Below are 94,274 nucleotides of genomic sequence, written 5' to 3'. Positions count from 1 at the left end.
ATTATAGCACTACAGAGTGGAATGGGGAACTACAACCATATATGTAAACTCCTAGGGTTATATAAATTATAGCATTACAAAGAGAAATGGGAGGCTACAACGTCGGCGGGAGGCGGTACTGAAAGTGCTGAATTTTAGCCCTACAGACCAAAGTAAATGACCATACCGTAATCTAAAGAGTCCTTAATATAAATACCGTAAATAAAATATAGCGTTTCAGATGAGTCTAACAACCCTAGCCAATTCATAGAAAACATGCTTCCCATATAAAGAATAGAAAATACCTGAGTATTGTCTATTTATCTTAATGCTCTTTTTATGGCTATCTTTTGGGATCATTTGTTGTGCCTGGTCACAAAAAATTCATTAACTATCGCTTTTTTGAGTATTTATATTTACCTAACTAGCTTTGCTCAACCTGCTGAGAATATACAACACAACCGTATATCCATCCTCATTTTAAGCTATACACTCAGTGGAGCTAGTGGAAATTTATGCACCACATTCGTCTCATTGCGCATATAACGACAGGTAGCGAATTTCTTAAACCATCTAATTATACCTAGGTGGTTTTTTATTCACCGATACCACTCAAATAATTCAACTGATCAATCATTAAACAAAACCAGGCAAAGTATATTAAAAACAAGAAGATAGATGATAGAGATATCACTTGTTCACCTAGTTATGCACAGAAACTGTGAATAGCAAACGGCCGTGATAAAGACAAACTGATGACTTTGCACAAAGTGTTTGCGTATTTCTGCAACTTTGCTGGTTTAGCGGCCTCGTCGCTCTTGTATTTCTTAGGCAAACTGCTATATTAACTGGATTATTAATTACTTAATGGGAGGAAGGAATGGATTTTGATGTAGCGGTGATTGGTGCCGGTATGGTGGGTACCAGTACGGCTGTATACCTACAACAAAAAGGCTTTAAAACCGCTTTAATTGACCAGAAGTTACCTGGCTCAGAAACGTCGTATGGCAATGCTAGTTTGATACAACGCGAGGCGGTTTTTTTGACGCCATTTCCAGGTAGTTTGCATGATATCGCAAGGATTCTACCTAACCAAAGTACGGATGTGCGTTATCGCGTGGATGCCATGCTGCATTATGCTAAGCCTATCTGGCAATACAAACAAAATTCGCGACCGGTGTCATTGCACCACATCGAGGAGCAATGGGCGACGTTAATCGAGCACTGTACCGAGGAGCACCAAAAACTGATCGAATTGGCCAAGGCCGAGGACTTAATTCGTCGCGATGGCTGGATTCAACTTTATCGCACGCCAGCGTCTTATGAGATCGGCAAACAAAAGGCTGAGAAGGCCAAACGCTTTGGGGTGGAGTCACGTTTACTGACGACTGAGCAGATTAAAGCCATGGAACCCAATGTGAATCTTAGCAATTATGTGGGCGGTATTCACTGGCTTAATTCTTGGCAGGTCAGTAATCCAGGTGAATTAGTCAAACGTTACGCCAAATACTTTACCGATAAACTTGAAGGGATCTTTTTACAAGAAAGTGTACAGGCGCTGACCCAGCAAGGTGATTCATGGCAGGTGCAAGGGGACAAGACAACACTTACGGCTAAACATGTGGTGGTGTGCATGGGGCCTTGGTCCAATAAAATCACGGCAGCGCTGGGTTATAAATTCCCTATTATCCCCATTCGTGGTTATCATCGTCATTTTAAAGTCACCCCTCAGAACCAAATCAAACATAGCTTTATGGATGCGGATGCGGGCTTTGTGATTAGTCCCACGGATTTGGGAATTCGTATTACCACGGGAGCCGAGATGGCAATGCAGGATGCACCTGAGCGTTTGCAGCAGCTCGATAAGGTCTCAGAAATTGCTAAGCAAATCGTGCCGCTAGAAGAGGCCACGCCTGAGCCGGCTTGGTTTGGTTCACGTCCATGTATGAGTGATATGAAGCCTGTCTTAGGACCTGCACCACATCATCAAGGTTTGTGGTTTGCCTTCGGTCATGGTCACCAAGGCTTTACATTGGGGCCTGTCACAGGCCGGATTATGGCAGAGCTCGTCAATGGCGAAACGCCATTTGTCGATGTCGCCCCATTTAGTCCAGATCGTTTCTGATTGACACCACTACTACAAGACTCACAAAAATCCCCATCATTTGATGGGGATTTTTATTCAAAGGTAGCTTAAGTGAATGTATTAAGAAGTGATGCGATCGTACTGGGCTTTGTCGAGTAAGCCCTCACTTTTACTGACCTCTGGGGCCTGTCACAGGTCGGATTATGGCAGAGCTCGTCAATGGTGAAACGCCATTTGTCGATGTCGCCCCATTTAGTCCTGATCGGTTCTGATCGACACCACTACTACAAGACTCACAAAAATCCCCATCATTTGATGGGGATTTTTATTCAAAGGTAGCTTAAGTGAATGTATTAAGAAGTGATGCGATCGTACTGGGCTTTGTCGAGTAAGCCCTCACTTTTACTGACAAGAGCAGTACCTGCCATATCGCCAGTGACGTTTAAGCTAGTGCGGCCCATATCCAAAATAGAATCAATGCCTAAGATCATAGCGTAGGCCGCCGCTACCGCTGAGCCTTCTTCGATGTCTAGACCGACGGATTTGAGTACGATAAGTAGCATAATAGCACCCGCGCCGGGTACACCCGCTGTGCCGACAGAGGCAAGCACCGCCGTAATAATAATGGTCAGTTGTTGCGCTAGACTGAGGTCATAACCAATGGCATAAGCAATAAACATCGCGCAGACCCCTTGGTAGATGGCGGTACCATCCATATTAATGGTTGCGCCTAATGGTAGGGTAAAGGAAGAGATCTCTCGGCTCATCCCCATTTTGTCGCAGCACATCATCGTGAGTGGTAGGGTGCCACTGGAGCTACGTGTGACGAATGACGTCAACATCGCAGGACGCGCTTTTTGTACGAAGGTGCGTAAACTTAAGCGATTGATCAAAAGAAACGCGCCATAAATAAATACTAAGTGCAACACAAAACCAATATAGGTCGCACTAATCACCGTGGTGAGCGAACCGACGATATTGGCGCTTTCTTTGGCAAAGACTACGGCTAGGAGCGCAAAAACACCAATCGGTGCATATTCCATAATCCAGCGTACGACTTTAAACATGACTTCGGCAATCGCATTAAAGACGCTAAACAGCACTTCACCCGCTTTGGCGAGCGGTTCCTCGTGGCTTGCACGCAAATATGACACGCCAATACCAAATAGGATGGAGAAAAAGATTACGGGAAGGACATCGCCCGCGGCGATCGATTTAAAGATATTCGTAGGGATAATATTAAGAAAGGTATCCATGAGGGATGGGGCATTGAGTTCCTTACCCGCCGCCTCTGCTGAAGACTGCAAGTGTAAACCTAGGCCAGGTTTGAATAAATTAGCCAGGGCTAGACCAATCGCGACAGCCAACCCTGAGGTGACGAGGTAGAAGACCACGATTTTAACGCCAGCACGACCCAAGCGCACGGGGCTGACATTAGCGGCGCCCACCACTAGGGTACTGATAATCAATGGCATAACAATCATTTGTAATAAACGCACAAAGACTTTGCCAAGGGGATCGACCCAGAGAATTTTGTCTTTGAAAAGCATCCCTGCTAAGACACCTAAGATCAGACCGATTAGAATGCGCCACAGCAAATTAGTGCGAAAATACCAGCTAAATAAGCCTTTTTTGGGAGCGCTAGTCATTATGAAATTCCTTACAAAAAAATAAAGCCCCATTACTTTATAGACAAATTGTAAAAATTTCTACCTTGGTTTTCCAGAATATGACTGATGACAAAAAATTTGTGGGTCTTATACGACAGCACGCTTGATGCGCGGATTGTCTTACTTCGTAACACCAAGGACGAGTAGGGAGCTAAAGACGGTTAAGTTTGAAGGAGGGTGAATGGGCCTGCTTTGCTTTAAGAGGAGGGACTCGTTGGCACTGTGAACGCACTATACAAAATACTTAATATAAATATAAGTCAATGCAAGCTATAAGGGCGAGTCGTTCAGCAGTGGGGCGTTGTCTAGTTAAAAAACGGCGAGTAAAAGCTAAAAGGCCGAAAAAAGGGCGAAAAAAAAGCTGCTAACCATGTAGCAGCTTTTTAAACACTATATATATAACGAATTTTGGAACCCACAGTGAGAATTTAAAAATTCTATGAACTTATAGAGGATATTTTATGAATTTTAAATAATTTTAGTGGTGCGAGCGAAGAGACTCGAACTCTTACACCTCTCGGCGCTGGAACCTAAATCCAGTGCGTCTACCAATTCCGCCACGCTCGCTTTAGAATCACTAAAGAATATATTTATAACCCATTTTTGCTAGGTTTGGCAAGTATTTTTTTGTTTTTTTCTAATTAAATTTTTCACCGCTGCTTATACACAACAAAACAACGGTGATTATGGCAATTAATACGCGCTAAACATTACTTAGCTGAGATCACTCTCGGATACGGTTTCGGAGAACAATTGCCAGCAAGTAATAAATAGGGCCGCCATCAGTGGGCCAATCACAAACCCGTTGGGACCAAATACGGTAAGACCCCCCACCGTGGTGACAAGCACAATATAGTCTGGCAGGCGAGTGCTTTTGCCTACCAGGATGGGACGTAGCACATTATCACTTAAGCCAATCACAATACAACCGTAAGCGATCAAGAAGATACCGCTACCAATGTGGTCGGTCGCAAGGAAGTAAAGTGCCACAGGTAACCACACAATGGCGGAACCAATGGCCGGTAAAAGCGATAAAAAGCCCATGAGTACGCCCCATAATAGTGAGGCCTCAATGCCTAAGATCGCAAAAATAACCCCACCTAAAATACCGTGAACCACAGCAATCACGACATTACCTTTGACGGTGGCTTTGACGACTGAGGTAAATTTCTCGAAGAGATGATTGCGATAGTCGCGTTTGAGGGGGATGGCTTTTTTGACGGCAAGCATGATTTTGGAGCCATCTCTTAAGAAAAAGAACAGCAAATAAATCATAATGCCAAAGGCTACAAAGAACTGGAAGGTATTGGTGCCAAGCTGTACGGCTTGGTTAGCCAAAAAGCGACTGGCTTCGGAAATGGAAGACTGCAACTTAGCTTGTAATTCGTCCATGCTATTAATATTAAAGAGGCTCAGGCCATCATTGACCCAGGAAGGGACATGGGACGTCATCTCGTGCATATAATGACTAAAGTTGATTTGGCCCGAATCGATACGAGAATAAAAAGTGATGATTTCTCGCACCAAGGCAACAGTCGTAATCGCCAGCGGGATAATGCCAATTAAAATACAGATAGTGAGTGTGATTAAGGCCGAGGTATTTCGTCTGTTGGGCATTTTTGAGAGAAAGTAATTATTGATGGGTGAAAAAATCACCGCAAAGATTACTGCCCAGAAAATTGCACCATAAAAGGGAAATATCACTACAATAAAGCCAATTGTTACCAAAGCCAGTAACAATACAAAGAAGTTAAAATTTATTTTGGATGCAGCCATAGGTAACCTTTTTGCTGATGTCTTGTAGAATAATGACGGTATTGTAACTTTTTTTAAGTTTAAATAAATTTAAAGCGATAGCTCTGCTTAAATAGGCGGGCCGGTTTTTATTGGCAAGAAGTTTGTCTAGTTTTTAAGCAAAAACAAGAGGTTATGTTTTATGGGTGGCACTGGTTTAGTGACTAAATGGCACAAGCACCTCTGGATTTATGGTTTAGTTAGCTTGGCTGCACTGTCTGGGTGTAGTACCACGCCGCCGAGTCATCCAGATAATATTTGCGAAATCTTTACTGAAAAACCAAAGTGGCATCGCTACGCTGAAGCCTCTCGTGCCAAATGGGGCGTGCCGCCGCAAATTCTCATGGCGATTTTGTTTCAGGAATCCTCTTTTAAGCATGACGCCTTACCGCCCAAAGATCATATTCTCTGGGTGATCCCATGGGGGCGCGTCAGCTCCGCAAAAGGTTATCCTCAGGCAAAGGATGAGGTCTGGGAGGAGTATCAGCAAGCGGTGGGGCATTCTGCCAGTCGCAGCGATATGGAAGATAGTTTGGATTTTATGGGTTGGTACCTCGATAAGGCGCAGCAACTCAATGGCGTCTCTAAATGGGACACGTATAATTTATATCTTAACTACCATGAGGGTTGGGGTGGTTTTAAACGTGGCACTTATCATAGTAAAGCTTGGCTCAAAAAAACCGCTACTATAGTCAAGGATCGTGCCGATACCTATGGTGCCCAGTATTTTGCCTGCCGCGATCATCTTTAAACTGCTATCTATTTGTGTTGAGTCTAGCTAATGGCTGATTCAAGAAACCGTCTCGTCATGTTTACTATTCATTCTACTTGTTTACGATCTGTTTTGGCGCTCAGCAAAACATTGAGTGTTGGCCTAGTGTTGAGTGCTTTTTTACCCACGCAGGCTCATGCAGCCGCAGATGATCCCAACGAGGTGATTATTGCGACGGGTTCTGAAAATGGGGCCTATTATGCAACGGCTCAAGGTATTTGTGCGGCTTTGCAATTGGATGCACAAGAAAGTCAGCGTCCGATTAAGTGCACGATTGAGGGGTCGGGTGGCGCCTTAGCGAATTTAGATCATTTACGCCAGGGTAAAGTGACCCTAGCGTTGGGGCAGAGTAATATCGTTTATAACGCCTATCATGCCGAAGATTGGTTTGCGCAAAGGCCATTTAAGAATCTTCGAACAGTCTTTACCTTGTTTGTCGAGCCGGTGACTGTAGTGGCGGCGCCAGAAAGTGGTATTAAATCGTTTGCCGATCTTAAGGACAAGCGCTTTAATGTGGGCGCTTCTGGGTCAGGCACGCAAACCACCATGAAGCATTTATTTCAAGCGTATGGGGTGACAGAGGGTTTTTTCAAAAAAACCTCGAACCTCGAGGCCATGAAACTCGGCCAAGCGCTTTGTAAGGATCAGATTGATGCCTTTATGTATATCGATGGTCAACCCTCGTCCATTGTGCGCAATCCCACGACGACATGTAAAGCACAGCTCGTGCCGATTGAGGGGCAAGCGGCGGATAAATTGACGGCAACAGCACCTTATTATGACAAATATGTTATTCCAGGCGGCTTATACCAGAATAATCCACAAGACACCCCAACGGTTGGGGGTGTGGCGGCACTAGTGACCTCAGAGGAAATCGATCCTAAATTGATTTATCGGATTGTGGGTGCGGTAATGCAACATTTTGATGTATTCAAAGAAAAGCATAAGGCGCTTGAATATCTCGATAAATCACAAATGTCACATCGAGGCTTGATGGCGCCCTTGCATCCTGGGGCGGAACAGTATTTTACTGAGCAAGGGCTGTAGCTTAATAAATGACCTAAAGCGCAGTGCTACGACGCAGGTTTGAGCCAGCGCGTTAAGGGGCATCGGCGTTTCTCAGCAGCGGTTTTATCAGAGTTTCTTATGGGTACTTGACGCGATCAAAACTCAAAACTTGCCACGACTGGGGCATGATCGGAAGGTCTTTCGAGTGCGCGCGGGGTTTTGTCGACAACAGAGGCGGTGCATTTTTGTTTGAGGGCGTCACTCACTAGGATATGATCAATTCGGATACCGGCATTGCGCACAAAGGCCGCGCGTCGGTAATCCCACCACGAATAAGTATTGTCTGCTTGGGGAAATAAGCGGAAGGAATCATGTAGGCCTAAGTCCAGTAAATCATTAAAGGCTTTTCTCTCGGCAGGAGAGACTAGGATTTCACCCGAATAGCGATCATAAACATCTCGAGACTCTGGAGCAATATTAAAGTCACCCGTTAGCACGAGATTGGGATAGTCTTGTAATTGCTGTTGAAGATAGTGATTGAGTTTTTCAAACCAATCGAGTTTATAAGGGTATTTGGCACTTTCTAGGGCTTCCCCATTGGGGCAATAGACACAGATAAGACGCACAGGCCCGGCCACAGAGGGTAGGGTGCAGGCGATTAAACGCTTTTGTGGATCGTCAAGAAGTGGATTATCACGTTGGATCTGAGTGGCGGGCGCTTTACTTAAGATAGCGACACCGTTATAGGTTTTTTGGCCGTTCCAGATGGCATGGTAATTGAGTTCATTAAACGCTTGCTCGGGAAACATGTCCTGATCTTGCTTGAGCTCCTGAAGACAAAGCGCATCTACCGGGTTTTGTGCTAACCAATCCAATACGTGTGGCAGCCGTACTTTAAGCGAGTTCACGTTCCAAGAGGCAATCTTCATAAGCTTTTTAACATCTATAAATTAAGGTAAGCCGATATTGTAAGATAATTGTCTCTTACGATGCGACCGCTAGTTGCCTTCTTTTAAAACTCTACCGAGGTTATTTTGTTAGCTAAACATCCTCATCCCGAACATGATAGCCCTTTGATTTCAGAGGCCGAAGGTTATCGTTATTTACATTTTGCGAGTGCCTGGATGCAAGGCGCTATGGATATTCGCACGCCTTCTAATTTGGTGTTTGAATACACGCGACAAATGGCCGCTTGGCTCTTATTTATAACGCCGAGTGCCAAGGATCGATTGGCGATCTTAGGCTTGGGTTCGGCCTCGTTATTGCGGTTTTTTATGCGTTATAGTCGCAGCCAACTGCAAGTGGTGGAATGGAATCCACAGGTGACGGCGTGCTGTCGTCAGTATTTTCGAATGCCAGATTCGCCACGTATCAATGTCCATCATGGCGACGCGCAAGCTTGGGTGGTAGACCCAGTAAACCATGGCACTTGTAAGGTACTGATGGTCGATCTATATAACTATCAAGCCGAAGGGCCTGTGTGTAGTTCTTTGGCGTTTTACAAGGGTTGCTACGATACGCTAGAGAATGGCGGTATTGCTGTGATTAATTTATTTGCCAATCACGCGAGCTTTGCCAAAAATCTCAAAAATATCCAAAAAGCCTTTGGTCAACGGCTCTTAATGCTCAAAGAAACCCCTGAAGGGAATCGCATTGTCATGGCGTTTAAGGGGCCACCGCGGCTATTACGTTGGTCACAGTTGCAGAGTCAAAGCCGTAAAGTACAAGTGAAGTATGGCCTCGAAGCGTGTGAATTCTTAATGCAGCTACGGCCTGAACTAAAAAAATATGCTCAAGACGCTCATAATCAGGTGTTTGAGCTCTGATTTATTTTAAAATGGTAAATTAACTAAAATTTTCTCACACGTTTATAGTCACACTTTTTATAGTCGCTCTTTAGATAGCCTTGGGGGTTATATGTTTCTAAAAAAATGTTTGGGTGGTATGGTCATTGCACTAGCTGGTTTGAGCATGGCTCAGGCCGCCGACCTAAAAAAAGTGGATGTGACAGCGATTGTTGAACATCCTGCTTTGGACGCCATTCACAAAGGCGTTGTTGAAGGTCTCAAACAAGCCGGCTATGAAGAGGGTAAAACTGTCAAAGTGCGTTACCAAAGCGCCCAGGGTAATACCAGTACGGCCGCGCAGATTGCGCGTCAATTTGTCGGCGAAAATCCCGATGTGATTGTGGCCATTGGCACGCCTTCAGCACAAGCGGTCGCCGCCGCCACCAAAAAAATCCCCTTGGTGTTTTCTGCAGTCACTGATCCCGTCGCAGCACAATTGGTCAAGAGTGAAGCAGCGAGCGGGACCAATATTACTGGTGCCTCTGATCGCTTGGATCTAAAATCACAAATTGAGTTGATCAAAGAAATCGCCCCTAATGCTAAAACCTTGGGTATGGTCTACAACCCAGGCGAAGCCAATTCAGCTGCCACTGTGAAACAATTTAAAGAGGTGCTACCACAATATGGTATGACCCTGATTGAAGCGGCCGCGCCACGTACGGTAGACGTTAGTTCAGCGGCTCGTAAATTAGTGGGTAAAGTTGACGTGGTCTATAGCAATAATGACAATAACGTCTCGGCAGCCTACGAAACCCTGGCCAAAGTCCTTAACGAAGCGAAAGTGCCTTTAGTCGCTTCGGATCCCGCTAATGTTAAGCGTGGCGCCGTGGCCTCCTATGGTACCGATTATGAAAGTCTCGGTTTGGAGACCTCAAAAATCGTACTTGAGATTCTCAATGGCAAAGATCCGGGCACTATTCCTTATCATTTAACGCAAAATCAGGTCTTGATTCTCAACCAAAAGGCTGCCAAAAAACAAGGGGTAACGTTCTCCCAAAAATTATTAGATTCAGCCAAAACTATTATTGAATAAATTTACGTGTTACATCTTTGCTTGAGCTCGGTTGGGCTCAAGCCTTTTTGAATTATGTCTTTATTATCGTCTCTAGGCGCATTGGAGCTGGGCTTTATTTACAGCTTAGTAGCCATTGGTGTTTTTATAACCTTTCGTATTCTAAATTTCCCTGATCTGACAGTAGATGGTACCTTTGCCACGGGCGGCGCTGTCGCTGCCGTGATGATTAGTCAGCATTATGATCCCTTTGTGGCGACCTTGTGTGCGATGCTGGTCTGTGCCTTGGCGGGTTCTATCACCGCCATCTTAAATGTCAAATTTGGCATTATGGATTTATTAGCCAGTATTTTGATGATGACGGCACTGTATTCGGTCAATCTACGGATTATGGGCGCCCCTAATATCCCATTGATTATTGAAGATACGGTCTTTACCCTCACACAGCCGAGCGCCTTAGACGATATGTATTGGCGACCTTTGTTCTTATTGCTTACGGTCGTGCTCTTGACCGTCTTAGTGTATGTCTATTATTTGACACGTTCAGGCTTAGCGATGCGTGCTACTGGTACCAATTTACGGATGGCGCGCGCTCAAGGGGTTAACACTGACAATATGGTCATTATGGGCATGGCCATCTCCAATGCCTTGGTCGGTGCCGGTGGTGCTTTGTTCGTGCAATCGCAAGGGGGGGCCGATATCTCTATGGGGATTGGCACGATTGTGATCGGCTTGGCGGCAGTGATTTTGGGACAAAGTGTCTTGGGGGCACGTCGCTTCGGTTGGACATTGTTAGCCGTAATCATTGGAGCTATTGCTTATCGATTCTTTATTGCCATCGCGCTTAATAGCGACTTCATTGGTTTACAAGCTCAGGACTTGAATTTAGTCACCGCTATCTTAGTCACCTTGGCCTTGGTACTGCCAAAACTCAAAAACAAACTCTTTAAAGGTAAACCTCATGCTTAAGGTTGAAGATCTGCATTTAACCTTTAATAAGGGCACGCCGATTCAAACCCGTGCTCTTCAGGGAATGTCACTGTCTATCCCTACGGGGCAATTTGTGACGGTGATTGGTTCGAATGGCGCTGGCAAAAGTACGCTGCTCAATGCAGTAGCAGGCGAGGTGAAGGTCGATCACGGCAAAATCTTTTTGGACAACAAAAACGTCACTAAACAAATCGGTTGGCGTCGCGCCAGCACGGTCGCGAGGGTCTTTCAGGATCCTATGGCCGGTACCTGTGAGGACCTCAGTATTGAAGAGAATTTATCGCTCGCCTATAGCCGAGGCCGCAAGCGTGGCTTTCGCTTCGCTCTCAATCACAAGAACCGCGAGTTTTTTAAAAAGAAATTAGCGGTCTTAGGCTTAGGGCTGGAACATCGATTGAGTGACCGCATTGGTCTGCTCTCGGGTGGGCAGCGTCAAGCCGTGAGCCTCTTAATGGCGACGCTGCAAAACAGTAAAATTCTCCTTTTGGACGAGCATACCGCGGCATTAGACCCCCGTACGGCCGATTTTGTACTGCAACTCACCAAAAAAATTGTCACGTCCCAAAAACTCACCACGATGATGGTCACGCACAGCATGAAGCAAGCCCTCGAATTGGGCGAGCGCACTATTATGTTGCATCAGGGCAAAGTCGTCCTTGACGTGGCCGGTGAGGAAAGAGCCCAACTGGGCGTCGCGGATTTGTTAGAGATGTTTAGCAAAGTACGCGGCTTAGAAATTGATGATAGTTTAGTATTAAGTTAATAAGAATTAACGTAAGTTACATATATTTTCTGATAGTATAATATTTTGTTGCAGAATCTAGACAATTTAAAATATTGTCTAGTCAAGTATTTTATTTTATAATTTTTGCACGTTTTTTTGGCTTGTTTGTTTCTCTGCAGGCTGTGGGACGTACAAAATTCTTCTTACCCCTTAGCGAAACCTCCTTTTGCTAAGGGGTAAGTATCTACACACATAGGTTCTAAATGAAATATCATCAGCGTTTTCAGCGTCTTGGTCTCTCTACCGTCGCGCTAACCCTAGCGATGTCACTCGCCGCTTGCAATCAAGAACAACAGCAACGTCAAGCGCCCAAGTACAAGGTCAGTACAGTGACGGTGAGCCCAAAAGCTAAAGAGTTGTTCACGACGCTGCCTGGCCAAGTCAATGCCATCAAAGACGCTCAAGTGGTGGCCCGGGTCACCGGTAATATAGAATCTATTAATTTCGAACAAGGTAAGGAAGTCAAAAAAGGGCAGTTATTGTTCCAAATTGATCCTAAGCCTTATCAAGCTGAATACAATCAGGCCGCCGCTAATCTCAAACAAGCTCAAGCCTTAGCCCAAAGCGCCAATGCCTTGTCTAAGCGCTACGGGGGTTTGGTCGGTTCTGCCGCTGTGAGTAAACAAGAGTATGACAACGCCAAGGCGGACGCTGCCAAAGCCAATGCCAGCATTGAGCAATATAAGGCCGCGCTAGAGTCAGCGCGTATTGATCTGGGCTACACCCGTGTTACTAGTCCCATCGATGGTATTGTCGGTAAGGCGCTAGTCACGGAAGGCGCCTTAGTGCGCGCCACCGATGGCACCGTATTAGCGCTCGTACAGCAACTCAATGAAGTTTATGTCGACTTTAACCAAACAGTCTCTGAACTGTCGCGTTTACGCCTAGCGATCAAAGATGGCCAAGTGCAAGCCTTAGATGGTGGTAGTACGGAGGTTGAGGTGACAACTGACGAGGGCTTGACGTATCCCGAAAAGGGTAAGCTCATGTTTACGGGCGTGACGGTCGATAGTCGCACAGGCATGGTGCAACTCCGATCCATTTTTCCCAACAAAGACCATATTTTGTTGCCAGGCATGTATGTCACTGTGAAATTACCGCAGGGAACCATCAAGGATGCATTGACAGTGCCGACCCAAGCACTGCAACGTAATTCGAATGGCACAAATAGCTTATATGTCGTCGAAGACGGTGTCGTAAAAACGGTAAATGTCAAAACTGGCCAAGAAACGAATGGTGAAACCTTAATTAACTCGGGTCTCAAACCGAATAGCCAAGTGGTCGTTGAAGGTTTCACTAAGATCCGTCCGGGTGACAAAGTGGATCCTATCCCTTGGGATCCGAACAAAGGCAAGGAAGCCGTAGAGGCTCGCGAGCAAGATAGTCACAAGGGTAAAGGTGAAACCGAAGGGGACAAGGCAGAGCCGCAGGATCAAGCCACCCCTGACTCTGAATCTTCATCCAACGATAGCGCTAAATAGGGCTGAGGTCGTATGTCATCGTTTTTTATTCATCGCCCCATCTTTGCTTGGGTTATTGCTATTTTGATCACACTCGTCGGGGTGCTGGTACTGCCAAACGCCGCCGTAGAGCAATACCCTGACGTGGCTCCACCCAAAATTACCATTCGCGCGAATTATCCAGGCGCGAGTGCCGAAGAGGTCGCTCGTACGGTCACCAGTGTTATTGAGGATGAGCTCAATGGTGCCGATGGTCTTTTGTACTATGAATCTAAGTCCACGTCGACGGGGCAATCGCAAATTGACGTGACCTTTGAACCAGGTACCAATGACGATATTGCGCAGGTGCAAGTACAAAACCGCGCTTCTAGTGTGGAATCAAGTTTGCCGCAGTCTGTCCTCGATCAGGGGATTACTTATAACAAAGGTAACAGTAACTTCTTGATGCTGATTACCATGACCTCACCGAATGGGACTTACTCAAAGTCTGATCTTTCCGATTATATTGCTCGTAATATCCAAAACGATATTGCCCGTGTCAAAGGCGTTGGTTACTTTCAACTATTTGGTAGTGAGCGTGCACTCAGGGTCTGGTTTGACAATACCAAACTTACCGCTTTAGGGATGACCGCTGCAGATGTGCGCCAAGCCCTAGCGACTCAAAACGTGCAGATTCCTGCCGGTAGTATCGGCGCGCCGCCAACGCCAAGCGATCAACAAACCTCGGCGATTGTTTCTCTCAATGGCCAGCTCAGCACCCCTGAGCAATTTGAGAATCTAGTCCTGAGAACGGGCAATGATGGTTCAACTGTCAGGATCAAAGACGTCGCGACGGTCGAAATCGGTGACGAGAATTACCAATACGATTCACGTTTGAATGGTCACTCTAGTACGGCGTTTGCGATCTCCCTCAAAACGGGTGCCAATGCCTTAGAAACCGAGCAGCTCATCTTGGACAAAATGCATGAGCTCGAGCAGTATTTCCCCGCCGATATGGAGTGGTCATCTCCTTACAATACCGCCCCTTATGTGGCGGCTTCTATTGAGCAAGTACTCCACACCTTAGTCGAGGCGATTGTTCTGGTCTTTATTGTGATGTTCATTTTCTTGCAAAATGTTCGCTACACAATTATTCCAGCGATGGTAGTGCCTGTGGCGCTTTTGGGAACCTTGGCAGTACTGCATTACTTCGGTTATTCGGTCAATATGTTAACCATGTTTGCCATGGTACTGGCGATTGGTATTTTGGTGGATGACGCGATTGTGGTGGTTGAGAACGTGGAACGGATCATGTCCGAAGAAGGGCTGTCACCCGTTGAAGCCACCATTAAGAGTATGCCAGAGATTCAAGGGGCGATTGTTGGTATTACATGTGTGCTGGTCGTGGTCTTCTTGCCGCTTATGTTTATGGCGGGTTCATCCGGCGTGATCTATCGGCAATTTGCGATGGCCATGATGGTCTCGATTGCTTTTTCCGCTTTCTTGGCGCTCAGTTTTACGCCAGCGCTCTGCGCAACGATTCTCAAACCTGTCGCTCATGGTGAACGGAAGGGCTTTTTTGGTTGGTTCAATCGCAACTTTGATAAACTCACCGAAAAATACAAAAGCGTTGTTGTGCGCATGCTTAAACGCAGTTGGTTGTGGATGATTGTCTATGTGGTATTGACGATCGCCATGATTTTTATGTTTATTCGCTTGCCGTCTTCCTTTATGCCGATTGAGGATCAAGGCTACGTTATCGCCAACGTTGAATTGCCATCGGGTAGTTCGGTCAACCGTACTGATAAGATCCTGAAACAGGCTGAAGATTACTTCATGCATCAAGATGAAGTCGAAAATGTGATTGCGGTGCGCGGTTTCTCTTTCAATGGTAGTGGCTATAACGCGGGTATTATGTTCGTGCCTCTCAAAGATTTTGAAGATCGACCAGGCGCCGAGCATGGTGCTGAGGCCGTGGCTGGACGGGCAACGGGTGCCTTATTATTTGGTATTCCTGATGCGACGATCTTTAGTTTAGTACCACCCGCGATTTCTTCTTTGGGTAACTCTGCCGGTTTTGACTTGCGTCTTCAAGACCGCGGTAGTGTTGGTGTAGCACAATTGCGTCAATACGCCTTGCAATTAGTGGCGTTGGCTAACCAAAGTCCTGTCCTCAAAAATGTCAGGATCACAGGTTTGTCCCCAGGACCTACCCTAAAAGTGACTATCGATAGGGGGGAAGTCTATCGTCATGGCCTCAATATGGCAGACGTTAGTACCGTCATTAATGCGTCCATGGGGGGATCTTACATCAACAAATTCCCTAATATGGGTCGCATGCAACAGGTCTGGATTCAAGCCAAACCTGAAGACCGCGTCACGCCAGAAGATATTCTTAAATTACGTGTTGCCAATAAAGATGGTCAGCTTGTGGATGTGCGCACCTTTGCGACGGTGAAATGGACCGAAGAACCGAACTTGGTGAATCGCTATAACAGTTATTATGCACAAGTAATCAATGGTGAAGCCGCCCCTGGTTACTCTAATGGTGAGGCCATGGATGAGCTCAAGCGTCTGATTGCTGAGAATTTGCCAAATACTATTGGTTATGAATGGTCGGCCTTATCGTATCAAGAGTTGCAGGCAGGTAACCAAGCGCCGTTTATGATGGCCTTATCCATTATTGTGGTGTTCTTGGTCTTGGCGGCTCTCTACGAAAGTTGGGCGATTCCATTGGCGGCGATCTTGATTATTCCATTAGGTATGTTCGGTACCATTGCCTTGACTTGGTTACGTGGTATGTCTAATGACATCTACTTCCAGATCGGTATGATTACGGTGATTGGTCTGGCCACCAAAAACGCGATCTTGATTGTAGAGTTTGCCAAAGATCAGGTGGCAGCTGGCGGTGATCTGCTTGAATCCACCATTGAAGGCGCGCGGCTGCGTTTCCGGCCGATCTTGATGACCTCATTTGCCTTTATTTTGGGGGTCTTACCGCTACTCTTTACTTCTGCGGCGGGGGCCGCAAGTCAACACGCCGTGGGTACCGGTGTAGTCGGCGGTATGCTGGGCGCAACACCATTCTCTATTTTCTTTGTGCCGATTTTCTTTGTGGTGGTCTTGCGTTTCTTCAAAACCAAACCCAAAAACTTACGTGCACAAGCTCAGCATGCTAACGGTGCAACGACGGCCAACTCGGCAACGTCGGCCCAAGCCCAAGCACCGATGCCTGTTACTCACGCTTTACCTGACCACAGTCAAGATCAGGATAAGCCTAATTCCGCTTCGTCAGAAAGTGATGCGGATGATTCAAAGGATAAATAATGTTTCGCTATTCTGTATTGACCTTAAGCCTTATACTTGCGGGTTGCTCGCTCGCGCCTAAATACGAGCGTCCGCAGGCGCCGATCCCTGCGACGTATGATGAGTCGCAGACCACGGTGAATGCCTCGCAAGCCAGCGCTGCCGATCTTGGCTGGAAAGAATTTATCCGCGATCCGCGCTTACAAGCTTTGGTCGCCGCAGCTTTGGATAACAACCGTGATTTGCGCTTAGCTGTACAACGGGTTGAAGAGTCACGAGCGATGTTTGGTATTACACGTTCCGATATGTTGCCGCATATTAGTGCCATGGGCAATGGTAATGTGGAACGTTTACCGAATAGTTATATGCGTAATAACGCGGGTGATAGCACAGATGTGGGCGGCCATCGGATTACGCGTAACTTTCAGGCGGGTATAGGGTTTACCAATTTTGAATTGGACTTATGGGGCAGACGTCGCAATATGACGGAGGCCGCTTTTGAAAAATACCTAGCCAGTGACGAAGCTCGTCAAAGTGTGCAAATTGATCTCATTGGTCAAGTGGCGACGACTTATTTTGCTATGCAAGGTAATGCCGCCCTAGAAGCGCTTTCTGCCAAGACCATCGATTCATACCAAAAAACCTTTGATCTCGTTAATAATCGTTTTAAGGCTGGCGTAGCGACAGCGCTAGAGCTTAACCAAGCCAAAACTACGTTACAAACAGCCAAAACCCGTAAGGCCCAATACAAACGCTTACGCATTCAGGCTAGCAATGCCTTAAATGTACTGGTAGGTCGCAAAATTGTGGGCCAATTACCAGCCGCGGCAGAATTTTCACAGGATGTTTTGTTAAGAGATATTCCCGCCGGTGCACCGTCTGAACTCTTAACCCGACGTCCGGATATTCGTCAAGCTGAGCATAATCTTAAATCCGCAAACGCCAATATTGGCGCAGCGCGGGCGGCTTTTTTCCCAAGTTTATCGTTGACGAGTACCATCGGTACGATTAGTCCTGTCTTTAGTGACCTGTTTGATAGTGGTACCGATCACTGGGCTTTCCAACCCAGTTTAACCTTGCCTATTTTCCATGCGGGTGCCCTCAAAAACTCTCTAGATCTCGCCGAAGTTCGGAAAGACATGGCTGTGACGCAATACGAAAAAACCATTCAAGTGGCCTTCCAGGAAGTAGCCGACGCCTTGATTGGTGAAGAAACCTATCGTGAGCAACTCGATGCCTTGGCCGAAGAACAAAAAGCGGCGTATAACTCGCTTAAATTAGCGCATATGCGCTACGAAAGCGGCATCGATAGCTTCTTAGAAGTACAACGCGCACAAATCGATCTTTTTGGGGTGCAACAAGAGTACTTAATCAGTGGTATGCAATCGCTCAACAACCGCGTGGCGCTTTACAAGGCCCTTGGCGGAGGTTGGACAGCCGATACTGTGCAAGCCTTAAGGCCCGATCAGCCTAGCCAACCCTGAATCTCATGAGAGTAATTATTCAATGCCAGCAACAGCTTTAAGTTTTATAATTAAAGCTGTTGTTTTTTTAGCCGTGTGAAGGTTGTATTAATGTTATTAGGTGTCAATATTGACCATGTTGCGACATTGCGTCAGCAACGTTTTACTACTTACCCAGATCCTGTACAGGCCGCGCTGCTGGCAGAACAAGCAGGGGCCGATAGTATAACTTTGCATTTACGAGAGGATAGACGGCATATTCAGGATCAAGATGTTTTTAATTTGCGGCCTAAATTGCTCACTAAAATGAACCTGGAATGTGCAGTGACTCCCGAAATGATAGAGATTGCATGTCAGGTTCAGCCTCAGGATATTTGTTTGGTCCCTGAGCGCCGCCAAGAACTCACTACCGAGGGCGGTCTCAATGTCATCGAATCCCAAGACAGCTTGCGGCAAGCGGTGGAAAAATTACAACAGCAAGGTAGTCGGGTTTCGTTGTTTGTGGATCCAGAACTCGCACAAATCGAGGCCGCCGCAGATACCGGTGCCAAGGTCATCGAATTACATACCGGGCGTTATAGTAATTTGGCCGATGCACCCGCCCCCGATCAGGCGGCGGTGACTCAAGAATTGCATCGATTGCAGGCGGCGATCTCCTGTGGTTTAAAATTAGGCTTACAAGTAAATGCGGGTCATGGTTTGAATTACAGCAATGTGCAAGCGATTGTTGCACTGCAAGGCCTTACTGAACTCAATATCGGTCATGCCATCGTGGCACAAGCGATTTTTGATGGCTGGACCAAAGCGGTTGCCGATATGAAAGCATTATTATGTAAGCAAGCATAAAGGTAAACTATGGATAAAAATACTCAACATAAGCAAACATTAGAAGATTTACTGCATCGTACCTCAGTCAAAATGGTGGTCGCTCCAGGTCCTAATGACGAAGAACTCGATTTGATTATGCGCGCCGCTATGACCGCTCCCGATCATGGTGCGCTTATGCCTTGGCGCTTTAAGATTATTCGTGGCGAAGAGGCCGTCAAGGAATTTACTGATAAGGCCTTGCATATTCGTCATCAAACAGAGCCTGCGATTCCTGCCGAAAAAATTGAGGCTACGCGTCAGCTGTTTTCTCAGATTCCTTTAATCATTGCGGTGGCTTGCCATATTGACTATAACAATACCAAAATCCGCGAAAACGAACGTGTTTTGGCGACGGCTTGCGCGGCCATGCAAATTCTCAATGCGAGCCAGGCACTGGGCTATGGTGCCTATTGGGGTAGCGGCATGGCGACCTACGAGGACGAGCTACAAGAGATGCTGGGGTTTGATCCGCTCGAGTATCGCTATATCGGCTACATCACGATTGGCACGCCCCGCATGCAGATACCAACAAAAGAGCGTCCGGATTGGCGCCAATTTACTGAGAACTGGCCTCGTTAATAACCTCCAAACAATAAGCCTTGTTTAAGGCTTATTGTTTTATGGCTGACGCTTTCGACGCCGTTTTATTCTTAATATAAACCACAAACCAATAACGTAAAATGCAAACCACCTCACAGAAGGCTGCCCGTTTATTACTTTTTGCGCTGGCCATCGGCAGCTTTGCGATTGGCACGACCGAATTTTCCACCATGAGTTTAGTGCCATTTATCGCTGATGATTTTCAAATAGCGGAGTCGACAGCCGGTCACTTAATTACGGCTTATGCCCTGGGTGTCGTCGTAGGGGCGCCGCTGATTTCGATCGTCTTTGCGACGTGGTCTAAACGCAAACTCTTAATTGCGTTAATGCTGTTTTTTGCCTTGTTGCATGCGGTTTCTGCTCTCGCACCACACTATAACTTCTTGTTATTGTCGCGTTTTTTGGCGGGGCTACCGCATGGGGCTTATTTTGGTGTGGCTTCTTTAGTGGCCGTCTCATTGGTGCCGCAGCACAAACGTGCCCAAGCGGTAGGATTAGTCATGACGGGGCTAACGGTTTCTACTATTCTAGGGGTGCTCTGTAGCGGCTGGCTCGCCGAGCTGTTTGGCTGGCGTATTAATTTTTGGTTCGTGAGCGCCTTAAGTCTTTTTAATGTTTATATGGTGTGGCGCTTTTTTGCTAGTACGAATCCAGTCAACACCTTAAAAACCCATCCCATCCAAGAATTGGGTGCCCTCAGAAATCCTCGTGTCTGGTTGTTATTAGGCATTGGCATTGTAGGATTCTGTGGCATGTTTAGTGTATATACCTACGCCGCGTCTGCCTTGATTCAAGCGGCCAATGTGCCGCGTCCTTGGGTGCCACCCATTATGTGCTTGTTTGGGGTGGGCATGACGTTTTCTAATATTTTTGTCACACGGCTCTTTGGGGCTAAACCTTTGCGTGGCATCGCCACATTACTCTTGTTTTCAGCCGTGGCTTTGTTTCTCTATTCTGTAGTAGTAGAGCACTGGTTAGGGGTGGCCGTAGTGGCCTTGATGATTGGTCTGTTAGGTGCCGCCGGCTCCTTAGTGCAGGTTGAGTTGATGGACAACGCCAAAGATGCTCAAACGCTTGCCGCGGCGCTCAACCACAGTGCTTTTAATATTGCCAATGCCTTGGGACCTTTTTTGGGCGGCTTGGCCTTGGATGCTGGCTTTGGTTGGGGCTCACCTGGCATTGTGGGGAGTATTGCTTCCTTATTGGGTTTGGCGCTGTGCTTGTACACGATGCATTACTTCAAAAAAACCGCGCCTCAGCCAGCACAGCTTTAGTGGCCAACACTGCGTGAAAATAGATTCATAATCAAAATCCCTAGAATAATAAAGCCCATGCCTATGATGGCAGCCGTATCTAGGGATTGCTTTAAAAAAATCTTACCGATCAAGGCCAAGGCCACAATGCCGACCCCAGACCAAATCGCATAGGCGATGCCGACAGGGATGGACTGAATGGCTTTGGACAAAAAATAAAACGATACGATATAGGCACAAATCACTCGAATAGACGGCCACCAAGCAGAAAAGCCATTGGCTTGTTTGAGAGAAAAGGTACCAAAGACTTCGGCGGCGATCGCTAATCCCAAATATAAATAGGCGATATAAAGCATGACAAATGCCTTTTTATATGATTAAAAGTAATAAAACTATAGTCAAAAAATGGTTTTATTAAATAAAGGAGACTATTATACTAATCTAATTGCATGCTTATAAGTGCATATTTAGCGCTTTTTTGCCATTAATTTTAATAAAAGGAGTCATCTTATGGGTAAATGGTTCAAAAACAATGCCGAAGCCATTGGTCGCACACCACTCGTCCAAATCAATAAACTCAGCAAAGATAGTAAGGCCACTATTCTTGCCAAAATCGAAGGTCGTAACCCAGCTTACTCCGTCAAAGATCGCATTGGCGTTAGCCTCATCAAAGACGCACTAGACAAAGGCATTCTTGGCGAAGGCAAAGAAATCATCGAAGCCACCAGCGGTAATACTGGGATTGCGCTTTCTTATGTCGCCGCCAGCTTGGGTATCCCTATTACTATTGTGATGCCAGATACCATGAGTATCGAGCGTCGCAAATTAGTCGCTGCGTTTGGTGCCAAACTTATCCTCACTGAAGGTGCCAAAGGCATGAAAGGTGCCATCGCTAAAGCGCACGAATTAGTTGAAAATGACTCTAAATATGTCTTATTAGGTCAATTCGATAATCCCGCCAATGTCAAAATCCACCAAGAGACCACCGGCCCAGAAATCTGGCAGGATACCGACGGTAAGGTTGATATAGTGGTCGCCGGCGTAGGTACAGGTGGTACCATCACGGGTATCGGTAAGTACATCAAACAGGACCAAAACAAAGCGATTCAGTTAATTGCTGTTGAGCCCGCCGACAGTCCAGTGATTTCACAAACACTCAATAACGAAGAAATCAAAACCGGTCCTCACAAAATTCAAGGTCTAGGCGCTGGCTTTATTCCTAAGATTCTTGACTTAAGCCTGCTTGATGGTGTCGAAAAAGTCAGTAATGAGGACGCTGTGAAGTACGCCCGTTTACTGGCTTCCGAAGAGGGGATTATTTCTGGTATTTCTAGTGGTGCAGCGATTGCCGCGGCCTTACGCATTGCCAATAAGCCCGAAAATGAAGGCAAAGTGATCGTCGTGATTCTGCCTGACTCTGGTGAGCGTTATCTCAGCAGTATCTTATTTGCCGATCTGTTTGATGAAAATGGTCTGAGCAAATAAGTCTACGCTCAACTCATGCAGACACTTAAGGCATTGCTATAACGGTGTTTATAGCAATGCTTTTTTGCGAAATGAGCATCGAGTTGCTTTAGCGACTGTTTTTCAAAAAAACAAATAAAATAATTGCGATTGCTTAAATTTCATTATAATGAAACTTACTTATTCTCTAACATCTTAGTGTTTCTCGCTAAGGTATTTTTCCAGACTTGACACATCCAGACTTGAAACATGGCTTCTGAATATTTCGAATATCAGTCAGATGATAAATTATCCATTAAGGGTGATTGGACACTCAAAAATATTAGCCATCTTCTTAAAGTCAAGGACGAACTGACCCAAAAAGAGCACAACAAGGATCTGCGGATTGATTTTGAGGGCTTAGATCACCTCGATACCAATGGCGCTTATGTCTTAATTCAAGCAGTGGGTCAAGATCGCATGGAGGAATTATTGTCCGAAGAGGACAGTGTGCCGAGTCGCTATCACGATCTCATCGAGACCGTCAACAAAGCCTATGATCCAGAGGGTCTCAAAAAATCCCAAGTCCAGACGCATTGGTATGATTTCTTAATTACCACAGGCAAGGCTTCGCTTAAGTTTCGCGATGCCATGCTTATCTGGTTGTCTTTTTTTGGCGAGACCTTACTGGTTGTGTTTCATACCGTATTCAAGCCTTCCAATTGGCGTATTACCGCGGTATTTTCAGCCATCGATAGTAATGGTTTTAAGGCGGTGCCAATTATTGTCTTACTTAATTTTATGGTAGGCGCTGTGGTGGCTTTCTTGGGCGCGACCGTCCTTTCTAATTTTGGGGCGACAATTTATACCGTGCATTTAGTGGGCTTTTCTTTCTTTAGGGAATTTGCAGTATTGCTCACGGCGATTTTAATTGCGGGTCGGACCGCGAGCTCCTACGCGGCGCAGATCGGTTCCATGAAGGTCAACGAAGAGATCGATGCCTTGCGCTCCTCTGGGGTTGATCCTATGGCGATGTTAGTCATTCCTCGGGTCTGGGCCTTGATGATCAGCATGCCTATCCTCACGGTTTTTGCCATGATTAGTGGTATTTTGGGTGGCCTGGCCGTATGTGTGTTTATGTTGGATATTTCACCCACACTTTATAGCGAAATTATTCGCAATATCCCAATTCGTCATTTTTTTGTTGGCCTCTCTAAAGCTCCGATTTTTGCCATTATGATTGCCGTGACCGGATGTTGTGAGGGTTTTAAAGTCGGTGGTAGTGCGCAATCCGTGGGTGAGCACACGACTTCTAGTGTGGTGCAAAGCATTTTTGTGGTAATTACAATAGATGCCATTGCGGCTATCTTTTTTATGGAGATGGGCTGGTAATGGACCAAAACAAGCAGTCTTCAGATCATTCTAAACCATCCAAACAAGATCAAGACGACAAAAAAGTCGTAATTGAAGTGCGTGGCATGGTCAATCAGTTTGGCGATCATCGCGTGCATGATGGTCTCGATTTGGACGTCTATAAAGGCGATATTTTGGGTGTTGTGGGTGGCTCAGGCACCGGTAAATCCGTTTTACTAAGATCGATTGTGGGTTTGCGTCGCCCCAATGAAGGAACGGTCAAGATCTTAGGCAAAGAGGTTGATAATGTCAAAGCCGAAGATCGTTCTTTTTTGAATCGCAATATGGGTGTGTTGTTCCAACAAGGCGCGCTCTATTCATCGCTCACCGTCCAAGAAAACGTGGCGTTTCCCTTGATCGAATTAGCGGGCATGAGTCGTAAAGAAGCCGAAGAGGTGGCGGTGATGAAGATTCTTCTGTCGGGCTTACCCGCTAATGCCAGTACCAAATATCCTTCTGAGCTTTCAGGCGGGATGATTAAACGAGCCTCCTTGGCTCGAGCCTTGGCGTTAGATCCGGCGATTTTATTTTTGGATGAACCAACCGCGGGGCTTGATCCTGTCGGTGCGGCTGAGTTCGATAATCTTATGCTGACCTTGCGCGACGCGATGGACTTGACCATGTTTATAGTGACCCATGATCTGGACTCGCTTTATACGGCATGTAATCGTATCGCTGTGCTTTATGACAAAAAAGTCTACGCTACCGGTACGATAGAGGAAGTTTCGCAAATCGACAATGAGTGGATTCAGGAATACTTCCACGGTCCTCGCGCACGTGCTGCTCAGCAAACCCATGAAAACAATGTTGAGCAAAACGAACAAACGCAAAACGACAAAGTTAATAAAAATAAAAAAGACAGTAAAGACAACAATACCACTGACGCAGATAAGCGTAAGCAAGCGGATCAAGCTGAAGCGAAGTCGCAAGGCGATGACGCCAGTGACGTATCCTCACAAGCTAAAGCGAACGATAGCCATATGGCTTCGAAACGGCAAGCGCAGGATTCTGAGAGCAACGAATTTAAAGATAATCAAGGATAAGGCATGGAACCAAAAGCTAGGTACATAACTATCGGTTTGTTTACGATTATAGGGGTAATTGCCACACTTGTAATCGTTCTCTGGCTAGGCAAAATGGCGACCGACCAAAACTGGCGCTATTATGTGGTCGAATTTAACGAGAGCGTCTCTGGTCTCTCTCGAGGTAGTGAGGTGCAATTTACAGGCCTCAAAATCGGTGAGGTCACGAAGTTAGAGCTCGATAAAGAGCATACCAATCGCGTCTATGCCTACATTCGCGTCAGTGAAGATATTCCGATTTATGAAGACGTAAAAGCCAGTCTTTCGATTGTCGGGATTACTGGCCAAGCTGTGATTGCCATGAGTGGCGGTACCCCCAACTCAAAAGAACTTAAAGGCGAGGATGAGGACGATCCAGATGTCATTAAAGCGACCCAATCGGCGCTTTCACAACTGCTTTCAGGCAGTGGCAGCATGGTTTCCAACTTATCCGAAACCATGGTGAGTGTAAACAAACTCTTTAATGAGAAAAACATTAAGAATATGGGCGAGATTATTGATCATGTCTCTACGATTACGGGGGCTGTTGCGGCCAAGGATGAGGATATTAGTGCAACGGTCACAAGCTTGCGTCGTATTGCCGATAGCTCTGGTGAAGCCATTAAATCTTTCCAAAAAGTGGCTAACACCACGGATCAAATCCTGAATCAATCAGGCAAAAAAGCCGTCGACTCCATGGCTCAGGCGATGGTGTCTATCCAAAAAGTCTCTAAAGATATCCAACATGTCTTAGACCAAAACAAAGGCAACTTAGCCAATGGCGTCAGTGGTTTACAAGAAATTGGTCCGGCCGTTTACGAATTTAAGCGTTCTGTCAATACCCTCAATTCCATCCTCAGAAGTTTTGAGAAAAATCCAGGCGCCTACTTGCTCGAAGGTAATAAGTTAAGGGAGTTCCATCCATGAGAAAATTAATCAACACCGGTTTAGCCCTCGCCGCGGCGACATCTATTATGAGCGCGTGCACGATTTTACCTTCACAGCCGGATCTTGATGTTTATACACTGGACTCTACGGTAAGCATCCAAACGGCACCCGTGCCAGCACCGTATATTTTGCGCATCAATGATCCCTATGCCAACAAATATATCAGCGGACCAAGAATTGTAGTTCGTACCCAGCAAGGGGATTTAAATGTGTATGCGGGCGCGAAGTGGAATGATGATGCACCGAATGTATTCCGCGATAGTCTAAGTCAGGCCATTCGTCGAGCCGGTTTATTTAAAGCTGTCACATCTGGTTATGGCAATGCCAATAATGTAGATATGGGCATTTATCTCAATAGCTTTCAGGTTGAGTACGAAGATAATACACCAGTGGTTGTGATTGATGTCGATATTAACCTCACAGGCTCTAAAGGCCAAGGTGAGGTGGTTTCTAAGCATTTTGAGTCTCGCCAAGCAAGTCAAGGCAAAGAGCTAAAAGACGTCTTGCAAGCGTTTGCCCAAGCCAACGGCAAGCTTCAAGCAGACATCTTAAATTGGTTGGCCGCGGCTGCGCATAACCCTAAAGTTCAACCGCATTAGTCCAGTCGCACTAAAGCCAAACAGTAGCTACAAAAAAAGCCTTTAATCACTACAAAGATTAAAGGCTTTTTTGTGGACTGGCGCTTAGCCGCATTGGAAGGAGACAAAATAGCCGTCATTGGCAGAACCAGAACCTGTGGGTTCATGTTGCTGAATGTTAACCGCTTTTTGGGCGCCGCAAGTCTTATTGGCATTTTCTATGCATTGGTTCCAATCGGGTGCAGTGGCAGCATCTTTAGAGCATTTGAGACCAAAATTATTCGTGTTGCTTAAATCGATTGTACTGTTGGACGCACAACCCGCTAAAACAAGTGCCAAAGCGCACCAGATAAATTTTTTCATGAGTGTATCTCCTAAGGTGCTTGTATTATAACTAAAAATACCTGTCTACAGCGGCTTTACATGGCTTTATTATTTTTAATAAACGGGGTATCTCGCAAAAACGACTGGCACTAAGACTATTAAGTTATGTTATGTTTTGTTGCATTTAGGCATAGTCGCGTTTCTTTTTGGGTAAAAGCCTAAGTTTGATTGTGATAAGATAGTATTAATTATTAATCCTAGGAGTCTAAAGTATGAAAAAATTTGCTTTACTAGTTTCTACCGCTGTCTTAGCGCTGAGTTCTGTCGCTGCTCATGCCGAGCCAGATTATCGCTCTAAATGGGCTAAATCCCAAGACATGTATGTTGAACCTACTCTTAAAATGACTACGACGAATGTGGCTGTTACCCCAGAGCAAGCGGCGCAAGCTCAACAATACGGTGTTACTGTCAATCAAGTGGCTGCAGGTGCGGCGGGTACTACCCAAACCACGGTTTACGGTCCTAATGGCGAAGTTGTCCAACAAGCCGGTAATGCAGTGCAATCCGCTCCTGTTCCTGCTGCTGTGCCAGGTCAAGTAGAGCCAACCCCTGATGGTTTCCGCCAAAAACGTGTTAACCCAGCCCAAGGGGCAGGCGTAGCTCAACCTACTCAAAAAATCCAAGACTATTCTCGTACGGCTCCTTAATTTGACGCTTAGACTTTACTAAGCCTTTCAGATAAGTCTTATGAACCCTTATCGCTACGATGCGATAAGGGTTTTTATTTTGGGTATGAGTTTTTGATCCTCCTGGCATAGTTGGAGTGTTAAAGCTGTTTACACTGAGCTTTTAGTGTCAGCGTGATGGGCTCAATTTATGCTTAATCAATTAAGTGCCGAACAATACCAAGCCGTCAGTGCCGTGGCGCCGTCCATCCTGCTAATGGCAGGGGCAGGCACTGGCAAGACACGCAGTTTGGTGGCGAGAGTGATTTATTTAATTACTCAGCGCCAGGTTAAGCCCGAGCAAATTTTATTATTAGCCTTTACGCAAAAGGCGGCCTTAGAAATGCAACAACGTTTGCAAGCCTTAGCACCAAACGTGGCGGGCATCGAACAGGTAAGCGTTAGAACTTTCCATAGTCTGGGCTTATGGATTAGCCAACAGGGTGTGGCGACTAAACTTTGTCTTAGTCCGTTGAGTGAAGAGGTGCAATTTAAGCGCTTTGTCCACAGGGAGTTATTGTGGCAGTGCCGTCAATCACCGGCACGATTAAGTCAATATTATTTATGGGCAACCTTAATCGCCCAGCGGTCAGTGGCATACACAGCACAGTCAAGCAGTAATTCCAGTGCTTCTAGTGCTTTTTGGCGTACGCTAAATGACGATTACGTACGGCATCAGGCTGAGCTGATTGTTGCCAATCTTTTGTATATTTACAACATCCACTACCGTTATCGAGGAATTGATCCCCATCCGTGGCGTGTCAAAAAATACCAAACGTATTTATGTTCTTTTTATTTACCCGAGGAATGTCTACTGATTGAGGTCGTACCACCAGCCAGCACGCAGGCAGAACGTAAACAACAAAGCTTACGGCTGGCTGGCTTACAAGCGCACTATAGCTCACAAAACCTCATTAAATTAAAGGTCTTATATGCGGCAAAAAATGAATATGAAAGCTACAAAATCTTTGAGCAATTTATTCAAACGTTAAGCCCATCAGCGGCCAGTCAGCAAAAAGCAATAGGTAGTGCCACGAACCCATGTCGTCTTGGTAGAAGTTCAGGCTTGATTGAACATATCCTTGAGGAGCTCAGACAGGGTCTATTGATATATTTGAGTGTATATCCAAGGCTCTCGCTAAAGCGTCTCGTGGGACACGCGTTAGCCCCGGCCGCTGTCCTGATGCTGTATATGGCCCGCGCTTATAAGCGAGCATTGCGCCAACAACAGCAGACTGATTTTAATTCTATGATTGAAGCGGCGATTCGTGCTATACAGTGCCGACGATTCATCGTGCCTTGGGACCACGTGTTGATTGATGAGTTTCAAGACATTTCGCGGACGCGCGCAAATTTAATCAGGGCCATGCGGCAACAACACCCTGCGTTGCAATTATTTTGTGTAGGGGATGATTGGCAAACGATTTATCGCTTTAGTGGATCTGAAGTGCGTTACAGCACGGATTTTGAGCAATATTTTGGGACATGCCGTCGCTTTGCTTTAAGTCAGACCTATCGTTTTGAGACGGCTATGTGTCAGCTAAGTAGTGATTTTGTCCTGCAAAACCCAGCACAAAATCGCAAATACCTGCGCATGAGTCCTGCGCTTGATATCCAAATACCCAGATTACGACCCATTACCTTGGTATCTGAATCGCAAACGGTGGCACAGATCTTACACTGCATTACTCAGGATATTAAGGCGTACCAGGCGCCCTTGGCCACTCAAAACACACAACGCAGTTTTACGCGTAAGTATATCTCTCACCCCACGTCTGCCGTCTATAGCAAAGCGCATAAACAGCCGTCATATACAGTCTTCATTCTCAGTCGCTTTCAGCATTTTTTACCAAGTGCCAAGGCCATAGAAGGTTGGCAGGCGCAATATCCAGTCTTAAAGATCAGCGCTCATACCGTTCATGCCGTCAAAGGGAATGAGGCTGATTATGTGATTGTGTTGCAAATGAATCAGGGAATTTACGGGTTTCCGAGTGAGAAGCAGAGTAGTGGCTTAATTGAATCCTTATTACCCGCACCAGAGGATTTTCTGTATGCAGAAGAGCGGCGGTTGTTTTATGTGGCGCTCACGAGAGCCCGACGACAATGCTTTCTACATTACCATAGTGAGCATCCTTCCCGATTTATACAAGAACTACGTCAATCTAAAGCCATCCAAAAAAAATTGCCCACCGAAGTGGGCTATCATAGTACTATCAATACAATGATATATGGCGCTATAAATTGGCTAGCTCGTGTATTGAGATCTATCGCCAGCTAAAGACGTGGTTCACGCGAAATAGTCTCGTGACTTGAATGAATGCCATCGCGTCATTAGGAGAGCGGGGCATCCTGAAAGCCCACCGCTTGCAAAGCTTGGCTCACGATAGCCATTGACTCACAAAAAAACACCACCGTGTCTTGGGGCTGAGTATGACTCATGAGTTCATAAAGCTCATCTTCAATATCACTTTGTGCCTCGAGTTGGCCCACATGCACTTGGCGACCCTCGCTAAAGCGCGCTTGATCCAGCCATTGCGGGATGAGCTCAAAATCTGGTTCAGCCTGTGCGAGCACTAAAAACAAGGGCTTGTCTTCAAATTGCAATTGCAACTCTATGCCGTTGTCTATACGACGACTGACAACAGGTTGTAGACTATTGGGCATGGCCTGAACCACTTGAACCACTTAATAAATCTGTAGGTGGTGTCAAATCCGTGGGAGGAGGCGGGCCATCATAGGGGGTGCCATGGTGCGGTTCTGCACAAGCACTGAGTAACAAGGCTGAGATCAAGCAAATTAAGAGCTTCTTCATGGAATTCCTTTTTTTGAGGATCGTAAAGAGCCGCAAATTGGGCACTTATTGCTTATTGTAAAATAAATAGTGTTGCTATGTTTGATTATTATTTATGAATGAGCATGCTGCATTAACACAGCGCAAAATTATCCATGTCGATATGGATGCGTTTTACGCCTCTGTTGAGCTTCTTAAACGACCTGAACTAAAAGGTAAGGCCTTAGTAGTGGCGGGTCAAAGTGATCGGTCCGTGGTCTGTACAGCTTCATATGAGGCTCGCAAATTCGGTGTGCATTCTGCTATGTCTGTGCGGCAGGCCAAAAAACTCTGCCCAAATGGCATTTATATCCAACCTGACTTTGCGCGCTATAAACAAATGTCGGTCGATATTCATCAAATTTTTAGAAAATACACCGACTTAATCGAACCGCTTTCGTTGGACGAAGCCTATTTGGATGTCACCACCAACAAAGTCGGCGCAGCTTCAGCAACGGCGATAGCGCAAGCGATTCGTGCTGAAATTTTTCAGCAAACGGGATTAACGGCCTCGGCGGGTATTGCAAACAATAAATTTTTAGCAAAAATTGCCTCCGATTGGAATAAACCAGATGGCATTTTTGTCATCTCACCGTCTCAGGTCGAGGCGTTTTTGCTGCATTTAAGCCTAGAAAAAATTCCAGGTGTGGGTAAGGTCACTTTGGCTAAATTGCATCGCCTGCATATGTATACGATTGCCGATCTTAGAACCCACAGCTTAGGCGAATTAGTACTTAATTTTGGTAAATATGGCTACCGCTTGCATGACCTAGCCTATGGTATTGATCATCGCGCCGTCAATCCTTATCGCGAGACCAAGCAAATATCCGCCGAAACTACCTTTGAGCAAGATCTTAGCCTTGGTGATGCGAGCACGGCTGTGTTAGCCTTGGCGCAGTCTGTCATTGCTAAGTGTCAGCGTAAGGGCTTATTTGGGTACTGTGCTACCGTCAAACTAAAGACCGCGGATTTTAGGATCATAACGCGGTCTGTCACTTTAGCGAATCCCCTCTATGAATTACCGCATTTTGTGACAACCATAGAGCAATTAATTGCACACCTCGATGAACAAGACAAAGCCGAGCATTATCGCTTAATTGGTGTTGGGGTTTCTGAATTTATAGACAAGCAATTGGCTGCCAAACAACTAGCCCTGTTTGTTTAGCTGTTCTTTAAGCAGAGCAGAGACGTTAGACATATCGGCTTTGCCCGCTAATTGCGTTTTTAGTTGCCCCATGGCTTTACCCATGGCCGCACCGCCGCTAAGGCCTTGAGCTTGTAAATCAGCGACGACTTTTTGTACAGCGGCTAAGACGTCTTCTTGACTTAACTGCTCTGGCAAAAATGGCTCCAACACCTTGATTTCATCCTCTTCGGCTTGCGCAGCGTCGTCACGACCGGCCTCTTTAAAGGCTTTAGCAGACTCTTTGCGTTGTTTGATTTGTTTTTCGATGATGGCGATTATCTCGTCATTGCTCAAGTCTTTGCGTTCATCCACTTCTTTTTGTTTGAGCGCGGCTTGTAACATGCGCAAGGTTCCTAAACGCTTGCTGTCTTTGGCGCGCATGGCTTGTTTGACTTGATCCATAATGACGTTCTTGAGATTTTCTGACATGTCTATATATACCTTTGTAGTGTAAAAATAATGGACCGATAGCTATGCATAGTATCGGTGAGTATGAAGATATTAAGATGAGTTATTTTACTTTACAAAAAAGCCTCTCAGCAAAAAGCCCTCAAAGTAGCGCCTTATTTATTGTGCTTTATCCACGCTCTTATGAGCAGACACAAGCCCAAGACCAATTAGCGCATTTAGTCGCCAGTATTCAAGCTCAATTTCCTCAAGCCAGTATCGTTAGCGTGTGCTTAAATTCGGTCGAGCTTGAAGACCATCTGCATCAAGTGCTCACTCTGGGGAATGGTGCTTTAACATCTGATCAGGACATGGCGACATTGACTCGACAATGGCGTGATTTGGTCCAAGAATTATCGCAGCAATATGGGGTAGAGTCGGCCGCCACAGCCGTGATCGGGGTGGCAGCGGCGGGCGCGCTGGTGCTGGAACTGAGCAAATTAGCCGAGCCAATTGCTGGACGTCTTATAACTTTTGGGGCGGGGTTTATGACTATACCCCAAGAGGCACTGCATCTTAAACAAACGATTCATTTATTACATGCCGCCCAAGATCCAGTCATTAATGTCGCCCATAGTAAAAAAGCGCAAGCTTCTATTGCGCAGTTGCAAGGCGATGCCACTATTGATATCGCCAACCAAGAAAGTTCCGCGCTGGCGCAAGTCCTGATCCAACAAATGCTACAGAGACTACAAACGTGTGTGCCATTATGGATGTGGAAAGAGGCCTATGGCATGCAAGACACAGACCTCGAGAAACTCGAGGCCTTGCGAGCGGATGCGACCAAGCACTAATGGGAGGTGGGCATAGATATTTAACCTAGAGCCTACAGATCCTAGCAGAATTCAACAGAACTCAATAGAACTCAACAGAATCCAATAGAACCTTGGGTTTAAGCGCCTTGTAATGTTATTGGGTGGGCGGGGTTTGACGTTGTTTGAGGTATTCGGCGATCCAAGCGCAGATCATCAGCTGTATTTGGTGAAAAATCATCAAGGGTAAGACGATAGCCCCAATCGGATGTCCTGCAAAAATTACTTTGGCCATGGGTAAACCATTGGCCAGGCTTTTTTTGGAGCCACAAAACACAATCGTGATGCGATCGGCTAGTTCAAAGCCCAACAATTTACTACTAATGGCCGTAAAAGCTAAAGCCAAGGCCAAAATGACACATGAAACTACCACCACCGCGATCAGCGCTTGGTAGCTGGTGGTTTGCCATAATCCTTCAACAACGGCTTCTGAGAAGGCCGCATAAACCACTAATAAGATAGAGCCTTGGTCCACAATACCGACTAATTTGGGATATTTACTAATAAAGCCAAGTGTCCATGGACGAGAGAAATGCCCAGCCGCAAAAGGCACCAAAAGCATCAGAATGATTTTGAGGACCGACATTAAGGTAATCGGTGGCACACTATCGCTATAGTCACTTAACACCAAGGCGATGAGTAAGGGGGTAATGAATATCCCCGCAATACTTGAACCCGAGGCACTACAGATGGCTGCCGGTATATTGCCGCGAGCTATCGAGGTAAATGCGATTGCGGATTGCACAGTGGCTGGCAATACACATAAATACATAAAGCCCAGGTATAACTCCTTAGTCATTAGGGGTTCCACGATAGGGCGTAGAGCCAGACCGAGCAATGGAAAGAAAACAAAGGTACTAAAAAAGACTAAGCTATGAAGACGCCAATGACCAGCGCCTTGTATGATGGCTTGACGAGATAATTTGGCGCCATGCAAGAAAAACAGCAAGGCAATCGCAATATTGGTAAAGGCATCCGTCGCCACTTTGGCCGCGCCTTGTGCTGGCAGCAGTGTGGCTATAATCACAACTGCAATCAACATTAAGGTAAAGCGGCTAAATAAAGTGGCGAGGATTTTCATGATGAATCAAAAATAAAGTTACAATTAAAGCGCATCGGCGGCGTAATCCGCTAGACGTGAGCGCTCACCTTTTTGGAGCGTAATATGCCCCGAATGTGACCATCCCTTAAAACGATTGACAACATAAGTTAAACCAGAGCTGCTTTCGGTGAGATAAGGGGTATCAATCTGAGCAATATTGCCTAAACATACTATTTTAGTCCCTGGGCCAGCGCGTGTAATTAGGGTTTTCATCTGTTTAGCGGTTAAGTTCTGGGCCTCATCGACAATCACGAACTTATTTAAGAAAGTGCGGCCACGCATAAAACTCATCGACTTGACGCGAATCACAGACTCAATCAATTCTTTGCCAGCGCTATGCTCCCAGATATCTCCCGTCATACCTCGATTACCGGTGTGCAAAAACTCTAAATTATCCTGCAAAGCGCCCATCCAAGGCAACATTTTTTCTTCCTCAGTCCCCGGTAGGTAACCAATATCTTCACCGACAGACACCGTGGCACGCGTCATGATAATTTCGCTATAACGCTTGGTCTCAAGCACTTGTGTTAGACCCGCGGCGAGTGCTAGCAAGGTTTTACCTGTGCCGGCCTGACCAAGAATCGTCACAAAGTCGCATTCGGGATCCATCAGCATGTTTAAGGCAAAGTTCTGCTCGATATTGCGCGCATTAATGCCCCATACATTGTTTTTCTTGTTGCCGTAATCACGTACAGTAGAAATCACAGTGGAATTACCGCTAATTTGTCGTACCTGCGCCTGCAGGGGCATATCGCCTTCGAGACTAAGGAACTGGTTGACGACAAATTCATGGTTTAGGTCCGAAGTAAATTTGTAGTAAGTGACGCCAGCTTCTACCCACGACTGCAAGCTCTCATCGACTTGATTCCAAAAATTCTCTGGCAGTCGCGAAAACCCATCAAACACCATATCGGTATCGTGCATGGTGTGATCGTTGAGGTAGTCCTCGGTCTCCAGTCCCATGACACGAGCTTTGAGGCGCATATTAATGTCTTTGGAGACAAGCACAACGGGCTTATCGGTGATACGTTGGGCTAGGTTATAAACCGTATCGAGAATCTGGTTGTCGTTTTTACTTTCAGGGAAAAGATCTTTAGTGGTTTCAGAAGGGACTTTTTCAGTCTCAAAATATAAACAACCGGTAGCATCGGCATGGCCCAGTTGGTTCAGCTCGATGCCTTTTTCGAGTTCATGCTCAGTGTGCGCGACTAAGGCGTCTAAATAGCGACTGACTTGACGGGCATTGCGTGCAATCTCACTCAGGCCTTTTTTGTTGTGATCTAACTCTTCGAGCACAATCATAGGAATAAAAACATCGTGTTCCTGAAAACGGAAAATTGAGGTCGGGTCATGTAAGAGCACATTGGTATCGACCACAAAAATTTTGTTGACCGCCAACTCCTTTTTTTGACGCTTGCTGATTTTTTTGGTCACAGCTTTTTTGGCTACGGGTGCTGAACTTGGTGTTTTGTGCGATGGACTAGGCGGGGGCGTTTCGGGATTAGGCTTGAGTGCGTTGACTTCGATGGGGGTATTGGTTTTGTATTGAATCGTGGGACTGCTGGATCGATTGCTGCGGTTGGCTGTTTGGCTAGGAGATTTAGGATTAAGTGGCGGTCTCGCTTTTAATTTAGGTAAGGTTGAACTTTCTAGAATTTCAGCAAGTTTGCTTGGAGCTTGTGGTAGAGGCATTGATTTTCCTGAAAATAACAAGGGGTTAAGCTTGATTACGGAGTGTCTCTAAAACGTTTTCGACATGTCCTGGGACTTTTAGGCCACGCCATTCGGCGACTAATTGACCTTTTGGATCAATCAAAAAGGTGCTGCGCTCGATGCCACGAGATTCTTTGCCATAGAGCTTTTTGAGTTTCATGACACCGAATAACTCACATAAAGACTCATCCTCATCGGCGATGAGAGGATAGGGAATATCATATTTGGCAATAAAGTTTTCGTGCTTCTTGAGTGAGTCACGAGAGACGCCCACAATCGCAGCATTGAGCTTTTTAAATTGCTCATATTGTGCGGTAAAATCTTGGGCCTCGGTGGTGCAGCCCGGGGTATTGTCGCGAGGATAAAAATACAGCACAAGGTATTGACCTTGAAAGTCACTCAATTTCAGTTCACCCGTGGTGGCTGTGGCACTAAAATCAGGCACGGGTTTATGTACTTCGATCGTCATACGTACTCCTTATCAACAACAAACAGAGGTTCAGCAATTGAACCCTTAAATAAGAATCGCAACGGCGACGTTACGACCCTCTGACATTAAAACATTATAGGTGCGAGCGGCAGCATTACTGTCCATGGACTCAATGCCGATCCGCGCCTTGATAAAAGGTTGCAAAACACTAGGATCTAGAAAATGTTGCTCGGTACCGGTACCGATAATGAGTAATTCGGGGGCATTTTCAAAGGTGGTGGCGCTAGCGCCTTCGGGGCTATCTAAAAAATCAAAGGCGGAGGCTTTTTTGGCGGTGGCACCACTGGCCAGCAGGAGGGCATCGTAATCAATGTCGCGGACATGTTTGACAGGCCAGGCTTGAATAGGGCCTTCGGGCTTAAAAAACACAGAGTGGGGATAGCGTTCTTTGTTGATTTCTACATAGTCGAGGGTGTAAGAGGTCACGGTATTGGCAAATTTATTTTCTTGCTGCTGTAATAACACAGAGTCTCCTATTCACTTCGTATTAGCTTCTATAATAAAGTTAATAAAGATCTGGATTGTCTTTATTTTCAAATTTCAAAAAAAAAGTACAAAAAATTAAAAAACCGATTGAATGTGCTTTTGACTTCAGCTAGATTTATAGGTTTAGCATTGTCGATTTACGAAGTAGTCAAGGCTCAGGATCGACACCAATTAGAGCAACAATTATGAAAACATTCCCTAGAATTGAGCGCCTGCCCCCATACGTCTTTAATATTACTGGCGAACTCAAAATGGCTGCCCGTCGTCGTGGCGAGGATATTATTGATCTCTCCATGGGTAACCCAGATGGCCCAACGCCTCAGCATATCGTTGATAAACTCGTCGAAGCCGCTAATAAACCACATACCCATGGCTATTCAGTTTCTAAAGGCATTCCACGTTTACGTAAATCCATTACGGATTGGTATGCCCGCCGTTACGACGTCGAATTGGACCCAAACACAGAGGCTGTGGTAACCATTGGCTCCAAAGAGGGCTTAGCGCATCTTATGCTGGCTACGCTAGATGCCGGTGATACTGTGCTCGTGCCCAATCCTAGTTATCCCATCCATATTTATGGTCCCGTGATTGCTGGGGCTAATATCCGATCCATACCCATTGGTCCAGGCATTGATTTCCTTGAAGAAATAGAACGGGCGGTGCGCGAATGTATCCCAAAACCAAAGATGCTGATCGTGGGCTTTCCGAGCAACCCCACTGCACAATGTGTGGATTTAGCGTTCTTTGAGCGAGTCGTTAATTTAGCACGCGAGCACGATATTATGGTGGTGCATGATTTGGCCTATGCTGACATCGCTTTTGATGATTATGTGCCTCCTTCTATCATGCAAGTGCCAGGCGCCAAAGACGTTGCAGTCGAGTTTTTTACCATGAGTAAGAGCTATAACATGGCCGGTTGGCGTGTGGGTTTCATGGTAGGCAACCAAGAAATTGTCAACGCCCTAGCGCGCATCAAAAGCTACCATGATTATGGGATGTTCACCCCCATTCAAGTGGCGGCTATTGCGGCGCTAGATGGGCCTCAAGACTCCGTCCGGGAAGTCACTAAAGAATACCAAAAACGCCGTGATTTGCTCGCCAAGGGTCTGCATGATATCGGTTGGATGGTAGAAATTCCCAAAGCGTCCATGTATATCTGGGCCGAGATTCCTGAGCAATATAAATCCATGGGCTCATTAGAGTTTTCCAAAAAACTCTTAAGCGAAGCCAAAGTTGCTGTATCACCAGGAATCGGTTTTGGTGATATGGGGGATAACCATGTGCGATTTGCCCTAATAGAAAACGAGCAACGAATTCGTCAGGCGCTGCGTGGTATCAAGGACATGTTCAAAAAAGACGGGTTTAGCCAATGAATAGTAAATTGAATTCCGTAAAAATTGGCATTTTAGGGTTTGGCGTGGTCGGTAGTGGCACGTGGGAGGTTTTGACACGTAATGCCCAAGAGATTGCTCGACGCGCGGGCCGTCATATGGAGATTGTGCGCATTGCTACACGCACCCCCTCAAAAGTGCCCAGTCACATTCGTGACACCATTAAGGTCGATAATGATTTGCATGCGCTGGTCAATGATCCAGAGATTGATATTGTGGTTGAGCTCATCGGCGGTACCGATTTAGCCAAAACCTTAATTCTACAAGCGATCCAAAATCACAAACATGTGGTCACGGCCAACAAAGCCTTATTGGCCATGCATGGCAAAGAGATTTTTACGCTGGCGAGCCAAAACAATATCATGGTGAATTTTGAAGCTGCTGTGGCGGGTGGTATCCCTATTATCAAGGCAATGCGTGAAGGTTTGAGTGCCAATCGTATCCAGTGGGTTGCTGGCATTATTAATGGCACGACGAATTTTATTTTGTCGCAAATGCGCGAACATAAATTACCGTTTCAAGAGGTGCTCAAACAGGCGCAGGCATTGGGTTACGCCGAAGCCGATCCGACCTTTGATATCGAAGGAGTAGATGCGGCTCATAAACTGACATTATTGGCCGCGATTGCCTTTGGTATTAATATTCAGTTCGATAAAGTCTATATCGAGGGCATTACGCAACTCGAAACGCATGATGTCGCTTATGCCGCACGTCTAGGTTACCGCACTAAATTATTAGGCATTGCCAAGCGTCAAGACAAGGGCATTGAGTTACGTGTCCATCCTACCTTAGTGCCAGAACGCAAGCTCTTAGCCAGTGTAGAGCAAGTCATGAATGCGGTGGTGGTCAAGGGTGATGCCGTGGGCGAAACTCTGTATTATGGCCCCGGCGCAGGCGCCGAGCCGACGGCATCGGCAGTAGTAGCCGATATTGTGGATGTGACACGCATGATGACAGCGGATGCTGATAACCGCGTGCCGCATTTAGCTTTTCAACCAGAGGCCTTAGCCGATTATCCAATCTTGGATATGTCTGACACCATCAGTGCCTATTATTTACGCATGCAAGTGGTCGATCAACCAGGCGTGCTGGCGGATATCACCCGTATTTTGGCGCAACGTCATATTTCGATTGATTCCATGGTGCAAGAACCCAAAGAGGCCTCACAAAGTAGTGCCAATATCATTTTCTTGACGCACGAAGCGCGGGAAGGTGATGTCGACGAAGCACTTGCCCAAATCCAAAACTTGCCGTACTTACAATCGAAAATCGTGCGCTTACGTTTGGAGAATTTCCAATGAAATACCTATCGACTCGGGGCGGCGTAGACGCTGTCGAATTTTCTACTGTGTTACTAGAGGGATTAGCGCCCGATGGTGGCCTCTATGTGCCAGCGCATATCCCCACGGTAACTAAGCCAACCCTCCAGGCCTGGCGATCCTTGTCTTATGCGGAGTTGGCCACGGAGATTCTGAGTCTGTATTTTACGGACATACCGAAGCACGATTTAGCGCAGTTATGCCAAAAAACCTACACTGCCGAGATCTTTGGTTCGGCACAAATCGTGCCTCTCAAACCCATCGACGAGCATATCAGCTTGGTTGGTTTGTCCGAAGGGCCTACCTTGGCCTTTAAAGACATGGCCATGCAATTGTTAGGTAATTTGTTTGAATATGTATTACTCAAACAACATCGCGAACTTAATATTCTTGGGGCGACTTCGGGCGATACAGGCTCTGCTGCCGAATATGCGCTTAAGGGCAAAAAAGGTTTGAGAGTCTTTATGCTTTCACCCCAAGGGCGCATGAGCGCATTTCAACGCGCGCAAATGTACTCATTAGATGAAGACAATATTTTTAATATTGCTGTCAAAGGGGTGTTTGATGAGTGCCAAGATATTGTCAAGGCCTTAGCCGGGGACATAGACTTTAAGAAAAAATATCATCTTGGCGCGGTCAATTCGATTAACTTTGCCCGTATCGCTGCACAAATTGTGTATTATTTTTGGGCTTGGTTGCGCGCCACTCAACATGAGGATCAACAGGTTTCTTTTACAGTTCCATCCGGCAATTTTGGTAATATTCTGGCAGGTCACTATGCCCGTCAAATGGGCTTGCCGATTCATCATTTAGTACTGGCTACCAACGAAAATAACGTCCTCGAAGAGTTCTTTAATACAGGCGTCTATCGACCTCGTGCCAGTGAACAAACCTACGCGACATCCAGTCCATCTATGGATATCTCCAAGGCGTCTAATTTTGAGCGCTTTGTTTTTGATCTCTTTGAACAGGATCCTAACAGCGTCAAGCAACTGTGGACGCAACTTCAGACGCAAGGCTATTTTGATCTTAGCAGCAAACAGGCGGCTTTTGAGCAAGCGTTTGGCTTTGTGGCCGGCACCAGTTCGCATACAGAACGCCTAGCTGTCATTAAAGAGACGTATGAGCAACATGGTGTCTTAATTGACCCACACACGGCAGATGGCGTCAATGTCGCTCGCCACTTTAGCCAACCGAATATTCCTATGCTGGTGCTCGAGACAGCGCTGCCGGCTAAGTTCTCCGAAACGATTCAAGAGGCCATTGGTCAGCCTGCCCCTCGTCCAGCAGCGCTTGAAAATATCGAGCAATTACCCCAGCATGTGATGGAGCTCGAATGCGACGTCGACATTGTTAAGGATTTTATACAACAGCATATAGGCGAAAATTAAATTCTACTTGTCCTCTGTATTCTGGAGATCTTTCTTAACCTGCTTTTGCTTTGAATTTCGCTATTATCACACCTCTTCATATTTTAGCCGTTGCTAGCGGCGCTGCCCTGGGTGCTTGTGCACGCTGGCTGTTAGGCCTTGCGCTTAATCAGCCAGATTGGCCGTGGGGCACGATGTTCGCCAATGTCCTTGGGGGCTTGCTGATTGGGCTACTGCTTTCTTATTGGCAGGTCACCCAAGCCCCGCCCACTTGGTTAAGCTTGTTTCTGGTCACCGGTGCACTAGGGGGCTTTACGACATTTTCAACCTTCTCCAGTGAAGTCATCTTGTACTTCATGAAAGGCCAGACCTTGCTGGCGCTGTTATATATGGCTAGCAGTGTCATAGCCACGTTGTGTGCGACCGCTGTAGCGTTTTATAGTGTGCAATTGATCGCTAAATGAAGCGAACAACTTAACAACTGGTTGCAAATAGATCTAATTTGAAATATAATTTCGCTAATAATAATTATTCTCAATTTCATTGTATTTCAAATCGCATCGGATTCATTTGTGAACCAAAATAATCAAACAACAAATCAAGCTGATACAGATATCCCTTGGTGGTTGCATCCATTAAGCATCTTGATAACCCTAATTTTTTTGGGGATTATTGCAGGGCTTATTATGTACGCTAAGCCCGAGACTCAAGAAGCCACTACCGATTTACCTCTAGTCTCCGTGAGTCTGGAGGAGTTGCCGCTACCAAAAGGGGAGCAATTAGAGCAACCAACGGCCGCGGCGCCAGAACCAGAACCCGAAGAAGAGGTCAAAGAAGAACCGGTTGAAGAAGAGGTCAAACCTGAGCCAGAGCCTGAGCCCGAACCAGAACCTGAGCCTGTGGTCAAAGAGATCGTTAAACCTAAGCCAAAACCGAAGCCTAAGCCCAAACCTAAACCTAAGCCTAAGCGTGAGCGTAAACAGCCACCTAAGCAGATAAGCAAACCAGTACCCAATAGCAATGCGCAAAATGCCTTTAATGGCCCAGCGCAGTTTGACGGTCAACTTAAACCTTTTGGTGTGCCAGATGGTGTCACTAAAGGAGGTGGTTCAACCGCCAATAATCAAGCGCCACGTTTAGTCAATGGTATTCGCTACAAACGCAAACCTAACATCAAGGTTTCCTCAGCCATTGCGCGACGAGGTGGTAGCGGTGAGACGGTGATTGTACGGGTGACCGTCAATGCCCAAGGTAAAGTGATCGCGACCCAACTCATGAAGGGTAGTAGCAATCCTTTACTCAACAAAGAAGTACTCAGACGTGTTAATGAGGTCAGCTTCTACCCGTATACCGAAAATGGCGTCGCCAAACCCGCTAAAGCGGATGTACCGTTTACATTTAATTTTTAATATAAATCCAATCAAGTTAAGGAAAGTGTCATGTCCGTTTCATGGTTACAACTACCATTGACCGTATTAAATGAAGTTAATACAACTGCTGCGCAGTCTTCTAACAATGGTTTCTTAAGTTATTTCAACGATACCGATGTGATCGGTAAGACGTTATTTGTGATTTTGATTGTGATGGCCATCATCACATGGTATTTAATTTTCTATAAAACGATTGCTGGTTTGATTCGTAAAGGTCGCAGTCGTGAGTTTCTCAAAAAATTCTGGGACAACCACACTGACTTACATGATTTACGCAAACAAATCGAAGAGAAAGGCACTCACGATATGTTTTCTCGCTTGACGAAGTCAGCCTTAGTTGCGAGTTCACAATACGAGAAATATACGGGTCAATCTGGTTTTCATGATGGTAGTGTTGACTTTGTGACTCGTTCTATTCGTCGCAGTATAGAGGCCGAAACCGCCAAAATTGAAAGTGGTCTTACTCTGCTCAGCTCTATTGGTTCAACAGCACCCTTTGTGGGCTTATTCGGTACGGTTTGGGGGGTTTATCACGCCCTTATGGGGATTAGCCATGCGGATGGCGTGACCATTAACCAAGTGGCTGGCCCTATTGGTGAAGCTTTAGTCATGACTGGCTTAGGTTTGGCGGTAGCGATCCCAGCGGTCTTAGCGCTCAATGCCTTTGTGCGTCGTAACCGTTTAACACTTGCCAAACTCGATGGCTTTGCCTACGATGTCTTAGGTGTGGTGACGACGTCTGCCACGGGTTCTGCGCAGCACCTTAAAGCCAACTCAAACCAACATGTGACGCCAGCGGCTACGGCTTTAGCCGATAAATCTGGCATCAATCACGAGGACGTATAATATGGCTTTTGGTGGACTAAACAGTAACAAAAGTAGTTTTGGCACTGTCTCCGAAATCAATATGGTGCCTTTAATCGACGTGATGTTGGTGTTGTTGATTATCTTTATTATCACGGCACCTCTAATGGCTCACTCTATCGTTATCGACGTGCCTAAAGCAAGCACCGAAGCTATCAAAGAGGAGCCCAAGAAAGTCGATTTGGCGATTGATGACAGTGGCAATATCTTTTGGGACGAGAACCCAATCAGTATGGAAGAACTTGAAGCCAAAATGGCCGATATTTCTAAAGAAGATCCACAACCCGATCTACGGATTCGTGCTGATAAAGACTCACGTTACGAAATTTTGGCGCAAATCATGGCTAAAGCTAAACTTAGCGGTCTCAAAAAACTTAACTTTGTGACTAGTCCTAATGCGAATAATGAGGCGAGTGAGCAAAAGGGCGCTAACAAGGCTGAGAGCAGTCACTAATACGATCACGCCCATACCCAAAAAAGCCACCCAAAGGGTGGCTTTTTCTTTCTTTTTTTATGCTAGCTGCCAATCAGGGCAATAGCGGGCTTGTATGGTACAGGTTTGGGACAGTCGCACTAGTGGCAATTACCTGCTATCGTAGACTGAATTTGTCTCTCGAAGGCCTCGACCAGGTAGACGAGCAGAGCTAAATAGTAGAACGCAACATCCTAGGGGACACTCGATTAACTCGATTCGTTAATCTCGTCCATGCCATAGAATTTGACACCGATCTCAATTTTTTCGCGACCGCGTTCACGACGAAAGCGATTGGTATCTCGAAGGGAATAGACGCAACCACAGTATTCTTGTTGGTAGAAGTGCTCACGTTTACTGATTTCAATCATGCGTGCAGAACCACCGCCTTTGCGCCAGTTCTGTGTCCAGTAAATCAGATCAGGATAACGCGCTGCAGCACGCTCACCACAGCCATTAATCTGATTCATGTCCTTCCAACGTGAAATGCCCAGCGAACTCGTGATGGTATCGAAACCATGTTCATGCGCATACAGCGCCGTACGTTCAAAGCGCATATCAAAACAGGCCGTACAACGAATCCCGCGCTCAGGTTCCCATTCCATTCCTTTGACGCGCTCAAACCAATTGTCAACGTCATAATCAGCATCGATAAATTCAATGCCATGTTGCTCAGCAAAACGAATATTCTCTTCTTTGCGAATCTCGTATTCTTTGACAGGATGAATATTTGGATTATAAAAAAAGATACTATAATCAATGCCTGCCTCGAGCATCGCTTCCATAACTTCACCCGAGCAAGGCGCACAGCACGAATGCAAAAGTACTTTGTGACGGCCCTTAGGTAAGATAAGGGGTTTGCGTTGGGTAGTTTGTGACATAACGACTATCAAAAAATCTAAAGTCCATATTTTAACAAAGTTACGCCCTGTACACAGCCTGCCATTGAATTGATCTAAGCAGATCCTCAACTCTTGAGGTGCCGATACTCTAGTTATTGCTTAGCCATAAAAGACTAAAAAGACGTAAACCCGAAAGCCATCACACGGCCAAAAGCCTGGCATCTATTCATGTAATGGTTGGCTAGGTAGGTCCTGAGGATTTTCGGCAAAGACGTGATTCCAAAGCTCAATCACGGCATAACGTTGTGCATACAATTTATCGGCTTCGATTCGTGCTTTATCCATGCCTCGCAAGCGCAGTTTATGTTGCACTCGGCGTAGATGCCTATAGGCATCGGCCGCGGCGATGGCTAGGTTTTCGGGGATTAATTGTAATTGTGCCGCTACTTTAAGCAAGGCGATATTGCCCAAGTTTTTGAGAAGTTCTGGGTGCTCATGCGCATAGCCTAAGACCAAGAATTGCGTCATAAACTCTACATCGACCAAACCGCCGGCATCGTGTTTGAGATCAAACAGGGCGCTACGATTGGGATGACCGTCTCGCATTTTGATGCGCATATTAACGATCTCACGTTTGAGCTCCGGAATGTTGCGTTTTTTTAGTAGCACCTCTTGACGAATGACTTCGAACTTGGCGCCCACTTGATGGTTTCCCGCCGCAAAACGAGCTCGGGTGAGTGCTTGGTGTTCCCAAGCCCAGGCGTGTTTATCTTGGTAAATTTTAAAGCCTTCACAAGAGACGGCGAGTAATCCAGCTTCACCGTCTGGGCGCAAACGTATATCAATCTCGTAGAGGCGACCTGAAGAGGTTAAGGTAGATAACCAATTACTCAAGCGCCGCCCAAAGCGTGCATAGTAATCACTGGCCTCTGGATTTGGATCATCATATAAAAACACCAGGTCTAGATCGGAGGCATAACCCAATTCTTTGCCGCCTAAGCGACCATAAGCGATGATGGCAAAACTCGGCTCTGAGGGTAGATGTTGATATTTTTGGCGAATTTGCGGCCAGACGCGCACCATGCTCTCTTGCAGCAACATATCTGCCAAGGCTGAGAGTAAATCACCGAGCGCCTCAACCGTCAATAAGCCCTCTAGATCCTGCGCCATGAGTTGGAAAGTGACCTGACGTTGCACATCGCGCATGATGTTCATCTGTGTTTCTATATCTGCCTGACCCTCTTGGGTGATGCAAGCATCTAGTTCTTGGCTCAGTTCTTGGGCAATCTCTTCGATATTGACGGGCTGCATCAGAGCCTGCCAGTCAATCAGGCTATCTAGTAGCAAGGGGTGGTGAATCACGTATTCGGCGGCCCAATAGCTGGCATTAAAGATGCGAGCCACTCGGCCAATAGTATTGGGAAATTCAGCCAATAAGGCAATGTAGGAGCTGCGTTGCGCCACGGTCTCTACAAGATCCAGCAAACGCTTACATACGATCTCTGCGTTTTTGTATTCGGCACTATTTTGCAAAATAATAGGAATCAGCTTTTTGAGGCGCGTTTGCGCACTTGCCGAGAGTTTCTTAATCCGATAGCTGTCATATAGTAATTTAAGATGCTGTTGTACTTGTTGTGCTTGTTCTGGTGTATAGAGGGATTGGATGAGCGTATTATTATCGGGATTTGCTGCTTCTTCCTCGACATTTAAGCTATGTTCTTGCTCCTCTTCTTCTTGCATACCAATCAAACGAAAGGCATTTTTGAATAATTGGTTAACGGTTTGCCGATGTTGCGCCAAGCATGTATCAAATTCGTCCACACTCATACTAAAAAGACTCGCTAGGATTTTACGCGGCTCGTCTTGTTTAGGCAGTAAGTGCGTCTGCGCATCGTTTTGATATTGTAAAAAATGCTCGGTTTGACGCAAAAACAAATAGGCTTGACGAAGCTGTTGAGCGTGTTCAGCGCTGAGTAAGCCGAGCTCGACTTGCACTTGCAAAGCCATTAGCATATTGCTTTGTTGCAATGCCGATTGCCGTCCGCCTCGCACCAGTTGCTGGATTTGCACAATGAATTCGATTTCTCTAATGCCCCCTATGCCTAGCTTGATATTGTCTTGCTCGTCTAAACGGCTCTTGTTGCGAACGGTTTGATTCCATTGCTGCCTGATTTGTTCGCGTAGCTTGCGCATGGAAGAGAGGGCATCAAAATCAAAATACTTGCGATAGACAAAAGGGATTTGTAATTCTTTAAGTTGCTGAATATAGGGCACAACTTGGCTTTCAGCAAAGGCCTTGACCGGGATCACGCGCGCCTTGATCCAGGCGTAGCGTTCCCATTCACGGCCTTGGGTCACTAAATAATTCTCTAAGGCACTCAAACTCCAGGCCAATGGTCCACTATCGCCATCGGGGCGCAAACGTAAATCGGTTCGAAACACAAAGCCATCGGCGCTTTGGTCAGAGAGGAGATTGAGGATTTTTTGGGTGAGGCGAGAATAAAATTGATGAAAACTGATTGGCCGGCGCCCCGTGGTTTCACCATCCTGAGGGTAGAGCATGATCAGATCAATGTCAGAAGACACATTCAGCTCGCAACCGCCCAACTTACCCATGCCCAAAATCAACATCTCTAAGGGTAGGCCCTGCTCATCTCTGGGCATATCGTGTAAGTCACTCAGCTCTTGCATCGCACATTGATAGGCAAGAGCAATGGCTTGGTCCGCAAAATAGGACATGGCCTGAGTGACCTCATTGAAGTCCGCTTGACCATTGATGTCTCGCACTAATAGGGTTTGAAACACACGGGTTCGGACTTGTCTGAGTACAGGACTGCAAGTGGCGGCTGAGAGATGGTGAGTATGATAGGAATCTGTGCTCACGCCGTGGGCTTGGAGCGCCTGTTGTAACCATTGATCGATAGTACTGAGGCATAGGGGCGCTTGCACATCCGCTAACAGTCGCGCTTCTTGATCACTATGAATATTGAGATAGTGTCTTAGATAATTAGACCACTGCAAGGCCTTGTTTAGCATGATTATTCCTCACTACACACGAGCAACCTAAATTGGTTTGCCTTATTTTGTTAGAATTTAGGGTTAGGGTTAAGAATTACATAGATGACTGTGCAGGCTGACTAGGCAGGGGTAGATTATTAAAAAACTAAATACACTTAAGAAAGACAAGAAAGACAAACTTAAGAACGAAGCCAAACTTAAGAAAATTATACGCATACTGCTCTATATCGTTGTATTTTTGCTGCTGTTAATCTTAACAGGCTGGTTGGCCTTACACTTTTATTTGCATCAAAATCTGCAGCACTGGAAGGAGCAACTGCAAGATCTGGCCTTGCAAGAGACCGGTCTTCCTCTAAAAATCACAGATATTGAGCTCAATAATAATTTACTCAAACCCCAACTTAAGCTCAAACAACTTTATCTGGATCCGGAAAGCGCCAATACGACGGCAGCCAATTCGACGGCTCCCTCGACCAAGCCGGATTATTGTCAAAGCTCAGAACAAGCTTATACTCACAATCAGGAGCCAGCGCCTAAGGCACAAACCACGATGCCGACGCATTTCTCCATCGATGAAGTCAGTCTAGGCCTTAATTTTACGGCGTTATTGCGCCCGCATCACAAAATCCTCAACCTCACCATTGACAATATCTGCTCCCAAGCCTGGCGTGATGCAGCGGGGCAGTGGTCGATTGCTGGGCAAGCGATAGCGTCAGGCGATAGTGATTTTTCTCTGACGCAGTCTTTGCGCCAATTGCAACAAGAAGACTGGTTTAACTGGCTCGATCACTTAGAGATAACGATGCGCCACCTGGCCATTCGCGTGCGTGATGATAAGGATTGGCAGCAAAGTCAAGATATTTTATTACCGAGCGTGAGTTTGTGGCGTCACCAACAAAAAATGCGCCTGACGGCCCAGGCACAAGCACCGCTGATGGGGCCAGAACCACTAAATCTTGTGATCGATGCGCAGTTGCCCCAAAAAGACCAGCCTTTGACACTAGAGAGTCAGCTTTCTTGGTCCGATATCCGTCTGCAAAATCTACATACAGGTCAGGCCGATATAGATGCAATTGAGGACTTGCATTTAGGACCCGGCACACTTGAAATGGCTTGGTCAAACGATGAATTGCAATTTCCCATTCGGTTAAAGGGACATATTAAGCGCTTTAGTATTGGCGCCTATGAACTCTTTAGACATGGTTTTGCGCTGACGAATATGAATTATCGCTTGCAAATCAAGCAGAGTCACGATTTGTGGCAGGTGCTTGTCGATGATTTATATGTTCAAGACCCCAAATTACAAGCCCATTTTCAGGGGGATTGGCAGGCTTTAGCCGAGCATGATGATGGTAGGATGAAGTTACAGGGCAGCATTAAGCACTTGGATCTGCCTTTTTTACCAACGCTTTTTCCGACAACCATGGAAAAAGATGCTTTGGATTGGCTCGATAATGCTTTTAAATCGGGCTATATGTACGACGGTAAGTTTATTATCAATGGCTTAGTCGATGATTTTCCTTATGAAAACAGCGAGCAAGGTTTTGCGGATATTCAAGCCAAATTTAAGCAATTGCAATTGGACTTTTCACCCGCCAACACAGCCGATGATTGGCCCGATATTTATGTGAAGCAAGGGTATTTTCAGTTCAAGCAAGACCAGATCAGTCTCCAGACACCACTGGGTTACGCCCACAATAAAACAGGTAAGCGCGTGATTGATTTTCATGATCTTAAGGCTCGCATCGAGTCGCTCAATCACAATGCGCAAGTTTATGTGAATGCCCAAGCGCATACCGAACTTGGTGATTTTTTAGCCTTATCAAAGCAAACGCCCCTGTCAAGACTGCTCGACCATAATTTAGATAATGCGCAAGCCAGTGGTAAGGCGATGATTCCGTTGGCCCTCAAAATTCCAGTCATGGACAGTGATAGCACCGAGGTCGATGGCGTGATTCATGTCAGCGATGCCAGCTTTTTATACGATCCTGTTTATCCTAAAGTGACACATTTGCAGGCCGAAATGCCATTTAACGAGCATTGGTTGCAAGTTAAAACAGCACGTTTTAACTCCTTAGGTGGAAAGGGGCATATGCAGGGTTATATTGGCCGAGCGAATCATAGTCTAGATGTAAACGCTAGTTTTACGGCGCAAGGCTTAGGTCAGTTTTTGCAAATGCAAACCCAAAATTTAATGCAGGGCAGTACCCAGTACCATTTGAATTTGGCATTTAATCAAGTCCAGCAAATCAAAGCACAACTGCATGCTGATCTCAAAGGTTTAGCCTTAAAACTACCCGGCGATCTACATAAAGCGGCCGTTATACCGCTGCCAATTTTCATGCAATGGAATGAGATGCAAGAACAGGTCGGCAAGGGTAAGGCTTTGCTCCAGGTAGATATTGGTAAAGGTGCTTTGCAAGGCTTGTTTGAGCGCCTGGAAGGCAAGCCTTTTGACCAGCATCAGGCTTATTTCCATAGGGTAGCTGTGGGGATTGATCAGCCGGCGCAATTAGGAGCCTCGCCGTTTAGCATTCAGGGCCAAGTCAAACGCCTTAATGTCAATGACATTGAAAATGCTTTTGCGCGGTTCGAGCAAAGTTGGCAAGCGCATCAGCCACAAACATCGAAGAGCCAAGACAGCGGCCCCTCAAAACGTATTTTGCCGCCTCTTAAGCACCTAGATTTAGCGATTCAGCAACTGCTTTATGATGATTATCAAGTAGCCAATCTTAAACTCAAGGCTCAGCAGCCAACGCCAGACCACTGGACCTTACAGTTACAGAGTCCCGTACTAGCAGGACAGCTACAAATGAAGGGACAGTCAGGACAGGCCATCGAGCGTTTGACAGGGCGTTTTGCTTATCTTAAGTGGCCTCTAGAATCAGGTGCACCGGAGACCAAAGCCAAGAAGTCTCGGTCAGATGATGCGCCTTTAATTGACTCTAAACACTGGCCAGTCAACGCACTCGATGTGCAAATCAATCAGTTGTATTATCAGGATCACGCCCTCGGTCGTTTAAATATCCGAGGTCAGGCGCAAGGCCACCAGCAGTGGCATTTAGAACATTTCAATCTGTGTGGGGCCATGCTGTGTTTGCAGACTTCAGGCGACCTTAGACGGCATGCGCAGCAAGTGCCCTTGAGCCTGCATGGTCAATTAAAAATCGCTAACCTAGGTCAGTTGCTAGAGGCCTTGGATGTCACAGAAGATTTAGCACAAACCAAGGCAGATGCCACGCTTAATGTGCAGGTACCCGATGTCAATGATTTACATTTAGAGACCCTCGATGCTAATTTATACGCGAGCCTGCAACAAGGCCGGATTAAGGCGATAGACTCCAAGGCACTGCAGGTCTTGCAATTGATTTCTTTACAAGCATTGAGCCATCTACCTTATATTGCCTCTAATTTGCGTGATACGTTGCAAGAGGGTATGGCTTTTGAAAAAGTCAATTTTAATATACAATTGCAACATCAACTGCTGAGCTTAAAACAGTTTGAGCTATTTAGTAATGTTTTAGATGCTCGCGCAAATGGTCAGAGTCACCTTAATACCCAGCAATTAGATTTTCGAGCCCATGTTAAGCCACACATGGAGCTAAGTGGGGCTGCCCTTGCCACGGGCATTGTTTTTAATCCTATCATTGGGGCTCAGGCTTTATTAGGCCAATGGCTATTGCGACGACCTTTGGAATCAGCGCTCGAGCAAGATTTCCACATTCAAGGTACTTGGCAAAAACCGCTGCTAGATGGCAAACCCATGCAACTCGACTAAGCCTACTTTCCGACCCAACTTCACTATAAGCTAAAACCATCAATGGGTCAGCACGCTCATAGAATATAGGTATAGATATGCCCTTAAGTATTTTCGATGTTTTTAAAATTGGCGTAGGACCCTCGAGTTCTCACACGGTAGGTCCGATGATTGCCGCTGTACGCTTTGTTAAGGAGCTGCAGCAAGCGCAGCTGCTAACACAAGTCCAGCGCGTCAAAGTACAGCTTTTTGGCTCTTTAGGTTCCACTGGGATTGGTCACGGGAGTGATACCGCCGTCATCACAGGTTTATATGGTCATATGCCAGACAAAATTGAGCCGGATTTAATTCCTCAATTAGTCAAGCAAACCCGTGAAACCATGAGTGTGAATCTATTGCAAGCACACAAAATCGATTTCGATGAAAATACCGATTTGATTTTAAATGCCTTTGATAGTCTGCCCGAACATCCTAATGGTATGCGTTGTGAGGCCTTTGATGAAAACGGCAATGTGTTACTACAACGCGAGTATTTTTCTATTGGTGGTGGTTTTGTCGTCGATAAAGACGAGCTCAATGCCGACGAACCCGAAGCGACTATCGAAGTACCGTATGCTTTTAAATCCTCCCGTAATTTATTGGAGTTGTGCCGAAAAAATAGTTTAACTATCGCGCAACTGATGATGAAAAACGAGCTCGCCATGCGCTCAGAGCAAGAAATCATTGATGGAGTGATGCGCATTTGGAACACCATGCAAGCCTGTGTTGATCGTGGCCTACAAACCGAAGGCGTGCTGCCAGGTGGTTTTAATGTTAAACGGCGTGCACCGACCTTATATAAATTTTTACAAAAAAATGACGTCAATCACAACGAAGCGTTCTATATGATGGATTGGGTCAATCTGTTTGCCATCTCAGTCAATGAAGAGAATGCCTCTGGGGGTCGGATTGTGACGGCGCCGACCAACGGCGCGGCTGGCGTAATACCGGCCGTACTGCATTTTTATACCAAGTTCCACGATATTGAAGATAGCCAACAAAAAGTGCTGGAATTTCTACTCACGGCGGCGGCGATTGGTATTCTTTATAAAGAAAATGCCTCGATTTCTGGGGCCGAAGTGGGTTGTCAGGGTGAAGTCGGCGTGGCCTGCTCCATGGCCGCGGCGGCCCTTACAGCCGTTCAAGGGGGTAGCATCGAACAGGTCGAAAATGCCGCCGAAATTGGGATGGAACATAATCTAGGCATGACTTGCGATCCGATTGGTGGTTTGGTGCAAGTACCGTGCATTGAACGCAATGCGATGGGCGCCGTCAAAGCTATCAATGCTTCCCATATGGCGTTGCGTGGTGATGGAGAGCATGTGATCTCTCTTGATAAAGTCATTGCCACCATGTTACAAACTGGCAGAGATATGATGAGTATCTATAAAGAAACCTCTCAAGGCGGCCTCGCGGTAAATATCACTGAATGTTAGGCCTTCACTAATACATCTTCATTAACCATGAAAAAATATTTACGAACGCTGTGTAAACTACTGTGTTGCTTGGCGCTGATGAGCAGCTTAACGGCCTGTGATACATTAGGTGGCTACTTTTTTGGCAATAATAATGGTGCAGGTCTGGGTTTAGGAACGGGATATAGTTTTTAGGCGCTTTATTGACGTTTAGGGTACATAACGATTCTTAAGCAAGCCACAACAATACAGTTTTTTTTAGTATTTTTAGGTAGAATAATAGGTTATTTACTTAACCCAGTTAAAGATTATAAGTTTAATTACAAAGGTAAAAACACATGCAAGTACAAAAACTTGAAGGCCTGCAACGTCAGGTTGATTTGATTGTCTCATCCGCTGATATCGAGGCAGAAGTAAAAAAACAACTACAACAAGTTGCACGTAAGGCTAAAGTGCAAGGTTTCCGACCTGGTAAAGCGCCTTTATCTGTGATTGAGCGCAGCCACGGTCCTAGCGTGCGTTTTGATGTGATTAACCAAAAAGTCGGCGAAGCCTTTAGTAAAGCCGTTCAAGAATCTGACCTCAAGGTAGCTGGTCAACCCTCTATCGAGCCCAAAGAAGCCGGTGACGAAAAGGGTGAAGAAGGTCAATTAGCTTTTACAGCTAAATTTGAAGTGTTCCCAGAAATCGAATTGCCTGATCTTAGCCAAGTAGAAACTACTAAATACGAATGCAAAGTGACTGACGCTGAGGTGCAAGATACACTCGATATTCTTCGTAAACAACGTGCTCAATATCAAGAAACTGATCGTGCTTCTCAAGCCGAGGATCGTTGCACGGTTGACTTTGTGGGCCGTATCGATGGTGAAGAATTCGAAGGTGGTAAGGCCAGTGATTTTGTTTTCCTAGTTGGTCAAGGTCAAATGTTGCCAGAATTTGACAAGGCCGCTCAAGGCCTCAAAAAAGGCGAAGAAACTAAATTTGACTTAGCCTTCCCAGAGGATTATCACGGTAAAGAAGTGGCGGGCAAAACAGCAGAATTTACGCTCACCATGAAAAAAGTCGAAGCCCCCGTATTGCCAGAAATTGATAGCGAATTTGCTAAATCTCTCGGTCAAGAAGAGGGCGATATCGAGAAACTCAAAGCAGAAATCAAAGACAACATTGCTCGTGAAGCCGAAAACCGCGCTAAAAACCGCACCAAATCCGCAACCATGGACGCTATCGCTAAAGCGACGAACTTTGATGTGCCAGCCGCTTTGGTTCAAAACGAAGTTGCACACCGTATTCAAGCGGCTCGCGAAGAGCTTAAAGCCCGTGGTGTTCCTAATCCAGAACAAATGGATTTGCCTGCTGAGCTGTTCAAAGCTGAGGCAGAGCGTCGTGTGCGTTTAGGTTTATTAGTGTCTGAGTTAGTCGAAAAAGAAAACCTCCAAGCTAAACCTGAGCAAGTCAAAGCCAAAATCAACGAGTTTGCCCAAAACTACGAAAAACCAGAAGAGGTAGTGACTTACTACTTGACCGATGCGCAACGTCGTGCCGAAATTGAAGCCTTAGTTCTAGAAGACAATGTGATTGATTTTGTACTCTCTAAAGCTAAGGTCAAAGAAGAAGAGATTCCTTTCAAAGAAATTATGGGACAAGCCTAAATGTCTAGTAAGTTTACTGATTTTTATGCCAGCATCCATGGGGATGAGTCCGTGCGCCCATCAAGCCTCGGCTATATCCCTATGGTGATTGAGCAATCGGGTCGCGGTGAGCGCTCCTATGATATTTATTCTCGCCTCCTCAAAGAGCGAGTCATCTTTTTAGTCGGACAGGTAAATGATCAAACGGCTAATTTAGTAGTTGCTCAATTGCTGTTCCTAGAGTCAGAAAACCCTGATAAAGATGTGTCTTTATATATTAATTCTCCGGGTGGCGGTGTTTATGCCGGCCTGGGGATTTATGACACCATGCAATTTATTAAACCCGAAGTTTCTACCCTATGTACGGGGCTAGCGGCGAGTATGGGTGCCTTTTTATTATGTGCGGGTGCGCCAGGTAAGCGTTATAGCTTGCCGAATTCTCGCATTATGATTCACCAGCCCCTTGGCGGTGCTCAGGGTCAGGCCACAGACATAGAGATTCAAGCCAAAGAAATTCTTAGCTTGCGTGATCGCCTCAATGGTATCTTGGCCAAACACACAGGGCAACCTATCGAAGAAATCCGCCAACATACTGAGCGTGATAACTACATGGACCCTCTCAAAGCCAAAGAATTTGGGTTAGTGGATCAAGTTTTAGAATCTCGCGACGTTGAGTTATAGCATGGTAGACAAAAAAAAGTCAGACAAAGACGAAATGGTTTGTAGCTTTTGTAATAAGTCAGCATCCGAAGTCAATCAAATGATTTCGGGGTTGGGCCACACCTTTATTTGTGATGAATGTGTGCATGAAAGCTTTAATCTACTCGAGGAAAGAGAGCAGGAATCCTTAAAGGAAGGCATAGAGAAGGAATTGCCTAAACCTCACGAGATTAAGGCGTTTCTTGATCAATACGTGATTGGTCAAGAAATTCCAAAACGTAATCTGTCCGTGGCTGTCTACAACCATTACAAACGGATTCGACATCAAGGTCATAAATCCGAAGATAGCGTTGAGCTCTCTAAGAGTAATATATTATTGATTGGTCCGACGGGCTCCGGCAAAACATTACTGGCACAAAGTTTGGCGCGCATGATTGATGTGCCCTTTGTCATGGCCGATGCCACCACCTTAACTGAAGCTGGATATGTTGGTGAAGATGTTGAAAATATCATCACCAAACTATTACAGAACTGCGATTACGATATCGATAAAGCGCAACAAGCGATTATTTATATCGATGAGATCGACAAAATCTCACGCAAGTCAGAGAATCCTTCGATTACTCGCGATGTATCAGGTGAGGGGGTGCAACAAGCCCTACTCAAATTAATTGAGGGTACAGTGGCTTCTGTGGCACCTCAAGGTGGACGGAAACATCCTAACCAAGACTTCATCCAAGTCGACACCACCAATATTCTCTTTATTGTCGGTGGCGCGTTTGATGGTCTCGAAAAAGTGGTTCAAAACCGTACCGAAAAATCCGGCATCGGTTTCTCAGCGTCTGTCCAAGCCAAGTCCGACAAAAGCGTGGGTCAAATTTTCAGCATGGTCGAACCTGAAGATATTATTAAATTCGGCTTGATCCCTGAGTTAGTAGGCCGTCTGCCAGTATTGGCGACCTTACAAGAGCTTGATACCGATGCTTTAGTCAAAATCCTGACGGAACCCAAAAACGCTTTGATCAAGCAATATCAGCAATTATTGAAAATGGAAGATGTGGAGCTTGAAGTCACTGACGAGGCTCTGCGTGCCATTGCCGAAAAAGCCATTGCTCGCAAGACGGGAGCCCGTGGTCTACGCTCGATTGTTGAGGCAAGCTTGATGGATACGATGTTTGATTTGCCTTCCCTTGAGGATGTCAAAAAAGTTACCTTGACCAAGGTGGCTGTACTCGGTCAAGCCAAACCCTCCTTAAGTTATCGTGCTAAGCCAGCAAGTGATAAACTAAGTGCTAAGCCTTCTTCAAATGATGCTGAACAGCCAGCACGTGACAAAGCATCCTAACTAAATAACGTGATTATCGTGATGATCTAAGACACGTATACTTAGTTATTCTGCACTTTAAATGGGGCTTGAAATTCATCTTTCGAGCCCCATATTTTATGTATCTATACTGTCTTTTAGGACAATTATTATATGACTACAAAAGATACAACGATGACAACCAGCAAAGAATTACCTGTCTTGCCATTACGCGACGTGGTGGTCTTTCCACATATGGTGATTCCGCTCTTCGTGGGTCGCGCGCGATCTATTAGCGCTCTCGAAGCAGCCACCGAGGAACACGGTAAAGAGGTCATTTTAGTGGCCCAAAAAACGGCGAGTGAGGATGATCCAAAAGCCGAAGATATCTACAGCATGGGTGTGTTTGCGAATATCTTGCAATTGCTCAAACTACCAGACGGTACCATTAAGGTGCTGGTCGAGGGTACAGAGCGTGCCGATATTAGTGCCATTAAGGACAATGGCGAGTATTTTGTGGCGCAAGCCCAGCCCGTGCCTACAGAGGTGGCTGCGCATGCCGACGAAACCGAAGCTTTACGTCGCATGATCCTCGAGCAATTTGACCATTACGTCAAACTCAACAAAAAAATCCCACCCGAAGTCTCCAACAATATCAATGCGATTGATGACGCCGATGCTTTAGCCGATACAATTTGCGCGCATATGCCGATCAAGCAAGAAGAAAAGCAACAATTGCTTGAGCTCACGAATGTGACTGAGCGCTTAGAGCGTATCCTTGGCCACATCGGTGGTGAGATCCAAATTCTGCAGTCCGAAAGACGCATCCGTGGTCGTGTTAAGCAACAAATGGAAAAAAGCCAACGCGACTATTATCTCAATGAGCAAGTCAAAGCCATCCAAAAAGAACTTGGTGAGGGCGAGGACGGTGCTGATCTTGACGAGCTTGAGAGCAAAATCAAAAAAGCACAAATGCCTAAAGAGGTCGAAGAAAAGGCGTTGTCTGAATTCAAAAAACTCAAACTCATGTCGCCGATGTCGGCCGAGGCGAGTGTGGTGCGTAACTACATTGATGTGCTAGTAGATTTGCCTTGGAAGAAAAAAAGTCGTGTCAGCCATTCACTGAGCAATGCTGAGGACATATTGAACGCGGATCACTATGGTCTAGAACGTGTCAAAGAACGCATTATCGAATATCTCGCTGTCCAAAATCGGGTCGGTAAACTTAAAGCACCGATTCTATGTTTAGTGGGGCCTCCGGGGGTCGGTAAGACGTCGCTTGGCCAATCAATCGCCAAAGCCACTAACCGCAAATACGTGCGTATGGCTTTAGGGGGCGTCCGAGACGAGGCCGAAATTCGAGGTCATCGTCGTACCTATATTGGTGCCATGCCTGGCAAAATCCTCCAAAACATGAGCAAGGTAGGTGTCCGTAATCCACTTTTTTTATTGGATGAAATCGACAAACTTGGTATGGACTTTAGAGGTGATCCAGCTTCGGCCTTACTCGAAGTACTGGACCCAGAACAAAACCATACGTTCCAAGATCATTACACCGAGGTTGATTACGATTTATCTGATGTGATGTTTGTGGCTACCAGTAATACCCTGGATATCCCAGCGGCCTTATTGGACCGCATGGAGGTGATTCGTTTATCTGGCTATACCGAGGACGAAAAAATCCACATTGCTCAAGATCACTTAATTCCTAAACTCCTCAAAAATAACGGTCTTAAACCAGAGGAGTTAGAGATTGCAGAGACCGCGATCCGTGATATTGTGCGTTACTACACACGTGAAGCGGGGGTTCGTGGTTTGGAACGTGAGATTTCTAAAATTTGTCGTAAAGTTGTCAAAGAGGTCTCACTGGCTGAGGATGCGGCCAAAGCCTCTAACCCTCGCAGCAAAAAGGCGACTAAAGCTAGCACAAAATCTAGCACTAAAGCGACGTCTAAAACGGTCAAGGTCAATGCCAAAAACCTTGATAAGTACTTAGGTGTGCGCAAGTTCAATTTCGGTATGGCCGAAAAAGAAAACCAAGTCGGTCAAGTCACTGGTTTAGCATGGACCGAAGTGGGCGGTGATTTACTCACCATTGAGGTCGCTACCATGAGTGGTAAAGGCAATATCCAGTATACGGGTTCACTGGGTGATGTCATGAAGGAATCGATGCAAGCGGCGCGTACTGTTGTGCGTTCCCGCGCCTACAAACTGGGCTTTGAAGATGTGGTTTTTGAGAAAAAAGACATTCACATCCATGTTCCAGAAGGGGCTACGCCTAAGGATGGTCCTTCCGCCGGGATTGCAATTACCACCGCCTTGATTTCAGCTTTATCTGGCATTCCAGTGCGTGCCGATGTGGCGATGACTGGTGAAATCACCCTAAGAGGCGAGGTGCTAGCCATTGGTGGTCTCAAAGAGAAACTCTTAGCGGCACACAGAGGCGGCATCAAAACGGTCCTCATTCCCGAAGAAAATGTCAAAGATCTCAGTGAGATCCCAGACAAAGTCAAAAACAAATTGGAGATTATTCCAGTGCGTTGGATTGACAAAGTGTTGGAAGTGGCGTTAGAGCGTTTACCTGAGCCATTAACCGAGGCTCAAATTGCTGAGCTCACTCGCAAAGCTCTTATGCGCAATGAGAGTGGCGAGCATAGCAATCAGGCCAGTACCAAACACTAGTGGTATTTACGAGCAATTAGTACGTTAAACAAGCCACTATCAAATAAATAACCCGCTCAATGAGCGGGTTATTTGTTGCACGCGTAGAGTACGCCGCCGACGCTGGATACCGTACTCGCTACTCAGGATCAGGAAAGACGCTATTACTGCGTGACGGCTGCTGCGGAGCGCGTCGTGACGGCTGGGCATTAAAACGTGGTGGCTCAGCCTCTATAATCGGTGCAGGAAAAGCAGAATGATTTCCTGAGGCTTTGCTAGGTGCGGCACTCGTGCCCTGGGCATTATCTTCAAAAATGGGATCAGGAAATTGATCTTGACTCGAGTGCTCGAAGCTATTCGCAGAGGATGAGTCAGGCGTGACGGGCGCAGGCGTTGGGTTGTTCACCCGTGCAGACTCAGTCTGCGTGTCATCTGAGCTAGACTGCGTATTTGCGGTCGTGTCTTCAGACTTCGTTGCTGCATCGGGGGCCGCTGGGATATCCGGTACCGCGCCTTGCAGTTCTGGATTATCGCGAATTAATTGGCCACTTTCATCGCTAGGCTCTTCAGAGGTATCGGCATTTTGTGTAGCAAATTCCTCGGCCCCTTGAATCTCTCCTGAACTGGTTTGCTGATCGTCTTGATTGGTGTTGTCACCGGGATCTTGATTAACTTCGGGAGCCACTTGACTATCTCCCGTGGTTTGCTCTGGCAAATTCTTCACAGGTTTGCGTGTAAAGGCACCATAAAATGACATCGCGATATAAGCAATCAACAGAATCGATATGATTAGGATTATTAAACGGCTCAGCGGTTTGCCCATGTGTAATTCTCTATAAGTTGAAAATACTAAGAGTTTAGCAGTGTTTGCTAGCTTTGCACTAGCATCACCGAATCTTTTAGGAACTTAAGCGAGTTCTCTATGTATAAACCTTAATGATCCATCCGCAAAATGTCTTTAATTTGGCTTTAAAACCACAGTCCAGCCCCCTGTGCGCTCAGAAGAGACATTTTATATATGTGAATTTCACAAAAGTGTTAAAATCGGCTTATGTTCTATTTGAGCACGACTCTCGCAGTCGTGTTTTTGTTTTAAGGTTAGTATGATTCAAGTTAGTTTACCCGACGGTTCGGTCAAACAAGTCCCAGAAAATACAACAGTCGCTCAAGTGGCGGCCAATATTGCCACCAGTCTAGCAAAAGCCGCCATTGCCGGCAAAATTCAAACCACGGGTCAAGAAACCGCTAAATTAGTCGACACTAACTATCCACTAACGCAAGACTGTCAATTAAGTATTTTGACGGCCAAAGATCCAGAGGGTCTAGACATTATTCGTCACTCCACGGCTCATTTAATGGCTTATGCCGTCCAAGAGCTCTATCCAGAGGCTCAAGTGACAATTGGCCCAGTCATCAAAGACGGTTTTTACTACGATTTTGCTTACAAGCGTCCTTTTACGCCCGATGATTTACAAAAAATCGAAAAACGCATGCATGAACTCGCCAAAAAAGACGAGGTCGTAACGCGTGAAGTGTGGTCGCGTGATCAAGCCTTAGCGTACTTCAAAAAAATTGGTGAGGATTATAAGGCCGAGATTATTGAATCCATTCCGCAAGATGAAGAACTCTCTATGTATCGCGAAGGCAACTTCATTGATTTATGTCGCGGACCGCATGTGCCGTCTACCGGCAAGCTTAAAGTCTTCAAACTCATGAAAGTGGCAGGGGCCTATTGGCGTGGTAATAGCGACAATGAGATGTTGCAACGTATTTACGGTACCGCTTGGGCCACTAAAGAAGAACAAAAAGATTATTTGTTCATGCTCGAAGAGGCCGAGAAACGCGATCACCGTAAGCTCGGTAGAGAATTGGATTTATTCCATTTTCAGGACGAAGCCCCAGGCCTGATTTTTTGGCATAGTAAGGGCTGGCAGATTTGGCAACAAATCGAGCAATATATGCGCCGTGTCTATGTCCAAAACGGCTACCAAGAGATTAAGGCACCGCAAATTTTAGACCTTTCTCTTTGGAAGAAAACCGGTCATTGGGATAACTACAAAGAAAATATGTTTATTACCGAATCCGAAAATCGGGTTTACGGTCTTAAACCTATGAACTGTCCAGGCCACGTGCAGATTTTTAACTCCAGTTTACACTCTTATCGTGAGTTACCGATTCGCTATGGTGAATTTGGTCAATGTCATCGTAATGAGCCTTCTGGTTCTCTGCATGGTTTGATGCGAGTGCGCGGTTTTACTCAAGATGATGGTCATATTTTCTGTACCGAAGAACAACTCCAAGAGGAGTGTTATAAATTTACGGCGCTCTTACAAAAAGTTTATCGCGACTTTGGTTTTGAAAATGTGCTCTATAAGGTCGCCACTCGCCCCGAAAAACGCATCGGTAGCGATGAAGTATGGGATAAAGCCGAACAAGCTTTGATTCAGAGTCTGCATAATTCTGGCTGTGAGTTTGAAATCTCTCCAGGCGAGGGGGCATTTTATGGCCCCAAAATTGAATATACGCTCAAGGACGCGATTGGCCGTCATTGGCAATGCGGGACGATTCAGGTGGATTTCTCTATGCCTAAACGCTTAGGTGCAGAGTATGTTGATCAAGATGACAAACGGCAAACGCCCGTCATGTTGCATCGGGCTATTTTAGGCTCTCTCGAGCGTTTTATAGGTGTACTCATCGAGCAACATAGTGGAGCAATGCCGCCGTGGTTGGCACCCGAGCATGCCGTAATTTGTACTATTTCAGAAAACTTTAACGACTACGCCAAAGACGTCGAACAAGCCTTGCTCGCTAAGGGATTCCGCGTTAGAGCCGATTTGCGCAACGAAAAAATCTCTCGTAAAGTGCGTGAAAATGCGATGCAAAAAGTCCCATATATTTTGGTGGTAGGTGAACAGGAGCAACAGCAGCAAGCGGTCGCCGTCAGGGCTCGTGGTAACCTGAATTTAGGTACCATGACACTCACAGATTTTATTCAACGACTCTCAGATGATATTACTGAGCGTCGTAATGTTATTGCTTAATTTGATTATTAGGAGATATTAATATCGCAAACGATAAACATCACCGCATTAATGCGGAAATCCGTGTCCCAGAGGTTCGCCTAGTCGATGCAAAAGGCGATCAAATTGGAGTCGTCGCTATCCAAGAGGCGCAACGTATGGCCGAAGAGGCGGGTTTAGACTTGGTAGAATTTGCCCCCCAAGCTAAGCCGCCGGTGTGCCGTCTAATTGACTACGGTAAGTTCAAATATCAAGAACAGAAAAAACAACAAGAAGCCAAGGCGAAACAAAAAATTATCCAAGTCAAGGAAGTGAAGTTTCGTCCTGCCACCGATGAAGGTGACTTTCAGGTTAAACTGCGCAATGTCAAGCGCTTTATTGCTGATGGCGATAAAGTTAAAGTATCATTGCGCTTTAGAGGTCGCGAAATGGCGCACCAAGATATTGGTATGAAAGTCTTGCACCGTGTGCGTGACGCTGTGGCCGAAGATGCCCAAGCTGAAGCCATGCCAAAAATGGAAGGTCGTCAAATCATTATGGTGTTAGCGCCGCGACGTAACAAACCTGCCGGTAAGAACCAGGCCGCAAACAAGTCTTAATCACGTCTTATGTAGACAGCATAGCTGCAGTTTGCTAGGCTTAGATTCATAAATAGGTAGACCATGGGCAGTCCTTGATTGCTCATGGTTTTTAGTATTTGTAAAGGTCCATTATGCATATATTATTTATTATTGATCCGTTACCCAAATTATCTGCCTACAAAGACACCTCCGTCGCCATGATGCAAGCGCTGCAAGCGCGTGACTGTAAGATTAGCGTTTGTTTGCAATCGGATCTTTTTGTGCAAATGGGCACGGTATATGCCACAACCCAACAAATTTCTATTGTTCCTCAAGCAGACTTACACACAACGCAATGGTGGCAGTATGAATCAGAGCCGCAAACGCAAGCACTCAAGGACTTTAGTGCTGTGGTGATGCGTAAAGATCCGCCTTTTGATATGGAATACCTTTATGCCACGCATATGCTAGAGAGAGCGGAGCATCAAGGGGCGAGGGTCTTTAACTCAGGGCGTGCCATTCGCAATTATCCCGAAAAACTCTCGATCAGCGAATTCCCACAATATACCGCGCCGACTTTAATTACCAGTCGGGCCTCACTGCTTAAAGAATTTTATAAAGAGCATCAAGATGTCGTCGTCAAGCCGCTAGATGGCATGGGCGGACAAGGCATTTTTAGACTTAAACCCGACGATGCTAACTTTAATTCGGTGATTGAAGTGCTCAGCCGTGGTGGGCAACAGACTATTATGATCCAAAAATACCTGCCAGAGATCACGGCAGGCGATAAGCGGGTTCTGATCATCAATGGCAAACCAATACCGTATGTCCTCGCCAGAATGCCATCGCATGGTGAAAACCGAGGCAATCTAGCCGCAGGCGGCAAGGGCGTCGCGCAACCCATTAATGATAATGACAAGGCTATTGCCGAGTTCATCGGTAGTCGTCTGGCGCCACAAGGCTTATTTTTGATTGGTTTGGATATTATTGGTACACATATCACTGAAATTAACGTCACCAGTCCTACTTGCTTTGTAGAAATCTCCGCGCAAACGGACTTTAATGTGGCCGCGCACTTTGCCAATGAGTTGTTGCAGGTTCTACAGCAAACTTCCCATTCATAGGTTCAATAATGACTGCGATTGTAATTATTGCTCATGCGCCCTTAGCGGGCGCATTTGAAGATTTACTAAAACATGTCTACAGTGACTTACAAAATGTCTATGCCTTTAATATCCATGCCGATGAATGTCGGCATAGCGCCTGTAGACGTATCACTCATCTTCTGCTCAATAGCGACAACCAGAATTTTTTATTCTTAAATGATTTAATTGGCGCTACACCCGCCAATATCACTAAGGACTGTGTCACTGTCCTCAGAGAGCAACATCGCAATGCGCAAGCGGTGTTTGGTCTCAATGCCTGTATGCTGATTTCTAGTTACGCCAATCGTCAACTCGATCCCATAGCCTTGTCCCAAAAAGCGCTCAATGGTGCCAATAAGGGGCTGCAATTGCTGGTCACTGAGTCTGCATAAATTATTCGGAGCTTATTTAATCATATGGAAAAAAAAGCCATCGAAGTCAGTAATAAATTGGGGCTGCATGCGCGTGCCGCCGCTAAGCTCACACAACTAGCGAGTCAATTTGAAAGTGAAATTTTTATCAGTCGTGGCGAGCAACGGGTGAATGCCAAAAGTATTATGGGCGTGATGATGCTGGCTGCCGGAAAAGGCACCACCGTCGTCTTAGACGCCGAAGGCAACGACCAAGCCCAGGCTATTGAGGCGCTTACAGCCTTATTCAATGACAAGTTTGGTGAAGGCGAATAAGCCTCTCACCCAAGCTCTTAAACACCACCTAACTTCTTATTTGCAAAAGGATTTTTGGCATGAGCCACAGCACGACAACCCTGCCCGAAAGCGCTACCATTGTTTTACAAGGTAAAGGCGTCTCGAGGGGCGTGGTGATTGGTCGTGCTGTTTTATTTGGTGGCATTGGTTTTGAAGTCCCACATTATTTAATTGAATCCTCACAAACACAGGCTGAGATCGCACGCTTCAAGACGGCCTTGAGCCAAGTGCAAGCCGAACTGCAAGATATTCAAAAAAAATTGCCGCCCACTGCGCCGACTGAACTGGCTTCATTAATCGCTGTGCATGGTTTATTGGTGGCGGATCCTTTACTGATTGATACGGTTTGTCGTGTGATTACCGACAAACTTTGCAATGCCGAATGGGCCTTACATACTTCAGGTAATGCTTGGTTAAAACAGTTTGATAGTATGCAAGATGACTATCTCAAAGAGCGTGCAGCCGATATCAACCAAGTGATAGAGAGAGTGATTCGACAACTGACGGGATCTCAAAATAAAGCGCTGAATTCTTTGGGGACTGCGGCTCAACTGCAGTCGACTATTGTAGTGGCACATGATATATCGCCGGCGGATATGATGAGTGTGCGCGAAACCCATATTGCGGGTTTTGTGGCAGACTTAGGGGGCCCGACCTCGCATACGGCCATTGTAGCGCGTAGTATGGACATCCCAGCCGTCTTAGGCACGGGCAACGCCCATGCCTTGATTCAAGATCAGGATTTACTGGTGGTTGATGGGGATAATGATGTTGTGGTCATTAATCCGTCGCCGCAAATTCTGCGTTACTACCAAGAACGAGATCGTCAATCTCGCCAAGATAAAGCCTATTTTTATAGTCGTAAAGATGACCCTACCATTACCTTGGATGGCCAATCGATTGTGGTCAAAGGTAATATCGAAGCACCAGAGGAGGCCGCAGAGGTACTGCGTTTTGGTGGCCAAGGCATTGGCTTATTTCGTACCGAATTTTTGTTTTTAGGCAATCGCCAAAAATTGCCTAGTGAGCAAGAACAGTACGAAGCCTATGCCCATGTGCTTAAAACTGTCGGTCAAAAATACCCAGTGACGATCCGCACCTTAGATATTGGCGCCGACAAGAATCTTGATGGCGAGCCAGTCAATGCGGTGAATCCGGCCTTGGGGTTGCGCGCTATTCGTTATTGTTTAGCCCATCCAGAAATTTTTATGACACAGCTCAAGGCCTTATTGCGAGCAGCTGTGTTTGGTAACCTGAAAATTTTAGTGCCGATGATTGCACATTTTCATGAAGTGCAAGCGGTGAAGAATTTATTGCGTCAAGCCGCTCAAGAGCTGCAGGAGCAGGGCATTGAACATAATGCTAATGTACAGCTGGGTGCCATGGTAGAAATTCCTGCCATTGCGATTGCGATTGACGGCTTTTTACAACAATTGGATTTTGTCTCGATTGGTACCAATGATTTAATTCAATATACGCTGGCCATTGACCGTGTGGATAATAACGTGAGCCATTTATATGATCCCTTGCATCCAGCAGTATTGAGTTTGCTCCACAAGGTGATCCAAGCGGGCACCAAGGCCAATAAATCGGTCAGTATTTGTGGCGAAATGGCTGGTGATTATATGTTTACCCGCTTGCTGTTAGCGCTTGGACTGAAGGAATTTTCTTTAAATGCCTCTGGCATTCCCGAGATTAAGCATATCATTCGCCAAACGCATGTGGGGGTGAGTCGCTCCAAAGTAGCGGCAGTTCTCAATTACGGCAAGCGCATCGAGCTCGACAAAAATGGCTTAGTTCAGAATATTTTGCATGTATAGTATCTCAGTGGCGACGGAAGCCATCCTACAAAAAACCAGCCTGATCACTTGAGGCTGGTTTTTTTGTGGGATTTAGTGTTTGAATTGCTCTTTGAATTGGCTTAAGTCGTCAGCATTCGGGGTAACTGGCGCTAGGCTAGCAGGGCGCTCAGAGGTATAAGGTGTAATCTCAGTTTCTGGTGTGTAAGCACTGGCGTTTGAGCGTTGACCTAGACCATGCACGGATTGAATTTTATGACCATTTTTTGAAGTTTTTGTTTGATCGTCAGACGTTTGAGCATGGGCATGGGCTAGGGGAGCAAGGCTCAGCAGGGCCAGCAAAGAAACCTGGAGGGCTTTACGCATTATTTTCACCTTTGAAATCAATGTAAGTGGATTAAAAGAATACCATAAGCTTGCGCATCAATGGCATATCTAGGGACATGTTTATGTTAGCAAGTATAACCGCGCGCTATTATTTCTTTTTGTGAGCGCTCCAGCGAAATTTTTCGGGTTCAACAGGATGCGGGTCTTGCCAAAGGCCTAATTTTTGGAATTGTGCTTTTTTTTGGGCCAAAATATATTTAAAGGGTGGATGATAGCGCATATAAGCCCAGGCATAACCATTTTGCACCAACCATAAATTAATATTCTCGCCATGATAATAAACTTCACCTAGCCATCGGCCATACCGATCACGCCCTTGCGTCTCAATTTGGACATCTTTGAGAGCGATTTTTTTGCTAAGTGCCTGCTGCGCTACACGCCCAAAGGCTTGACCTTTTTCGGGGGCATCTATATGTTTAAAGCGTACACGATGCTGTTGGTGCTGATCATCTAGGACAGTAATCGTGTCGGCATCGGCTACGTGTACCACCTTACCCACGAGCGTCATGGCTAGACACGGTAGTGGTGATAGCCATAAGCACAAGGATAGGCACAAAGGTAACAGTAATTTAAGGGCAACAGAATTTATAGACATAAAAAAACCCGTAATAAAAAAGCTATTACGGGGCTTACGCAAAAACATAGGAGATTAAAAATAAACCAAAATACTTAACTACTTGAATACTTAAAGCAAACCAAAAATCTATAGAAGAACAATAGTTAACATTCGAACAACTAAATAAATTATAGATGTTAGAAATAGCAGCAATGAGCTATTGATGCGTCGAAGTATTGATGATTCAAAACGTGATTCAATACAATCTAAACACTCTCATCAATATTCTGTTTTGATGATTGAGATGATTTTGAATATTTTGGTAGGCGATACTGGAGTCGAACCAGCGACCTCTACGATGTCAACGTAGCGCTCTAACCAACTGAGCTAACCGCCTAAAGATTTAAATTATATAGCTAAACTTTTTAATTCGTCAAGATATTTTTTTAAATTATTCGATATTTAATGCTTGCTCACGTAATTGGTCGACTAATAGTTTGAGTTCGATGACCGCATTTGTGACTTTTAGGGAGGCTGATTTAGAGCCTAAGGTATTGACTTCACGGTTCATTTCTTGGAACAAAAAGTCCATGCGTTTACCTTGGCTCTGTGGCGTAGCCGCTGGCTGATTGAGGATTTGTTCTAATTCTTGGCAATGTGAATCAAGGCGTGTGAGCTCTTCAGCGACGTCAGAACGTATACTAAACAAAGAACTCTCGGTAGCGATGCGTGCTGATAATTCTTCACCACTAATATGGGTAAAAGCCTCTGGCGCGATTTGCTCTAAACTGTTGGTCAGACGCTGTTGGATCTTATCTTGTTGCGCCTGTAGTACCTCAGGTAAGTGTTCTTGCACTTGCTGACTTAGCTGTTTGATCTGTTGCACATACGCTAACATGACCGTTTGTAAGCGAGCGCCTTCGCGTTGTCGCATCTCGAGAAATTTGTCGAGGGCTTGCTGAACCACCTTCAGCGCCAGTTGTGCGAGCTCGTCTTGGGAGGCTTGCTGTGCCTGCAGACGATTGATCAAATGCAATAATTCGCCATAACTTGGATCAGGCATGGCGGGGAAGTACTGACGCGCTTGGACGATGAGTTGTCTAACCGCGTGTAGCTGCTCAGGCTCAGGACTGGCGAGCTGGGCTTGGCTATTTTGTTGGAGCTGCACCCGCAACTCAACCTTGCCACGTCGAATAGTACGGTTCAACAATTCCCTGAAATCTGTCTCTAGTGCTCTGAGTTCATCCGGCAACTTAAAAGACAAATCCAAATATCGATTATTGACACTTTTTATTTCAGCCGTCAAAGAAAAGGGCGGTTCATCGAGGTTAGCACTCGCAAACGCGGTCATACTATAGATCATGGCAATCTCAAGAGGTTAATTCATAGAAAATTCAGTGCCATATTTTAGCGCTTATAATAGGGTATAAGTCTGAAATTATTATTCCTTACAAAAGGTCACTTCATGAATAAGTCTATTGTAGAGATCGAGGCGCAACGACCCTCTAATCGAGAAATTTCTGAGATGCGAGAGTTGCGAATTGAGCGTGAATTTACGCGTTATGCCGAAGGCTCCGTCTTAATTTCAATGGGAAACACGCGGGTATTGTGTAATGCCAGTGTGCTCGACAAGGTTCCGCCTTTTCTCAAGGGCCAAGGCAAAGGCTGGGTGACGGCAGAATACGGTATGTTACCGCGCTCTACACATACCCGTTCGGATCGTGAGGCGGCGCGTGGCAAACAAAGCGGCCGTACGCAGGAGATCCAGCGCTTAATTGGGCGCAGTCTACGGGCCGTGGTAGACCTAAAATTGCTTGGTGAGCGCACCATCCACATCGACTGCGACGTGTTGCAAGCCGATGGTGGCACCCGTTGTGCGAGTATTACTGGGGCTTGGATAGCCATGGCAGATGCTGTCAGTAGTCTTCTAAAATCGGGTGAATTGCAACAAAACCCCCTTAAAGATAGAGTCGCTGCTATTTCGGTGGGCATCTATAAAGGTTTACCGGTGCTCGATCTAGACTACGAAGAAGATTCACAATGTGACGCTGACGTCAATGTCGTGATCACAGGTAGTGGCCATTTTGTAGAAATTCAAGGCACAGCCGAGGGCAGTCCATTTAACCACCAAGCGCTCAATGAAATGCTAAGTTTAGCCGAAAAAGGGGTAGTTACCTTGCTGCGAGCACAACAAGAAGCCTGGCCAGATTTTGCAACCTCTAACGACATTGAAAACAATGACTGAACTTTCTAGAATCGTACTTGCCTCTAATAATCCGGGCAAACTTAAGGAATTTGCCGCTTTATTTGCCCCCTTGAACATTGAATTACTACCACAGTCGCAATTCGGTGTGCCAGAGGCCGATGAACCGTATGTTACTTTTATTGAAAATGCCTTAGGTAAAGCCCGACATGCGAGTGAACATACGGGCTTACCGGCCTTGGCCGATGACTCCGGCCTCATCGTGCCGGCACTCGACGGCGCGCCGGGCGTGCTATCAGCGCGTTATGCCACCTTGTTTGGACAAAGTCGTTCGGACGCCAATAATAATCAGTGTTTGCAAGCGCAACTCAAGGGTATCAGCGATCGAGCCGCTGCCTATATCGCGGTTCTAGTCCTGGTGCGACACCCCAAAGATCCTGCGCCCATTATAGCTCAAGCACTTTGGCATGGCGAAATTATCGATCAGGCCATGGGAGAGCATGGGTTTGGTTATGATCCTTATTTTTGGGTGCCTGCTTATCAACAAACCGCGGCACAAATGGCCCCAGAATTAAAAAATCGGATTAGTCATAGAGGCCAGGCTTTACAGGCACTGTGCCAACAACTCGCCAGCACGACCTAGTTTTTTATGGATTCAATTATTCCCATTGTGACAGAAACGTTTCGTAAAGTTTCTGCACAACAAAGTCAAATCGCTTTTCCGGGCAATTTACCACTGTTGAGTGTTTATCTGCATGTACCTTGGTGCGTGCGCAAATGTCCTTATTGTGACTTTAATTCGCATGAGGCACCGTCACAAATTCCTGAACAAGATTATATAGAGGCGATTCAGGCCGAACTGTTGCAATATTTACCCTTGATTTGGGGCCGGCGTATTTATAGTGTGTTCATCGGTGGCGGCACACCCAGTTTGTTGTCGGCGCAGGCCATGGATAAGTTATTAAGTCTGCTTCGAAATTTATTAAACTTGCCAGCGCACACAGAAATCACCATGGAAGCCAATCCTGGAACGGCAGAGGCACAACGCTTTGCTGATTATGCCCAAAGTGGGGTGAATCGCTTGTCGATTGGTGTACAAAGCTTTAATGACCAGAGCTTGCAGGCCTTAGGTCGTATCCATAGTGCCCATCAAGCCAAGCAAGCCATTGAATGGGCTCAAAAATCCTTTTCTAGAATTAATTTGGATTTGATGTATGGCGTGCCGCACCAAGGACTCGACGAATGGCGTCAAGATCTGAGTACGGCAATAAGTTTTGGTACCGAGCATTTATCTTTGTATAACCTGACGCTGGAACCCAATACTGTATTTGCCAAATATCCACCGCGTGACCTGGCCGATGAGGATGTGACGGATGACATGCTAGCGCTGACCGAGCAGATGACTGGCGCCAATGGCTTTGAGCACTATGAAATCTCCGCTTATGCTCGAAAAGACGCCGAGTGTAAACATAACTTAAATTATTGGCAATTTGGCGACTATTTGGGCTTGGGCCCGGGTGCACATGGCAAAATTAGTTTTCCCAACAAAATTGTTCGCACTGCCAATGTGCGCTCGCCCAGTTCTTGGCTCCAAAAAACCACGCTTGGCGATGGTACTCAACGTGCCACTTGGCATGAGTTAAGTCCCAGCGAAATTCCGTTTGAATTTATGCTCAATGTCTTACGCCTTAAGCAAGGGGTCGGTGCCAGTTTGTTTGTAGAACGCACGGGGCTCTCACCGCTAGTGTTACGACCAGGTATTAAGCAAGCTGTCCAAAAAGGCCTAATGTTAGATGATGCGACGCGCTTTGCCTGTACTGACTTGGGTTGGCGTTTTTTAAATGAAGTGCAAATGCTGTTTTTGGAAACTCACTAAGCACGATTTAAATCGACACTTGCAAATAGTTTGCAAATCAATTAGCAATGCAACATAATTAAAGATTGTTAATGTATTTGTATTAGGCGCTTGGCGCGTGGCGCAGGAACCTAGCGAGCGTTCGAAATAGGTGATAGAGCGTTTGCCATTGCATGAAGATAGATTCAACCTATTCTTTTACTCAACCTAGGAGCTCTTAATGAGTCGTACTCCACAAGACGTTTTAAAACTCATCGGTGACAACGAAGTGACTTTCGTTGATTTTCGTTTTACTGATACGCTTGGCAAAGAACATCACATGACCATTCCTGCCAAATGCCTAGAGGAAGATCTGTTTGAGACGGGTCAGCCCTTTGATGGTTCATCATTGCCGGGCTGGAAGGGCATCGAAGCTTCTGATATGTTGCTGATTCCCGATCCTAATAGCGCCCGTCTCGACCCTTTCCGCGAAGAGCCTACGCTTGTCATGACGTGTGATGTGGTAGAACCGAGTGACCTAAAAGGTTATAGCCGTGATCCACGTTCAATTGCCAAACGCGCCGAAAACTACCTTAAGGCCAGTGGTATTGGCGACACCGCCTTCTTTGGCCCAGAACCAGAGTTCTTTGTGTTTGATGGCGTCGCTTTCAAAAGCGATATGCAAGGGAGCTTTTACAAAATCACCTCTAGCGAGGGGGCTTGGATGACGGGTGAAGACCTTGACGGTAAGAACCTTGGCCATCGACCTCGTGTCAAAGGCGGGTATGTGCCAGTGTCACCAGTGGATTCTTTTGCTGATCTGCGTGCCGAAGCCTGTTTATTACTCGAAGATCAAGGCGTCCCTGTAGAAATTCATCACCATGAGGTCTCTAATGCAGGTCAGCTCGAGATTGGTACTAAATTTAGCACCTTAGTTGAGCGCGCTGATTGGAACCAAATCCTAAAATACACCATTCATAATATTGCCCATATTTATGGCAAAACAGCCACCTTTATGCCTAAACCTATAGTCGGTGACAACGGTTCTGGCATGCATGTACATCAATCCATTTGGAAAGATGGCAAGAATTTATTTTCTGGCGATGGCTATGCCGGTCTGTCTGAGATGGCACTTTACTATATTGGCGGTGTTATTAAGCATGCCCGTGCACTCAATGCCATTACTAATCCGGGCACTAACTCCTATAAGCGTTTGGTACCCCACTTTGAAGCGCCAGTGAAATTAGCGTATTCCGCACGTAATCGCTCTGCCTCTATTCGTATCCCCTATGTCAATAACCCTAAAGCCCGTCGTATCGAGGCGCGCTTTCCAGATCCATTAGCCAATCCGTACTTATGTTTTGCGGCCTTACTCATGGCGGGTTTAGACGGTATCCAAAACAAAATCCATCCTGGGGATCCTGCCGATAAGAATCTTTATGACTTACCACCCGAAGAGGACAAACAAGTACCGACAGTGGCCGAGTCACTTGAGCAAGCCTTAGATGCACTTGACCAAGATCGTGAGTTCTTAACGCGGGGCGATGTCTTTACCGACGAGATGCTCGATGCCTATATTGAACTCAAACGCCAAGAAGTCAATCGTTTACGTGTGACGCCAAGTCCGATTGAGTTTGATTTATACTACTCACTCTAAGCTTAATTTAGCTTAGCATTACACGCAAAGCGCCTATTCTTAGGCGCTTTTTACTTGCAGTCTTTATAACAATAATGAATAGATATAGTAGTATGTGTACTAGTATATACTATGGTCTTGCTAAACTTTTCCAGCTCTTCATAATAGATAAAAAGAACTTTGGAGTAAATTATGCAAAAAACGCTTTACGATAAGCTTTGGGATGCCCACGTGGTGCATCAAGAGGAGGATGGTACCTGTACCTTGTACATCGATCGTCATTTATTGCATGAGGTCACCAGCCCGCAAGCATTTGAGGGGCTTAAACTCAATGGTCGTCAACCTTGGCGTATTAGCGCTAACTTAGCCGTTGCTGACCATAACGTGCCGACGGCTGACCGAGAGGACGGGATTGTCGATCCTGTCTCACAATTACAGGTCGAGACATTGAGCAAAAACTGCCAAGAATTTGGTATCACCTTATTTGGTATGAATGATGTGCGCCAAGGTATTGTGCATATTATCGGACCAGAACAGGGCGCAACCTTACCCGGTATGACGGTGGTTTGTGGTGACTCACACACCAGCACCCATGGGGCGGTAGGCGCCTTAGCCTTTGGTATAGGTACCTCAGAGGTGGAGCATGTATTAGCCACACAGACCTTGCTCATGAAAAAAAACAAAAATATGCAAGTTAACGTAGAGGGGCCGTTACCCAGGGGTTGCACTGCCAAGGATTTAGTCTTACATGTGATCGGTCAAATAGGTACGGCGGGAGGTACGGGCTATGCGATTGAATTCGCAGGAAGCACCATTCGCGAACTCAGTATGGAAGGGCGTATGACCGTTTGCAATATGGCGATTGAGGCGGGGGCCCGCTCTGGTATGGTAGCTGTCGATGACAAAACCATTGATTACTTTAAGGGCCGTCCGTATGCGCCTAAGGACGAGGCTTGGCACAACGCTGTCAAGTATTGGCGAACCTTACATAGTGATCCTGGAGCTCATTTTGATAAAGTCATTGAAATCAACGCAGCTGATATCAAACCTCAAGTGAGTTGGGGCACTTCACCAGAAATGGTCATTAGTATTGACGACAAAATTCCTGATCCCAGCCAAGAAAGCAATGAGGTGCGTCGTAACGGCATGCAAAGAGCACTTGAATACATGGGGCTCAAAGCCAATGTGCCTATCTCAGAAATTAATATCGACAAAGTCTTTATTGGCTCATGTACGAATGCGCGGATTGAGGATTTACGGGCCGCCGCGGCAGTAGCTAAAGGCGCCAAAATCGCCGCCAATGTTAAATTGGCGATGGTAGTACCAGGCTCAGGCTTAGTCAAACTACAAGCCGAAGAAGAAGGTCTCGACAAAATCTTTAAAGACGCGGGCTTTGAATGGCGTGAGCCAGGATGCTCTATGTGTCTTGCTATGAATGCCGACAGATTAGAGCCAGGTGAGCGCTGTGCCTCTACCTCTAATCGTAATTTTGAGGGGCGTCAGGGCCAAGGCGGTCGCACGCATTTGGTGAGTCCTGCCATGGCAGCCGCTGCCGCTATTGCGGGTCATTTTGTCGATGTCAGAGGAGTGTAATTATGCAAGTGTTTAAACAACATCGTGGCATTGTGGCGCCTTTAGACCGCGAAAATGTCGATACCGATTTGATTATTCCTAAACAATTTCTTAAGTCCATCAAACGTACAGGGTTTGGCCCCAACTTATTTGATGAATTGCGCTATTTAGATCATGGCGAACCAGGTATGGACAATAGCCAACGACCCCTCAATCCTGATTTTGTGCTCAATCAAGCACGCTATCAGGGCGCCTCCATTCTTTTGGCGCGTAAGAATTTTGGCTGTGGTTCTAGTCGTGAGCATGCTCCGTGGGCACTCACACAATACGGTTTCAGAGCGATTATTGCGCCATCTTATGCGGATATCTTTTTTAATAATAGCTTTAAGAATGGTTTATTACCGATAGTCTTATCTGAAGCCGAGGTTGATCAACTCTTTAATGAAGTCAATGCCCAAGAAGGCTATGAACTAACCATTGATCTCGAACAACAATTAATTCAAACCCCAAATGGTCAGGCGATTGCCTTTAATGTGGAGCCTTTTCGCAAGTACTGTCTATTAAATGGCTTTGATGACATTGGCTTGACCTTACGCCGCTCGCAAGAAATCAAAGATTACGAGCAACAACGCTTACAGCAATTATCCTGGCTGCAACCCCAAGCCTAACCAACCATTACTAAAGGAAGCATATGACACACAAAATTGCCGTACTGGCAGGCGATGGCATCGGCCCCGAAATCACTGAACAAGCCTGTCGTGTCCTTAAGGCCGTCAATCCTGAGCTTGAACTCCAAGAAAAATTAGTCGGTGGGGCGGCTTATGAGGCTGAAGGTTCACCGTTGCCCGAGGGCACGTTAACACTCGCCAAAGAGGCCGATGCAGTCTTGTTTGGTGCGGTGGGCGATTGGAAATATGACTCACTTGAGCGCCATTTACGTCCTGAGCAGGCTATTTTGGGCTTACGTAAGCATCTTGGTTTATTTGCTAATTTACGTCCGGCCGTACTATTTCCTGAGTTGGCCAATGCCTCCAGTCTTAAATCCGAAGTAGTGGCCGGCTTAGATATTCTGATTATCCGCGAGTTAACAGGCGATATTTATTTTGGCCAGCCCCGAGGCGTGCGTAGTGCTCCTGATGGGGACTTTGCTGGCGAACAAGAAGGCTTTGATACCATGCGTTATGCAGAATCAGAAGTCCGTCGCATCGCCCATATTGCCTTTAAAGCCGCCCAAAAACGTCAACAAAAACTTTGCAGTGTCGACAAGGCGAATGTGCTTGAGACGTCGCAGTTTTGGCGCGATATTGTGATTGATGTCAGTCGTGAATATCCAGACGTGGAACTCTCACATATGTATATCGATAATGCCGCTATGCAGTTAGTACGCGCTCCTAAAGCATTTGATGTGATTGTGACGGGCAATTTATTCGGTGATATTCTGTCTGATGAAGCGGCGATGTTAACAGGCTCTATTGGCATGTTGCCATCAGCCTCCTTGAATGCTAAGCAACAAGGCTTATATGAACCAAGTCATGGTTCGGCGCCAGATATTGCCGGTCAAAATAGCGCTAATCCATTAGCCACCATTATGTCGGCTGCCATGTTATTGCGTTACTCCTTGAATCAAGCGCAACAGGCCGAGCAAATAGAAAATGCCGTCAAAACTGTTATTCGAGAGGGTAAGCGTACCGCCGATATCTACACTGAAGGCACAGAAAAAGTCAGTACCAGCGCTATGGGCGATGCCGTATTGGCGGCACTCAGTAGCAATTCATAAACTTGGGGGCTTGACCCCCAAAATTCAGATCAGTTCTTATATACTTTAAGCTTAAATACCATAGGAAATTCAATGTCTCAATCAGTCGGTTTTGTAGGTTGGCGAGGCATGGTCGGTTCTGTGTTGATGGACCGCATGCAACAAGAAAATGACTTCGCTAACATTAACCCCGTTTTTTTCTCCACTAGTAGTGCGGGTGGCGCGGCACCCAGCTGGGCGCAAGGCGCCGGATCCTTACAGGATGCCTACGATATAGATAGTCTCAAAAAACTACCGATTATCGTCACGGCTCAAGGAGGCGACTATACCAATGAAGTGTTCCCCAAATTACGTGCTAGTGGCTGGCAAGGATTGTGGATTGATGCGGCCAGTGCTTTACGTATGAAAGACGAGGCCGTGATTGTCTTGGATCCGGTCAATCGCGATGTTATCGATGGTGCCCTCAAAAATGGCACTAAAAATTTCATAGGTGGTAATTGCACCGTCAGCTGTATGTTGATGGGGTTGGCGGGGCTATTTAAACACGACTTAATCCAATGGATGAGTTGCATGACCTATCAAGCCGCTTCTGGTGGTGGCGCCAAACACATGCGTGAACTCCTGACTCAGTTCGGTTTACTCCACCAAACAGTCAGCACACCTTTAAGCGATCCCGCTTCAGCGATTTTAGAAATCGACAAATTGGTCTTAGCCAAACAACAGGACGCTGATTTGCCTTGTGATCAATTTGGCGTACCCTTAGCAGGTAATTTAATTCCTTGGATTGACAAGGATCTTAATAATGGTCAATCGCGCGAAGAATGGAAGGCCGAAGCCGAAACGAATAAGATCTTAGGACGTGGTCATGATGACGCCATTGCCGTCGATGGTCTTTGTGTTCGCATTGGCGCAATGCGTTGCCATAGTCAAGCACTCACCATTAAACTCAAACGCGATGTGCCGCTAGACGAAGTAGCCGACATAATCGATCAAGGCTCTCAATGGTCAAAAGTCATTGCTAACACCAAGGAAGCCACCATGCAAGCGCTTACACCGGTAGCAGTCACCGGTACCCTCGATATTCCTGTCGGTCGACTCCGCAAAATGTCTATGGGCCCGGAGTATTTGAGTGCTTTTACCATTGGTGATCAATTGCTTTGGGGCGCTGCCGAACCGATTCGTCGCATGCTCAAAATTGCGCTTGGTGAGTTATAGACCATGGATGTACCTAGCTGGATTGCCAATTACATCTCCCTATGGTTGGTGGGCTTTATCGCCCTAATTGTGCTGGTATTGGCCTGCATGGTGTATGTTGACAAAAAACAAAAAGCTAAAGCACCGCCGGAGGCGATCGAGGACGACGCCTCTGTGACACGGCAAGTATCAACACCCGCACAACGACAAGCGCAGGAATTTGAGCGTAAACTCGCCAGCATAAATCTCGATCTTGATTCGCCACCTTCCAACGAATAGTATGAGTCAAGCATCATCAACGACCCGTATTGTTTTGGGGCTATCCTACCATGGTCAACATTTTCATGGTTGGCAAACTCAGCCTGGTGGCAATACGGTGCAGGATCATTTGCAACACGCGATCGCGCAATTCACTCAACATCCGTTAGAAGTGGTGTGTGCAGGCAGGACTGATAGTGGTGTGCATGCTATCGAGCAAGTTGTCCACCTCGATAGTCCTGTCTATCGCAGTAATGAATCTTGGGTGCGAGGGCTTAACGCGTTACTGCCAGGCAGTATTCGTATCAAATGGGCCTGTCCCGCTAGTCATGCCGATTTTCATGCGCGTTTTGCGGCCACTCGCCGTAGTTATTTATATGTATTGCGCAATGATGCTGTTGAATCCGCGCTGTGGCAAGGCCTGGTCGGTTGGGATTTTCACGAGCTCAATCTCGCTAATATGCAAAGCGCCGCACAGCAATTACTCGGACGCCATGATTTTAGCTGTTTTCGTGCCGCCGAATGTCAGGCGCATTCACCTGTGCGCGAGCTCTATCAGTTGCAAATTAAGCAAGAAGGCAAGCTTATTTTTTTCCTCTTTCAAGCCAATGCATTTTTGCACCATATGGTGCGCAATATCATGGGGGCCTTATTATATGTGGGTAAGGGCAAACATGATCCGCAATGGATGCAAACGCTGCTAGCACAAAAAGATCGGCGCCTGAGTGCGCCTACGTTTATGGCTGATGGCTTATATTTGTTGCATGTAGATTACCCCAGCGGTGCCTTTTCCAGTCCCAAACGACTTGCGGCCATGACTCAGTTTGCGGCACAACCCGATATTGCAACCGCCATTTCTTTGTGGCGCGATATTTAGTAAACATAGATAATCAGCAGCTGCGCCGATAGCAGCCAGTACACGTGGACTACAGGTGTTTAATCTGGCATTGCTTGAATTCGTTGTGCCCGGGCGGCTGCGGCGGGATGCGAAGCAAAAAGACTAGAACTGGAACCAAGCGCTTGTAATTTTTGTAGCGCTGTGATTGCCGCTTGTTTACTTTTGTGATTGGCTTTGAGAATTCTTAGCCCGTAGGCATCGGCTTCATATTCTTGGGTCTGTGAGTACTGTGCCGTCACAAACGACTCAGCAATATCGCCAATTTGACCTTGGCTTAAACTACCCAATAAACTATTGCCACCCATGGCTAAGCGAGTGGCTCGCATCAATAATTGGCGCCGTGCCGCTTGTTTGGAATGCCCTAACATCACGTGACCAATCTCGTGACCAATCACCCACAAAAGCTCATCATCATTCATTTTGTCCATTAGACCAGTAAAGACGCGAATATCCCCATTAGGTAGGGCAAAGGCGTTGACCTCTGGAGTTTCATAAATTTTAAAATGAAGCGAGCGACCGTTATAGTGTTTGAGCGGGGCGGTAATTTTGTTGAGACGTTTAGTGTAGGGGCTATTGTCAGAAGCTATGCGTTGCTTAGCATCAAGGTTGTGTGCAGATTGCACGCCTAAGCTTTGGATCTCTTGATCGCTGAGTGTAGCCGCCGAATACAGTGAACTACCGACACCGACAAGCATTTGGGGGTTCAGATTATCACAAGCACTAAGGGAAAAACTCAGAGCAAGTGCTATCGCGACCATTGGCTTATGCATGAAAAATTCCTTTATAGCTACTATATAAGGCACAAAGCAGGACAGCAAAAAAACAAAGGCCTAAGAGTTGCACTAGCATGAGCAAAAGCAGCGGCGATGAAATCACTTTTGCACAAAATGTGATCACTAATGAAAGCAAAACGCCAAAGACTAATAAACAGACCACTAATAAGATGAAGGGCAAGAGATTACGAGTAAAAGCCACGATAGAAAAAAAGATCGCCTTATGAAAGGGCAGGGCATGTTTATAAATCAAAATAGGCGCATAACACAATAATAAATAGAGTATATGCAACAACACAAAGAAGAGCAATAATTTTGCACTATCAATTTGTGAGAGTATTTGCGCTGCCAGCTGTTCTTGCTCTGCAAACGTTGTCGCTTGTTTCTCTAACAGCGCTGCATAATATTGAAAATCTATATTCGCAAATGGATTACAGAGGACAGCCAATAAGGAGCACACAATACCAAGCAATAGCCCCATCAAGAGTAGGTTCGGTACGGTTTTAGTCTGCAGCCGCCAAGCCTTAAAGGCCTGCGCCAAGGGGGCTGATTGTGATTGCTCTACTAGGTGAATCGCGTGATAATAAACAGCGATAAATAAGGACGTGATCATGTGCAATACAATAAGCGTAAAGGGACCAAATAACATCGATAGATAGGTCGTATACTGAAACACAAAGCCCAGCAAAATGAGGGGTAAAGGCGCTTTTTTGAATAAATTGAGTGCGTTTTTAAACCACTGAAAACCGCTTTGTGCCGGTAGAGGATAAGCTTGCATAGCAATAACAACAAATATTAAGGTAAAGGTGGAATATTCTCGGGATGATGGCAGCGCTGCTTGAGGATTCTCTCAAAATAAGTAGGATCGTGCGGTGTTAGCGTTTCGGCAGGGCGTGGCAAATAATAATCATAGAGTCTTGAGGTCCAAAAACGTAAGGCCGCCGCTTGCAGTGCCAAAGGCCATAAAGCTCTTTCGGCCACCGTAAAGGGTCTGAGCTCGGCATAGGTTTGCAGCCAGGCATTGACTAAAGGCGCTTTTAGAGCGCCAGTATCTGCCTCAATACACCAGTCGTTTACCGCCACGGCGATGTCAAATAACCATTTATCGTTGCCCGCAAAATAAAAGTCGATGACGCCACCCATTTGCGGTTCTTCAGCGCTACCTGTAAATAAAATATTATCTTTAAAGTAATCACAATGGCTGGGACCATAAGGCAATTGCCGCCAATCACGACTACTTTGGGTCTCGATTTGCCGTTGTAGACAATCTTGATAGAACGTTTTTAGGTCATCAGACAGATACGGTAGGATGCTGGGGGCAGTGGCTTGCCACCATTCAAGTCCCCTTAAGTTACCTTGCATCACTTCAAAATTTTGCGCGGCCAAATGCAGGCGCGCTTGGGTTCGAGCAGCCACCTGACAATGTTGCACAGTAGGCTTTAATTCGGATTGCCCCGGCAAGCGAGTCACTATACTAAGTGGCTTACCCTTAAAGTCACCATAAAGCTCACCATCTTTACGACGTTGTGGCATGGGTACGGGTTGTTTTTTTTCTGCCAAGTAATGCATCAATTCAATGTAGTATCGCAATTGCTTAGCTTTGAGGACTTCAAACACCGTGAGCACATACTCACCTTGGGTGGTTGTCAAGAAATAATTTGTATTTTCGATGCCAGCGGCAATGCCGCGAATGGATTGCAACTCACCAAGCTCATAATCGTGCAAAATTTCAGCGGCCTGTTCAGGCGTGATTACAGTAAAAATCGCCATAAAAATTTACCGAAAAAAGGTCAATAAAATACCTTTGATTTTAACTATAATGTCAGGGTGCTTGCTTTAACTTGTCTTTGATCCCAAAAATATATGATGCGTCCTCTTGACCACTTTCGTCACTCAGGCCAACGACTATTTGCACGTCCCAGTTTATTGATTTGGGCGGTCATTATGGGTTGCTTGGGGGCCGGCGCGACTATGCTGTTTTACGAGTCGATGTATTTGATCCAATACCTACTCAGCGGCCGCAGTGGCATGGTCAATGACGTGACTTCTACCTTTAGCACGCTGCAAACCATTGTCTTTCCCTGCATCGGTGGTTTAGTCGCTGGCTTATTACTGAATTTATCGAACCGCTTCAAGACTGATGCCGAATCAGACTATATGGAAGCCGTGGCTCTTGGTAATGGCCAGCTGTCCATCCCCCAAGGCTTGGCTCGCATTCTTTCTGCTCTGAGTGTGGTGGCCACGGGCGGTTCGATAGGTCGAGAGGGGCCAATGATTCACTTTGCTGCCATGACAGCCTCAGCCTTTGGGCGATTTTTTTATGTGGATGCTGTGCATTTGCGGCTCTTAGTGGCTTGTGGTGCCGCAGCTGGGGTGGCGGCCGCTTATAACACACCGATTGCTGGGGCTTTATTTGTGGCCGAAATCGTGATTGGCAGCATGTCTATGGTGGTGTTAGGCCCCTTATTGGTGGCGGCTGCGACTTCACATTTACTGATGCGTTTCAGTGGCCGCTATCATTTACTCTATGAAATGTACGATGTCTGGCATTATTCCACAGAGTTCATGCTATGGGCTGTGGTCCTGGGACTACTAGCGGGCTGCGCAACACCCCTTTTTTTACGTTATTTATCTTTTCTGCGCCAGACCTTCAAAAAAATCCCACTTGCCTTGCCTTGGCGGATGGCCTTAGGTGGGCTTTGTATGGGTGGCTTTTTATTACTTGATCAACGCGTAGCAGGTAACGGGGACTTCATTGTGCATCAATTATTACACAACGCCTGGGCCTGGCAGAGTCTATTGTTATTTTTGCTGGTCAAAGTCCTCGCCACTGGCGTCGTAGTGGGCTCTGGCGCTGTTGGGGGTGTGCTGACGCCAGTCATGTGTGTTGGTGCCAGTGTCGCTTTACTAATGGTACATGCTGCCGCCTTGATTTTTCCCGAGATTAATAATTTTATGCCGGAATTTGCACTCTTAGGTATGGGAGCTTTTCTGGCGGCGGCTACCAGCGCCCCCTTGATGGCGATGATTATGATTATCGAAATGTCACAAAATCTCAGTCTTGCCGCACCACTTATATTTTCGTGCACAATTGCCTATGCCGTGGCGCGCTTTTTCAAGGGCTTGGTGATGTATCACGTCACCGAGACGCGAGAACAAAGCGATTTACTTAGAAGCCGCTTAAGGCATTTACATATAGAGGACTTTATTCAAACACCGCAAAATGTCATCAATGCGAATGCCAGCGTCAAAGAAGCCGTACAAAAATTTACGCAATTATCAGTGCGCTACATTTATGTGGTCGACGATGAAAATGTCTATCAAGGCGTGATTGCCCATAAAGATGTCACCGAATTATTATTTAACTCCGGTGATATGCAGCAATTGATTAAGGATTCCTTGATCAGCCGTCGTTATTTGCAACCCCTGACAATAGGTATGACACTCGATCAGATTCAAGAGCACTTAGTGAATTTTTCTGGCGAGCGTTTGCCGGTCTTAGACCAGCAGGAGCCCGCCCATCTCATTGGCGTCATCTACAAATCGGAAGTCCTGGCTAAATATAGTGAGATCAAGCGTTCACTTGATAATACCGACAAGGTCGTGCTAGATTTACACGCTCCAAATTCTAAGTAAGCCGCGACTATGACTCTCTCTAGACCCAATATTTATGAAGACCAGCAGCAACCATGGCGCCTATCCGTTGCTCCCATGCTTGATGTTACGGATCGTCATTGTCGTTATTTTCATCGCTTACTGGCTCCTAATGCGTTGTTATATACCGAGATGGTCACCACTGGAGCGTTGATTTATGGTGATGTAGATAGGCATTTGCAATTTAATGCGGCCGAGTCACCCGTTGCCCTACAATTGGGTGGTTCTGAACCATTAGCCTTGGCGCATTGTGCTAAGTTAGGGGAGCGTTATCACTATCAAGAAATTAATCTAAACTGTGGCTGCCCATCAGAACGTGTACAAAAGGGGGCTTTTGGTGCTTGTTTGATGGCTGAGGCGTCCTTGGTGGCTGACTGTATCAAAGCGATGCAAGATGCGGTGAGTCTACCGGTGACGGTCAAACATCGCTTAGGTCTAGATGATAACGAGAGCTATAGTTTTGTTAGTGATTTTGTTGGAGCGCTGTATGACGTGGGTTGTCGCGTATTTATTGCACACGCCCGCAACGCTGTCCTAAAGGGACTGTCACCCAAAGATAACCGCCAAATCCCACCTTTGCGTTATGAGGTGGTTGCACAGCTCAAACGCGATTTTCCTGAAGCTAGATTTATTCTCAATGGTGGCTTATCGACGCCTGAGCAAATGTGGGCGCAAGCACAATTGCATGATGGCATTATGGTAGGGCGTGCCGCCTGGCATGAACCTTATATGTTGGGGCAAATTCATGAACGATTATGGCCCGACATGACTAGGCTCAGCTTAGCTGAAGTAGTCGATACAATGACGCACTATGCAGCGCAACAAGTTGCTCAAGGAGTCCCTTTACGCGTTATTGTCAAACCCATGCTCGGTCTTTTTAATGGTTGCAAGGGCGCCAAGCAATGGCGCCGCCATCTCTCTGATCCACAGGCGCTTCAGGCCCAACAAATTAACATTCTTCCTCAAGCCTTTAGATGCGTACAAATGTGAGTCAAAAGATCAAGTCTAAAAATGCGCTTTTATGCATAAAGGCAACATAAAAAAATCTTTTTTTGGTCTCATTTTTTATATAAGTCCAGCCACACGGGGTTTCCACTGCACAACCCTTATTTTAATGTTAATGATAGTTATTCACATATATTGAATTTCTTGCTTTAATACTATATATTGTAAAAATTCCATTAGTTAACACTAGATATAGTTTTTTACTAAGAAATTTTTTCTTGCCAAAAAACGTTAAAAGGTGCCTTGATGATGGAGTATTTACAGTGATTTAGAGCAATCGCTGCTGTTTTTTAGATGAAATCGGCCTTGAGGTCGAGATGCAATTTCAGGGTAAATGGTTATGGATGAAAAGCTGCTGGTCACTAAACGTGACGGTCGAAAAGAGCCTTTAGATTTAGATAAAATTCACCGAGTCTTGGATTGGGCCTCAGAAGGTTTAACCAATGTCTCGACATCTCAGGTCGAACTTAAGTCGCAAATTCAATTCTACTCAGGCATAAAGACCGAAGACATCCATGAAACTATCATTAAGGCGGCCGCAGATCTCATCTCCGAACAAGCCCCGGATTATCAATATTTAGCCGCACGCTTGGCGATTTTTCATTTGCGCAAAAAAGCCTATGGTCAATTTGAACCACCGCATCTGTATGCCCATGTCAAAGAGATGGTGGCACACAAACGTTATGACAAGCATTTACTCGAAGACTATAGTGAAGAAGAGTTCGATCAGCTCAATGAGATGTTAGTGCATGAGCGCGATATGAATTTTTCTTATGCGGCGGTTAAACAACTAGAAGGTAAGTACCTCGTCCAAAATCGCGTCACAGGCGCCGTCTATGAAAGCCCGCAGTTCCTTTATATCTTGGTAGCCGCTTGCTTATTTGCACGTTATCCACAGTCAACTCGCTTGCAATACGTACAAGATTTCTATAATGCGATCTCGACTTTCAAACTATCTTTGCCTACCCCGATTATGTCTGGGGTGCGTACGCCAACGCGGCAGTTTAGCTCTTGCGTGTTGATCGAGTGTGATGATAGTTTAGACTCCATCAATGCCACCAGTAGCGCGATTGTGCGTTATGTTTCACAACGCGCGGGGATTGGCGTCAATGCGGGTCGGATTCGAGCAGTTGGTAGTTCCATTCGTGGCGGTGAAGCCCAACATACTGGCTGCATTCCTTTCTTTAAGCACTTCCAAACAGCGGTCAAATGCTGCTCTCAGGGGGGCGTACGAGGGGGTGCCGCGACCTTATTCTATCCACTTTGGCACTTGGAAGCCGAGTCACTTTTGGTCCTCAAAAACAACCGTGGCGTCGAAGAAAACCGTGTCCGTCATCTTGATTATGGTGTGCAAATCAATCGTTTGCTCTACCAGCGTTTACTCAAAAACCAATTAATCACCTTGTTCTCGCCCTCAGATGTGCCAGGACTTTATGAGGCTTTTTTTGCGGATCAAGAAGAGTTTGAGCGCTTATACACGCAATACGAGGCCGATGAGTCCATTCGCAAACGCCAAGTGAAGGCCTCAGAATTGTTCTCTTTGCTAATGCAAGAGCGCGCCAGCACTGGTCGTATTTATGTTCATAATGTTGACCACACGAACACCCATAGTGCTTTTGACCCGAATGTCGCGCCGGTCCGCCAAAGTAATTTATGTCTAGAAATTACTTTACCAACCAAACCGCTCAATGACATTAATGATCCTGAAGGTGAGATCGCTTTATGTACCTTATCGGCTTTCAATTTGGGCGCTCTTGAGAATTTTGATGAACTCGAAAAACTTGCCGATTTAATTGTTCGTGCGCTCGATGCCTTATTGGATTATCAAGATTATCCGATTATCGCCGCAGAGCGCGGTAGTATGAATCGTCGCACCTTAGGTATTGGGGTGATTAACTACGCCTATTTCTTGGCCAAAAACAATGCTCGGTATTCGGATGGTAGCGGTATAAATATTACGCACCGTGTATTTGAAGCGATTCAATATTATTTACTCAAAGCCTCTGTCAATCTCGCCAAAGAATTTGGTCCATGCCCGTGGTTTGAACAAACGCGTTACGCACAAGGCATTTTGCCTATAGACACTTACAAAAAAGATCTAGACGTCATTTGCAAAGAGCCTTTGCATTACGATTGGGAAGCCTTGCGCCAAGACATCAAAACCCATGGTTTACGTAATTCGACACTCACTGCCTTAATGCCTTCAGAGACCTCGAGTCAAATTTCCAATGCCACTAATGGGATTGAGCCTCCGCGCGGCTTAGTTAGCGTCAAGGCGTCCAAGGATGGGATTTTAAGTCAGGTCGTGCCAGATTATCTGCATCTCAAAGACAAATATGAATTGCTCTGGGATATGCCTAGTAATGAAGGGTATTTGCAGCTGGTTGGCATTATGCAAAAATTCGTGGACCAAGCGATTTCGGCCAATACCAGTTACGATCCATTGCGTTTTGAAGGTGGCCGTGTGCCCATGAAGCAATTACTCAAAGATCTATTATTGGCGTATAAATACGGTCTAAAAACTTTGTACTATCACAACACGCGTGATGGCTCCAAAGACTTACAAAGCGATATTGCTGCTAGTGATGACTGCGCTAGTGGTGCATGCAAAATATAAGAGGGAATACGATGTGGTACAGTACTTTTTGTGAAACACCCAATAACGCCCTAAGCGAACCCATGTTTTTTGGTCAAAGCGTGAATGTGGCGCGTTATGACCAACAAAAATTCGAAGTTTTCGAAAAGCTCATCGAGAAACAATTATCCTTTTTCTGGCGTCCCGAGGAAGTTGATGTCTCCCAAGACCGCATCGACTACCAGAATTTGCCTGAGCACGAAAAACATATTTTTATTAGTAATCTCAAATACCAAACCTTATTGGATTCTATCCAAGGTCGCAGCCCGAATGTCGCCTTGTTGCCATTAGTATCTTTGCCTGAGCTCGAGACATGGATTGAGACCTGGTCATTTTCTGAGACTATTCACTCACGTTCGTATACGCATATTATTCGCAATATCGTCAATGACCCATCATTGATTTTCGATAGCATTGTCACGAATGAGCATATTTTGCAACGTGCGCGCGATATCTCTCGTTATTATGACGAGCTAATTAATGCGACCCAATGCTATAACCAGATCCAAGCCGGTCACATCAAAGAGAGCGATTGCAATATTGACGTTAGCCTACATGGTCTCAAACGTAAGCTGTATGTGTGCTTAATGGTCGTCAATATTCTTGAGGCAATTCGCTTTTATGTGAGTTTTGCGTGTTCCTTTGCCTTTGCCGAAAGAAAACTCATGGAAGGCAATGCCAAAATTATTAAACTGATTGCACGTGACGAGGCGCTGCATTTGACCAGCACACAGCACATGATTAACCTCATGCGCAGCGGTCAAGATGATCCAGAAATGGCCATCATCGCCAAAGAACTTGAGGATCAGTGTTTTGGCATCTTCAAACACGCCGCCGAACAAGAAAAACAATGGGCCGAGTACTTATTTAAAGACGGCTCCATGATTGGTCTCAACAAAAACATTCTCTGCAAATACGTGGAGTACATTACCAATTTACGTATGCAAGCGGTCGGTCTCAAACCTGCCTTCCCAGAAGCAACCCAAAACCCCATCCCATGGATTAATGCTTGGTTATCTTCTGATAATGTGCAGGTTGCTCCTCAAGAGGTGGAAATTAGCTCGTACTTAGTCGGTCAAATTGATTCTAATATCGATACGAATGATCTTGAAGACTTTGAATTATGAGTCGCGTCTTTACCCAAGATGACGTGATTGATTTACTCGACCAAGAGAGTATTTTGCAAGCCCTAGAGCGACAAGGATATGTGCTTGAATCCCAATGTCGCTCAGGCTATTGCGGTGCCTGCCGCCTCAAAAAGCTCACGGGCGAGGTCGATTACCTAGAAATGCCCTTGGCCTTTATCAATCCTGATGAGATTTTGCCGTGTTGTAGTCGTCCCAAAGCCAATACTAAGTTGCGCTTAGAAGTGCGACGTCCGAGTTCAGCCGAAAGACAAAAACGGCGCCAACGGCCATCGGCTCAAGCGCATCAAAGCGAGGCAGACGCGGTGCATGACAAACAAGAAAACCCGTCCTATTGAATCAGTGATCACTAAGTGCTCGAGCCTATAAAAAAGCCCTAAGTCACTGGCTAATGAGCCGTGCTTAGGGCGATTCTTTTGCAAGTCCTACACTGACAAGGAACGGACTAGCCAGAAAAGTTAGGCCGGTTTGTTAACTCGAGACGTTGCTGAGTCGGCCTGCGCTGTCGTTTCTGGTCCTTCTGATCTATCTGACCCTTGCTCATCAGGCCAATCTTTGATGTAAGCCTTGAGCATATTTTTTTCAAATTCATTTTGTTCGATAGCCGCGCGCGCCATATCGGTAAAAGAAACCACGCCCAATAGGGTGGTACCATCCATCACAGGGGCATAACGCACACCATGCTTGATGAGTAAACGACGACCTTCTTCGAATGAGGTATTAGGGGCGATGGTCACAGGCGCATCATCCATGACGGTGCGTACCGTAATCGCACGGTAATCACGATCTGGTTGGGCGACGCATTTAATAATCTGACGATAGGTCAAAATCCCGGCCAGCTCGCCATGTTCCATGACTACAATTGAACCAATATCATTGTCAGCCATCGTCTCGAGGGCTTGTTGTAATGATTGGTTAGGGTCAATGGTAAATAAAATATCTCCTTTGACTTTGAGAACATCACTGATTTTTAACATAAGCGCCTGCTTTATAAAACATTTTTAAGAATAACTGGGGTCTCTTCTTGTAAAGACAAAGAAAAGGCGTGCAATAAGCGTTTATCCTCTTGAATGGCATCCAACTGATCATTAAATAAGAGCCGATCAAAAATAGGCGTTAGATCGGCGTTTTGGCTGCAAACGAGCACCCAAGTATCACCATCTTTGCTGGTGGTGTTGGCAATGTAGCCAAGATCTTGTAGCGAATCTAAGATTTCTAAAAGCGTATTAGGATCTATTTTGACACGTTTGATTAAATTTTCAAGCGTCAATCCCGGGTTTTGACTATCTCTGGCTTGGAATAAGTCTCTGAGAATTTGCACGGCAATCACCAATAAGAGACCAGATTCGTAATGGGTCTTAAAGTGACCTAAGCGGATTTGCGGCGCCATGGCGGCAATTGCGGCCCCCAACAAGACAATAATCCAAGAAATATAAATCCACAATAAGAACAAAGGCACCGTGGCAAAGGCCCCATAAATCAAGGTGTAAGAGGGGAAATTGGTAATATAAAAGGCAAAGCCAGCTTTGAGGATTTCGAATAGACTCCCACTGACCACGCCACCGATTAAGGCATCCTTAAAGGCTACGCGTCGGTTCGGGACAGTGTAATAAAGCAGGGTGAGCCCCAACACCGACATGATCCATGGGAAGACATAGCCCATAAATTGACGACCAATACTGATATATTGATCAAAGGTTTTTTGTAAGACAAAACCACTAATCCATAAGCTTAGACTCAGTATAATTGGACCCAAACTCAGCACTGCCCAATACATCAAAATCCGCATTAATAAACCACGAGAGCGTTTGACATGCCAGATTTTGTTAAGTGCTTCTTCGATTGTCATCATCAACATAATCGAAGTGACAAACAAAAAAATCACCCCCACCGTTGTCATTTGCGAAGCAGACTGGGCAAAACTATTGAGGTATTCAAATATATTTTCGGAGATGCTCTCGGGCATTAAGTTATGCCGCAAAAAGTTATCCAAATAGACCTTAAAGTCATTAAATACAGGGAAGATGGTAAATAAGGCCAAAATCACGGTGAGCAATGGCACCACTGCCAGTACTGTGGTGTAAGCGAGACTCGAAGCCGCTTGTGTGAGTTGGTCATCGATCAAACGTCTTACCGCATAGATGAGTGTGTTTTTGATGCAGGTGAGCCGGCTTCTGGGTTGAGTATCATGAATATACTCGGTGATTTGACTCGGTTGATCGTCTAAATCAGACTCGGACGCTTGGCTTTTAGTGCTAGAGTTCATAGTTATGGTAAATTTTTACATTTATACACAAAATGCAGTATAGCAATATTACTTAATAATCAAAAGTCAATTGCCTAAATCTAGCGGCTTGTTTTTAAAGGTTTTTCATGAGCGATCCCACACGCCTTGCGGATTCTAGCACTGTGCGCACTGTACCCCTAAATCCTTTTTATCGTTGGCTCTGTTTGGCGGCACTGCTATTATTATTACTACTATGCATCGCTTGGGAACTTTTTTTAGATCCCCTTGTGCCCGGCGGTAGTCTTTTTGTGCTTAAAGCCTTACCCTTGATCTTTCCGATTTATGGTGTTTATAAAGGCCATCTCTATACCATGCAATGGTCTAGCATGTTGATTTTATTGTATTTTATGGAAGGGGTGGTACGCTGGTACAGTGATACTAGCGCCATATCTGCCCACCTGGGCATGCTTGAGGTCATTTTATCTTTAGTATTTTTTGTCTCGGCTATTCTTTATGTGCGTCCCGCCAAAAAACTGGCGAACTATCTCAAAAAAACAGGGCAATAATTTGTCCTTTCCCTTATTTAAACGCTTAAAGGAACGCTATGTCGTTGCAGGTTGAACTAGGATTTGCCGACTTACCGCCAGATTTTTATTCTGCTGTAAAAACAGATCCCTTACCCCATAGTCAGCTACTTCATGTTAACCCAGCGGTGGCGCAGCGCTTAGGAATAAGCCCTGAGTGCACTCAAAGTGACGCCTTCTTTAAGGTAGTGAGTGGTCAAGCGCCTTTGCCTGGTGGCAAAACCGTGGCCGCCGTTTACAGCGGGCATCAATTTGGGGTCTGGGCTGGACAGCTAGGCGATGGGCGTGCGCACTACTTAGGTGCGATTCGCTGTCCGGATGGACAATTGCAAGAGCTTCAACTCAAAGGCTCAGGAATGACCCCTTACTCACGTATGGGTGATGGCCGTGCCGTGTTACGTTCCAGTATTCGTGAGTATTTAGGTAGCATCGCCATGCGCGGCTTGGGGATCGCCACTACCGACGCCTTATGTATAGTAACTTCACCCTATGAAGTGCCCAGAGAAACGCTAGAGAGCACGGCGATTGTGACCCGCGTGGCCCCTAGCTTTGTACGATTTGGTTCATTTCAGCACTGGTTTGCCAACAGTCGGCCTGATTTATTAGTCACCTTACTCAACTATATATGTCGCCAGTTTTATCGCGAGCAGATTGCGCCTGAAGCGTTTGAACAACCTCAGCAACTTGCTTTGGCTTTTTTAGAATTGGTCTCTGAGCGCACGGCCAAACTACTCGCGCAGTGGCAATTAGTGGGGTTTGTACATGGTGTCATGAACACTGACAATATGTCGGTATTAGGGCTGACCTTGGATTACGGACCTTTTGGCTTTATGGATGATTTTCAGGCTAATTGGGGTTGCAATCATACCGATACCGCGGGTCGTTATGCTTACCATCAACAGGCTGAAGTAGCGCAATGGAATTTGTACCAGCTGGCTAGCTGCTTTACCATGATTAATACCGACAAAAACGCTATGTCTAAGATACTGCAGGATTTTGCTAAGCATTTTTCGAGATACTACTATGAAGGGATGCGTCAAAAATTCGGCCTGGCGCAGATCACTGCTCACGATCAGGATCTGGTCAACGATTGGTGGCGCCTCTTGCACGAAAATCTTGCGGATTTTACGCAGGCGTTTTATCGCTTAAGCGGACTTTCAGCCGCTGAGCCACAAACCCCGCAAGAACAGAATGCTCAAAACGACTGGTTAGCTTTATTTACCCATCAAGTCGACGCTAAGCAATGGCTGGATGCCTATCGCCGACGTCTACAGGATGATCCCTTGAGTAGTGAGCAACGCCAACAACGCATGCTAGAAAATAACCCCGCTTATATTCTGCGTAATCACATTGCGCAAAGCATTATTGAAGAGGTTCAAAAAGGCGATACCGCGTTGCTAAACAAAGCTGTAGAAGTGTTTGCGAATCCTTTTGTGCCGCACCAAGCGGCCGAATTTTTCAGTCGCTTACCTGACCCTGAGCAAAAACACATCGCCTTGAGCTGCTCTTCTTGATTTTGTGGGATTCCTATTATTTTGCTGGTAGTATTTATATAATTGAATGAATTTTTAAAAATCAGCGTGCTTTATGTCAGGAAACACACTTGGTCAGTTATTTAGTGTTACAAATTTTGGGGAGTCACATGGGCCGGCTATTGGCTGTGTGATCGACGGCTGTCCAGCCGGTATGGCCTTATCAGAAGCAGATATTCAAATTGAATTGGATCGTCGCAAGCCGGGTACTTCACGGCACGTGACGCAACGCCAAGAAGCCGATAAGGTCCAGATTTTGTCTGGGGTGTACGAGGGACAGACAACAGGTACGCCGATTGCCTTATTAATCGCCAATACAGACCAGCGCAGCAAGGATTACAGCGCCATTGCCCAAGTGTTTCGACCTGGACATGCAGATTTTACTTATTTCAAAAAATATGGCGTGCGCGATCCGCGCGGCGGCGGACGATCCTCAGCCCGTTTGACGGCTCCCACCGTCGCCGCTGGGGCAGTGGCCAAAAAATACCTAAAACTCAAATTCAACACGCAAATCCGCGCTTATATGAGTCAATTAGGGCCCATCCATATTCCCTTTGTGGATTGGGCTTATGTTTCTCAAAACCCATTTTTTGCACCGAATGCTGAGCTGATTCCTGCCTTAGAAGAATTTATGGATCAACTTCGCAAAAAAGGGGATTCTGTAGGCGCACGTATTGAAGTCGTGGCCGAGCATGTGCCGGCGGGGTTGGGACAGCCAATATATGATCGTCTGGATGCTGATTTAGCCTATGCCATGATGGGGCTCAATGCCGTCAAGGGGGTGAGTATCGGTGCTGGTTTTGATAGCATTACACAATTTGGTTCAGAGCATGGCGATGAAATTACCCCTGAGGGTTTTGTAAGTAATAATGCAGGTGGTATATTAGGTGGCATTAGCAGCGGTCAAGCGATTGAGATGTCGCTGGCGATCAAGCCCACCTCTAGTATTCGTATCGAACGCCGCACAATCGATACGCACAATCAAGCGACCACGGTGCAAACCTTAGGCCGACACGATCCCTGTGTGGGCATTCGTGCCGCGCCAATTGCTGAGGCATTAATGGCCATTATTCTGGCGGATCACGCCATGCGCCAAGCGGCGCAACAACTTTAACCTTAACAAGGAGATACTATGAGCAAACAAATCGTTCAAACTGATCAAGCACCTGCCGCTTTGGGCCCTTATTCTCAAGCGGTTAAAATCCAATCCTCTTCTATTCTTTATGTTTCTGGCCAACTTGGACTCGATCCCAAAACCGCTGAATTAGTCTCTGATGATTTTGAGGCTCAAGTCCGTCAAGCCTTTTCTAACCTTATCAACGTCATTCAAGCCGGTGGTGGTTCGGTCAATAACATCATTAAACTAGGTCTTTTTGTGACCGATTTGAGTCATTTTGCTACTGTTAATCAAGTGATGTTAGAAGTCATTAATGAACCTTTCCCAGCTCGTTCTACTGTAGAAGTCAGCGCCTTACCAAAAGGGGGGCTTTTCGAAGTCGAAGCAGTGGTTGCGCTTTAAGGTATGCATAGCAATGGCTTAGCACATGGCTAAATTGCAAAGTACGACTGCTACAAAGAAGGTGACCTCTAAGTCACCTTCAACAAAAACGACTAAAGCACGTAAATTAGCGTCATTAGGTCTTGTCACGCCTAATGATTTTTTATTGCATTTACCGTTGCGCTATGAGGACCACAGCCAGATTTACTCAGTCTGTCAGGCCTTTTTCGGACAAACCATGCAATTTGAGGGCTATGTTTGCGACGTCAAGGTCGTGCAAATAGGCCCTAGACGACAATTAACTGCCATTTTTCATGATGACACTGGCAGTATTCGATTACGCTGGGTGTATTTTTATCCAAACCAAAAAAAACAACTAGAAACTAAAGGTCTATTACGGATTCGAGGAGAGGTCAGAGGCAGTGCCCAATGGGGCTTTGAGATCATTCATCCAAAGATCCTTAAAGCGGGAGCCGAGTTATCGCCGCATTTGACGCCTGTATATCCGAGCACTCAGGGCTTGTCTCAGGAGGATATTAAGAGCGCTATCTATAGGCATTTACAAAATCACGAAATTACTGAAATTCTACCGCCGCAGTTCTTGCCTGAGGGGGCCATGAGTCTGGATGCAGCACTTAAATATTTACATCACCCCCCCTTGGATGCCAATCTCAATGCCCTAGAAAATCATACTCATGCGGCTTGGCAACGTATTAAATATGATGAAATTCTAGCGCAACAACTGGCCATGGCCAGAGCGCGGGACTATCGGCAGGCTTTGCATGCCCGTGCCTATAATGTTGACGCGGCGCAGTCTCTTTGCGTGCTGCTTTTAGAGCGCTTTGGCTATGAGTTGACAGGTGCCCAAAAAAGAGTCTTGAATGAAATCGCCATTGATATGCAGCAAGGCCATCCTATGCATCGCTTAATTCAAGGTGATGTGGGTAGTGGCAAAACAGTCGTTGCGGCCTTAGCCGCCTGTATCGCTTTAGCCAGTGGCGATCAAGTGGCTATGATGGCTCCGACGGAATTATTAGCCGAACAGCATTTTCTCAAAATGCAAGCGTGGTTCCAAGATACTGAGTATGAACCGGTCTGG

General features: G+C 46.0%; 83 protein-coding genes, 2 tRNA genes and 1 pseudogene (1 of these 86 only partly in view). 61 read left to right on the top strand and 25 right to left on the bottom strand.

The genetic code is table 11. The features are described 5' to 3' along the window. The first annotated feature begins 859 nt into the window (after positions 1 to 859). On the top strand, positions 860 to 2,104 hold the full coding sequence (locus Q335_RS0108000; protein WP_028358168.1) for an NAD(P)/FAD-dependent oxidoreductase: 1,245 nt from the start codon (positions 860 to 862) through the stop codon (positions 2,102 to 2,104). Between the two features lie 314 nt (positions 2,105 to 2,418). Here the strand turns inward: Q335_RS0108000 and Q335_RS0107995 are convergent, their stop codons facing one another. The 3 genes from Q335_RS0107995 to Q335_RS0107985 all read right to left on the bottom strand — a co-directional run bounded on the left by Q335_RS0107995 (position 2,419) and on the right by Q335_RS0107985 (position 5,511). After that, complete coding sequence (locus Q335_RS0107995) at positions 2,419 to 3,714, bottom strand: dicarboxylate/amino acid:cation symporter (protein ID WP_028358167.1); 1,296 nt, start codon at positions 3,712 to 3,714, stop codon at positions 2,419 to 2,421. Positions 3,715 to 4,217: 503 nt separating this feature from the next. Further along, a tRNA-Leu gene (locus Q335_RS0107990) sits at positions 4,218 to 4,302 on the bottom strand. A gap of 147 nt (positions 4,303 to 4,449) precedes the next feature. Continuing rightward, the gene (locus Q335_RS0107985) at positions 4,450 to 5,511 is read right to left on the bottom strand and encodes an AI-2E family transporter (RefSeq protein ID WP_028358166.1); all 1,062 of its coding nucleotides are present in this window, start codon (positions 5,509 to 5,511) and stop codon (positions 4,450 to 4,452) included. A 160-nt stretch (positions 5,512 to 5,671) separates the two neighbouring features. On the opposite strand from Q335_RS0107985, the gene Q335_RS0107980 reads away from it, so the two are divergent. Together Q335_RS0107980 and Q335_RS0107975 are read left to right on the top strand one after the other, a co-directional pair. Continuing rightward, positions 5,672 to 6,280, top strand: a complete 609-nt coding sequence (locus Q335_RS0107980; RefSeq protein WP_156929911.1) for a transglycosylase SLT domain-containing protein — start codon at positions 5,672 to 5,674, stop codon at positions 6,278 to 6,280. Positions 6,281 to 6,310: 30 nt separating this feature from the next. Then, on the top strand, positions 6,311 to 7,348 hold the full coding sequence (locus Q335_RS0107975; RefSeq protein ID WP_084493592.1) for a TAXI family TRAP transporter solute-binding subunit: 1,038 nt from the start codon (positions 6,311 to 6,313) through the stop codon (positions 7,346 to 7,348). 116 nt (positions 7,349 to 7,464) lie between these two features. Here Q335_RS0107975 and xth read toward each other — a convergent pair whose 3' ends face one another. Then, on the bottom strand, positions 7,465 to 8,238 hold the full coding sequence (gene xth, locus Q335_RS0107970; protein WP_028358163.1) for an exodeoxyribonuclease III: 774 nt from the start codon (positions 8,236 to 8,238) through the stop codon (positions 7,465 to 7,467). Positions 8,239 to 8,343: 105 nt separating this feature from the next. Here xth and Q335_RS09825 point away from each other — a divergent pair, with 105 nt between their 5' ends. The 10 genes from Q335_RS09825 (at position 8,344) to Q335_RS0107920 (ending at position 20,891) form a co-directional block, all read left to right on the top strand. After that, the gene (locus Q335_RS09825; RefSeq protein ID WP_245588296.1) at positions 8,344 to 9,135 is read left to right on the top strand and encodes a spermine/spermidine synthase domain-containing protein; all 792 of its coding nucleotides are present in this window, start codon (positions 8,344 to 8,346) and stop codon (positions 9,133 to 9,135) included. Between the two features lie 91 nt (positions 9,136 to 9,226). Beyond that, positions 9,227 to 10,189 (top strand): ABC transporter substrate-binding protein, encoded by a 963-nt coding sequence (locus tag Q335_RS0107960; protein WP_028358162.1) that lies wholly within the window; start codon positions 9,227 to 9,229, stop codon positions 10,187 to 10,189. Between the two features lie 54 nt (positions 10,190 to 10,243). Continuing rightward, positions 10,244 to 11,137 carry an ABC transporter permease gene (locus Q335_RS0107955; protein ID WP_028358161.1) on the top strand — a complete coding sequence of 298 codons (894 nt, stop codon included), beginning with the start codon at positions 10,244 to 10,246 and terminating at the stop codon, positions 11,135 to 11,137. Next, positions 11,130 to 11,921, top strand: a complete 792-nt coding sequence (locus Q335_RS0107950) for an ABC transporter ATP-binding protein (protein ID WP_028358160.1) — start codon at positions 11,130 to 11,132, stop codon at positions 11,919 to 11,921. The genes Q335_RS0107955 and Q335_RS0107950 overlap by 8 nt, the downstream gene beginning before the upstream one ends. Positions 11,922 to 12,145: 224 nt before the next feature. After that, a complete protein-coding gene (locus tag Q335_RS0107945) occupies positions 12,146 to 13,423 on the top strand; it encodes an efflux RND transporter periplasmic adaptor subunit (protein ID WP_028358159.1) in 1,278 nt (425 codons plus the stop codon). 12 nt (positions 13,424 to 13,435) lie between these two features. After that, the gene (locus Q335_RS09820) at positions 13,436 to 16,708 is read left to right on the top strand and encodes a multidrug efflux RND transporter permease subunit (protein WP_051532409.1); all 3,273 of its coding nucleotides are present in this window, start codon (positions 13,436 to 13,438) and stop codon (positions 16,706 to 16,708) included. Continuing rightward, complete coding sequence (locus tag Q335_RS0107935) at positions 16,708 to 18,171, top strand: efflux transporter outer membrane subunit (protein WP_038369678.1); 1,464 nt, start codon at positions 16,708 to 16,710, stop codon at positions 18,169 to 18,171. The genes Q335_RS09820 and Q335_RS0107935 overlap by 1 nt, the downstream gene beginning before the upstream one ends. A 90-nt stretch (positions 18,172 to 18,261) precedes the next feature. Beyond that, complete coding sequence (gene pdxJ, locus Q335_RS0107930; protein ID WP_028358157.1) at positions 18,262 to 18,996, top strand: pyridoxine 5'-phosphate synthase; 735 nt, start codon at positions 18,262 to 18,264, stop codon at positions 18,994 to 18,996. Positions 18,997 to 19,005: 9 nt separating this feature from the next. Further along, positions 19,006 to 19,596, top strand: coding sequence for a nitroreductase family protein (locus tag Q335_RS0107925; protein WP_028358156.1), 591 nt, complete (start codon positions 19,006 to 19,008; stop codon positions 19,594 to 19,596). Between the two features lie 101 nt (positions 19,597 to 19,697). After that, a complete protein-coding gene (locus tag Q335_RS0107920; RefSeq protein ID WP_028358155.1) occupies positions 19,698 to 20,891 on the top strand; it encodes an MFS transporter in 1,194 nt (397 codons plus the stop codon). Here the strand turns inward: Q335_RS0107920 and Q335_RS0107915 are convergent. Next, positions 20,888 to 21,217 carry a DMT family transporter gene (locus Q335_RS0107915; protein WP_028358154.1) on the bottom strand — a complete coding sequence of 110 codons (330 nt, stop codon included), beginning with the start codon at positions 21,215 to 21,217 and terminating at the stop codon, positions 20,888 to 20,890. The two genes, Q335_RS0107920 and Q335_RS0107915, sit on opposite strands and share 4 nt — an antisense overlap. A gap of 163 nt (positions 21,218 to 21,380) precedes the next feature. Here Q335_RS0107915 and cysK point away from each other — a divergent pair, with 163 nt between their 5' ends. The 5 genes and pseudogenes from cysK (at position 21,381) to Q335_RS0107890 (ending at position 26,334) form a co-directional block, all read left to right on the top strand. Next, positions 21,381 to 22,355, top strand: coding sequence for a cysteine synthase A (gene cysK, locus Q335_RS0107910; RefSeq protein ID WP_028358153.1), 975 nt, complete (start codon positions 21,381 to 21,383; stop codon positions 22,353 to 22,355). Between the two features lie 228 nt (positions 22,356 to 22,583). Next, positions 22,584 to 23,705, top strand: coding sequence for an MlaE family ABC transporter permease (locus Q335_RS0107905; RefSeq protein WP_028358152.1), 1,122 nt, complete (start codon positions 22,584 to 22,586; stop codon positions 23,703 to 23,705). Positions 23,706 to 23,791: 86 nt separating this feature from the next. Then, a pseudogene (locus Q335_RS09815) lies at positions 23,792 to 24,523 on the top strand (ABC transporter ATP-binding protein); the annotation flags it as partial. Positions 24,524 to 24,772: 249 nt separating this feature from the next. Continuing rightward, positions 24,773 to 25,714, top strand: a complete 942-nt coding sequence (locus Q335_RS0107895; RefSeq protein WP_028358151.1) for an MlaD family protein — start codon at positions 24,773 to 24,775, stop codon at positions 25,712 to 25,714. Further along, positions 25,711 to 26,334: an ABC-type transport auxiliary lipoprotein family protein gene (locus Q335_RS0107890; protein WP_028358150.1), complete on the top strand. Its 624-nt coding sequence runs from the start codon at positions 25,711 to 25,713 to the stop codon at positions 26,332 to 26,334. Before Q335_RS0107895 ends, Q335_RS0107890 begins: the two co-directional genes overlap by 4 nt. 84 nt (positions 26,335 to 26,418) lie before the next feature. Here the strand turns inward: Q335_RS0107890 and Q335_RS09810 are convergent, their stop codons facing one another. Then, on the bottom strand, positions 26,419 to 26,676 hold the full coding sequence (locus Q335_RS09810; protein WP_051532408.1) for a hypothetical protein: 258 nt from the start codon (positions 26,674 to 26,676) through the stop codon (positions 26,419 to 26,421). Between the two features lie 233 nt (positions 26,677 to 26,909). Here Q335_RS09810 and Q335_RS09805 point away from each other — a divergent pair, with 233 nt between their 5' ends. Further along, the gene (locus Q335_RS09805) at positions 26,910 to 27,344 is read left to right on the top strand and encodes a hypothetical protein (RefSeq protein ID WP_156929910.1); all 435 of its coding nucleotides are present in this window, start codon (positions 26,910 to 26,912) and stop codon (positions 27,342 to 27,344) included. 169 nt (positions 27,345 to 27,513) lie between these two features. Next, a complete protein-coding gene (locus Q335_RS09800; RefSeq protein WP_051532407.1) occupies positions 27,514 to 29,640 on the top strand; it encodes a UvrD-helicase domain-containing protein in 2,127 nt (708 codons plus the stop codon). A gap of 53 nt (positions 29,641 to 29,693) precedes the next feature. Here the strand turns inward: Q335_RS09800 and Q335_RS0107870 are convergent, their stop codons facing one another. Next, positions 29,694 to 30,026 carry a hypothetical protein gene (locus tag Q335_RS0107870; RefSeq protein ID WP_028358149.1) on the bottom strand — a complete coding sequence of 111 codons (333 nt, stop codon included), beginning with the start codon at positions 30,024 to 30,026 and terminating at the stop codon, positions 29,694 to 29,696. Further along, a complete protein-coding gene (locus tag Q335_RS10325) occupies positions 30,016 to 30,174 on the bottom strand; it encodes a hypothetical protein (protein WP_169733512.1) in 159 nt (52 codons plus the stop codon). Before Q335_RS10325 ends, Q335_RS0107870 begins: the two co-directional genes overlap by 11 nt. 94 nt (positions 30,175 to 30,268) lie before the next feature. Here Q335_RS10325 and dinB point away from each other — a divergent pair, with 94 nt between their 5' ends. Beyond that, positions 30,269 to 31,357: a DNA polymerase IV gene (gene dinB, locus Q335_RS0107860; RefSeq protein WP_028358147.1), complete on the top strand. Its 1,089-nt coding sequence runs from the start codon at positions 30,269 to 30,271 to the stop codon at positions 31,355 to 31,357. On the opposite strand, the gene Q335_RS0107855 is transcribed toward dinB, so the two are convergent. After that, entirely contained in the window at positions 31,340 to 31,807 is a 468-nt protein-coding gene (locus tag Q335_RS0107855) for a GatB/YqeY domain-containing protein (protein WP_028358146.1), read from the bottom strand. The genes dinB and Q335_RS0107855 overlap by 18 nt on opposite strands. Positions 31,808 to 31,884: 77 nt before the next feature. Here Q335_RS0107855 and Q335_RS10075 point away from each other — a divergent pair, with 77 nt between their 5' ends. Next, a complete protein-coding gene (locus Q335_RS10075) occupies positions 31,885 to 32,619 on the top strand; it encodes a dienelactone hydrolase family protein (protein ID WP_169733511.1) in 735 nt (244 codons plus the stop codon). Between the two features lie 115 nt (positions 32,620 to 32,734). Here Q335_RS10075 and Q335_RS0107845 read toward each other — a convergent pair whose 3' ends face one another. The 4 genes from Q335_RS0107845 to Q335_RS0107830 are packed head-to-tail and all read right to left on the bottom strand — an operon-like array spanning position 32,735 to position 36,407. After that, positions 32,735 to 33,721, bottom strand: a complete 987-nt coding sequence (locus Q335_RS0107845) for a bile acid:sodium symporter family protein (RefSeq protein WP_028358145.1) — start codon at positions 33,719 to 33,721, stop codon at positions 32,735 to 32,737. A gap of 21 nt (positions 33,722 to 33,742) precedes the next feature. Next, on the bottom strand, positions 33,743 to 35,431 hold the full coding sequence (locus Q335_RS0107840; RefSeq protein ID WP_028358144.1) for a PhoH family protein: 1,689 nt from the start codon (positions 35,429 to 35,431) through the stop codon (positions 33,743 to 33,745). 25 nt (positions 35,432 to 35,456) lie between these two features. Continuing rightward, positions 35,457 to 35,921 (bottom strand): peroxiredoxin, encoded by a 465-nt coding sequence (locus Q335_RS0107835; RefSeq protein ID WP_028358143.1) that lies wholly within the window; start codon positions 35,919 to 35,921, stop codon positions 35,457 to 35,459. 45 nt (positions 35,922 to 35,966) lie between these two features. Beyond that, complete coding sequence (locus tag Q335_RS0107830; RefSeq protein WP_028358142.1) at positions 35,967 to 36,407, bottom strand: Mth938-like domain-containing protein; 441 nt, start codon at positions 36,405 to 36,407, stop codon at positions 35,967 to 35,969. Between the two features lie 206 nt (positions 36,408 to 36,613). Between Q335_RS0107830 and alaC the strand changes: the two genes are divergently transcribed. The 7 genes from alaC to Q335_RS0107795 all read left to right on the top strand — a co-directional run bounded on the left by alaC (position 36,614) and on the right by Q335_RS0107795 (position 43,256). Continuing rightward, positions 36,614 to 37,801, top strand: coding sequence for an alanine transaminase (gene alaC, locus Q335_RS0107825; RefSeq protein ID WP_028358141.1), 1,188 nt, complete (start codon positions 36,614 to 36,616; stop codon positions 37,799 to 37,801). Between the two features lie 8 nt (positions 37,802 to 37,809). Continuing rightward, entirely contained in the window at positions 37,810 to 39,120 is a 1,311-nt protein-coding gene (locus tag Q335_RS0107820) for a homoserine dehydrogenase (RefSeq protein WP_028358140.1), read from the top strand. Beyond that, complete coding sequence (gene thrC / locus Q335_RS0107815; RefSeq protein WP_028358139.1) at positions 39,117 to 40,529, top strand: threonine synthase; 1,413 nt, start codon at positions 39,117 to 39,119, stop codon at positions 40,527 to 40,529. Before Q335_RS0107820 ends, thrC begins: the two co-directional genes overlap by 4 nt. A gap of 50 nt (positions 40,530 to 40,579) precedes the next feature. Continuing rightward, positions 40,580 to 40,972: a fluoride efflux transporter FluC gene (locus Q335_RS0107810; RefSeq protein WP_245588295.1), complete on the top strand. Its 393-nt coding sequence runs from the start codon at positions 40,580 to 40,582 to the stop codon at positions 40,970 to 40,972. 108 nt (positions 40,973 to 41,080) lie between these two features. Continuing rightward, positions 41,081 to 41,917, top strand: coding sequence for an energy transducer TonB (locus Q335_RS10070; RefSeq protein ID WP_051532405.1), 837 nt, complete (start codon positions 41,081 to 41,083; stop codon positions 41,915 to 41,917). Between the two features lie 30 nt (positions 41,918 to 41,947). Further along, entirely contained in the window at positions 41,948 to 42,784 is an 837-nt protein-coding gene (locus tag Q335_RS09785) for a MotA/TolQ/ExbB proton channel family protein (protein ID WP_051532404.1), read from the top strand. A 1-nt stretch (position 42,785) separates the two neighbouring features. Next, positions 42,786 to 43,256, top strand: a complete 471-nt coding sequence (locus Q335_RS0107795) for an ExbD/TolR family protein (protein ID WP_028358137.1) — start codon at positions 42,786 to 42,788, stop codon at positions 43,254 to 43,256. Between the two features lie 227 nt (positions 43,257 to 43,483). Here the strand turns inward: Q335_RS0107795 and Q335_RS0107790 are convergent, their stop codons facing one another. Both Q335_RS0107790 and glnE read right to left on the bottom strand, forming a co-directional pair. Beyond that, positions 43,484 to 44,155, bottom strand: a complete 672-nt coding sequence (locus tag Q335_RS0107790) for an epoxyqueuosine reductase QueH (RefSeq protein ID WP_028358136.1) — start codon at positions 44,153 to 44,155, stop codon at positions 43,484 to 43,486. A 183-nt stretch (positions 44,156 to 44,338) separates the two neighbouring features. Further along, complete coding sequence (gene glnE / locus Q335_RS09780; RefSeq protein WP_038369672.1) at positions 44,339 to 47,152, bottom strand: bifunctional [glutamate--ammonia ligase]-adenylyl-L-tyrosine phosphorylase/[glutamate--ammonia-ligase] adenylyltransferase; 2,814 nt, start codon at positions 47,150 to 47,152, stop codon at positions 44,339 to 44,341. Positions 47,153 to 47,372: 220 nt separating this feature from the next. On the opposite strand from glnE, the gene Q335_RS0107780 reads away from it, so the two are divergent. The 6 genes from Q335_RS0107780 (at position 47,373) to lon (ending at position 58,618) form a co-directional block, all read left to right on the top strand. Beyond that, a complete protein-coding gene (locus tag Q335_RS0107780) occupies positions 47,373 to 50,912 on the top strand; it encodes a YhdP family phospholipid transporter (protein ID WP_028358135.1) in 3,540 nt (1,179 codons plus the stop codon). A 77-nt stretch (positions 50,913 to 50,989) separates the two neighbouring features. Further along, a complete protein-coding gene (locus tag Q335_RS0107775) occupies positions 50,990 to 52,366 on the top strand; it encodes an L-serine ammonia-lyase (RefSeq protein ID WP_028358134.1) in 1,377 nt (458 codons plus the stop codon). A 317-nt stretch (positions 52,367 to 52,683) separates the two neighbouring features. After that, on the top strand, positions 52,684 to 53,994 hold the full coding sequence (tig, locus tag Q335_RS0107770) for a trigger factor (RefSeq protein WP_028358133.1): 1,311 nt from the start codon (positions 52,684 to 52,686) through the stop codon (positions 53,992 to 53,994). Then, positions 53,995 to 54,654 carry an ATP-dependent Clp endopeptidase proteolytic subunit ClpP gene (clpP, locus tag Q335_RS10255; protein ID WP_028358132.1) on the top strand — a complete coding sequence of 220 codons (660 nt, stop codon included), beginning with the start codon at positions 53,995 to 53,997 and terminating at the stop codon, positions 54,652 to 54,654. A gap of 1 nt (position 54,655) precedes the next feature. After that, positions 54,656 to 55,978, top strand: coding sequence for an ATP-dependent Clp protease ATP-binding subunit ClpX (gene clpX, locus Q335_RS09775; protein WP_038369669.1), 1,323 nt, complete (start codon positions 54,656 to 54,658; stop codon positions 55,976 to 55,978). A gap of 132 nt (positions 55,979 to 56,110) precedes the next feature. Beyond that, a complete protein-coding gene (gene lon / locus Q335_RS0107755; RefSeq protein WP_028358131.1) occupies positions 56,111 to 58,618 on the top strand; it encodes an endopeptidase La in 2,508 nt (835 codons plus the stop codon). A gap of 118 nt (positions 58,619 to 58,736) precedes the next feature. Here the strand turns inward: lon and Q335_RS0107750 are convergent, their stop codons facing one another. Next, positions 58,737 to 59,420 carry a hypothetical protein gene (locus Q335_RS0107750; protein ID WP_028358130.1) on the bottom strand — a complete coding sequence of 228 codons (684 nt, stop codon included), beginning with the start codon at positions 59,418 to 59,420 and terminating at the stop codon, positions 58,737 to 58,739. 280 nt (positions 59,421 to 59,700) lie between these two features. Here Q335_RS0107750 and thrS point away from each other — a divergent pair, with 280 nt between their 5' ends. The 6 genes from thrS (at position 59,701) to ptsP (ending at position 65,849) form a co-directional block, all read left to right on the top strand. Next, the gene (gene thrS, locus Q335_RS0107745) at positions 59,701 to 61,638 is read left to right on the top strand and encodes a threonine--tRNA ligase (protein WP_028358129.1); all 1,938 of its coding nucleotides are present in this window, start codon (positions 59,701 to 59,703) and stop codon (positions 61,636 to 61,638) included. Positions 61,639 to 61,655: 17 nt separating this feature from the next. Next, complete coding sequence (gene infC, locus Q335_RS0107740; protein ID WP_245588303.1) at positions 61,656 to 62,216, top strand: translation initiation factor IF-3; 561 nt, start codon at positions 61,656 to 61,658, stop codon at positions 62,214 to 62,216. A gap of 113 nt (positions 62,217 to 62,329) precedes the next feature. After that, positions 62,330 to 63,301, top strand: coding sequence for a glutathione synthase (gene gshB, locus Q335_RS0107735; RefSeq protein ID WP_028358127.1), 972 nt, complete (start codon positions 62,330 to 62,332; stop codon positions 63,299 to 63,301). A gap of 8 nt (positions 63,302 to 63,309) precedes the next feature. Beyond that, positions 63,310 to 63,714 carry a PTS sugar transporter subunit IIA gene (locus tag Q335_RS0107730; protein WP_028358126.1) on the top strand — a complete coding sequence of 135 codons (405 nt, stop codon included), beginning with the start codon at positions 63,310 to 63,312 and terminating at the stop codon, positions 63,712 to 63,714. 24 nt (positions 63,715 to 63,738) lie between these two features. Continuing rightward, the gene (locus Q335_RS0107725) at positions 63,739 to 64,008 is read left to right on the top strand and encodes an HPr family phosphocarrier protein (RefSeq protein WP_028358125.1); all 270 of its coding nucleotides are present in this window, start codon (positions 63,739 to 63,741) and stop codon (positions 64,006 to 64,008) included. A gap of 59 nt (positions 64,009 to 64,067) precedes the next feature. Then, positions 64,068 to 65,849 carry a phosphoenolpyruvate--protein phosphotransferase gene (gene ptsP, locus Q335_RS0107720; protein ID WP_051532403.1) on the top strand — a complete coding sequence of 594 codons (1,782 nt, stop codon included), beginning with the start codon at positions 64,068 to 64,070 and terminating at the stop codon, positions 65,847 to 65,849. A gap of 72 nt (positions 65,850 to 65,921) precedes the next feature. Here ptsP and Q335_RS0107715 read toward each other — a convergent pair whose 3' ends face one another. The 4 genes from Q335_RS0107715 to Q335_RS0107700 all read right to left on the bottom strand — a co-directional run bounded on the left by Q335_RS0107715 (position 65,922) and on the right by Q335_RS0107700 (position 68,122). Beyond that, complete coding sequence (locus Q335_RS0107715) at positions 65,922 to 66,194, bottom strand: hypothetical protein (protein WP_028358123.1); 273 nt, start codon at positions 66,192 to 66,194, stop codon at positions 65,922 to 65,924. Between the two features lie 109 nt (positions 66,195 to 66,303). Further along, positions 66,304 to 66,810: a thermonuclease family protein gene (locus Q335_RS0107710; protein ID WP_169733510.1), complete on the bottom strand. Its 507-nt coding sequence runs from the start codon at positions 66,808 to 66,810 to the stop codon at positions 66,304 to 66,306. Between the two features lie 281 nt (positions 66,811 to 67,091). Continuing rightward, positions 67,092 to 67,168 (bottom strand) — tRNA-Val (locus tag Q335_RS0107705). 54 nt (positions 67,169 to 67,222) lie between these two features. Continuing rightward, positions 67,223 to 68,122: a YicC/YloC family endoribonuclease gene (locus tag Q335_RS0107700; protein WP_245588294.1), complete on the bottom strand. Its 900-nt coding sequence runs from the start codon at positions 68,120 to 68,122 to the stop codon at positions 67,223 to 67,225. A 114-nt stretch (positions 68,123 to 68,236) separates the two neighbouring features. Here Q335_RS0107700 and rph point away from each other — a divergent pair, with 114 nt between their 5' ends. The 10 genes from rph to truA all read left to right on the top strand — a co-directional run bounded on the left by rph (position 68,237) and on the right by truA (position 78,101). Continuing rightward, a complete protein-coding gene (gene rph / locus Q335_RS09770) occupies positions 68,237 to 69,016 on the top strand; it encodes a ribonuclease PH (protein WP_051532401.1) in 780 nt (259 codons plus the stop codon). Next, complete coding sequence (gene rdgB, locus Q335_RS0107690) at positions 69,009 to 69,617, top strand: RdgB/HAM1 family non-canonical purine NTP pyrophosphatase (RefSeq protein WP_028358120.1); 609 nt, start codon at positions 69,009 to 69,011, stop codon at positions 69,615 to 69,617. The genes rph and rdgB overlap by 8 nt, the downstream gene beginning before the upstream one ends. 6 nt (positions 69,618 to 69,623) lie before the next feature. Then, on the top strand, positions 69,624 to 70,850 hold the full coding sequence (gene hemW, locus Q335_RS0107685) for a radical SAM family heme chaperone HemW (RefSeq protein ID WP_028358119.1): 1,227 nt from the start codon (positions 69,624 to 69,626) through the stop codon (positions 70,848 to 70,850). Positions 70,851 to 71,049: 199 nt separating this feature from the next. Further along, on the top strand, positions 71,050 to 72,465 hold the full coding sequence (gene glnA, locus Q335_RS0107680) for a type I glutamate--ammonia ligase (protein ID WP_028358118.1): 1,416 nt from the start codon (positions 71,050 to 71,052) through the stop codon (positions 72,463 to 72,465). Between the two features lie 171 nt (positions 72,466 to 72,636). Continuing rightward, positions 72,637 to 74,037, top strand: coding sequence for a 3-isopropylmalate dehydratase large subunit (gene leuC / locus Q335_RS0107675; RefSeq protein WP_028358117.1), 1,401 nt, complete (start codon positions 72,637 to 72,639; stop codon positions 74,035 to 74,037). Between the two features lie 2 nt (positions 74,038 to 74,039). Next, positions 74,040 to 74,684, top strand: coding sequence for a 3-isopropylmalate dehydratase small subunit (gene leuD, locus Q335_RS0107670; protein WP_028358116.1), 645 nt, complete (start codon positions 74,040 to 74,042; stop codon positions 74,682 to 74,684). A gap of 23 nt (positions 74,685 to 74,707) precedes the next feature. Beyond that, positions 74,708 to 75,793: a 3-isopropylmalate dehydrogenase gene (gene leuB / locus Q335_RS0107665; protein WP_028358115.1), complete on the top strand. Its 1,086-nt coding sequence runs from the start codon at positions 74,708 to 74,710 to the stop codon at positions 75,791 to 75,793. 72 nt (positions 75,794 to 75,865) lie between these two features. Next, positions 75,866 to 76,987, top strand: coding sequence for an aspartate-semialdehyde dehydrogenase (asd, locus tag Q335_RS0107660; protein ID WP_028358114.1), 1,122 nt, complete (start codon positions 75,866 to 75,868; stop codon positions 76,985 to 76,987). Between the two features lie 3 nt (positions 76,988 to 76,990). Further along, positions 76,991 to 77,245: a hypothetical protein gene (locus Q335_RS0107655; RefSeq protein ID WP_028358113.1), complete on the top strand. Its 255-nt coding sequence runs from the start codon at positions 76,991 to 76,993 to the stop codon at positions 77,243 to 77,245. A 1-nt stretch (position 77,246) separates the two neighbouring features. Continuing rightward, positions 77,247 to 78,101 (top strand): tRNA pseudouridine(38-40) synthase TruA, encoded by an 855-nt coding sequence (gene truA, locus Q335_RS09765; RefSeq protein WP_084493589.1) that lies wholly within the window; start codon positions 77,247 to 77,249, stop codon positions 78,099 to 78,101. Positions 78,102 to 78,160: 59 nt separating this feature from the next. Here truA and Q335_RS0107645 read toward each other — a convergent pair whose 3' ends face one another. From Q335_RS0107645 to Q335_RS0107635, 3 genes are read right to left on the bottom strand one after another with little or no spacing between them, the layout of a single operon-like run. Next, complete coding sequence (locus tag Q335_RS0107645; protein ID WP_028358112.1) at positions 78,161 to 78,892, bottom strand: M48 family metalloprotease; 732 nt, start codon at positions 78,890 to 78,892, stop codon at positions 78,161 to 78,163. Then, positions 78,885 to 79,673 (bottom strand): BPSS1780 family membrane protein, encoded by a 789-nt coding sequence (locus tag Q335_RS0107640; RefSeq protein ID WP_028358111.1) that lies wholly within the window; start codon positions 79,671 to 79,673, stop codon positions 78,885 to 78,887. Before Q335_RS0107640 ends, Q335_RS0107645 begins: the two co-directional genes overlap by 8 nt. Positions 79,674 to 79,690: 17 nt before the next feature. Continuing rightward, the gene (locus Q335_RS0107635) at positions 79,691 to 80,665 is read right to left on the bottom strand and encodes a homoserine kinase (RefSeq protein WP_028358110.1); all 975 of its coding nucleotides are present in this window, start codon (positions 80,663 to 80,665) and stop codon (positions 79,691 to 79,693) included. 93 nt (positions 80,666 to 80,758) lie between these two features. On the opposite strand from Q335_RS0107635, the gene Q335_RS0107630 reads away from it, so the two are divergent. From Q335_RS0107630 to yfaE, 5 genes are all read left to right on the top strand, one after another. After that, a complete protein-coding gene (locus tag Q335_RS0107630; protein WP_051532400.1) occupies positions 80,759 to 82,531 on the top strand; it encodes a ClcB-like voltage-gated chloride channel protein in 1,773 nt (590 codons plus the stop codon). A gap of 9 nt (positions 82,532 to 82,540) precedes the next feature. Then, positions 82,541 to 83,539 carry a tRNA dihydrouridine(20/20a) synthase DusA gene (gene dusA, locus Q335_RS09760; protein ID WP_051532399.1) on the top strand — a complete coding sequence of 333 codons (999 nt, stop codon included), beginning with the start codon at positions 82,541 to 82,543 and terminating at the stop codon, positions 83,537 to 83,539. A 355-nt stretch (positions 83,540 to 83,894) separates the two neighbouring features. Then, positions 83,895 to 86,171, top strand: coding sequence for a class 1a ribonucleoside-diphosphate reductase subunit alpha (nrdA, locus tag Q335_RS0107620; RefSeq protein ID WP_028358108.1), 2,277 nt, complete (start codon positions 83,895 to 83,897; stop codon positions 86,169 to 86,171). A gap of 11 nt (positions 86,172 to 86,182) precedes the next feature. Next, positions 86,183 to 87,316 (top strand): class Ia ribonucleoside-diphosphate reductase subunit beta, encoded by a 1,134-nt coding sequence (nrdB, locus tag Q335_RS0107615; RefSeq protein WP_028358107.1) that lies wholly within the window; start codon positions 86,183 to 86,185, stop codon positions 87,314 to 87,316. Further along, positions 87,313 to 87,672 (top strand): class I ribonucleotide reductase maintenance protein YfaE, encoded by a 360-nt coding sequence (yfaE, locus tag Q335_RS09755; RefSeq protein WP_084493588.1) that lies wholly within the window; start codon positions 87,313 to 87,315, stop codon positions 87,670 to 87,672. The genes nrdB and yfaE overlap by 4 nt, the downstream gene beginning before the upstream one ends. Positions 87,673 to 87,792: 120 nt before the next feature. Here yfaE and Q335_RS09750 read toward each other — a convergent pair whose 3' ends face one another. After that, the gene (locus tag Q335_RS09750) at positions 87,793 to 88,311 is read right to left on the bottom strand and encodes a CBS domain-containing protein (RefSeq protein WP_084493587.1); all 519 of its coding nucleotides are present in this window, start codon (positions 88,309 to 88,311) and stop codon (positions 87,793 to 87,795) included. Positions 88,312 to 88,322: 11 nt separating this feature from the next. Beyond that, positions 88,323 to 89,600, bottom strand: a complete 1,278-nt coding sequence (locus Q335_RS09745; protein WP_038369745.1) for a YihY family inner membrane protein — start codon at positions 89,598 to 89,600, stop codon at positions 88,323 to 88,325. A 107-nt stretch (positions 89,601 to 89,707) separates the two neighbouring features. Between Q335_RS09745 and Q335_RS0107595 the strand changes: the two genes are divergently transcribed. From Q335_RS0107595 to recG, 5 genes are all read left to right on the top strand, one after another. Then, the gene (locus Q335_RS0107595) at positions 89,708 to 90,127 is read left to right on the top strand and encodes a DUF2069 domain-containing protein (RefSeq protein WP_051532398.1); all 420 of its coding nucleotides are present in this window, start codon (positions 89,708 to 89,710) and stop codon (positions 90,125 to 90,127) included. Between the two features lie 38 nt (positions 90,128 to 90,165). Further along, entirely contained in the window at positions 90,166 to 91,659 is a 1,494-nt protein-coding gene (locus Q335_RS0107590) for a protein adenylyltransferase SelO (protein WP_028358105.1), read from the top strand. Positions 91,660 to 91,732: 73 nt separating this feature from the next. Continuing rightward, the gene (gene aroC, locus Q335_RS0107585) at positions 91,733 to 92,791 is read left to right on the top strand and encodes a chorismate synthase (protein ID WP_028358104.1); all 1,059 of its coding nucleotides are present in this window, start codon (positions 91,733 to 91,735) and stop codon (positions 92,789 to 92,791) included. A gap of 18 nt (positions 92,792 to 92,809) precedes the next feature. Further along, positions 92,810 to 93,196 carry a Rid family detoxifying hydrolase gene (locus Q335_RS0107580; protein ID WP_028358103.1) on the top strand — a complete coding sequence of 129 codons (387 nt, stop codon included), beginning with the start codon at positions 92,810 to 92,812 and terminating at the stop codon, positions 93,194 to 93,196. 25 nt (positions 93,197 to 93,221) lie between these two features. Beyond that, positions 93,222 to 94,274 carry the 5' portion of an ATP-dependent DNA helicase RecG gene (recG, locus tag Q335_RS0107575; RefSeq protein WP_051532397.1) on the top strand. Its footprint extends 1,050 nt past the window's final position, so only the first 1,053 of its 2,103 coding nucleotides appear in the window; its start codon is at positions 93,222 to 93,224; the stop codon falls past the right edge of the window.

This window comes from Brackiella oedipodis DSM 13743, from assembly GCF_000621025.1.
GTDB lineage: Bacteria > Pseudomonadota > Gammaproteobacteria > Burkholderiales > Burkholderiaceae_B > Oligella > Oligella oedipodis.
This window is presented reverse-complemented; position numbering and strand designations above follow the sequence as displayed.

Excerpts from the sequence above, each read along its gene's own strand:
- Q335_RS0107790 (WP_028358136.1), bottom strand. The coding sequence starts at position 44,155 with ATGTCACAAACTACCCAACGCAAACCCCTTATCTTACCTAAGGGCCGT.
- Q335_RS0107715 (WP_028358123.1), bottom strand. The coding sequence starts at position 66,194 with ATGCGTAAAGCCCTCCAGGTTTCTTTGCTGGCCCTGCTGAGCCTTGCT.
- nrdA (WP_028358108.1), top strand. The coding sequence starts at position 83,895 with ATGGATGAAAAGCTGCTGGTCACTAAACGTGACGGTCGAAAAGAGCCT.
- thrS (WP_028358129.1), top strand. The coding sequence starts at position 59,701 with ATGATTCAAGTTAGTTTACCCGACGGTTCGGTCAAACAAGTCCCAGAA.
- thrC (WP_028358139.1), top strand. The coding sequence starts at position 39,117 with ATGAAATACCTATCGACTCGGGGCGGCGTAGACGCTGTCGAATTTTCT.
- aroC (WP_028358104.1), top strand. The coding sequence starts at position 91,733 with ATGTCAGGAAACACACTTGGTCAGTTATTTAGTGTTACAAATTTTGGG.
- Q335_RS0108000 (WP_028358168.1), top strand. The coding sequence starts at position 860 with ATGGATTTTGATGTAGCGGTGATTGGTGCCGGTATGGTGGGTACCAGT.
- Q335_RS10075 (WP_169733511.1), top strand. The coding sequence starts at position 31,885 with ATGAGTTATTTTACTTTACAAAAAAGCCTCTCAGCAAAAAGCCCTCAA.
- gshB (WP_028358127.1), top strand. The coding sequence starts at position 62,330 with ATGCATATATTATTTATTATTGATCCGTTACCCAAATTATCTGCCTAC.
- ptsP (WP_051532403.1), top strand. The coding sequence starts at position 64,068 with ATGAGCCACAGCACGACAACCCTGCCCGAAAGCGCTACCATTGTTTTA.
- Q335_RS0107710 (WP_169733510.1), bottom strand. The coding sequence starts at position 66,810 with ATGTCTATAAATTCTGTTGCCCTTAAATTACTGTTACCTTTGTGCCTA.
- asd (WP_028358114.1), top strand. The coding sequence starts at position 75,866 with ATGTCTCAATCAGTCGGTTTTGTAGGTTGGCGAGGCATGGTCGGTTCT.
- Q335_RS0107955 (WP_028358161.1), top strand. The coding sequence starts at position 10,244 with ATGTCTTTATTATCGTCTCTAGGCGCATTGGAGCTGGGCTTTATTTAC.
- Q335_RS0107995 (WP_028358167.1), bottom strand. The coding sequence starts at position 3,714 with ATGACTAGCGCTCCCAAAAAAGGCTTATTTAGCTGGTATTTTCGCACT.
- Q335_RS09810 (WP_051532408.1), bottom strand. The coding sequence starts at position 26,676 with ATGAAAAAATTTATCTGGTGCGCTTTGGCACTTGTTTTAGCGGGTTGT.
- Q335_RS0107580 (WP_028358103.1), top strand. The coding sequence starts at position 92,810 with ATGAGCAAACAAATCGTTCAAACTGATCAAGCACCTGCCGCTTTGGGC.
- yfaE (WP_084493588.1), top strand. The coding sequence starts at position 87,313 with ATGAGTCGCGTCTTTACCCAAGATGACGTGATTGATTTACTCGACCAA.
- Q335_RS0107890 (WP_028358150.1), top strand. The coding sequence starts at position 25,711 with ATGAGAAAATTAATCAACACCGGTTTAGCCCTCGCCGCGGCGACATCT.
- leuB (WP_028358115.1), top strand. The coding sequence starts at position 74,708 with ATGACACACAAAATTGCCGTACTGGCAGGCGATGGCATCGGCCCCGAA.
- Q335_RS0107840 (WP_028358144.1), bottom strand. The coding sequence starts at position 35,431 with ATGCCTCTACCACAAGCTCCAAGCAAACTTGCTGAAATTCTAGAAAGT.
- Q335_RS0107645 (WP_028358112.1), bottom strand. The coding sequence starts at position 78,892 with ATGCATAAGCCAATGGTCGCGATAGCACTTGCTCTGAGTTTTTCCCTT.
- Q335_RS0107730 (WP_028358126.1), top strand. The coding sequence starts at position 63,310 with ATGACTGCGATTGTAATTATTGCTCATGCGCCCTTAGCGGGCGCATTT.
- Q335_RS0107725 (WP_028358125.1), top strand. The coding sequence starts at position 63,739 with ATGGAAAAAAAAGCCATCGAAGTCAGTAATAAATTGGGGCTGCATGCG.
- Q335_RS0107595 (WP_051532398.1), top strand. The coding sequence starts at position 89,708 with ATGAGCGATCCCACACGCCTTGCGGATTCTAGCACTGTGCGCACTGTA.
- Q335_RS09820 (WP_051532409.1), top strand. The coding sequence starts at position 13,436 with ATGTCATCGTTTTTTATTCATCGCCCCATCTTTGCTTGGGTTATTGCT.
- Q335_RS0107775 (WP_028358134.1), top strand. The coding sequence starts at position 50,990 with ATGCCCTTAAGTATTTTCGATGTTTTTAAAATTGGCGTAGGACCCTCG.
- Q335_RS0107985 (WP_028358166.1), bottom strand. The coding sequence starts at position 5,511 with ATGGCTGCATCCAAAATAAATTTTAACTTCTTTGTATTGTTACTGGCT.
- Q335_RS09800 (WP_051532407.1), top strand. The coding sequence starts at position 27,514 with ATGCTTAATCAATTAAGTGCCGAACAATACCAAGCCGTCAGTGCCGTG.
- Q335_RS0107630 (WP_051532400.1), top strand. The coding sequence starts at position 80,759 with ATGATGCGTCCTCTTGACCACTTTCGTCACTCAGGCCAACGACTATTT.
- Q335_RS0107925 (WP_028358156.1), top strand. The coding sequence starts at position 19,006 with ATGGATAAAAATACTCAACATAAGCAAACATTAGAAGATTTACTGCAT.
- dusA (WP_051532399.1), top strand. The coding sequence starts at position 82,541 with ATGACTCTCTCTAGACCCAATATTTATGAAGACCAGCAGCAACCATGG.
- Q335_RS09785 (WP_051532404.1), top strand. The coding sequence starts at position 41,948 with ATGTCCGTTTCATGGTTACAACTACCATTGACCGTATTAAATGAAGTT.
- Q335_RS09750 (WP_084493587.1), bottom strand. The coding sequence starts at position 88,311 with ATGTTAAAAATCAGTGATGTTCTCAAAGTCAAAGGAGATATTTTATTT.
- glnA (WP_028358118.1), top strand. The coding sequence starts at position 71,050 with ATGAGTCGTACTCCACAAGACGTTTTAAAACTCATCGGTGACAACGAA.
- hemW (WP_028358119.1), top strand. The coding sequence starts at position 69,624 with ATGGATTCAATTATTCCCATTGTGACAGAAACGTTTCGTAAAGTTTCT.
- cysK (WP_028358153.1), top strand. The coding sequence starts at position 21,381 with ATGGGTAAATGGTTCAAAAACAATGCCGAAGCCATTGGTCGCACACCA.
- alaC (WP_028358141.1), top strand. The coding sequence starts at position 36,614 with ATGAAAACATTCCCTAGAATTGAGCGCCTGCCCCCATACGTCTTTAAT.
- Q335_RS0107590 (WP_028358105.1), top strand. The coding sequence starts at position 90,166 with ATGTCGTTGCAGGTTGAACTAGGATTTGCCGACTTACCGCCAGATTTT.
- glnE (WP_038369672.1), bottom strand. The coding sequence starts at position 47,152 with ATGCTAAACAAGGCCTTGCAGTGGTCTAATTATCTAAGACACTATCTC.
- Q335_RS09745 (WP_038369745.1), bottom strand. The coding sequence starts at position 89,600 with ATGAACTCTAGCACTAAAAGCCAAGCGTCCGAGTCTGATTTAGACGAT.
- rdgB (WP_028358120.1), top strand. The coding sequence starts at position 69,009 with ATGACTGAACTTTCTAGAATCGTACTTGCCTCTAATAATCCGGGCAAA.
- Q335_RS0107870 (WP_028358149.1), bottom strand. The coding sequence starts at position 30,026 with ATGCCCAATAGTCTACAACCTGTTGTCAGTCGTCGTATAGACAACGGC.
- clpX (WP_038369669.1), top strand. The coding sequence starts at position 54,656 with ATGGTAGACAAAAAAAAGTCAGACAAAGACGAAATGGTTTGTAGCTTT.
- Q335_RS0107895 (WP_028358151.1), top strand. The coding sequence starts at position 24,773 with ATGGAACCAAAAGCTAGGTACATAACTATCGGTTTGTTTACGATTATA.
- truA (WP_084493589.1), top strand. The coding sequence starts at position 77,247 with ATGAGTCAAGCATCATCAACGACCCGTATTGTTTTGGGGCTATCCTAC.
- Q335_RS0107945 (WP_028358159.1), top strand. The coding sequence starts at position 12,146 with ATGAAATATCATCAGCGTTTTCAGCGTCTTGGTCTCTCTACCGTCGCG.
- leuD (WP_028358116.1), top strand. The coding sequence starts at position 74,040 with ATGCAAGTGTTTAAACAACATCGTGGCATTGTGGCGCCTTTAGACCGC.
- Q335_RS0107975 (WP_084493592.1), top strand. The coding sequence starts at position 6,311 with ATGGCTGATTCAAGAAACCGTCTCGTCATGTTTACTATTCATTCTACT.
- dinB (WP_028358147.1), top strand. The coding sequence starts at position 30,269 with ATGAATGAGCATGCTGCATTAACACAGCGCAAAATTATCCATGTCGAT.
- Q335_RS0107655 (WP_028358113.1), top strand. The coding sequence starts at position 76,991 with ATGGATGTACCTAGCTGGATTGCCAATTACATCTCCCTATGGTTGGTG.
- Q335_RS0107700 (WP_245588294.1), bottom strand. The coding sequence starts at position 68,122 with ATGACCGCGTTTGCGAGTGCTAACCTCGATGAACCGCCCTTTTCTTTG.
- Q335_RS0107920 (WP_028358155.1), top strand. The coding sequence starts at position 19,698 with ATGCAAACCACCTCACAGAAGGCTGCCCGTTTATTACTTTTTGCGCTG.
- xth (WP_028358163.1), bottom strand. The coding sequence starts at position 8,238 with ATGAAGATTGCCTCTTGGAACGTGAACTCGCTTAAAGTACGGCTGCCA.
- pdxJ (WP_028358157.1), top strand. The coding sequence starts at position 18,262 with ATGTTATTAGGTGTCAATATTGACCATGTTGCGACATTGCGTCAGCAA.
- Q335_RS10325 (WP_169733512.1), bottom strand. The coding sequence starts at position 30,174 with ATGAAGAAGCTCTTAATTTGCTTGATCTCAGCCTTGTTACTCAGTGCT.
- nrdB (WP_028358107.1), top strand. The coding sequence starts at position 86,183 with ATGTGGTACAGTACTTTTTGTGAAACACCCAATAACGCCCTAAGCGAA.
- Q335_RS0107980 (WP_156929911.1), top strand. The coding sequence starts at position 5,672 with ATGGGTGGCACTGGTTTAGTGACTAAATGGCACAAGCACCTCTGGATT.
- Q335_RS0107835 (WP_028358143.1), bottom strand. The coding sequence starts at position 35,921 with ATGACGATCGAAGTACATAAACCCGTGCCTGATTTTAGTGCCACAGCC.
- Q335_RS0107935 (WP_038369678.1), top strand. The coding sequence starts at position 16,708 with ATGTTTCGCTATTCTGTATTGACCTTAAGCCTTATACTTGCGGGTTGC.
- Q335_RS0107855 (WP_028358146.1), bottom strand. The coding sequence starts at position 31,807 with ATGTCAGAAAATCTCAAGAACGTCATTATGGATCAAGTCAAACAAGCC.
- Q335_RS0107960 (WP_028358162.1), top strand. The coding sequence starts at position 9,227 with ATGTTTCTAAAAAAATGTTTGGGTGGTATGGTCATTGCACTAGCTGGT.
- Q335_RS0107635 (WP_028358110.1), bottom strand. The coding sequence starts at position 80,665 with ATGGCGATTTTTACTGTAATCACGCCTGAACAGGCCGCTGAAATTTTG.
- tig (WP_028358133.1), top strand. The coding sequence starts at position 52,684 with ATGCAAGTACAAAAACTTGAAGGCCTGCAACGTCAGGTTGATTTGATT.
- rph (WP_051532401.1), top strand. The coding sequence starts at position 68,237 with ATGAATAAGTCTATTGTAGAGATCGAGGCGCAACGACCCTCTAATCGA.
- Q335_RS0107905 (WP_028358152.1), top strand. The coding sequence starts at position 22,584 with ATGGCTTCTGAATATTTCGAATATCAGTCAGATGATAAATTATCCATT.
- clpP (WP_028358132.1), top strand. The coding sequence starts at position 53,995 with ATGTCTAGTAAGTTTACTGATTTTTATGCCAGCATCCATGGGGATGAG.
- leuC (WP_028358117.1), top strand. The coding sequence starts at position 72,637 with ATGCAAAAAACGCTTTACGATAAGCTTTGGGATGCCCACGTGGTGCAT.
- lon (WP_028358131.1), top strand. The coding sequence starts at position 56,111 with ATGACTACAAAAGATACAACGATGACAACCAGCAAAGAATTACCTGTC.
- Q335_RS0107795 (WP_028358137.1), top strand. The coding sequence starts at position 42,786 with ATGGCTTTTGGTGGACTAAACAGTAACAAAAGTAGTTTTGGCACTGTC.
- Q335_RS0107640 (WP_028358111.1), bottom strand. The coding sequence starts at position 79,673 with ATGCAAGCTTATCCTCTACCGGCACAAAGCGGTTTTCAGTGGTTTAAA.
- Q335_RS0107750 (WP_028358130.1), bottom strand. The coding sequence starts at position 59,420 with ATGGGCAAACCGCTGAGCCGTTTAATAATCCTAATCATATCGATTCTG.
- Q335_RS09805 (WP_156929910.1), top strand. The coding sequence starts at position 26,910 with ATGAAAAAATTTGCTTTACTAGTTTCTACCGCTGTCTTAGCGCTGAGT.
- Q335_RS0107950 (WP_028358160.1), top strand. The coding sequence starts at position 11,130 with ATGCTTAAGGTTGAAGATCTGCATTTAACCTTTAATAAGGGCACGCCG.